The sequence below is a fragment of the Mesorhizobium sp. 131-3-5 genome (assembly GCF_016756575.1).
GTDB classification, from domain to species: Bacteria; Pseudomonadota; Alphaproteobacteria; order Rhizobiales; family Rhizobiaceae; genus Mesorhizobium; species Mesorhizobium jarvisii.
Window position 1 is genome coordinate 1 of the sequence record NZ_AP023255.1, and the last position, 115,343, is coordinate 115,343.

Sequence of the window (115,343 nt, forward strand, 5' to 3'; positions counted from 1 at the left end):
CTCGCCTACGTCGCTCACGAGCGTTCTCTCTGGGGTCTCAAGTTGGGCTTGCCCGTGGCCACGAATTTTTGGGCGGCAGCGGTGCACAGGCCGCATACCGCTGCTTGACGCCGCTGATCGGATCAATGTCCGAAATTTGCCTACGAATTTCGGACATAGGCGCCTTGGCGCCAGATTGGCTATGGAAAAGCGGGACGCACCCGCAAAGCACAGCCATAGCGTCGCTCGCGCCGAGCTATTCCTCCATATCGGCTCCGGCGTTCGCGTAGGCGCCAGCCAACTCTTGCATGATGTCACCCGCCAACAGCTTTTCCTTGCTGAGTAGGCCGGCGTCTTCCAGCGCCTCGAAATCCGGCAGGTCGCGCAGCGTGTCGAGCCCGAACTCGAGCAGGAATTCTTTTGTCGTCACGTAGGTGTAGGGCGCGCCCGCCGTCGGGCTACGCGGACCGGAAGCGATCAGGCCGGCACCGCGCAGATGACCAATAAAATCGCGACTGATCTCCTTTCCGAAGAAAGACGACAACTCGGCACGGGTGATCGGCTGGAAGTAGCCGATGCACATCAGCACGAGCATCTCTGACTGCGTGAGGTCTACAGCACGCTCGCTACCGCCGACCGCACAGCGGATGGCGTCGGCATAGGCCGGCCGGGTCAGGTGCTTCCAGCCACCGGCGACGGCGACGAGGTCATAGGGTCGACCGCGCAGCTCCTCGCGGATGTCGTCGATCAAAAGGTCGATGCTGCAGCTCTTGCTGACGACCCGCGCAAGCACCTCACGTGTCACCGGTTCGCTGGCTGCAAAGATCGTTGCCTCGACGCGCTGCATCCATTCGCGCCAGCGCGCTTCCGGCGGTAGATGATCCAGCTCCCGGTCAAACAGCTGGTCAGCTGATCGCCGTTCGCCCGATCGACGCTCATCTGACCGGCTCCCACCTCGCCTGCGCACTGCCTCCGCCATGGTCGTCACAGCCCGTAGATGCGGAAGGTGGGGCGGCCCGACAGCTCGCGCACGGCACCGAGTTCGACCAACCGGTCGAACAGGCGGCGCAGGCCGCGATCGCTTATGCCTGCGATCCTTTCCGAGGCTACGACCGCATCATCGGACAGGAGCTTGTCGACGACAGCGCCCGCTGCCTTGGCCCTGAGTTTTGGCGCAACGGCAAGCAGCCGGTCCGCGCGGCGCTCGAGCTCGGCGGAAAGATCAATGCCGCGTAGCGCCGCGCGTGCCTGCGCGGCAAGCAGGTTTTTGGCACGCTCAGGATCTGTCGCAAGGCCTGTCGTCACAGAGCTGCCTGCCGATCGACGCGGGCGACCGCTTCTGCCCACGATCGCTTCGGCGCCCAGCAGCGGCACCGCATGTGCCCAACCCATCCGTTGCGCCAGCAGGGCATCGGCGAGCCAGGTCCCGACGGCGCGCGCAAAGCCGTAGTGTTCGGCGGCCGTGAACGCGCCGGTCAGCATGCCGATCGTTCCGATGCCCGCGGAAAGCTGCCGAAGATCGTCCGCCAGGTCGCTGACTGCGTCGTCGTCGCGGCGCAGACCGAGGTCATCCAGCGCCGCGCCGATGCTGGCCTCGGTCAGCAGTTTCTCCACAGGCGTGCCGGCCAGCCGGCGCCAAGCCAGCAGCATCGATCCGGCGGGACCGACGGACAAAAATTCGCCCGGTCGCGTGAGCAGCACGGCGTCGCGCAGCGCGCTTTCACCTTCGACGCGCCCAGCCTGCCTTGCCGTCACCGCTGCGGCGACAAGCGCCAGCCGCTGCCTCCAGGCGCCGGCCCATCGCTCCTGCCGGCGGACCACTGCATCGAGCCCGCCGATGGCGGCACCTGCAACGAGCGCGATATCCTCAACGTCTTTGCCCGCCACGGTTTGCGCATCGGCGACGGCGCGGCGCAGCCAGGTCGGGACGAGGACCGCCGGCGTGGCGATTGGCGCTCCAGGGAGCGGACCAGGGTGGCGCGAGAGGGATTGGGGCCGCAGAATCATCGAAAGCACGATGAATCATGGCGGCGCTTTTGGCAACAGAATTGGATAAAAAGCGCTGCGCTTGTCGGCACAATAAAACGAACGATAATGCATTATCGGACGTATGGCGCTAGCCTGCCAGAATCATGTTCCTGTTCACCCCAGATCGCTGGAAAAGCCCGCAAACGCACGCTTTTGCGGCGCTTGCTCGTCCTGGTTCAGCAGATTCTCGCACTGGTGCTGTGGACGGATCGGCCCAGATGACTGGATTCAGGCGCCTCGCCGCGGCAATTGTGCGTTCGCTCGCTGTCATCGAGACGGACCATTGCCGGCCGCGTGCGCTGCTCAGTCTGATCCAAAGTGAATCATCCTAATGGATACGAATCCACCAACCCATTGAACACGCATTTGGCAGTCTCATGAAAAACGGTCAGCCGACACCCGCCAAAATCGACCTCCCGCGTGCCGACCATCTGGATGGCGATCTCCCCGATATCGTCGACCTGGTCATGGAAATGGGCTCCTCAACGTCGCCAGCGCGTCTGGAAGCCCTCGTCGAGACCGCGACCGCCTACGCGAAGGCCGCCAGCTCCGAGAATACGCGAGACGCCTACGCCAAGGACTGGCGGCATTTCACCAGTTGGTGCCGTCGGGACGGGTTCGATCCGCTGCCGCCTTCGAGCCAGGTCATCGGTCTCTACATCGGTGCCTGCGCTGCCGGCGATCCGAAACGCGGCCTGCCATCGCTCTCCGTCGCGACGATCGAGCGGCGCCTCACCGGTCTCGCCTGGAACTTTACCCAGCGCGGGTTTGCGCTCGACCGCGCCGATCGCCACATCGCCGCCGTGCTCGCCGGCACCCGCCGCAAGCACGCAAAACCGCCGCGGCAGAAGGAAGCCGTGCTCGGAGACGACATCGAGGCGATGGTCAACACGCTCGGCCACGATCTGAGGGGCCTGCGCGACAGGGCGATCCTCCTCCTCGGTTTCGCCGGCGGCCTGCGCCGCTCGGAAATCGTCGGCCTCGACGTCGTGCGTGACGACAAGAGTGATGGCGCCGGCTGGATCGAGATTTTTGCCGAAAAGGGCGTGCTGGTGACGCTGCGCGGAAAAACCGGCTGGCGCGAGGTTGAGGTCGGCCTCGGCGCATCCGCCCAGACTTGCCCGGTCGCCGCGCTCGAGAGCTGGATCCGTTTTGGCCGCGCGCCGGCCTTGCCTCTTCGGCCGACATCGAGGAGCGCTACGTGCAGAAGCATCTCGGCCATGCCTCGGCCGAGATGACCCGCAAATATCAGCGCCGACGCGATCGGTTCCGGACCAACCTTACCAAGCGTCGGGGCTCTGAAAGCCCCCTCCCCTCAAGCGATTGAAGTCGCGAAGTAAAACCGACACTGTGCGGAACGTCCCGTGCGAATCTACCATCCTCGGCGCGTCGATAAATACGACCTGGCACGGTTATCAAGTGTGCGGCGCTCGCATTTCTCATCCTGCCATCCTCGCCGTAACGCCATTCGCCTTCAGTGCCGCCATCAGCATCGGCCCGACCGAAAACGCCCCTGCCCTGGCCTTGTCGGTCAGGACGCGCAGGTATCCGCCGGCCGAATTGATGTGCTGTGCCCGCTGGAGGATACAGGCAATCACGATCGCAGCGGTTTCCTGGCCCATCGTATGGCAGGCCTCCTCATACGCTGACGGCGAAACGCCCAGATATCCCCGCACTTGAGCCGCGGTTATCATGAGATCGCGCCAATTGCCGATCCCGTCGACGGCATAATCCGCAATTTCGGGGCAGGCCTTCAGCACCATCCCCAGCGGGTATGTTTTCGGCGCCTCTGCGGTCCTCGTCCTTGGCTCGACCGTCGCCCCGCTTTTCTCTAAAGCAGGTTCAAATTCAAAAGTAGAGTCGGTATTTGAATCAGATTGCTGCCGCTCGTTTTGTGAGTCATTGCCGCTCGGATTCGTGGAATCCATATGAATTTCCAGCAGCTTATCCACATCATCACGCAAGGCGGCCAGATCGGCAACGATAGGCTCCAGCTCGACTATGCAAGCTCGGCGCGGAATTGCCTCCACAACGCTGCGGAAGCGCTTCCACAGGCCTCCCCAGTCGCCCGGGACCTCTTCGTCAAGGGCCGCCTCTATCAGCTTGTGGATGTCCCGGCGGTGCAAGGTGATCCGCTCGCGCACAAGCCTGAGTGCCCTGTTGTCGGCGCGTACACGCTCGGCCGCCGCTTGGAACTCGTAAGCACGGGCCAGCAGCGGCGCCAGGGAGAAGCCGAATGCCTCCTCGATCTCCCCTCCCCTGCCCTTGCGGGCGTAACGCTTGCCGTTCGGGCTATCCCGACGGATGATCAGCCCGCAGTCGACAAGCGCGACCAGGTGCCGCCTGAGCGTGGCATCGGGCATACCATGCGCCCTGAGCGACAGCTGTGCGTTCGAGGGAAAAACGATGAGGTCGTTTTCCTCACTCAATTCGCTGTCAGGATAGAATGATAGCAACGCATTCAGCACGGCCAGGGCACGGTCGCCGATGCCGACAATGCTCTTGCCTTCGCAGAGGTTGCGGTAAATCTGCCACTTGTCGACCACCCTGCCCTTGGGGATTTCACGTGAATCGTTTTGCGCTGCCAGCATGGCAAGCGACATCGGCCGCCGCCCAAAGGGCGTCGTCGCAATACCCGTCTCCATTTTCTTTCACCCTCTATCAGGCAAAAGAAATCTGCTCGCCGAAACGACGCCAATGACTCTTGACAGTGATTCGGGGAAATGCGATTCTCAGCTTGCTTATGGTTGAGAAGGGCTTCCGCGACGGTGACGTTCGGGGGCCTTTTTCTTTTGCGGTTTCAGTCTCCAGTTGCTTCCTTGGTGGACATCCGGAAGGCCACATAGAGATCGTCCAGTTGTCCGGTGATGAACTCAGCGAAACGCGGCCCGTCCGGGGACTCAAGGGTGACGATGGCCTTTTTCGCGGACTTCTTCAGTGTAACGCTAACTGATCTATCCGTCGGTGCCCAGGAGTTGATCGGCCGTCTGGGTGCCGGAATCTTGCCTGAGGGTTTTCCCGCCAGATGCCGGGCCAGCATTTCTAATCGGTCATCGCTTGGAGCTGCTTTGAAATCGGGGGATGCCATCAATTCCTTGACGGCAACGCCCCCCTCCCTGACTTTCTTGGCAAGATCGTACCAACGGTCTCGGCCGCTGTTTTTGGCGGCTCCGATCACGTTGATGATTTCAGCCGGGATGTCCTTGGCGACAGAAATCATCTTCGAGACGACTGTTTTGTCGACTGACAATGCTGCCATGATGACTTCGCGGTCGTAGCCGTTGCGCTCTAGGTTGCCAGCAAAAACGGCCTTCTCAATGAACGAGAGATCAGCCCGGGCGCTGTTTTCCTGGCCTTGGGCGATAACATGGTCCCTATCGTCCAGTTCCTTGACGACCGCCTTCACCGGTCTCCCGAGCGCCTTAGCAGCCCGTGCCCGCCGGTGGCCAAATACTGTCATGTAACGGCCGACTACGCCCGGATGTGGACGCACTAGGATTGGACTATCCTGCCCCCTCTGCCGGATGGCTTCCACCAGATCGTCAAAGGCCTCCTTATCATCACCTATGCGATCTGAAACGAACGAGACGTCGATCGTGTCAGGATCGAGTTCGATGACCGTAGCGCCTTCAAGGAGTCGAGATTCAATGTCTTTTGCCGCCTGCGCCTTCTCGGCTAGCTCGTCGATCGACCTCGTAATGGCTCCGAAAGCACCGCGGCTGCGGTTTCGCTCCATTGCTGGCGAGAGATCACTCGCCGGATCTGAGTTGACTGCGGTCAACTTTCGATCCGTAAATGAGGTCAGCAAGTTCTTCCTGGACATCAGCGCCCCCATGCCTTGTGGATCAACTCAGTTATCTCAGAGTTGACGCGATGCACCGATTCTATCGCGCGGTCATACGTTGACCGGGTGAACTGGGAGCGTTCGACCTCGTAGAGCGTCTGCTTCGTTATCCCGGCATCGGAGATCGCGGTACTTTTCAGCATCTCGCTGACGAGCACATGCTGCTTGAACAGCGATCGCATGAAGGCGACCATCTGGCTTTGGGGGCCGTCGGTAGGCTCGTAGCGGGTAACAAGGTACCGAAGCCAGTCGAGCCGCATGTTGGCTCCCGCCCTCTTCAGGGTGCCCATGACCTCGCCCATCATCAGCAAGAACTGGCACATCGACATCACATCGAGCATCTGTGGATGCACGGTGATCAGGATGCCGGTAGATGAAGAGAGCGCCGTCAGTGTCAAATAACCGAGCTGAGGTGGGCAATCGATGACGACAACATCGTAGTGGTCTGCAACATCCCCCAGGGCTTCGTCGAGACGTCCGAAAAAGATGCGGCCCATGGAGCCGTCCTTTTGAGCGAGGGCCAGGGGAGTATCGTATTCGAATTCCTGCAGCTCGAGATTTGCGGGCACGATATCGAGATTCGGGAAGTTGGTCTTCTGCACTAGCGCCGACAGCGGCTTTCTCTCGTCGTCATAGCGCAAGGCTTCGTAGAGGGATTCATTGTGGTCGATCTCCGGCTGGAAGCCGTGCAGAGCGGAAAGCGAGGCCTGCGGATCAAGGTCGATGGCTAGAACTCGGTGCCCGGTCAGTGCCAAATGCTGCGCCAGGTGGGCTGCCGTCGTCGTTTTTGCGGAGCCGCCCTTGAAATTGACGACCGCAATTATCTGCAGGTGTTCCGCGCTCCGACGGTGTGGAACATACTTCGCTGCCGCCCGGCTGTTTCGATCCAAATACTGGCGCATCTCCAGTAGCTGCAGGGCCGTGTAGGACCGGCGGCCGGACGGTGTTACCATCGGCTGCGGCCCCTTCCCTTCGAGAGACAAATTCTTGAGATACCCGCTCGTTACATTGAGATATTGCGCAGCCTCCGACAGCTGGAACGGTCGCAAGGTTTTCTGTGCATTCGGCGGGAACATTTCGAGCCGATGTTCGTGCAGCATTGCAGAGAGGTCATTGGCCTGCTGGGTGATTAGCAGATCGACCTCTGCGATCTCTTCCCGGATTATCACATTCATCGAAATCTTCCGCACATGCGTTTTGAAAGCCGTTACGGCCCACCAACCGCATGTAGCTCTGATTCTCTCGTTCCGGCAACAAATTTAATATTAACGAGAGGTTAACAGAGATGTCGCCCCCAGTTGACTGCAGTCAACTTTGTCTGCCGGATTCGACTCACGTGAAACTACTTACCCTAGCCATCATGGACGAAGGCCCCTGACGTAGGCCCCCGCGTGACTACCGCTGGCCTTTTGGATTTATAGTCCCGGAGCCGCAGCTAAAGGAGATTCGCGATATCGTCGTCGGAGAGGATCTCGGCCAGAAAGTCGCGCCGGTCGAAATCTCACCACCGCATCGAGCGCCTCCGCAAGGCGCAGTTTATGGTCGATTACGTGCCTTCGGCAGATGTTCATCCGTCGACGCTTAGAACAGATAGCGCCGGTCGGCCCAGGCGAGCAGCACTGCGGCATCTCGATCAGGCGCAGCCCTTGACCGATCGCCTCGCCGGCGTCCGGATCGACCCAGTTCCGTGCGTCATTAGAAAGTACCAGGCGAAGGGCAGGCTAATCTCGACGTCGATCGCCTCGGTCCGCTCCATCAGCCGGTGCGCCGATATGCTTTCTTCCAACACCAGCTTCTCGGCAGGCAATTTGAGCGGCCGCGGGATAAGACCGATCTCGAGCCGGCCACGATGCTCAAGATCTTGGATGTCAAAGGCCCAATGGTCAAAGTGCCGTGGATGCATGCGCTCGACCGCTCCCAGTCGGCAAAAAAGAGGTTCGGCTCTCGCGCGGCATGAAATCGGACCAGTCCGGATTGGCATCTAAAAACGCGGCGTCGCGAGTGCCGTCGAGGCCGACCTCACGGATGATGGGTTTTCGAGTTCGGAACGGGTCGCCTCGCGCTGTGCCTGGTCGATGCGCGCTCTGCGCACCGGGACACTCCTCATGTCAACGACGCCGCCGGTGGCGCGGGTGCCTAGCCGATAGAACGGGCCGGCGAGCGTCAGTGCGCCAACATCGGGCTCGCGTTTCACCCAGGACGGGTCCAAAAGATCGTCGGCGGTATAAGGGCGATAATCTTGGTCAACAACCGGACCGGCCAGAACCTCGACTTCGCGGCCGAGCGAGAGTTGCACGAAGTCGGCGACGCCCGGCCCGGTCGGTGCAAAGGCGAAGGCGCTGGCGCCGCGCCATTCGGCGAACTTCTACCCGTCCTCGCGATACCGGTTTCAGAAGGCGGTGAGATCGCCGTTAGTTCGGCCAGCTGCCTCTCGACCCAGGCGCGATCGTCGCCGCAGCGCGTGCCGTCAGCAGCGATAACGGCGTGAGGGTTCCGCCAATAAGGATCATCGATGGTCAGGACGGTGAAGGCAAAACCTGGAAAGGCCTTGTTGGGGCAGGGCGAGCTGGGCATCGGCCGACTGCCCTCCTGAGGTGCGAGCTCGGCCTCGACGGTGGCGGGTATCGGGCAGGCGGATCGGCTCTACTGTCATTCGGGCGCTCCTCGCATGCAGGTGGTCCACTCAAGCGAGGCGAGTGAATTCATTAAATTAGGTCGACGAAGAGCAACAAAGCCCTGCGTTTCAGAGCCGCCCAGGTGAGAATTCTCGCTGATCCTGGCGGCGAGATCAATCACTGTCGCTAAGAGCGAAAGTGATGAAACGCTTTAGCCTACAGTTTCCGATTTCTATTGAAGCGCCAGGCTGAAATTCCAGCCCGAATTTCCCCATGCCTTACTCTTTCGTCGGCGGCCAGCGGCGAGCTGTATGCACCAGGGCCAGCACCCACAAGTTTTCGCCTTCGACTTGGTAAACCAGACGGTAGCTCTCATGTGGAATCAGCTCGCGCGTGCCGCTGATTTTTCCGGTGCGGCCGAGCCTGGGGAAATCCGCCAGCCTCGCCGCCGCGTCGCTGAAAAGCTGGTCCATCCGAGCGGCCGCTGACGGGCTGTCGGCCGCAATGTAGTCCCAAATGTCGGCTCGGTCCTGTTCGGCCTCTGGCGTCCATACGACCCTCACGCCTGGCTTGCCGTCTTGGCACGCCGGGCGGCGAAGTCAGCCTCGATCTCATCATTCGTCCGGCCTCGGCCGGCACGCATCGAGGACCGCGCGACCTCGACCTTGCGGCGGAGGAACTCGTCATACTCCCGCTCTTCGCGCCGGCGCTCAATGTAATCACGCATCAGCTCGCGAACCACCTGCGATGCCGGCCGATGGTCGGCTTCGGTTTCGGCCATGAAGGCGTCGCGCAGCTCCGGTTCGAGCTTCATCGTGAAAACCGCCTCTTTCGGCATGCTTGGCCTCCTGGGGGCTAGATACTCATGAAGTATATACGTTGGCATCACCAGCCGGCAAGCCGGCAACGACTGCCCTCCTTTGAGAATCCGCAGGACGCGCGAGGCTCTCGCGATGCCGCCGAGGCGGATTCAGCGCAGTTTGAAGTCATGATGGCTGGATCGATTTGGGAGCGCGCGTACCGGCCGTCGTTTCCGTTGGCGCAGTCAGTCGTGCCGGCCAAGCGGTGGTTCATTCGTCGCCGGCGAGGCCGTCGAACGCCTCCATCAGCGCATCGACGATCGCCTGGCCGAGCGCCTGTGCTGTCTCAGCGATCTGGGCTTCGTTTTCCTTGCGGGCCGCGGTGGCGAGTTCCGAACCCTGATCCGTCACGATCGCATTGGACCTGTCGATGGCCCATTGCGCAAAATCGTTACGGCTGTCGATGATCCTGGTTTCCACCGATGCGCGCTCCTGCGTTTACGATTTGTTTGGCCAATTCGGGTCAGGAGCGCGATGGGTATTGCGTTCGCGCCAAAACACTCCTCGAGGCTTGCAGCGTCACGCTCTGGGCAAGCCGTTTCTCCTCGCGCAGCCCACGATATCGGCCGATACGGACCTATTTTCCGTCGTTGAGACTGATCATGCCGGGCTTTTGACGGGAAAGCACTCCTTGTTCGATTCAAACGGGGAAGGGAGGGGGCTTTCCCGACCTCCTACAGGCCACTCGCCTTGGTGAGATTGACCCGGAATCGGTCGCGGCGCCGCTGATACTTTCGGGTCATCTCGGCCGAGGCATGCCCGAGCTGCTTTTGCACGTAGCGTTCGTCGACCTCGGCCGAGGAGGCGAGGCCCGCGCGCAGCGAGTGCCCGGAAAATTTCATCTCCCGCTCGCCCTCCGACAGATCACCGCGCACCCCGCCCGCCAGGGCGGTGCGCTTGACCAGCCGCGCCACTTCCTGGTCGTTGAGCCGCTCGGCACCAACCGCCTTGCCGTGCCCCGTGACACGCCGAAACAATGGGCCATGCGCGATGCGGGCAAACTTCAGCCAGGTCTCGAGCGCGACAACCGGGCAGGTGGCGTCGGACGAACCGCGGCCGATCTCGACCTCGCGCCAGCCGGTCTTGCCCCTCAGCGTCACCAGCACGCCCTTGTCCGGAAAAAACTCGACCCAGCCGCGGCCGTCCTCGGTTTGATCGCGGCCAAGATCGAGGCCGACGATTTCGGAGCGGCGCAAGCCGCCGGCGAAGCCCAAAAGCAGCATGGCGCGGTCACGCAGGCCGCGCAGGGTGCCGCGGTCGAGCGTCTCCAGCATGGCGATGAGATCGTCGCGCAGGACGGCCTCCTTTTGTCGGGGAGGGGAGGCGTGGCTGTTGCGAATGCCGGCCAGCACGGTGGCGATGTGGCGGTCTTTTCTATCCAACGGTTGGCCACGCTGCGTATAATTCCAGGTCAGGGAGGAGAGACGGCGTTCGATCGTCGCCACTGACTTTTTGTCGCGCTCCGATCCCGAGGCCTGAGCCGTGATGTAGAGGCCGACGGTCTGCGGATCCGGCGGCAACGTGTCAATAGACTGGCGACGGCACCATGCGCAAAAATGCTTCCAGTCGGCGGCGTAGGCGCGGCGGGTGTTTGCTGAACTGGCTGCCTCGACATAATCCCGAGCTCGATCGGCGAGCTTCTCGAGATGCGCCGGCAGGCGCGGACCATCATCCGCATGAAGTGCGGCTGCCGGAAGGGCAGGGGCGGGGGGTTCCGTGTCGTCGCCCATCGCATCAAGTCCCATGGCACGGACAATCTCGACCACGTCCGGTAGATCGTCGTCCTGTCCGGCGCCTTTGGAACTGTCGGTGGCCGTCATGATCAAAGCCTCCCGCCACGGCGAAGCGCGGCCTCGAATGACGCCAACGGCAGGAATAACGACAAAGGACGATCCTCCAGACCCAGGGCGCCGTAGGATCGATACCATGCCGCCACACGCTCATTCTTGGCATCGATGAACATCAGTGTTCCGCCAACCTCGGCCGCTGCCCGAATGCAGCGCAACGCCGCGGCAAGCAGCAACTGGCCGCCCAGTCCCCCACCTTGGATCGACCGCGCCACGGCGAGGCGCGCCAACCGGAAGCCGCCGATCTCATAACGGCCGATGCCCTTGCGGAATTTCTCCGGCACGCGCTCGAACTCCGCAGCGGCGGGGCTCAGCGTGTAGAAACCGAGAATCGTTGCGTCTTGTTTTGCCACGGCAAGAAATGTCTTCGAGGCGCCCCGCTCATGGTTGCGACGCGCATGGACACGAAGAAATTCATTGAGGCCGGCATCGCCGCAATCGAAACTGTCGCGGTCGTGCCGGGCGACGGGCTCTTCGCCCCAGGGCGGCAGGCTCATAGATCGGCGGGCAACGCCCGCGCCGCCGCGATAAGCTTCTCGTTGGGGGCGGGCGGGTTCTCCAGCGCCTCCAGAACGCGCAGTCCGTCGCGTTCGGACAAAACGATTCGGTCGTTGCGCTTGATAATCTCGCGGGAGGCGTCGAGGACGGTGCGCAGGACAAAATCCGTTATCCCGGCGGCGCCCGCCAACTGCGTAGCGCGCAGGATCACCGCCTTGTCGGCGGGCTTGATGCGAAACGACATGCGCTGGCTGTCAGGGACGGCGGAGCGGGGCATAGGGCGAATCCTTCGCTTTTCTGAGGCTTGACTGTATGATTTCGGGGGCATGGCGTCAAGATGTACAGTTTCATGCGGTACATGTCAATAACGAACGATAATGCAACATTATCATTCGTTTTATTCTGTCGACAGGCGCAGCGCTTTTTGCCTATTTTCGTTGCTAAAAGCGCCGTCATGATTCATCGTGCTTGCAATGATTCTGCGACCTAAACCCTCCCCGCGCCACTATCTCACGCTTGTCTCTGCCCCTTCGATCGCGCCGACGACAACGGCGCCGGCCTGGCTGCGCCGCGCAGTCCCCGATGCGCAAGGCCTTGCGAGCAAACACGTAGAGGATGTGGCGCTCGTTGTCGGCGCTGCCATCGGCGCGCTCGATGCGGTGGTCCGCCGGCAGGAGCGTTGGGCCGGCGCCTGGCGGCAGCGGCTGGCGCTTGCGGCGGCCGCGGCAACGGCAAAGCAGGCCGGCCGCGTCGAAGATGAAAATGCGTTGCGGGACGCCGTGCTGCTCACACGCCCGGGCGTTTTTTTGTCCGTCGGCCCTGCCGGATCGATGCTGCTTGCCTGGCGCCGGTTGGCCGGCACGCCTGCCGAGAAACTGCTGACCGAGGCGAGCATCGGCGCGGTGCTGGATGACCTCGGTCTCCGCCGCGACGACGACGCAGTCGGCGAACTGTCAGATGATCTTCGACAGCTTTCCGCGAGCATGGGAATGGTCGACATGCTGACCGGCGCGTTCACGGCTGCCGAAAGATATGGCTTCGCACGCACCTTCGGATGTTGGCTCGCCGACGCCCTGCTAGCGCAACGGCTGGGTTGGAGCCACGCTGTGCCGCTGCTGGGCGCCGAAGCGGCCTTGGGCACAAGCGTTCGCCCGCGTCGATCGGCAGCCAGCTCTGTTGTGACAGAAATTGAGGCAGATCCTGAGCGTCCCAAAAGTCTGCTTGCCGCGCAGGCGCGCGCTGCGCTACGTGCGATTGATCTTTCAGCCGAGCTTGAGCGGCGCGCGGAGCGCCTGATTATGGTCGCTCCAAAACTCCGGGCCAAGGCGGCGGACATGGTCGTCGAAAGACTCCTCTCCGACGACGCGGTCGTCGCTTCGGAGAAGATCGCTGGGATGAGCGACCGCGGCCTGCGCCGCCTGTTCGACAGGCTGGTCGAACTCGGCGCCGTGCGCGAGCTGTCCGGCCGCCCGACCTTCCGCATCTACGGGATCTGAGAGCGATGGTGGAAGCAGCGCGCAGGCGAGGGGGGAGCCGGTCAGATGACCGTCGATCAGCTGACCAGCTGTTTGACCGCGAGCTGGATCACCTGCCGCCGGAGGCGCGTTGGCGGGAATGGATGCAGCGCGTCGAGGCCACCATCTTCGCGGCGAGCGAGCCTGTTGGTCGCGAGATGCTCGCCAGGATCGTCGGCAAGACCTGCAGCATTGATCTCCTCATCGACGACATCCGCGAGGAGCTGCGCGGCCGGCCTTATGACCTGGTCGCCGTCGCCGGCGGCTGGAAACACCTGACCCGGTCGGCCTTTGCCGATGCCATCCGCAGTGCATTTGGCACAGCCGCTGGCGGCGGTGGGCGTGCCGTGGACCTGACGCAGTCAGAGGTGCTGGTGCTGATGTGCATTGGCTACTTCCAGCCGATCACCCGCGGAGAACTATCGAGCTTTTTTGGCAAGGAAGTTTCTCGCGACCTGATCGGCCACCTGCGCGGCGCTGGCTTCATCGCCTCCGGGCCACGCAGCCCGACGCCGGGCGCGCCATATACCTACGTCACGACAAAAGCTTTCCTGCTGGAGTTCGGGCTCAACACATTGCGTGATCTGCCGGACTTCGAGTCACTCGAAGACGCTGGGTTGCTGTCGAAAGAGAAGTTGCTGGCAGGCGACATCATGCCAGAGTTGGCTGGCGCCCACGAGGAAGCCGGAGCCGATACGGAAACATAGCTCGACACGACCGAAGCCGTGGCTGTGCTTTGCGGTGCATCCCGTTTTTCCATAGCCAAATCGCTTTAGGAATAGCGTCAGCGAGGGTTGTTCAGTCCGAAATTTGTAGGCAATTTCGGACATGAATCTGATCAGCGCCGTTTGTCGGCCGACAGGCTGTATGCGCTCGGCCACGACGAGGTGATGCTGCGCATGGCGGGGTAGCTCCGCCGGGAGACCATTTTACTGAGCTGTGCAATACTGCGGGCGAGGGCTGCTTGTAGCGATCTGTCTCGATCTCTACATTCGGCGACATATCGCCAGCCAAGTTATTGCTCCAATGCGGCCCCCGCTTTTTGAGGACTTCCACGGTGTTTTATTTCGTCGACGAAAGCGGCAATACAGGGCTAAACCTGTTCGACGCGAACCAGCCGAAGCTCTATTACGGTGTGCTGGGCTGCCGCGCGAATCTCGACGTCATTGCCGAGCCTCTGCTGAAAGAATTGCGGCGGGATCTTGGGGTTAAACGCCTCCACGCCAATGAACTCGGTGTCGGCCGTCTGACGCCAATCGCCGAAAGATTAGCCCGGTTCAGCAAAAAGAACGATCTGCGGTTTTCTCTCTATAAGGTTTCGAAGCCGGACCATGCGATCATCACCTTCTTCGATCAGGTTTTTGATTCGGGCTTGAATGACGCCGTTCCATGGCATCACTATTGGACGCCCATGCGGTATGTCCTGTTATTCAAGGTGTCGTTCCTATTCGACGAAGACTTGGCGAAAGAGGCATGGAGTGCCAGGCGCGAACAGAACCCCGCACGTTGTGAGGAGAAGCTCAGGAAGCTTTACGCGGCCCTCCTCGAGCGCATAGACCGATTGCCGGATGCGCGATCAAGGGAGCTTGTGGCGGGTGCTATCAAATGGGCAGCAGCCAACCCCAAAGAGATCAGCTTCGGCTCCAGCAATTATGAATCGACGTTGCAGATATCGCCGAACCTGATCGGTTTTCAGTCGGTCCTGCAGGCGATCGCCACACAATCCAACGCGCAAAATAGCCGGGTCAACCGGATAACGGTGGATCGGCAAACGGAGTTCAACGGCGCCCAAGCAGAACTGGCCGAATGGTACCGGAGATTGCGAGGCCATAAGTCCGATATGGGTCCCGGCATGCCCAAGGCCGATTACTCGCACATGCCGGAAACGCCGCCTGTGTTCATGCCAGGAGATGAAAGCGCCGGTCTGGAGTTGGTGGATGTCACCCTTTGGTTGGCAAAACGGTTGGAGGAGAAAAAGCCGATTTCTCCCGAACTTCGTGCATTGTTCTGGTCGCAGGCCAAACGAGGGATGACGGATGAGGTTTCCTTGAAGGCCTTGGACAGAAGATGGCGCCATCTCGCGCATTTGCCTGAACCGGAGAACCCCCTTCCGGATGAACTGGTGAAGATCTTGGACGAGGCGGAGGAGAAGCGACGTAAGATCGTGAGCGCTCTATGATCTTACGTTTCCGGAAGCAGCTTCGGAAACAGCGCGTCCAGAACGTCCGCCGGAAAGCGTAGCGACACTGGGCCCTTGGGCGTTTCCGACGCCAATAGACCGAGCCCGATCACGTCATTGAACACGCGACGCGCCGTGCGTTCAGGCAGTCCGCTAGACTAATGCGGGATGCCTCGCCGCGGTCAAACTCACCGCGCATGCGCCTCATCTCGATCATTCCTTCCGACTTAACCACCTGCCGAAAGCAGACTCGTTGTTAGCGATGCTGACGTTGGGATTGCCGTTTGTGTTGGCCCTGAGATCAGTCTCGCGGTTTGCTAAAAGCCAGCATCGTCGCAATTTGGTGGGTGGATCTATCCGTCGAAGAATGACGGGGACGCCAGTCCGGGGTAGTCCCGCTGTTTGCTCAAATGAATCATTCGGTGAAATTAATCCGCTGTAATGCGCAAGGCATTTAGTGTCTCCGGCGTAATGGTGCCTGTTACCTTCAGATTGTAATCCGACTGCATTTTCAGGAGCCCAGATCGCATCGCAGGGCTCATCTTTCCATCCAACTCGCCATTGTAATAACCGAACGACAGCATCGCGAACTGAACCTGGAGGACGATCTCCTTGAACTTGGCAGCGTTCCCGGGAAGCACGATCAGAGGTGCTGCAGCCGGGGCAGTGGCGGTCGGCGCCTGGTAGATTGGCGAGGGCGGTTGATACACTGGTGCCGGAGCCTGATAGACGGGTGCGGCCGGCGGGTAGTAGGTGCCGCCTCCCGTAGAGGATCGATGGCTGCTGTGGGAGCTGTGGCTCGAGTGCGACCTATGACCGGCCAATGTGAACTTGTGATCCAGCTTGAAAATGTCGAACAATGATTTCGACTTGCCTCCATCATTGAATGGAGCGATCGGCATTGCGGTGCTCTCGATTGGCATGAAGCCGGCTACGAGCAACGACGGGATAGTAAAGAGCCGCTTTCTCATGTGACGCCGAACCTTTCATACCCATGCGCTTTGGGGTGCCATTCGAAGAAGCCGCCGCAATCGTCACGCAGTCCGCAACCAGCGCACTCCGAGACGTAGGTTCGCTTCCAGTCTGAAATCGTCGACGGAGCAAATGTTCTGTAGTTGGGCGGAAGAGTACATAGCGGGAAATTATACAGCATGGCGTTGATTCCGCGGCTGATGGCGAGATCGAGCGCCTTTCCAACCGTGTCAAAACCTCTGGAACTGTCGAAGAACAACGAGTCCCAGTTCTGCCTGCCGTAGCCGATGTTCTCAAGCTGCATGATCGCCCACTTGTCGACGAACGGCAGCGATGTCGTCACGAACCCGGCCAGATCCGCCAGACCGGCTGCATTCGGCTTCATAAGCACCGTACGCAATTCGATTTTTGCGCCCGCCTGACAAAGGATTGACAGGCCTTCTCTGACTTTGTCGAACGCGCCTGGCTTTGCCACGATCCGGTCATGAACGTAAGGATCGCTCGAGTAGACAGGAACACCCCAAAGGACACGATTTAAATCCAGCTCGCCGAGCTTAGCCAGGTCATCGCGGTCAAAGTGTTGCGCGTTGGTCAGAACGTGGAAATCAATGTCGGGCCGCTCTGCTAGCATTCGTCCTAGGAATTCCAGCAGCTCCGATTTGAACAGCGTCGGCTCTCCGCCGGATAGACCAATCGTTGCGTTTTCTGGCGAGAGCAGGACTGCCGTCTCAAAATACGGGAACATGTCGACATGCTGCTTTTTCGGTGGCTGCGAGCACATCAGGCAAAGCTGGTCGCACCGTTCAGTGACCAGCAGTGTGTTGTGACGGGAATTTGCCCGGATAAGACGGTGTGCAGTCCCACGTCGAGGCACAACGAACAGCACGTCGCCATTTACATCACTGGCGTCTATTCCGAAGACCCGGAGGGTTCCCGCTCCGCTCGAAAAGTCTGCGCGTTCGCCGGTTGCGTAACCCAGCACGGCATCGAACGAGCTGAGCGTTGGCGTGTCGTGGGCAACGCCCTCGAAGGACCGGAGCCGAACCACATATGGATCGATCGCGTCAGTCTCGATTTTGAGGCGAAGCGGGATCATGCGTGGACCGCGACCATGTGATCTCCCCAGGACGGAACTCTGGCCCATTTGGCGACGGATCGCCGAGCTGCGTCGTCGCGACGCGTCATCACCTGTACGACTTTGTCGAATATAGAAATATGCCGTCTGCAGAACCACGTCTCACTGCGAATGAGATCGATACGGCCGTCGCGCGACAAATCGTCGACGACGTCAGTGCCGCAAAAAGGCTGATAAACACAGTGGATGCAGTCGGCATCGAAATTGTTGATCGATGCTCGATTGAGGAGCTGCACCTTTTGCTGATCGATGCCGCCGGTCACTGTTCCAATCGAGAGGTCGACACGCCCGATCCGCGACAGCATCCTGGCTTCGTCCGTCGGATACAACTGCCCATCGTAATCGACAACGATGTAGTCGGACGCGAAGAAATTCGGATTGCGAAGATCGACGTGGTCGTCGGTGCCTGATCTCAAAAATCGCCGCAGGCACTGGCTGAAATAGTACTCTTCAACGTATCGGCCAGTGCGTTGATTACGCTCTATGAGGTAATCGATGAAACCTGAGTGGAGTGCGTTCCATTGAGCGATCGCATTGGGATCGCTCTTCCGCCTGCGCGCAAAGCCTTGGTGGTTTATCGGCCGCAGATATATCGACTGTATCCCATGGCGCTCGAAGTTGCCTACGAGATCTTCGAAATCCGGCGGACGCTCCACATCGATGGTTGGCAGGGCGGACACCTTGCCGGGCCCGAGGCGCCTCACACCTTCAGCCATGTTTTCGAAGAAGGTGTCCGTAGCCAGGCCGTCGCCAGTGCGCTGCCGGGTATGCGTCTCGTGGTTCCCGTCCAATGACGTGCTAACGAACGTGTCCGGTTGATCAAGAAAGGCCCACTCCACCTCGCCCATGCGCTGGAGGTTGGTGCAAACGACAAACTGGCTGCGCGGAAATTTTGAACGGGTGAAAGCCCGAATTTGCTCGAGGAGATCAACGCGAAGCAAAGGCTCCCCGCCCTGAAACTCGATCTTAATGTCCGGACTTTTCAAATTGCCGATGAAGTCGAGGGAGGCGTACAATGTTTCGTTGGACCAGTCGAAGCCCCGCGCGGCCTCAGGGGCCCGGGAAACCTGGCAATAGCCGCATGTCAGATTGCAACGCAAAGTCGGGACGAGAATGAGATACGAGAGCTCTTGCTGCTTCGATTGCCTGCCCGCCCAACGATAGGCAAAGGATGTCCAATCAGGATCGCCTTCGCGTTCAAACGTATGTCCATTGCCTCGAAGAAATCTCAGGTCGTCGGGTGAGAGCGCATCGCGTGCGTATCTCCCTAGAAACTCGCCGCTTCCGAGAAAGAACCCACCGGCATCGTCGCTAAACAGGAGCGTTCCGTTCGGGAGATCTCTAAATTTGAGCGGCCACACGGTCATCTGGCGGTGACCGCCCCGATCAACGCATGTCGTAGCGGAAGCGTTTCCAAGTAGATCTTCTCACGATAGATGGCGTGAAGGACGTTCTTTCGCAGATCGTCTAGCCTGTCCGGCGGAAGCTCTTCTACCGCTACGCCCTGACTGGAGGCCGAAAACCGCAGCGACGGATATTGGACTTGTAGTCGCATTAACGCGCCTTCCACAAAACGCTGAAAGTCTTGTGGAATCTCGATTGTTGCCCGTCCTAAAAAGCGCGCCGCCCCCACGTACCAAGTCCTCCCGCCCAACAAACTATACCCAAAACTCGAGTATGGGAATTAGTGCAGTTCAACTTCGATTTTTCAGTGAGGACCCGATATCACTGATGGTCGGGGTTGTTGCTGAGAGGACGGCAGTTTTGCGCCTTCTTTCGGCCATTGACGTAATCACTACCGCAGCCTCAAAGCTGACACCACGCGCCATGGCACTGGCAATCCTATTTTTGGAAATACGCGCACGGGAGATGGTGGTAACACTGTTGGCCGAACGCACGTCTAGTGCTCGGTGTTTGCATCTATTGTAGTCGATAGTGTTAAATTAAACTCTAGTCCGGGCTTGTCATGACCGCGCGAATCCTCGTCGTCGACAGTATCTCTGCCAATGTGCGGTTTCTCGAGGTCAGGCTATTGGCCGAATATTTTGAGGTGCTGACGGCGTCCAATGAGTTTGATGTCATCGAGACCTGTGAAAACGGCAAGGTTGATGTGGTACTGCTCGACGTGACGATGCCCGACATGGACGCGTTCGTGGTCTGCAAGCGACTGAAGAGCGGTCCGGCGACTTCGCATATCCCCGTAGTCATGATCACCGCAATTGACGAGGTTACGGATCGCGTGCGTGGCCTTGAGGCCGGCGCTGACGATTTCCTGACCAAGCCGATCAACGACCTGCAGTTGATGACGCGGGTTAAGAGCCTAGTCAGGCTGAAGTTGCTGACCGATGAACTGCGCCTGCGGGTTTCGACGACCCACGACATCGGTATCGAGGATCTCTTGAACGGTAGGTCCATGTTTGATGGAGCGAATCCGAAAACGCTTCTGGTCGACGAGCGCAAATCTTCCTTCGAACACATCCAGAAAATATTGTACGGTGAGGCCGAGCTCGACATTGTCACCGATCCGCATACCGGCTTCTTCCGAGCTGCCGAAACACCGTATGAGTGCGTGCTGATCTCGACCGCCTTTGCCGATTTCGATCCGCTACGGCTGTGCTCGCAGTTGCGTTCGCTCGACCGGTCCCGCTTCCTGCCGATCATCCTGCTGGCTGACAAGGGCGAGGAGGAGCGCATAATCCGCGGCCTCGAACTCGGCATTAATGACTATCTGATGCGGCCGATCGACCAGCAGGAGCTGACGGCGCGGCTGCGCACCCAGGTGCGCCGCAAGCGCTACAACGACCAACTGCGCGCCAGCGTCACCCAGACCATCGAGATGGCGGTGATCGACCCTGTAACAGGGCTGCGCAACCGACGTTACTTAGACAGCCACCTACAGACCCTGTTCGACCGAGCCGTGGCCCGCCGACGTCCGCTGTCGATACTAATCACCGACGTTGACCTCCTGAAGTTGGTCAACGACACGTACGGTCATGATGCAGGCAGCGACGTCTTGCGCGAGTGCGCGCGCCGGCTGCACAAGAATGTGCGCGGTATTGATCTTGCATGTCTATACGGGGGCGACGAATTCGTCGTGGTGATGCCGGATACCAACTGTGCAGTGGCGGAAAAGGTTGCGGAACGCATTCGCGTCGAAATCGCCCAAATGCCGTTCTCCGTCGGCTATGATGGCAAAGCGATCGAAGTCACGGTCAGCATTGGCGTGTCCTCTATCTTCGTGGGGGCCGATACTGTTGCCGGATTGATAAAGCGCGCGGATATAGCCCTGTATGAAGCGAAGACTGGCGGCCGCAATCGCGTGATCGTCCATCTCGATTAATTTGTTCACGGCCTGACGATGTCGTGGACTTGACGCCTTTGTATATGCGGAAGTCAGTTGCGAGCGCTTAATCGAAACATAGGTAGTTCATTAATCTTCCACCCCGGTGGCCCGTCTTTAAGCTCGAGGGTTACGCCATTCTGACTATCAGAGGGTCTTGGGTTGGCGCGGGGTTGTGGGACAGCTGGCGCGGACATGTCGCTGTGGCTGGGTTCGACAGCCCGCCGGTCGAGCCGGATGACATAGCCTACGAAGGGCCCCTACGCGGGCAATTCTTCATGGCAGGCTCCCTACCGCGGCCAAGAATGCGCTAGGCTCGCTGTCCAGAGGCACGGCCTCCACGACCAAGCCGCGTTCGCCGACCCCCCACCAGAAGCTCTCCCATCCGCCAATCAGGAAGACCAACGGGTTGGAGTTCTTCTTCATGATATCGGCCCACGTCTGTCGATCGCGACCAGAGGGCGTAGGGTGGGGCTCGGGGTGAGTATGCCACTCACCAACAAAGGTTTCGGTCCTGCCGCTCGCATGCCATGCTTTCAGCGCCGCGGCTTGGTGGCCGGGATCCCGCCGGTCAAAGCAGTAGCGGCTGCGCAAATCGAGCGGCATCGGCACCGTGCACCCCACGACCTCGACATGGCTCCCACGATAGCTGCCGATCAGGATACCCCCGGCCTCGCTGCGCCGTTCATCACCGATAAGAAACGTGCCGATCGTGGCCAAGACCACGTGCGCAACCATCACATAACGCTGTTGTGACCATCCGCGGATCACGAATGGTGCGCCCCGCAGGCCGGGCACTGGCCAAGCGGTCCTGGGGTCCCGCTCTTGGTGAGCCGTGCAAGACGTTCATCAAAAACCTGGGCCCGGAAATGGTGGAATGCGCCGCCATTCGACCAGTCGAGGATCATGTCGCATGCCATCGCAGCAGCCGTCACCGCCCGGGTCACAGGAAAGGGCGCGAAAGCGGTGTCGCCGCAACCCCGTACGTTAAGCAGTGCGACCTCCACGCCGGCTTTGAGTGTCGGGAACCGTTCCCCGCCGATCAGGTCTGTCTTCAAGCATTTGAAACACGCATGATCGGGTGAACCAGTAAGGATGGCCCGGGCTGCAGCCCCATTCCCGGCAAGCCACACGAACAGTACGGCCGGGGTATCAGGGCGGCCCTGGACCGCATGCGCGTTGAGCGCAATCGAAAACGCTTCCTCGCCGGTCGCGTCGATAACCAAGTCGTAGCTGTCACGGGTCAGGTCGTCCCATGTAAAGTCACGGTCACGCGCCGTCATGTCGAGTGGCGGCAGCTGGGTCTTGAGGAATTCCGCCACCCCAACCGCCTTGTTGCGGTCAATGAAAGGCACGCCGAGCACATGCCGGCCAAGATTAGCCGGGCTGAGCTTCTCGCTATCATAAAGGGTCAGGCCACCCTTTCCGGAGCCGCAACCACACTGCGCCAGCTGTTGGGCCAGAAACCCACCGATCGTGCCGCAACCGATGAGGGCGATGCGCGCATCGGAGAGGTTGTGGGCCCCACCCAGATTGCGACTGAAAACATGTGCGCGGTCAGCCAAGATACCGCTGGCCTGCTCAACTTCGACGTCCTTCGCGGCCTGCGCCAGGATGCGCGGCAGGGCGACGCGCCGGTTGTTCAGGAACTCCTTGGTGCGGAAACGTGTCGGCAGCGTCGCCCGATAATAGAAATGGCCGTTTTCGGCTGAGAGCACGACCGCGCGCAGCAAACCGCTGCCGGTCGTAAACAGGCGTTCGACCCTGCCGAGGGCTTCGGGCGCGGCGCCTTCAAGCCACTTGTTAAGCGCCAGCAACGAGGTCGGCGGCCACGGCAAGGCCGGGTCGACCGAAAGGGGACTGTCGATCCGGATCACCTCGACCCGTTCGCCATCGCTCTTGTCGACATGGCGCCTGCGGTCGCGCTCAACAAGCCACGATCGGTCGGTCGCGACGACCGGAACCGGATTACCATCGTCAACGAGGGTAATGTATTTGACAGTGGCCGGGCCCTCGTATCCGTCCGGTAGGTCGATATATGCGGCAACGGTGCCCCAGTAGGCTTGGAATTCATCGGCAAAATCGCCATCGGAGCGACCCCGGATGGCGTCACGCAACACGCGCTCGGCTTGGTCGAGGCACTGCAGGACCGTGCCGCCGGGATTGTAGCGGTCAAGGATGACAGCGCCACGGGCATAGTAGCACACTAGGTAATTGGGGCCGATGATATGCGGCAGCTTGCGCGCCGGTGCTTTCCACGAGGCATGCAACCGAATCGAAGGATAGGTGACGAAATCAAGGTCCGTGACCTCGATATCGACAGGGATATCGAGGCCACCGGTGTCCAAAATTCCGGAGTACACAGACCGTTCCGGCAGCTGCCAGTTCCGTTTGAACCCCCGCTGGGTCAGGGCATCATGAACCCTGACGAGGCGCAGGTCAGCCACTCGTCGAGCGTCCGACCACGGGAGCGGCAACTTCCTTGCGCGGCTGGGACAGAATCGTCACGGTTGCGGTTTCGGCGATGGTCACGAGGTCAGGACGGTCCGGCAGGCGTTCACCGAAGATGAACACCATGTTGGCGACCGCGTCTTTGGCAACCGTACTGGTCGTCACCGCATGGGACAGGCGTGTATGGAACTCTTCCGCCTTGGATACGGCAAGCTTGCGCTGCTCGGCTGCCATCCGATTGAGGTTCTCCGAAGACACGGCCGGATTGGCAATGTCCTGGTTCAGGAGGGTAGGCAGCCTCTTGACGACCAGCAGGAGAATTTCGTCCTCGCGGCTCGGCAGCAACTGGCGGGTCTTCTCCTCAAAGGCCATGAAGGCGCAGGCCATCAGGAGGATCGAGGAGACGCTGTCAAGGTGCGGCTGGTGGTGGTCGCGCCAGGCCTTCAGGTAACGGCAAACGCGACGCAGCACTTCGCCATACGTGTCCACCGCCTCAAGGAACCACGTGTGGATTTTGCGCGGATCCGAAACGATCCAGTCTTCCTCACGGTGGGCGAGCAAGACGGCATCTTCTGGCAGCGCGTCCCAACGGTCCGGCCGCTTCGCATCCTCGGATGCGAGAACATGCTTGTTGACGCGCTCCTGAAGCTGAACAAATTCCGCATCCGGAATTGCGTAGAGCGGAACATCGACGTGCGCCGACTTGGAAATGATCAGGCGCGCACAGGTCGGCTTCCTGACGAAACGCCAGCCGTCGTGCTGGGCGGTGAGTTCGATCAGCGCCTGGTCGACGAACTGAAAGAACGCATCGGCCGCCACGGAGGGCTTGGATCGACCGACTGGCCCCGGTCCCTTCACGAAGGACATGGGCAGGTAGCAACCGTCGTCCAAGTCCTTCTGCTGCGGCGGCGTCCAAGCCGGGTCGTTCAGCGTCTTATAGGCGTGGCTGCCCTGCGTGAAGAAGCGCGGCCTGATCGCCAAGCCGAATGCAGCAACGCCGCCTTTTTCGAAGGCGGCGCGCAGGTGGTCCCGGATCAGTTGCCGGGCCAGGCGCAAATCGTCGTCCTCGGCCTTGATGTTGGTGAGAAAATGCGGTGCCGACGCGGTACTGGAGTAGAGAAGCTTCGAAACATTGGCCATAGAATTACCCGTCCCTTGAAATCTAGCAATCGAATCGTCATGTGGGAATCAGGGTTCGATTCTACTAGGATTCGCGACAAGAACAAAATCGGAACCGTGTGGAAAACCTTGGAGGGCGGAAAACCTTGCCGTTTCATATCCTCAGCTTGAGTGGCGGCGGCTATCGCGGCCTTTTCACGGTTTCTGTACTCGAACGACTTGAGCAACGGCTTGGACGGCCGATCGGCGAGTGTTTCGACATGATCGCCGGCACGTCCATCGGCGGCATCATCGCAATCGGTCTTGGAATGGGAAAAACAGCCAAGGAGATCCTCGAAACGTTCGAAAGCGCGGGTTTGAAAATCTTCCCTTACCGCGCGCCTCCGCGGACGTTCCTTGGCGAGTATCGGGCCAAGTACGACATGTACAGCAGCGGGCCGAAGTATGATCCAGCCCCGCTGAAGGCGACCGTCGACAAGGTGGTTGGCGCCAATACCCTGCTTGGCGAAGCCAAAAACCGTCTGCTCATTCCGGCGGTGAACATGACCAAGGGCAGCGTCCAGATGTTCAAGACGCCGCATCACCCCAATTTCGTGATCGATCTGGTACGCAACGCAGCCGAAGTCGCCATGGCGACGTCGGCTGCTCCGTTTTACTTCCCGCTGGCGTCGATGGGTGATAGTTTCTACGTCGACGGTGGTCTTGTCGCCAACTCGCCCGACCTCTGCGCGGTCCACGAGGCGATCAATTTTTGCGGCCAGAAAGCCGAGGACCTTCGCGTGTTGAGCATCGGAACCACCACAACCGGGTTTTCGCTTCCAAAATCCCTCGGAAGGTCTCTGTCTGGCAAGGACTGGCTGACCAACGAACGGCTGATCTCCACGATCATCTCCTCGCAGCAGCAGATGGTTGATTTTATGCTACGGCATCAGCTGGGGGATCGCTATCTGCGCATCGACGCTCAGCCTTCGGCCGATCAGGCCGTTGACCTTGGCATGGACATCGCCACGCCTGACCGGCGGGCCACCCTCCTTGGCCTCGCCGAGGGCGAATATCAGAAGCATGCGGGCTCGTCCTTCATTGCCGCAGTGTTGGCTCATCGGCCCCCACCGATCGATTTCTCTTCGCAACTGGCCGCGGCGAAGCCTCGCGCCTAACTTTTCGCCAGCGCGCCAACGGCCGCGTGCGGTGCCTCTGCGGTTACACAACGGCAGCTATTTAATCGGCACTCGAGAGCCCCCGTCCGCTTCCGGCCCAGTTGCGGTCATTTCTGAACTCCCGCACTTTGGCTTTTCCAGCGCTAAACTGGTCTTAGAGCCTTTCACGTTTTGACGGAAGCGTAGCCTGCGTTTGCGAAGTAGTTCCTGCATTCGGCTGCCTCGATGGTTTCGACGAGGTGGCCGATGTGGCGCCAAGTTTCCTCGACGGTGCGTTTCTGAGCCTGGCGCATCCAGTGTTTGATCTTGGCGAAGGCCTGCTCGATCGGATTGAGGTCCGGAGAGTAGGGCGGCAGGTACCAAAGCCTGGCGCCGGCAGCCTTGATCATCTGCCTGATGGCCGCCGACTTATGGCTTCCCAGATTGATGGGGTGGACGCCCCCTCACGGCATCGCTGTGCCAAAGTGGTGTCGTTGATCATCACTTGAACGGAGGCGTCCATGTTGGAAGTTAGCACAATCGGGTTGGATCTGGCGAAGAACGTGTTCCAGATGCACGGCGCGGATGGATCGGGAGCCGTGGCCTTCCGCAAGAAACTGCGTCGTGACCAGGTGCTCAAGTTTCTTGCCGCGCAGCCTGCTTGCACGGTGGCCATGGAGGCCTGCGCCGGCGGTCATTATTGGGCGCGGGAGATTGCGAAGCTTGGGCACGATGCCCGGCTAATCGCTCCGGGATATGTGAAGCCTTTCGTGAAGCGGCAGAAGAACGATGCCGCTGACGCTGAGGCGATCTGCGAAGCAGCCCAGAGGCCGACCATGCGGTTCGTGGCGGTGAAGAGCGAAGAGCAGCAAGCTGCGGCAATGGTGTTCCGCGTTCGCGATCTTATGGTTCGTCAGCGGACCCAGACCATCAATGCGATACGGGGCCATCTTGCCGAATTCGGACTCGTGGCTGCACAGGGTCTCTTCCATGCCGCCAAGCTTGTCACGGCGATTGAGGACAAAGGTACCGCCATCCCCGAAGCTGCCCGTCCGATCCTGTCTCTGCTCGTTGCACAGTTGCGGTCGCTGGATGAGAGAGTGGCCGTGCTCGACCGCGAGATCGCCCGGCGTGCCAAGGAGGATGCAGAAGCCAGGCGATTGATGACCATTCCCGGCATAGGGCCGATCACCGCGACGGCACTTGCTGCTCTGGCTCCATCGGCGACAACCTTCAAGAGGGGGCGAGACTTCGCGGCCTGGCTCGGCCTCACGCCGCTGCAACGCTCCACGGGCGGAAAGCAGAAGCTCGGCGAGACGTCTCGGATGGGCGAGCGAACGCTACGCCGGCTGCTGATCATAGGGGCCAGCGCGGCCGTACGCTGGGCAATGCGGAAGGGGAAATCTGCGGACCCATGGCTCATGCGCATCTTGGGCCGCAAGCCGCCCATGTTGGTGATCGTCGCGCTTGCCAACAAGACTGCACGCATCGTCTGGGCACTGATGGCGAAAGGCGGAACTTATCGGGCTCCAGCCGTGGCGGGTTAGATCCGCTCGGCCAGAAGGCCTCGAAAGTGTGAGAAGGTCAAACGGAGAGTATGGCGCAACGGTCAACGAGACGGGATCGGGAAAACCAGATCATGGATACGCGCCTTGAGCGCGCCAGATTGAATTGGACCCGCTCCGCGAACTCCCATACAGGCCCGCGGCATGTGACAGCCGCAACAGAGGCCGGACACATGTCAGCACCCGACCACGCTCCGTGCTCTTCGAAAGATTCTTCTTGCACCAACGGGGGCGTCCACACATGTCCATGACGACGATGTCGCCTGGCTTCAGAACGGTGACAAGCTGCTGCTCGACATAGGCGCGGAAGCATTGGCCGTTGATCGGTCCGTCGAAGACGCAAGGGGCCGCGAGCCGATCCCAGCGCAGCGCGCCGAGGAAGGTCAGCGTACGCCAATGGCCGTGCGGCGCCAGGCCGCGCAGCCGCTTGCCCTTCGGCCCCCAACCCCGCAACGGAGCCATGTTGGTCTTGATCCAGGTCTCATCGATGAAGACCAGGCACTGCGGATCGAGGCCGGTCTGCCAGGATCGCCATCGCTGACGCCTACGGGCAATATCAGCGCGGGCTTGTTCGAGGGCGAACAGCGTTTTTTTTGAAGCTCAGGCCCTCGCGGCGCAAGAACAGCCACACTGCGTTGTGCGAGACTTTAACCCCGCGCGCGGCCAACTCATCCTTCAGACCGTGTAGTGTCAGATGCGGTGTCTCACGGACACGCGCCTCGATGAAGGCACGGTGCGGCTCCAGTACTCTCTTGCGATGTCCACCCATCTTGCCCGGCGCCACCGAGCCGGTCGTCCCATGGCGCTGCAACAGCTTCACCGCGGCCGAAATCGAAATGCCGAACCGTTTCGCAGCAGACCGCCGGCTCTCGCCGCTCAAAACCGCAGCCACAACCCGCTCGCGAAGATCATTGGAAAGAGGTCGGGTCATCAGATGCTGGCCTCCACTCCAGCCAGCATCTTGAATCACAAATCCGACAAATCGGGAATCCCCTTCGATTCCATCAAGCCGTGAACCGCTCTAGGCGATGAATGGAAACGGCCAGATGTTCCCGGTCTGTGCTCGAAAAGCCGCATAAAAGGCAGTCTGGAATAATTGCCGAAATTATCTGTCGTCGGTGAGGCTCCGACTCCAGAATTATCTGTCGTCCTGACTGTTAAGTGGCTCATATCCCACCGCTTTCGCCAGAAGAGGTTCCCAATGCCCTTCGGTCAACAGGTTACCAATGTGCCCCAACGACAATTAATTCCGAACTGGCGCTAAGGAGCTGGTCTTCACTAAGCTTATTGCGGCCCTGATTGGGAACCTAAGGTCCCACAACACGCGGATTGGTAACCCACCTGAACAGGTTTGGTAACCCTTGTCGAGTGAGTGCCGCTCGCACTTCTCGGCGGATTCGTTTCAGTTCTAAGCTCGGCTTAATTTCGGACAACGACAGATACTTCTGGACGGCACATCGACGTGCGGGCTTATATGCCCGTTTGTGCTGACGCAGCCCAAATTCCCGTCACAAGGTCCCGCATCAGCAGTGCTTCAGCCCAACGGTCCGTCGAGTCATTGGCAGCACTCGTTGTGATTGCGTAAGGGCGCGGCCCAAGCTCACAAGTAAAGCTTAGTTGGGCGTCAAAACCCGCGCGGCGGCGCCAACTTTCGAACCCATAGCGCCACCAGCCAGCGAATAAATTCACCCACATCTGATGATGGGGAAATGAGATCTCGATCTGGACCTGTTCGCGCGATGCAACGCGACCGTGAAATGCCCAGGATGAATCTAAAATTCTTTCGATGAGCCGATGGTTTTCGTCGCTCACTGGCCAAGCAAATTCGCGACCTACAAGAAAATGCGACAAGTCCGCAAGCAGTGGCATGGTTGGCACGGCTTCCAGCAGATCGAGTGTGAAGAAGAGGTCCGTCGTGAGCCGATTGCGGTGCGTCTCAAAATAAACCGGGAGGCCAGCGCCGTCGCCGATCTTCATCCACCGCTCAATAAGTTCGATCCCGTCGATCAGTCGACGCAGTCTTACGTCGGGTTGCACATTGAAATGCAGAGCACCAAGCTCACCAGCAAAATCGATTTGCCGCCGCAAATCATCATCGCTCGCAGGGAGCCCGCACGCTTCGACAAGCAGGTCGGTTCCGCCGAGGGCCTGTTTGATTGCCTGAGTCTGCTCCCTGCTGCTGACGAAAATGCTTACGCCATCAAAGGCCGCTTCTGCAATCATTCGGAGGTTTTCGTCTAGAGTTCGCTCGAACCCATCGGGTTCGCGTCGTTCCATTGCCCAGATGGATTGAAGTACCTTGAGTTCCTGCATCACACTTTCCTTAGTAAACGACGACACTCCTGATCGACTTGTCCTCATGCATGAGATCAAAGCCCTTGTTGATGTCCTCGAGCTTCAGCGTGTGGGTGATCATCGGATCGATCTGGATCTTGCCGTCCATGTACCAGTCGACGATCTTCGGCACGTCGGTGCGGCCGCGCGCGCCGCCGAAGGCTGTGCCCATCCAGATGCGGCCGGTGACGAGCTGGAATGGCCTGGTCGAAATCTCCTGGCCAGCACCCGCAACGCCGATGACGACCGACTTGCCCCAGCCGCGGTGCGAGGCTTCCAGCGCCTGGCGCATCACCTTGGTGCTGCCGGTGCAGTCGAATGTGTAGTCAGCGCCACCGATCTGGTCTGCGCCGCGCTTGGTCATGTTGACGAGGTGGGGGACGATGTCGCCATCGATCTCCTTCGGATTGACGAAATGCGTCATGCCGAAGCGCTCGCCCCAGGCTTTCTTGTCGTTGTTGAGATCGACACCGATGATCATGTCGGCGCCGGCCAGCTTCAGGCCCTGGATGACGTTCAAGCCGATGCCGCCGAGGCCGAAGACGACGGCGGTTGCGCCTTGCTCGACCTTGGCCGTGTTGATGACGGCGCCGATGCCGGTGGTGACGCCGCAGCCGATGTAGCAGATCTTGTCGAAGGGAGCGTCCGGATTGACCTTGGCGACCGCGATCTCGGGCAGCACGGTGAAGTTCGAGAAGGTCGAGCAGCCCATATAGTGGAAGATCTTGTCCTTGCCGACCGAGAAGCGCGACGAGCCGTCCGGCATCAGGCCCTGGCCCTGGGTGGCGCGGATCGCGGTGCAGAGGTTGGTCTTGCGCGACAGGCAGGACGGGCACTGGCGGCATTCCGGCGTGTAAAGCGGAATGACATGGTCGCCCTTCTTGACCGAGGTGACGCCCTTGCCGACATCGACGACGACACCTGCGCCCTCATGGCCGAGGATCGCGGGAAAGAGGCCTTCGGGATCGGCGCCCGACAGAGTGAACTCGTCGGTGTGGCAGATACCGGTCGCCTTGATCTCGACCAGCACCTCGCCCTGGCGCGGACCGTCGAGTTGCACAGTCATGATCTCAAGCGGTTTTCCGGCCTGAACAGCAACAGCGGCGCGTACGTCCATATACAAATTCCCCCCGGTATGGTGCTTGCGAGAAAAATTCAGCCGTAGCCGTTGTGCGTTCTGCCCGCCACAATGGGCGGATCGCTGGCATCAGAGTCTGGCAGAAGCGGTGCTACGCTTGCTGCTTCGATGAGATCCGCTTCCAGGAAAACTTTATGTAGTTTCGTTTGATGTAACCGATTGCCTCGATGTCATTCTCTCGCATTGCTGTGAGCAGATCAGTCATCTCTAGCTGTAGCAATCGAACCGCATCTGGCCATATGTCGCGGGACATTTCATACCAGGCTCGGGCCGCCCTAAAGTAGAGATTATGCCACACGTCAAGGAACACTTTATTCAGCAAGAGATCGCTAATCGCGAAGTGGAGAATGTGGTTGATTTGCCAATGCTCACCGACATCGAATTTCTCTGCCAAATTGTCCGACCGGTTAAGCAAAGTCTCTAACACAGCCACATCCGCTATCGTCGCATCACGTGCTCCAATTCGCCCAAAAAGCTGCGCCATTTCAATCCTGAGGTCAAACACCTCACGCAACTGGACGGGGTCAAAAGGTGTCACGAAAGTACCAATGCCGTTTCTCACCTCCACGAGTCCTTCAATCGACAGGCGCTGGAAAGCTTCACGCACTGGTGTCCGACTGACGTGGAATTCAACGGCGATATCATTCTCGCGAAGCATTGCTCCGGGAGCGTACTCAAGAAGGCAAATGCGATCTCTCAACAGGTCGTGGATCTCGATCGCACCCACCTTCTTTGATTCCTCTTCTACGCTCATTCTCAGCAACTCCAATTGTCACTTACTCCGCTTTTCCGAAGATGTCGGTATCAGATCAACTTGCATGGGTCATTGCTGTAGGGCGGTCGCCTTCTATGCTAATCGCCAAGGATTTGATGGCGATTGCCGGATTTGCAAGCGCGTCGGCATCTGGGCGAATACGCCTCCCAATCATCGTCTCGGCGATGCGTATATCCTTACTTATGGTGGCAAGACTGCCAAATCCGCAGGCCGCCACTAACCGTCCGTCTGGGGCCAAGTAAAATGAGATCTGCCCCTTGTCGCCAAGATCCCTCTTGATAGCGGCATCAGAATTACTATAAATTCCAGCAATCTGGAGCGTCTCGTCGTACTGGTCTGACCAGAACCACGGGACACTCTCATACGCAGAGCCCGACCCCAACATGTTGGCCGCTGCCACCGCGCCTTGTTGCCAGGCATTCCGCCACACCTCTAGCCGCACTCGTTCGCCGTAAAGATGATGCACGAAAGAACAACAGTCGCCGGCCGTGAAAATGTCAGGATCGGAGGTAGCAAGCGTGTTGCTCGCCGCAATCCCTTTTTCGATCGCTAGCCCGGCCGCCTGTGCAAGCTCTACGTTTGGGACCGCACCGACTCCGACCAGCACTAGATCGGCAAGGAATGTGCGGCCGTCAGCCAATGATACCAGAGATTGTTCTTCGGCGGCCTTGATACCAGCAACCGTAGCATCCAGTTCAATGCGTACGCCGGCGTCCAGGTGCTTTGCTTTAATCCGCTCAGCGATGCTGGCGGGTACTGCTCTCATGAGCAGCCGTGGGCCGGCCTCAAGCACCGTCACAGAGGCGCCCCTGGATACTGCACTTGCAGCAACTTCAAGCCCGATGAAACCGCCACCGATCACTACGACACAACATCCTGGCCTGAGGGTCTGTCGAATAGCTACAGCGTCGGCGTAGGTGCGAAGTGTAGCCATGCGACATTCTGGGTCGACTGGAACATTTAGCATTCGCGGGCGGGCGCCGGTTGCCAAGAGCAAACGCTCGTAAGATAAGAGCTCGCCTCCTTCAAGCGACACTGTATGTGTCGCCCGATTGATCGATAGGACGTTGACCCCTGCAAGGTATTCGATTGCCAATTCTCTCAACCGCTGGGCAGTGATAAGGAACTTCGGTCCGCTATCTTCGCCCTCGGTCAAAAGGCCTTTTGATAGTGGCGGCCGTTCATAAGGTAGCGTAGCTTCACTGCCGATCAGAATGACCCGTCCGGGCCACCCGCCCTGCCTTAAGGCAACAGCCGCAGCCGTTCCGGCCTCGCCGGCACCGACAATTACCATAGCACGTTCTTGTTTCATGCTGGCAGTCCAACAATGTTGCCGCGCCAAACAGCCAATCGTTGTTCAGCAATCTCCGATCCGACAGCTTGCGCTTCATTATTTTCTTCGTCCGACGATTTAACAGAATACCCGATTTCGCTCGCAAAGCGTGCCGTTGCGGCCAGGTATCCATGCGACATCTTACTTCTCCCAATAGGTCCATTTAGATCTTGATGAACACAACGTTGGAATCCACCTTGATCTCGTATCGTCGTAGATCGACGCAAGCGGGCAAAGCTCGGGCCTCGCCAGTTCGGTAGTCGAACGTCCCAAAATGCTTGGGACATTCGATGATTTTACCGTCGACTATGCCGTCTGCGAGATGAACCTTTTCATGGGTACAATGCCCGTCAATCGCGAAGAAGTTGCCCTCTAGAGACCGGATGATCGCAAACGAGCGCCCTCCATGGTCGAACCGCACTGCTTCCTCGGGCGCTAACGCATCCGAGGTGCACACCTCAACCCACTCTCCTATTTTAGTCATGTTCTTTCCTCTCGAACCTAGCTGGCAATGCAAACACGGCCACCGATGATGTAGAACCGCCGTGCCAAGCTGCAGAACAGCGCTAATCGGGCATCCAAATTTGGAGAATTGCAGGCTGGGAGAACCTATACCTTGGACCCGCTGCGGCTGAAGTTCTTGGCTTTCGTTCGTTTATACATCGCCTCGTCGGCCTCCTGCGAGCCATCGTGCGCCGTTCCGAACCACTCATCGAAAGGAATTAATGTGTCGCCGTAGTTTACCTCAAAATACCTGTGATGCAGGTAGTGGTAGTACCCATCGGAATCGAGATGGTTACCGCCTTCGGAAACGACCTTGTCGAAGCCCAGATGGCCCAACGCCGGGATTAGCGCCTGGATCATGAGGCAGAACATCACGTTCATCGGATGAGAGGGCACGAGGAAAAAGAACAGCACCCCCGAGAAATACAGGATGTGCTCAAACGTATGCATCGACAAGCCCGACCATGGCCCTGGATTAACGTTATTGTGATGCACCTTGTGGATGACGTGGTAGAGAGGCCCAATGTGGATCAAACGGTGGACCATATAGAACTGCAGCTTCAACCAGGCCGGAGTTATAAAGAGTAGACCGATAAAGTAGATTGAGTGCTGCGTTATGTCCACTTGCATGGTGTAACCATTCGAATACATCCACCACGCGAGCACCTCGTACGCCGTCCAGACAGGCACACCACTACACATGGTCCAAAATACATTTTCGGCGGTCTGGCTCCGGAACAGAAATACCGAATTGTCGGTGTCGGGCCACTTCGAATTGTATTTGAAGTTTGTGTCCTGGCGACGCTGAATGTAGAGCAGCGTGTGCAGTCCACCATATACAAGAAGGGCCAGCGCGGCGTTGCGCAGGAGAATGGCCGCCACCCAGCCGATGCTGAACTCTCGCATCGTATCCGTTGTGGGCGTCAGATAAACCCACGCGACAACGGATATGCCGATCAGGAGCGCGTTCCAGGGCCAAAGATATCCAGGAAACCCGAACATCCATACGAGAAACTTTCTCGGTTGGGCCGGCCATACAAACAAGGGCTCGCGCGCGGGTCGCTTATGAGGTGACCACTGCCCGCGCTTGTCACGACTTCCATACAGCCTGTCGTCCATGCGGTTCTCCGTTGGCGAACTCTGCGCCACCTAACTCGAAGATAATGATGTATACAGCAGTACGACGGTTTCGGCGCGATGTCAAGGTTTTTTCACATATTTACGGGCTTCCCGGTCATTTCGCCGACGTCTAGACGTATGCTGTGTATAGCTTGGATGCAGGACCTGTTGCTAAGGGCAGGGGTTCCCAGCGGCCAGCTGTGCAGCCCGCAAAATTCCCTGAGCGCAAGATGGCACGTCTAATGCCTTACGGTAGCGCCTTGGGCCGCGCTACCGGACAAACCAATTTGTGGCGTTGCCAAGGCGGTTACGCCGGCGAAACTTGAGTATCCGCGAAACGGGATGGGAAGGACCCGGGATCCTCGTCCCGAGTTGACTATCGACTTAAATGAGCGGTTCTCAAATCTCTGGTAAGTTGCCTGAGCCAGCCCAATCTACGATAATCCTCGTCGGACAATTAGCTCAGCTCCGCCAGATTTGCTTCGTTCGGCAGGAATGCACTGCAGAGACCGCGGGAGACGGCTCCATTCTTGTGTCTCCGCTGTCGATCACGTGACTAGGTCAACAAGTTCCGCCTTCGGAAGACGATATCGAGAGCCTCTAACCAAGGCAGAGCGGCTTGCCTTTCGGCGAGGTGCTCCAGCCCCACTTTTGTGTAGGTACCTTCCGTTGCGATCCCGTCAGAAACGACCTCAAGTGGGACATCCTGCCGCGCCAGCGCGTAGCCAGTCGCTCCCGCAACATTCCCTGCAACAATTAGCCGGGCATGGGCCGGCGTGAGCCCGCGCTGCAAGAACCAACCTTCAAGCGTGGCTAGGAAACGGTACATCCACCCAGCGAGGCAGGCACCGAACATCGCAAGTTCGAATTGATCTTCGGTATCGAACGTCACGACCTTACCTGCACAATTCAACACCGCGTCGAGGCCGTGAGACGCAGGAAATACCGGAATAATGCCATCGTTAATCGTATCAATGTAGCTCGACGGCATGATGCGCACCACCGATATGCCTTTGCCCGTTGCCGCCCGTAATTCTGCGACGGTGACGCCGGCGACGGCCGAAATTAATACCTGCTCTGGACGCATAGCCAGATTGGGCAACGCATTGGCAAGCTGTTCGGGCCGCACGGCCAAAAGGATCCAGTCGGCCTCGGCGAGCATGCTCGCATCATCCGCGGCTACCGTGCAGTCGTGGGTAGTGGCAAGCCGCTCCGCCTTGACTCGGCTATAGGGCGAGAGAAGAATTCGACCGCCAAACCCACCCCTTCGCAGGGCGGCGATTAAGTAGGAGGAGAAGTCGCCGGTTCCAATAAACCCAATTGTCGGCATGTTCATAGGTTGACTCCAATATCGAATGCCGCCCTAGCTTTCAAAATTCCGACCGGATTGCGCTAGCTGCCTCCATGGCGTCGAGCCTGGATAACACCATCGCCAGATGTGACTTGTGAACCGTCGCAACCAGACGTACATCCCGAAGCTCCAGGCTTCTTCGTATCACGCGCAGCTCATCGATAAGGTCTTCTACCTGCTGCCGAAAATCCATTTTCTCAAGAAGCAGGAACCAAAATCTAGCTGACTGAAAGAAAAGGATATCGTTGAAGTCCCTCAGAGGGCCATTGCTACTCAAACCATGCAGAACTTTATGCAGTCGGATAATGATTTCGGCAAATTGCCTTTTATCCTTCACATCCAACAGTTGTCGACAGGTTTGCTCCAGGTCGTGGATTTCGCGGAGTGTGTCGTCAGTCACGGGAAGGGGGGAGGACTCGGCCATAGCGTCCATCAATCGCATCCGAACGATGTATATATCTCGCATCGAGCTCAGATCGATCGATGTGACTTCGGTGCCGTTGCCGTGCTGGCTTATGATTAGCCCGTCGTACTCGAGGCGCTGCAGGACCGTGCGAAGGGGAGTTCGACTGACACCGAATTCCGATGCAAGTTCCCTCTCGTTGAGTCGGCTACCTGGCTGGTAGTCAAGGAGGCATATTCGCCGCCGTAACTCGAGGTATATTTCCTGTTTGCTCATTTTTCCGGCGGGTTGCCTCTCTCCGTCCATAACCCCGTCTTTGTCTTCAGGAGCAGTGAAGGTGGTTTCGTTCGTAGATACCAGGGAGCTGTGGCGTGTCATCGCTAGCTTTCTCTAGGCTGCAGCAGGGTATGAACGGCATCGAGTCACGTTCCAACGCGCAAAATGGAATTCATTTGACGTAAGTACGCGATTACGCTCTGCGCGGTAATACGCCCTGTGGCCGGGTTCTCGTCGCTTGGGCGGTTCTGTATCGACATCGAAAAGTTAGAACTGTCGGATTCCACATCCACGTTGTGGGTATTGAACATTAGACCTGGATCTGCCCAAATTTCCATCTGCGTGCGGTCCGGTCCGAGACCCGCCAGACTTAGAGCTGCAGCGACATTCACGTTTGCGGGGAATTCCTTCGCCACGTCGCTAACGCTGCCTCTTAGAACACAAACCGCTTCAACAAGACTTTCCAAGTTCAATCCGTTGCGAACAACATAAGGTGCGGCTGCAAGGCTCCTTGGCGGTTTGTGGGTTCGAATCTTCACCTTGCGGATCTCGCCGACGGCCGCGGCTTTGATGGCGTCGAGCCCAAGCATGGCACCGGATGGGACCACAATTCGTCCTCCCATGCGGCGCGCCAACTCCACTAAATCTTCTCGACCGAGTAGCTGGCTCGCAGACATAGCTATGAGGATCTTGCCGGCGCTCAGGACAGGCAGCGCGATAGCGTCGAACATCTGTGGCGGGAGACCCTCCAAAACTGTATCACACTCTCTAGCCAAATCTTCAAACGAGAGGCAGGAAACACGATTGTTTAAAGTGGCATTGAACTCTGCGGCCCGATTTTGGCTCCGGGCCGAGATAGCCACCAATTCGCACCCAACTATTTCCCCCCGATCCAATGCGTGTGCCACGGACGAGCCTATGGCGCCAATCCCAGCTATTCCAATTCTGACAGGAGTCCCGACCATCAATCTGCCGCTTTGACTGCGCTCAAAAATTGTTGCGTTCGTTTGCTTTTGGGATTGGAAAACAGTTCAGCAGGACTGCCTTGTTCTTCAATCTTTCCACCATAGAAAAAGCAGACGCGATCGGAAATATCACGAGCAAAACCCATTTGATGGGTCACCATAAGCATCGTCAGCCTGTGCTTGAACACCAAATCCTTAATCACATTCGTGACTTCGCCGATTACCTCGGGATCAAGGGCAGAGGTAACTTCGTCAAACAACATAACCTTCGGCCTCATCGCCAGGGCGCGCGCAATCGCTACGCGCTGTTGTTGGCCACCCGAAAGCCGGGAGGGATGTTGGTCCTTCTTGTCGATCATGCCAACCATCAGGAGAAGCTCTTCGGCACGTTCTCGAGCCTCGCGGCGCGAGAGACCCAAGACTAAGGCCGGCCCCTCCATACAGTTCTGTAGCGCCGTCATGTGGGGAAACAAGTTGAAATGCTGGAAGCACATTCCTATCGAGGAGCGTGCTTTTCGTAGGTACTTTGCATCTGCCCGCACCAGTACGCCGTTTTTTGGCATGTGGGTGAGGGGTTTGCCATCCACATAGATGACGCCGCCGTTGATGGTTTCGAGGGTCATCAGCATGCGCAGCACCGTCGTTTTGCCGGATCCCGATGGGCCAATGATGCTCACCATCTCACTTGGTGCGATGTCCAAGTTCAGGTTGTCCAGAACGATTAGGTCACCATAGCTTTTACGGACCTTCATGAACCGTACCATCGGTATGTCTGGACCGACGAGCTCGAGGGGATATGACGAGAGATCTTCCATCATTGCATTCCTAACTTACGGCGAACGGTCGCTTCAAACCAACGGATGGCGCGCGCGGCGGTCAGTGAGATAACTAAGAAAATAACGCCCACCATCGTGTAAGGCTCAAGGTAGCGATAGTTTTGCCCGCCTACAGCGTTTGCGGCCTGCATCAATTCGGCGACACCAATTACAGACAGGATCGGGGTATCTTTAAAAATGCTGACCAGGTAGTTTCCCATCCCAGCAATTGATGGTGGGAGAGCCTGCGGCAAAACAATACGCCGATAGGTCTGCATCGTCGTTAGATTGATGGCGATGCATGCTTCCCATTGCCCCTTCGGGACCGACTCAATGCCACCCCGATAAACTTCAGAGAGATAGGCGGCATAGTGCAGGCCGATAGCGATCATGCCTGCCACCCAAGGGCTCAGGTAGAGCCCGTATTCCGGCCCAACATAATACACGAAGAAGATTTGCAGTACGAGGGGAGTTGATCGTATGAACTCGACAATTTCCCGAGTAATATACGTCAGAATACGCAACGGTGTTCGCTGAGCAAGTGCGAACAAGAGACCAATGACAGCGGCAATGGCGTATCCCATGCCAGCAGCCAAAAGAGTATTGCCCGTAGCCCAAAGCATCTTAGGCAAGATTTCGGCTGTGAATGCGAAGTCCCACTGCATCTCTTAAGCCCTTCCTATCCGCCGAGCCATGATGCGTTCGGTCCAGCGCATGCAAGGCGTGATGAGAAAGCGAGAGAAAATGTAGTAGATGATCAGGGCTGTTCCAAAAGTCCACGTAGAGAGATAGGTTGTATTGTTCAGCTGGCGCGCCTCAAACATAAGATCTGGAACTGCTATCAGCGCCACCAGCGCGGTGCTTTTGAGCAGCTCGATCACCAGGTTTCCCCAAGCCGGCAGCATGGTGACAAAGGCCTGCGGGATGATAATCCGTCGCATGCGTTGGGCTGCCGACATCGACAATGCGTAAGATGCCTCCCACTGGCCGCGGGGAACTGACTGTATGGCGCCCCGAACCAACTCAGCGCCGTAGGCGCCGAGGTTCAGGCCAACTGCCAGAAATCCGGTAAGAAAATTGTCCAACGTGATGCCAAACAGGGGCAACACGTAAAACAACCAAAAAAGCTGGACCAGCAGTGAGGTGCCGCGAAAAAACTCGACGTAGCCTACCGCGGCTCTCCTCAGAACCGGGTTTGAAGATAGCATCATCAGGCCGAAGAGATTGGCCACGAATACGGCCAGCCCCAAGGAGCAAAAGAATTGGATGGCGGTCACGAGCGCGCCGTCTACAAACCGGCTGCCATAATCCGCAAGGAACGAGGTGTATGTCATAGGAGCTCGCTTCGGCAATGCTGACGAGCTGCCTCACGCAGCTCGTCAGCCAACTCATTGTTACCGATTGGCGCAGACCCATTCGGTTTTTGCATCGCCCGGAAGCTGAGCTTTTGTGTATTGAAACTTCCCGACTGCCTCAAGCATTTCCGGCGAACCGAGGTACTTTGCCTGGGCCTCGTTGTACGCCTTCAGAAAGTCCTTGTCCTCAGGCTTGAATGCAATCGCTACCCAATTATTCGTCCAATCAGGTAGAGCGGCCGGGTCAGTCACTTCGATTTCGTCAGATGCGCTAGCGGCCAGATTTTTGGCATCGAAATAGTTACTAGCCCCGGCGTCCGCTCGCCCCGCGCGAACGGCAGCCAGCAGTTCAGTGGGGCCTGGCACCTGCATAATCTTGCTTTCAGGGACTCCTTCCTTAAGTGCCTCGTCAACATTGACGTAGCCGGAGACAGTCACCATCGTCGCGTCCTTCTCCTTAATGTCCTTATAGTTCTGAATTCCCTTCGGGTTGCCTTTTTTGACAATAAACGCGTTGCCGAATTTCCCCATTGGTTCGGCAAAAGCGACGTTCTTGCAACGCTTGCCAGTGATGTACATTCCGCCGGTGATAATGTCGAAGCGCCCTGCCTGAAGCCCCGGTATCAAGCCACCCCAATCGGTCACGACTGGCTCGATATTAGTGTACCCCATAGACTTTAGGACGCCGACCGCCAGTGCGTTCGCGAATCCCAGCGGTTCGTTTTTATCCCCCGGATAAGCCCAAGGGATTTCATGAGCGAAGCCAATGCGTATTGGTTTTCCCGCTTTAGCGCTGTCCGTCAGCCCGTCAGCGTGAGCGACGCCGATAAATAGAGCAGCAGTCGCGGCGATTGCAGCCAAGATAGCTTTCATTTTCATCCGTTCCCTCTGTTTTTGGGTTATGCAAAATTGCCCCAAAGGTATACCACTGCGCCGGAGAAGTCGCAAGGGGATGATCCTACCCATCGAAATTTTCCGCAAAATCGGGCAACTGCGTCGACTTTGGAAAATTGCCCTTGTCATTTTTCGCGAGTGAAGGTACTAGAGGTATACCTCTTTCCGATGTTGAAAACTGGATACAGCACCCGAGGGCGTCCATGACCTACCTTTCACCCTTTCCAAAAGATGAGCTTGATCGTCGCATATCGAACGCGCGTAAGGCGCTCACAGAGAACAACCTTGATGGCATCTTGATTGCCGTTCCTGAGAACATTTATTATCTCACCGGGCTTGATCACTGGGGATTCTTCGCGGCGCATGTGCTCGTTCTGAATCAAAGCGGAGAAATGGGCCTCTGCTGCCGCGCAATGGAGCAGATAACGGTAGAGAACCAGGTCCGAAACGCGCGGTTCTACGGGCACAAGGATCACGAAGAGCTTTCAGACTACGTCCATCAGGCCATGAAAGACCTGGGTCTGTCGGGTGGCCGCGTCGGGATCGAAAAGCGTAGCCTTTTCCTTACAGCGCGACACGCTGAGCGCATTCAAGACGACCGTTCCGGCGTAAGTTGGGTGGACGCTTCCGGGATTCTTGACGACCTACGTCTTGTGAAGTCCCCGCTTGAAATGGAATACACACGGAAAGCGGCCCACGCCGTGGATCTAGGTACATTGGCCGCGGTCGACGCGGTGCGCGACGGCGCAACCGACTACGAAGTTTCCGCGGCTTATCACAGCAAGATGATCTTAGAGGGAAGCGAGTATCCCGGTTTTGGCCCATTCATTCGTCCGACCAGTCGCCTAGGTGAAGAACATACCACCTGGCGTGGCGAGGTGTTCCGAAACGGCGATGCAGTTTTCCTTGAAACCTGCGCTTCATATCGCAAGTACCAATCTCCGATGGGCCGGCTTGTCTACGTCGGCAGCGTGCCGAAGGGTGTCGAGGAGTCTGCCGAGCTTGCAATTCGCGGCATGAAGGCAATTTGCGAAGCCCTTCGTCCGGGCGCAGATGCAGGTGATGCCTATGAAGCCTGGCACGAAGTGGCAGCGAGCGCGGGCCTCGTCGACTATCACCGTCATCACTGCGGCTACCTCGTTGGGATTGGCTTTCCTCCGAGCTGGACAGGCGGCTCCATGGTCACCAGCCTTTTCCCGAAGTCGACCCGTAAGATAGAAGTCGGCATGGTCGTCCATGCACATTCCTGGTTCACCAACACAAAAGTCGCGGACTATTTCATTTCCAACACCGTGATGGTGACCGAGAACGGTGGGGAGATCCTCACAAACAAAACACCCGAAACTCTGATCGTTCGCTGATTACCTTGGGCCGTCGCTGGCGACCCTGGTTGGGCAGAACGTTCTTCGCGATCGTTGTTCGAGGATTGTCATGCAGAAACTCACAAAAGCTACGCTAACCGGCATATGCACCCAGATGGCATCGCATTGTTGGTCAGACGACGAAATAAACGAGCTGGTCGATCCCCAGCTGGGTGTCATTACCGGGTTTCAAGATCTGTTGAATGAGCTTGAACAGCTGAGGAAAATCGACCTGGGCACCACGCCACCGGCTATGAGCGTCCAAGGTGCAGATAGGCATGAGTAACTATATCGCATTTCAAAGCGTCAGGAAGCTGAGGTCGATGCTTCAGCGCGGGGAGGTAACCCCAGTCGAGCTTGTGGATACATTTGCCGAGAGGATCGAACGACACAATCCACAATCAAAGGCGTTCATCACGACGACGATTGATACTGCGCGCGAACAGGCGTCGCGGCTGACGCGTGGTGATTTGAACGGCTCCTCGTTCGCTGGAATTCCGTATGCCTCCAAGGACTTGTTCGACGTTCAGGGTGTTCGAACGTCCGCCGGGTCGCGGGTTTTCCACGACAGGATTGCCAAAAAGGATGCGTTTGCAATCGCCAAGCTGCGGGCAGCCCAGGCAGTTAGTCTTGGCAAGACGAACCTGCATGAATTCGCATACGGCGCAACGGGCGAAAACGAGGTTTATGGGACGGCCGTCAACGCTTACGATCCGACGCGTCTTGCGGGTGGCTCGTCGAGCGGCTCAGCGGCCGCGGTGGCTTTTGGTCTCGTACCGGCAGCACTTGGAACGGACACCGGTGGCTCCGTCCGAGCGCCCGCTGCGTTGAACGGGCTTGTCGGCTTTAAGCCTACGATCGGGCGGGTCCCCACTTCGGGAGTGGTGCCGTATTGCTGGACGCTGGATCACGTCGGGTTGATGACGCGCACGATTGCGGACTGCGCCGATCTGCTGAGCATCGTGTCGGGCTACGATCCCAGCGATCCCGCTTCAGTCAATCGGCCCGTTGAAAATTACTCTGAAGCGCTTGATCAGGACGTCTCAGGATTGCGCGTCGGTATTCCGAGCAACTTCTACTACGAGCGTGCGGACGACGAAATCCTGGAGGCTCTTGAACGTGTGAAAGAGTTTCTTGTCGCAAACGGCGCAAAGCTAGTGCCGGTGACATTTCCGGATATGGAACATAGCCGTACAGTCTCGCTCACCGTGCAGATGCCTGAAGCGCTCAGCGCGCATTCGGCTTATTTGCAGGAGCGCGGCGACCTTTATTCCGCGGATTTCCGCGCTGGTTTGGCGTTGGGGCAGTGCATTCTGGCGGAGCACTATGTCAAAGCGAAGCGGTTCATCGAGATCTACCGGCAGCAGACGAATAGGCTTTTTGACCAAGTCGATCTGATCCTCACCCCGGCGACGCCCGAAATCGCCCAGAAAGTGGGCACCGTCAAGGTGACACGAAACGGGGTCAACGAAGCGATTGGCAACGCGATCACCCGGTTCACGACATTCTTCAATATGACCGGTCACCCGGCGCTGACGATGCCATGCGCGATGCATACGCAGGGTCTCCCGATCGCACTGCAATTGGTGGGCCGGTATTTTGACGAGATGACTGTCTTGCGTGCCGCACACGCAATTGAGCGAAGCGACCAGTTCTCAATTCCGCTACCGAAAGTAGACGCGTGAGATGGCACATACGTCCCCAAGATATGCCTTCTCACGACGTTTTGCCGAACCTGGAAGGGCAGCGCGGATGCGTATCGCATCGCGTGTGATTGGACCCCGCTTTGACCAAACGACGGTTATTGGCATCGCTCCTGCAAGCGAGCAACGCGTCCATATCCCGGCCGCGCTCCTAGAGGGAGAAATATGGTGTTTGCGCTTCTAAAGTACGGCTTTTCAAGACGTTATCCCGAACGCGACGAGATACCGCGCACTCCGGATCTGCAATCCCACTACGACGTCGTCATCATCGGCGGCGGTGGTCACGGAGCCTCATTGGCTTACCACCTGGCGAAGCACCATGGGATCACCAACGTCGCGATTCTGGAGAAGGGCTATCTTGGAGGCGGGAACACCGCGCGCAACACCACGGTGATCCGCTCGAACTACACGGATCAACGCTCGATACGGTTCTATGCGAAGGCCCTGAGACTTTATGAATCCTTGGCCAATGAGCTCGATTACAACATGATGTATTCCCGCCGGGGACAGCTCACGTTGTCGCACTCGGACGGCGTTTCGCGATCGCTTCGCCTGCGCGCCGACGCCGGCGTCTTTTGTGGTGAGGCTAACGAGATTGTTGATCGCCAGCAAATCAAGAGCTTGGTGCCTTCGCTCAATCTCGATATCAAGGGCATGCCGATCCTTTGCGGTCTTTGGCACCCAAGCGCAGCCATCGCGCGTCACGACGCAGTCGTATGGGGATATGCTATCCGCGCGTGTGAGCGTGGGGTCGAGCTTCATCAAAGGACGGAAGTCCTGGGGATGGAAGTCGCCGGGAATAGAGTCACACGCCTGCGCACAAATCGCGGCCATGTTTCAGCCGGGACCGTGGTGCAGTGCGTCGCCGGTTACTCCTCAGTCGTAGCAAAGATGGCCGGTTTGAAGCTGCCGATCCGCAGCTATCCACTTCAGGCAATGGTGACGCATCCTGTCAAACCCTTCCTGGATCCGATGGTGTCGTCAACCGCTCTGCATTGCTACGTTTCGCAATCGGCGAGAGGCGAACTCGTCATCGGAGGCGGCTCGGACCCATACGAGCTCTACAACACTCGCTCGACCCTGGAGCTCAAGGAAGGTCTTGCTGCTTCGGCGTTGGAGATGTTCCCGTTCATTGGAGAACTCAAGATCTTGCGCCAGTGGGCCGGGATCACCGATATGACACCGGACTACAGCCCGATCATGGGTCAGGGTCCGCTCTCGAACTATTGGCTGGACGCAGGTTGGGGCACCTGGGGCTTCAAGGCGACCCCGGCCAGTGGATTATTCTTGGCGAAGGCCATTTCGGAAAACCGCATTCCAGACGAGATCAGGCCATTTCAGTTAAGCCGGTTCCACAGTTTCGATCTGGTCAATGAGATGGGCGCCACCGCTGCAAGCCATTGAGGACCTGAACGTGAAGTTGATGACTTGCCCTCTGAACGGGCCACGCAACATAACCGAGTTTCAGTGCCATGGAGAGGTGCATCGGCAACCTGAGCCATCCGGCGCGAGCGACCACGAGTGGGCCGAGTACGTCTGGATGTCCAACAATACGGCGGGCGTCGTGCGTGAGTGGTGGTGTCACACACCGACAAACTTCTGGTTCCTTGCGGAACGGAACACAGTGACCGATGAGATTCTGGCCACATTTCCTGTACCCGCAGATGGACCTCTGGGAGAAGCGTCATGAAAAGCGCGACGCCACGCAAGGGCCTGCTTATCGACGCGTCGAGAAAGCTTAAGTTCACGTTCGACGGGCGGGAGTATGAAGGCCTATCCGGGGATACGATCGCCTCAGCGCTTGCGGCTAACGGCGAATGGATATTGTCGCGGTCATTCAAATATCACCGACCGCGCGGTATCCTGACCATGGCCGCTCAGGACGCGAACACACTTGTCCAAATCGGGAATGAGGTAAGCGTCTTTGCCGATCGTCATCCTATATCAGACGGTCTGACCGTACGTGCCCAAAATGTTGGCAAGTCGGCACGCAGGGACAGCGGGTTCGTCATGAACAGGCTTTCCCGCTTCATGCCGGTCGGCTTTTACTATCGGACCTTCTACAAACCCAAAGGAATTTGGGAAAAGGTGTGGGAGCCCATCATTAGGGCCAAAGCTGGGCTGGGTAAGCTCGACGTCACAAAACCCACCGAAGGGTATTACGACAAGGCCTATGGCTGGTACGACGTGGTCGTCGTCGGTGCGGGGCCCGCTGGTATGGCGGCGGCGATTGCTGCGGCTGATACCGGCGCGTCAGTCTTGCTGTTGGACGAAAATCCACGGATAGGCGGGGCGCTGAACTATGCGCGACTGGGAAGCGAAAGAGACCTGGTCGGCGAGGCGAAGGGCCACAACAACATCGAGATCTGGACCGACGCGATCTGCAATGCGTGGTATGCTGATAACTGGCTGCCGGTAATTCGCGGTAACCGATTACACAAGCTGCGGGCGAAACAGGTCATTTTCGCGACCGGGCTCATAGAGCAGCCGTCACAGTTTCGAAACAATGATTTGCCCGGCATCATGCAGGGCTCGGCGGCTCAGCGGCTCATTCGGCTGTTCGGTGTTAAGCCTGGCAATCGTGCAGTCATACTCGCTGCCAACGATGACGCATATGGCGTGGCGCTTGACCTTCTTGAAGCCGGCGTCGACCTGGCGGCAATTTGCGATCTCCGAAACGCCGGCCACCACGGACCATTGCGTTCGGAGCTAACGCAACGAAAGGTCTCGATTCTGGATGGATGGTGCCTGTATGAGGCACGACCGGAAAAGGGGGAGTTGCACGTCCGTGGGGTAGAGCTTGCCGATATTGATGCGGAGGGCACTGCAGGCAAAAGGCGCCGAAAGATCGATTGTGACCTGGTCTGCATGTCCGTCGGCTATGTTCCCGCCTATCAGCTACCACTGCAGGCGGGTGGCAAGCTCGCTTACGATGATGCGACCGCGCAGTTCACTATCGATGGGCAGGACAAAGGCGTTCTGCTTGCCGGATCGGTCGACGGATTTTTCGACCTGGACGATTGCATAGCTCATGGCGCGGCTCAGGGCTTAGCGGCCGCGATCAATTGCGGCTATCAGAGCAAACGTCGGCCCGCGCTTCCAACTCGGGATGGAGGTTCCCCAAATCATCCTTGCCCGATCTTCCCGCATCCGAAGGGAATGGACTTTGTCGACTTTGACGAAGACCTTCAGGTCAAGGACATCAAGAACGCCATTGCGGACGGGTATCGCGAGCTCGAACTCGTAAAGCGGTTTTCGACCGTCGGCATGGGGCCAAGTCAAGGCCGGCATGCTGCTCTGGCGACTGCAATGCTCGTATCGAAATACACAAATCGGACAATAAGTGAGGTGGGCGTCACCACCGCCCGGCAGCCGGTCACAACGGAAAAAATCGCGACTTTGGCGGGTCGAAAGTTCACGCCATTTCGCCAAACACCGATGCATGAACAGCATACCGCTCAAGGAGCAGCATGGCTGCTTGCGGGAAATTGGCTGCGACCCGCCTACTATGGTCATGAACGCGATGCCAAGAGGCTCATTGCCGAAGAGGTTGTGAACGCAAGAAACAACGTAGGCATGATCGATGTTTCGACTTTGGGCGGGTTAGATGTGCGGGGGCCCGACACGGCCGAATTTCTAAATCGGATGTACACGTTTGCCTATGTGAAGCTGCCCATTGGCAAGACCCGCTACCTGCTTATGACGAATGAGGCGGGCACGGTCATTGATGACGGTGTCGCGTGTCGGCGCGGCGAAAACTATTTCTACGTCACGGCGACCACCACCGGCGTGGATCGAATATACCGCAACATGCTGTGGTGGAACGCCCAGTGGCGCCTCGACGTGGATATCGCGAATGTTACGGCCGCTTATGCGGGGGTTAACCTGGCAGGGCCTAATGCCCGCAAGGTACTTGCAAAACTTAGCGATGACATTGCCTTGTCGCCGCAAGACTTTCCATACCTGGCTTACCGTGAAGGGACGGTAGCGGGCATCCCTGCGCGGGTATTTCGAGTGGGTTTCATCGGCGAGCTTGGTTACGAAATACATGTGCCCTCACGCTTCGCATCGGAACTCTGGCGGGCAGTCGGGGATGCAGGGCGAGCTTTCGGTATTCGCCCGTTTGGCCTTGAAGCCCAGAGACTCATGCGGCTCGAGAAGGGGCACGTAATAATCGGTCAAGACACTGACGGCATGACCACGCCTGAAGAGCTGGATATGAGCTGGGCCGTGGCCAACTCCAAGCCCTTTTTCATCGGCAAGCGCAGTATAGAAATTCGAAGCAAGACATTGTCGAGCCGCAAACTTGTCGGGTTTATGCTCGACGGGATGCCGACGGCTGGGCTCCAGGAGTCCAACTTGGTCGTGAAAAACGGCTCGATAGCAGGTTTCATCACATCACTCGCTTTTTCGCCGACGTTGGGGAAAATCATCGGTCTGGCCTATGCCGATCGCTTGGACGCCAATCTTGGAACACGAATTGTGCTGCGTTCAAGTGACGGTAGTGAGCATCAGGCGGAAGTCGTTTCTCCTCATTTCTACGATCCCGAAAACCTGCGGCAGGAGATGTAAGGTGGGCGCTGTTGCTAGAAGTCCGTTCGCTCATCGCTTGACCGGCGCGGGTCAGACTCCGCAGAACGAGAATGTTGTCATCCGCGACCTGTCGACGCTGCCTCGGATCGGCTTCAAGGGTAACGGGACGACGAAATGGCTGAGCTCGAAGATCAGCGCCGTCCCGGACGTTCCAAACAAAGCGATCGCCCTGTCCGATGGCGCTCTCATCGCGCGGCTCGGTAAGGAAGAGTACCTCGTCCTGCCTGACCCAGACGCGGTAGGTAATGTGTGCAGCGACCTGGAGGCAAGCTGGAATGCCGACGATGCCAGCGGTGAGCGCCGAATAGGGTACCCGCTTCCCCGTGCCGACAGCCATAGTTGGCTCCATCTAGAGGGCAGGTGTATTGCGCAGATGATGGCGAAGATTTGCGGTGTGGATTTGCGCAGCGATCGGCTTCTCCAAGGTGAGGTCGTACAAACGGTCGTAGCGCGGATCAGCGCCGTTTTGATCCGCGAAATGAAAAACGATCCCTACGGCCTGCACATGCTGACTGATTACGCCTCAGCCGACTACCTATGGGATGTGCTCCAGGATGCTTCCACTGAATTTGGAGGCGGCTTTTCCTGGGAACGGGAGGATCTAAAATAGCACCCTATCACTTCAATTCAGACAATGGCGCGCCTGTCTGCGAACAGGTGATGAACGCGCTCGTCAACTGCAACCGAGGCGTTGAGGTGGCCTACGGAGCAGATCGATTCACCGCAACCTTGGCACAGGTCTATTCGAACTTTTTTGAGCGTGAAACCTTCATTTTTCCGGTGCCTACCGGCACTGCGGGAAATGGTCTTGCGCTCGGCGCCATCACGCCGCCATATGGCACGATCTTCAGTCACGAGGGCGCGCATATTGTGACGACCGAAGCTGGCGCGCCCGAATTCTATAGCGGTGGTGGCCGCATGACTTTGCTGGCAGGTGGGCACCGTAAGATATCGCCTGCCGCATTGGAGCACAGCCTACAAAGTCACGGTATCGGCAATGTGCATCATATGGCGGTCAGCGCACTCAGCCTCACCCAAGCCACGGAAGCCGGAGTCGTTTATGAACTGGACGAATTACGCGCACTGAGTGCAATCGCGCATAAGGCCGGCATGAAAGTCCATCTTGATGGGGCACGCTTGGCGAACGCCATGGTTCATCTAGGCGCAACGCCGGCCGAAATGACCTGGAAGGCTGGAGTGGACGTTCTCACCTTCGGCACGATCAAGAACGGAACCATGAATGCGGAAGCGGTGATCACCTTCGATTCTGAAATCGCGAGGATACTGAGCGTCATGCACAAACGCGCCGGGCACCTGTGCTCAAAGATGCGCTACATGTCGGTGCAGCTCTTGAGCTATCTGGAGGATGAGCTCTGGCGTCGAAATGCTCTGCAGGCGAACCGAAACGCAGCACGAATAGCAGATGCTTTAAGCCCGTGTGCGGGTGTTGAGCTGGTTCATCCAGTGCACATTAATGAGGTGTTCGCCATTCTGCCGGCGAGCCTTCTGGAAGCACTCCGCGACAAGGATATCAACCTAAGGCCGTGGAGCTTTTCTCCCAAAGGTCAAGGCTTCCGCATGGTGATGTCCTACTGCGACAGCACAGATGAAATTCAGCGATTTGAACAGGCCTGCCGCGAGCACGGATCTTCCAAGGCTTAGAGCCCACCCCGGGTTCACCCGCTGATTGCGCTATGTGATCAACGAGCGGCAACGAAATTATACTAGCTCCTAGTTGGAAAGCAGCGCGATGCTCGAATATGAAATGATCGTCCATGCCGCCCGGGTTCTCGAGGGCGTAACACGAGTTACGCCCGTGCTCGAATCCGAACTTCTCAACCGACGTCTTGGTTTCCGCTTCCTCGTAAAAGCCGAGTGCTTGCAGCGCACCGGATCGTTCAAGATTCGTGGAGCTTACGTCAAGATCGCGTCATTGAACAAAAAGGAGCGCGCGGCGGGGGTCGTGGCCTTTTCATCCGGCAATCATGCTCAGGGGGTTGCTGCCGCGGCTGCGGAAATGAATGTTCCATCTACCATAGTCATGCCGCAGGATGCACCAGCCGTGAAACTGCGCAACACCGCCCAGTACGGGGCCAAGGTAATCACATATGATCGGGCAACAGGCGACAGGGCCAAGATCGCACGAGATGTGGCTGAGCAGAGGGGAGCGACTTTGATCGCTCCCTATGATGATTATGTTTTGATGTCGGGGCAGGGAACCGTTGCACTGGAAATCGTCGATCAACTGGCGAAACTGAAAACATCCGCAGACGCTCTGGTGTGCCCCGTTGGTGGTGGCGGGCTGATCGCGGGCATCGCCACCGCCATGGCGGAGTTGTCCCCGGGGACCACTATCTGCGCGGCTGAACCGGAACATTTCGACGATACAAGGCGATCGTTGATTGCAGGCGAGCGTGTTGGAAATGGACCCGGGTACAACTCGATCTGCGACTCGATCGTAACGCAAATTCCAGGTGAGAAGACCTTTCCGATCAATCAGAAACTTGTCTCCCACGGCTACGAAGCGTCGGAAGCTGACGTCATTTTCGCGATGCGATTGTTGGCGGATGAGATGAAGATCGTTGCCGAACCCGGTGGAGCAGCTGCCGTTGCCGCGGTCCTGCGGCACCCCGAAATGTGGAGCGGCAAGACCGTCGTTGCAGTGGTATCCGGGGGGAACGTGGATCTGAGCGCCTGGCGCGAACTTCTGAGTTAACCTCCTCGCCGAATCGCAACGTTTGTCGTGGTCGGACAAAAGGCCGGCCCGAAAAGCCTCTAGCCACTTTTGCGGCCAACTTCCCGCTTCACGAATTAGCGGGTCCTTTCCCGATAACCTGTAAAGGCAACGAATGACCACTTTTATCTTGACAGCAACGTGTCAATCAACGCGAGGAATAGTAGCCGCCATCTCCGGGTTTCTCTGCGAAATGGGCTGCAATATCGTCGATAGTTCGCAATTCGACGATCTTAGCACTGGTCGCTTCTTCATGCGCGTCTCCTTCATATCAGAGGATGGGAAAGGAGCCGAGGCGCTTGCCGATGGGCTAAGACCAATCGCCGAAAGATTTCATATGGAAGCAGAGCTTCACATCCAGACGCAAAGGATGAAAGTGCTGTTGATGGTGTCGGCGTTCGGCCACTGCCTTAACGACCTTCTATACCGTTGGCGGATCGGGGGGCTGCCGATCGATATCGTCGGCGTCGTCTCGAACCACTTCGATTACCAGAAGGTCGTGGTCAACCATGATATTCCCTTCCACCACATCAAGGTGACGAAAGAGAACAAGCCGCAGGCGGAAGCGCAGCTCATGGACCTCGTCGAGCAGACAGGTACCGAGCTGATCGTGCTCGCCCGCTACATGCAGGTTCTTTCCGACGCAATGTGCCGCAAGATGTCGGGAAAGATCATTAACATCCATCACTCCTTCCTACCCAGCTTCAAGGGCGCCAATCCTTACAAGCAGGCGTATGAGCGCGGTGTGAAGCTAATCGGCGCCACCGCCCATTATGTGACACCGGATCTTGATGAAGGGCCAATCATTGAGCAGGATACGGTTCGCATCACGCACGCTCAAAGTGTGGAAGACTATGTCTCCATGGGCCGTGACGTTGAAAGTCAGGTCCTGGCACGAGCGATCCACGCCCATATTCATCACCGGGTTTTCTTGAACGGCAACCGAACTGTCGTCTTCCCAGCAAGTCCAGGAAGCTACGCATCGGAACGCATGGGTTGAATATACCTCTAGGCCAGCACGACTTCGTGAGCTACCGTCTACGAAGCACTCGCCAGGCCATTCATTCCACGCTGCGAGGATGCTGTTCGCAAAGATCGCGTGCGGTAAGGAATAAACTCGCTCCAAGAGCGAATGACGCTCCGCGCGTCTTACAGGTTGCCCCGCTCCGCAATCCTCGGTGTGCCCTGACGCATCTATTGGAGGAACAAGATTCGTTCCTTAGGATTCGAGCTGATTCTTGCATCAGCCGCGCTCCGTGAGAGGTATCGAAATGGGCATTGGCAGTCTTATCCCAAAGAGTGAATTCATCGGACTTGAGAACGTGACCCACCTTGCCGCCGGTGGCGAAACGCCGGTTCTGATCAGCAACGTTGGCGCGGTGACACGATTTATGGTCGACAAGGGCGTTGGCATGCCGGGGCGAGATCGGATGTTTGCGACCGCCTGTGAATCGGCGTGCAAAATTGACCCCATAAGCCGGGGAATCGGCGTCCAATTTTGACCCCCCTGATGCTTTGATTTGCGACCATCAGCTCGTCGTGGCGAGCGGATGGTGTGGGGATGAAGTCGGTGGATACGATTGCCCGGGTTCGGCGCGCCTTCCATGTGCAGGGATGGTCTCTCAAGCGGATTTGTCGCGAGCTGCATGTGTCGCGGAACACCGTCCGCAAGATTCTTAGATCCAATGAGACATCGTTCTCCTACGAACGCGAGCGGCAGCCCAAGCCGAAGATCGGTCCGTGGCAGGATCAGCTTGACGGGTTCTTGAATGGCAACCGTGGCAAGGCGGCGCGCGAGCAACTGACACTGATCCGGATTTACGAAGAGCTTTGCAGTCTCGGCTACGAGGGTGGCTATGACGCCGTCCGCCGCTACGCGAAGAGCTGGGCGAAGGCGCAGGGGTCGGCGACGGCGGACGCCTATGTGCCGCTGTTCTTCGCGCCGGGCGAGGCCTACCAGTTCGACTGGAGCCACGAGATCGTCCTGATCAACGGCGTGACGGTGACCGTGAAGGTCGCCCATGTCCGGCTCTGCCACAGCCGCATGATGTTCGTCAGAGCCTATCCGCGGGAGACGCAGGAGATGGTGTTCGACGCCCACGACAGGGCCTTTGCCTTCTTCGGCGGCGCCTGCACGCGCGGCATCTACGACAACATGAAGACGGCGGTGGAAACGATCTTTGTTGGCAAGGACCGCCAATACAATCGCCGCCTCCTGCAGATGTGCAGCCATTATCTGGTGCAGCCGGTCGCCTGCACGCCGGCGTCAGGCTGGGAGAAGGGTCAGGTCGAGAACCAGGTCGGGCTGGTGCGCGAGCGCTTCTTCACGCCCAGGCTGCGCTTCAAGACCTATGAGGAGCTGAACGCCTGGCTGCAGGACAAGTGCGTCGCCTACGCCAAGGCGCATCGTCACGTCGAGCAACCGGAACGAACGATCTGGAACGTGTTCGAGGAAGAGCGCGGCAAACTGGTCGAGTATCGCGGCCCCTTCGACGGATTCCACACGGTGCCGGCTTCGGTGTCGAAGACCTGCACGGTTCGCTTCGACACCAACAAATACTCGGTCCTGTCGACGGCCGTCGGCCGCCCGGTCGAGATCCATGCCTATGCCGACAGGATCGTCATCCGCCAGGACGGCGTGGTCGTCGCCGAACATGCCCGCTCCTTCGGGCGGAACGAGACGGTCTACGATCCCTGGCATTACGTCCCTGTACTTGCCCGCAAGCCCGGCGCGCTGCGCAATGGCGCGCCATTCCGGGACTGGGCTCTGCCACCAGCGATGGAGCGTATCCGACGCCGATTAAAAGCGGCGCATGACGGCGATCGGCAGATGGTGTCAATCCTGGCCACGGTGTTGACCGACGGCATTGATGCCGTGGAGGCTGCCTGCCAGGACGCGCTCGATCAGAATGTCTGCTCATCCGCCGTCATCATCAACATCCTGGCGCGGCAGCGCGATCCGGCGCCGGCAGTCACCATTCTCACCCCGGACGCTCTTCGCCTGCAGCACGAACCGCAAGCCGACTGCGCCCGCTACGACAGCCTCAGGAGGGCAAGCTGATGGAACGCACCCAGGTTCTGGAACTGATGGGCACGCTGAAGCTCTACGGGATGCGGGGCGCCTATGACGAGGTCATGGCGACAGGCATCAAGCGTCAGCATGAGCCGCCGAGGATCATCGGCGATCTGCTGTCGGCCGAGATCGCCGAGAAGCAGGCCCGCTCCATCAAATACCAGCTCACCGTCGCCAAGCTGCCGATCGCCAAGGACATCGATGAGTTCGACTTCGACGGCACGCCGGTCAATGAGGTGCTGGTCCGGGACCTTGCTAACGGCACCTTCGTCGCCGACCAGCGCAACGCCGTGCTCATCGGCGGCACCGGAACCGGCAAGTCGCATCTGGCAATCGCCATTGCCCGCTCCCTGATCCGCAACGGCTCACGTGGCCGCTTCTTCAACGTCGTCGATCTCGTCAACCGGCTCGAGACCGAGCACCGCGGCGGCAAGCAGGGCCGTATCGCCGACTACCTCACCCGGCTCGACTTCGTCGTGCTCGATGAACTCGGCTATCTGCCCTTTGCCCAGGCCGGCGGACAATTGCTCTTCCACTTGATCAGCAGGCTCTATGAACGGACCTCGATCATCGTCACCACCAACCTGGCGTTCGGAGAATGGCCCGCCGTCTTCGGCGACGCCAAGATGACGACAGCGCTGCTCGACCGTCTCACCCATCATTGCGAGATCATCGAGACCGGAAACGAATCCTGGCGCTTCAAGAACCGCGCCTGATCACCCCATCAAGCTGCCAGCGCCATCCGCGTTCGCCCGGGCTGCGCAACCCTGACCAGCTCCGCCCGGGCGAATGCTGACCGCCGCGCACTGCATAGGGGGTCAAAATTGGACGCCGATCGAGGGTCAGTTTTGGAAGCCGTTTGACAACCGCCACCAGAGCGAGGGAGCGCCTGGCCAGGCTCCTCGGTGCTACATCACAAGAGATTGCGCTCCTGTGGAATGCAACTGCGGGCCTCCACGCAGTCGCTCTTGGAATAGACTGGAACCCGGGCGACAACGTCGTCGTCGGTGCCAGTGAATTCGCATCCCTGCTTCATATCTGGCAGGCTGCTGGGATCGAAGTGAGAAGAGTTGGCGCTGGCCCGCGCGCCACTTCAGAAGAGATTGCCGACGCAGCGGATGAACACACACGAGCGATCGTGGTCAGCCACGTCAGCTACCTCACCGGCGCGCGAAGCGACCTTGTTGCTATGAGAGGGATTGCCGACAGGTGTCGTGCGCGGCTCGTTGTCGATGCATCGCATTCGCTCGGCGTCGTCCCTGTAGACGGTTCGCTTTGCGACGTCGTTGTTTCCTGTTGCTACAAATGGCTGCTAGGAACGCATGGGGTCGGAGTGTTCTTCGTAAACTCCAGACGATGGCCCCAACTCGAACCAAAAGCAGTTGGTTGGAACTCGATTGTCCACGAGCCGGACTGGCGCCAGCGGACCACCTTTCACTTGAAGCCCACAATAGAGAAGTTCGAAGGGGGAAACCCCAGCTTCATGAGCATCTACTATCTTGAGAACGCTCTCGCAACGCTTGAAGAGATAGGAATCCGCAAGATCGAATCGCATGTTCTTGAGCTCGGCCGCGCGCTGCTCGATGGGGTCAAGCGCTTCGGCGTCGATCTTCTCACACCAGAGAGGGCAGCGAGCAGAGCAGGCAATATATCGATTTCAACGACCCGTTCCGAACAATTGGAAACCCAGTTGCGCGAGCGCGGTGTTTTGACCTGGGGCGGAGATGGGCGACTGCGGATCTCGGTCCACGCCTATAACGACATGGCGGACGTAGATCGTGTGCTGAAGGAAATAAAGGCGCTTGGCATATTTTCCTAGGTTTCCATCAGTCCGCATATCGCGAATGCAGTTTGGAGCTGACGTCGAGGCTTGCAAGTTGGGCGATGCCGGCACTGCTGAGCCGTCGCTAAGCCCGACTGGGCCCGAAGAGCGTAAGGAAAGCTCGATCGCTAGCTGGGAGGGCAAAGTGAGACGGTGGGCTGCGTCGGCCATTGGGAGTGGGAAAAAGGTGGGGGTAAGGATTTTGGCTTAGCTGGAGCTTTTGTCTGAAAGGACGCTCTGTGGCTTCGCAATTGAGGATGAAGGTTTGGGTCGAATTGGTGGACGCGGACGGCGTGTCGCAACGTCGGGAAATCGTCAGCATCGCGCGCAAGGTCGATGAGGCGAGGCTCGACGACTTCGGCCTCTGTTTGGAGGAGAGCAAGGGTATACAGCACCGCCTGCAGGAAGAGTTCACGCAGTTCCAGACAGATCAGGCGGCACAGCTGGATCGCGGTTGTTTGGAATGCGGCCGCCTTCGCAACATCCACGACTGGCGATCTCGTACCGTCCACTCCCTCTTCGGCATTTGTCGCGTGCGCGTGCCTCGCTTTCGCAACTGCGTATGCGGAACGCCGGCAACACTCGGGACCGGAAGAGTGGAAGCCCTGTTGAAGGGCCGAACGACACCGGAATTGGAGCGGGTCCAGGCCGAACTCAGCTCACGGCTGTCATTTCGGGAAGCCGCCCGTGTCCTTGATCTCTTCGTGCCGGCACCGCGACCACACAATCATCGCACCGTAAGCAACCGGCTGGCGAGGGTCGCCGACCAGATCGAGAAGCGAGACTTGGCAAGTCCCTACCGCATGAGCCGAGCCGGTGGGTCGCCTATATCGGTGTTTATCGACGGAGCCTACATTCGCGCAGTTCCCGGGTATCAAAGCCGGCATTTCGAGATCGCGATGGGCCGGGTTGTGACCAAAGGCCGGCCTCCACGTCAGTTCGCGGCTTCACCTCATGTTACTACCGGCAAACACGATGTTGTTCGAGCGGCGTTGCGGGCCCAAGGATGGGTGCCTGGCCGCGACGTCACGGTCTTCAGCGATGGAGACGTCGGTCTGCAGGGCATCGTGATCAGCGCAACGCGGCAGCCGATCACCCATATTCTTGATTGGTTTCATCTGTCGATGCGGCTCCGTCACATCGAACAGGCATGGGAGGGCATCAGGAAAGTCGACAATCTCAACATCTACCTTTGGGACGTTGCGTTTCATGTTCCGAGGCTGCGCCACCTCCTCTGGAGCGGCTATGTCCGCGAGGCGCAAAGAGCCGTGAAGGACATGCATTACCAGTTGGAGCAGCATGCTCGGCGGCAGGGCGCCAGCTTCAAGCTCAAGCGCTTCTTCGAGTTGGTCAGCAGTCTCCAAACATACCTGATCCAGAACAAGCCTTCGCTTGTCGATTACTGCCGCCGATACTGGTCGGGTCAATCGATTTCGAGTTGCCCGGCCGAATCCGCCGCAAACAGCCTCGTCAACGCCCGCATGAACAAGAAGCGTCAGATGCGCTGGTCTCCAATCGGTGCACACAGGGTACTTCAGGTTCGAGCAGCAGTTGCCGATGGTCGGCTAAAGCAAGCCAAGTTTGCCTTGGCTGCTTGACCCCCACCTTTTTCCCACTCCCTGTCAGAGGTCCAAAGGAGGCAACGACAATGCCACCGAGCGCCGGGCCCACGCTTCGAACGGCGTTGTATCCAACCGAGATCAGCGTGACCGCGGCGGGGACTTCGCGTTTTCGCAAGATATCGCCCACCGACGCGTGCCAGGCAGGATCGGTGAACGCGGCTCCCGCTCCGGCCAGACAGCTGAAGGCAAGAACCATCCATGGATTGAAAATCCCCAGCGCCGCAAGAACAGTCAGCATCGCCGAGGACAACGCTATCGCGCACCAGCCGGCGAACATGAGATTGCGGCGGCTGTAGTTGTCAGCCAGGGCCCCGGCGAAGATCGACAGGATGAATACGGGTAGTGTGGTCGAAGCCTGCACCAGGGCGACCATCACGTCCGAAGTCGAGATGGTCGCCATCAGCCAACTGATGGCGACGGTCTGAACTAGCCAGCCAAGGCTGGCGACCTGCGTGGCAAGCCAGATCGAACGAAAGGTCGCATTCTCGAGCGGCGCAAATGTCGCCGACGAAGCCGGACTCGCATCTTCGCGCGCCACCCTGCTCATTGGGTTGAGCCCTCCCTCGGTCTATCGGTCGTGTTAGAGGTGCCCTCCCGGCCCACGTGCCCATGGAGGAATGGCCCATGAGCGCATTTTGTCGGCGCAGCGCAAGATATTTCTTCACCGCTGGCACTCTGGAGCAAGCGATTATTTCATCTGGAATTGCCATCAACGGGCATTCGTGATTGCTGGGTCCATGTCACGTCCTCGCCTGCTGTCCGAAAGGAATTTCCCGGGCTACGCATACCTGCCTGGCAAAATCCACATTCGGTTCGCGACCCGTTGGGTCACAGTTACCAAAGCGATCCAGGGACCGTTGTTACGGTCGAGGAATCACTCCGCTCAAACGTGTTCCGATGGGGCATAGACTTTTTCAATCACGGCTATTACCGGGAAGCTCACGAGGCGTGGGAGCCTCTATGGCATGCTGCCAAACGCAGCGCTCAGCATCGCCTTTTCTTCCAGGGATTGATCCTGTTGGCGGCGGCCGGGGTGAAGATCCGCGAGGGAAAGCGGGTCGCTGCCGTGCGGCATGCGGCGAGAGCTGCAGCGCTTTTTCGTCAGGTGGCGCTTCTGCCGAGCCGGCCCTTTGAGGCCGCAATCGGATTGACACCCGCCGCCTTGGCGGTAGAGGCCGAAGCGGCCATAACCTCTCCGACTGTTTTGCGAGATCCGATGCCTGGCCAGCTGCCTGAACCCGTCTATGATTTCATTCTCGCACCCAAGTCCGAGAGCGGCTAACCCGCAACACCTACGGTACGGTTCAAGCTTGCTATTTGAATGCGCTGCAGCTCGTCATGAACAGTCTGACAAGGGCAGCTTCAATCCTGAGCAGTCGACCTACGGCTAGGCCCGGATCCGGCGGAGCAGCCAAGGCAGGCGCCGCTTCCATCGTTGACCTCGCGGCAAAGAAACATCTTTCTGCCACCGCCTCTTCTTGCGGGTTCGTCTGCCTCCAGTCTTTGCGTTCGATGCTTCTGCCATCGGCGCTTCCTCAACCGCCAGCGGCTGAGGAAGCGATGCATCGGACCCGGTCACGTCCTTGGCGTCGGATACTACCTCAACGGTGGTTGGCATGAGCTCAGGAGGAACATCTTCGGGAAAAGTTGGCTGTGACATCGCTTCTGCGATCGCGGCTTCCGCCTTCGCTTCCGCGACGTCGTTCGCGATGGCAGCGAGGTCAATGCCGCCCCAGATCGACTGTGGCCGCTTCACCAGCCCACGCTTCTGTTTGAAATTCGCGTAGCGTCATCGTCGAGAGAACCTGAACCCTACGCCACATCATCGGGTTCACATCCTTCAGCCAGATGCGGAACTGCAGGATGGAAATCTCATCCTCCGAGGCTGCCGTCTTTCCGGCAGTTTTCGTCGCTGCCCGTTTTGCCCTTCTCAAATCCGCCGGTCCCGTCGAAATAATTCAACGGTGACGACATACTTCGTTCCAGCCCGCCCGACAAATCCTCATGCTCCCCAGCAGGCCATATTAATTGCCCTTAGCAATAAATTAACACAACTTCACAACCACAAATCGCTGCCGATGGTACTTTCACGACAGTCTGAGATCAGGCGCGTCAAAAGGCTGACTTCGATTTACGCTTGGGACGGAGACACGGCATGCAACTCGGGATTAAAAGCCAATGGCCAGAAGAGTGCTTATCCTGGTTGAAGGCTCGAGGACCGGTCTGTTATACATCGAGGCAGCCCGGCGTCTTGGCCTTCATCCGATTATCCTGTCGGCTGATCCAGGTCAATACGATTATCTTTCGGCGGAGAGCATTGAGGCAATCTGTGTCGATACAGACGATCTCGATGCCTTGATCGCGGAATGTTCCCGGCTGCGTGTGACCTATGACATTGCCCGGCATCCGTACGCCAAGGAGTCGGTCTATGCGATAGTTGGAAGGCTCAGCCGGTATTTCGGTTTAGCGGGGCCAAAACCCACATTGATTGAATGATGTTGCGACAAATTCACCCAACGTTAGCTCCTCGCGGGGGCCGGCATTCAAGTGCCGTCTTATCGCTTGGCAAGGAATGCGGCGGACATAGAAAGCTCTGCCGATGAACTTGGGCTGCCGGTAATTCTTGAGCCAGCCGTAGGAGTCGGCAGCAGCGGTGTCAGATTGTGCCGCAACGTCGATGAGTTGGCCGAACACGCAACCGGTAATATCTGTAAAGCAGCGCCGCGTGCCCTCTGAACAGTTGGATCTTGACAGATCAGAATGGAGAATGAAATGAACCAGCGGATCACCCCATCGGATGGTGGTCGCCCGGCCGGGCGCTTCCGGAACACCAGCTACGTACTAAACAAGAGCAGGCCCTATTTCGATGCGGCCCACGCGAACGGTCTCATGGCCGTCCAGGGACGTTCCACGACGGGACGCACATTTCTTTTGGGCGCAGGGCCGCTTGACGCTCGATCGCAGGTAATTGATTTCGTGCGATGCTCCTACTTGGGTCTCGACAATCATCCGGTAGTCGTCTCGGGTGCGATCGAGGCAATTGAGGCGCATCGGTCATTGCACTGGTCCTGCGCACGAACGCGTCTCAATTTTGATCTTCTGGCGGAACTTGAAGCAACCCTGTCGGAGATGTTCTGCGCGCGGATACTTGCCTTTTCCTCTGTTATGCTTGCAAATCTGGGCGCACTGCCCATCCTTGCTTCGGGGGAATTGACAGGCGGAAGAAAGCCAGTGGTCGTGTTCGATCGCATCGCGCATATCTCGCTCGCTTATCACAAGCCGGTGATCGCTGATGAAACGCGGGTGGAAACAATCGCACATAATGATGTCGACGCGCTCGAGCGCTTGTGTCGTGACAACCCGGTGGTCGCCTATGTTTGCGATGGTGTTTACTCGATGGGAGGCAATGCCCCGATCAAGGAACTGCACCAGCTCCAAGAACGCTATGGGCTTTTTCTCTATATCGACGATGCTCACGGCATATCGCTGTTCGGACGCCAGGGCCAAGGATTTGCACGCTCTCAGTTTCCGCAAATGCTGGATGACCGCACGATCATAGCAGCCTCGTTGGGCAAGGGATTCGGCGCATCGGGTGGCATGTTGATGCTCGGAACAGCCGACCAAGAGGACCTTTTTCGACGCTACTCCATTCCCCATGCGTTTTCAGCGGCCGCCAATCTGGCGGCGGTTGGTGCGGCGCTTGGATCGTGCAGGATTCACCGCTCGGCAGAACTCGGCCAGCGGCAGAGGCGATTGGCGCAACGCATCGACCTTTTTGATCGTCGTGTCACAACTGCCGAGCAAGGTAATTCACTTCCGATCAGAATGATCGCAATCGGACCGGAGGCCAAGGCGATTGCAATAGCAAGGAAGCTTCTTGATGCGGGGTTTTATACCTCGGTGACGTTCTTCCCGACAGTCGGACAAGGAAAAGCGGGGATTCGAGTGTGCATTACGGCTGATCATGGGATCAGCGAGATAGAGCGGTTGTGCGATTGCATTTTGGAAAACGTAGCCGAAACAACCGACAAGCCTCGTTTGAAACCCGCTCTCTTCTGAGAGGATGATGGGAATCAGCGAAGGAATTGTAGAGCCGTCCGATACGACCAAAAGAAGCGTATACCCTCGAGCCATTGTTTGACTTCGAAGGTGTAGCGATTAGTTGAGAAGCGCATATGGCTACGCGATCAAATGAAGAAGTGCGGCTCAAGACTCCGCCGTTGAGGAGGTCGGAGGAAGCGTTCGCACGCGCGTTGTTGGTATTTCCCGACGGGACAAGCCGGGTAACCATCGAACGCGATCCAATTCCGAAGTACATGGAGAGAGGCGAGGGTGCTTATCTCTTCGATGTCGACGGAAACCGCTATCTCGATCTAAACGGCAATTTCACGTCCCTCATCCACGGCCACGCTTTCAAACCTGTCGTTGATGCAGTCCATCTGCAGCTGGCGAGCGGCAGTTGCTTCGCCAATCCGACGCAGGTGGAAATCGAGCTGGCGAGCATTCTTTGTGAGCGGATTCCGAACGTTGATCGCGTTCGATTTGTTAATACCGGCACTGAAGCTGTCATGTTCGCCATCAAGGCGGCGCGAGCGTTCACCGGAAAGGAAGGCATCGCTAAGTTTGAGGGTGCCTACCACGGCGCCTATGACTGGGCCGAAGTCAGCCAATCGGCAACCCCAGAAAACTGGGGCCCTGCCGACGATCCAGTCTCTGTACCTTTTTACAAAGGCATGCCAGAGAGCGTCCTACAAGAGACGCTTGTGTTGCGCTTCAATGACACAGCCCTGCTTGAGAAGAAACTCACCGCCCACGCGCGTCGGATTGCCGCAGTCGTGATCGATCCGATGCCGAGCCAGGCTGGCCTAGTAGCGGCGAAACCGGATTTCCTAGACTCGCTGCACCGGCTCTGCCGCGATCACGGCGTTCTCATCATCGCTGACGAAGTGCTGAACCTGCGCCAGGGGTACCGCGGCGCGTCGGCGCGATACGGGCTGAAACCCGATTTACTCACTATGGGTAAGATAATCGGCGGAGGACTGCCGATCGGCGCGATCGGCGGGCGTGAGGACGTCATGGATGTCTTCAGCGCCAAGTCGGGTCGCCCACTGCTGCCGCAGGCTGGGACGTTCTCGGCCAATCCATTGTCGATTGTCGCTGGCATCGCCGCGATGCGCGCCTTGGACGAAGCAGCGTTTGCACGCCTCGACAGTCTGGGCGACCGACTACGCGCCAACCTCACCGACATTATTGCGCAACAGGATGCTCCATTCGCAGTAACCGGAGCCGGCTCCCTGTTTCGAATTCATCCGACGCGGCGGAAACCGCGTGAGTTCAGAGACATGGCAACCAATGCACTCCAAAAGGACGCCAGTAGAGCGCTCTCCGGCTTTTTTTCCCGGCACGGTGCGATTTTGCCGAATGGGGCTGCCGCGTGCCTGTCAACACCAATGGGAGAGACTGAGGTCGAGAGGATATCCGACCTGTTCCGTCTCTTCCTCAAAGAACACGCTGCAGAAATCAAGAATATGAAGATAGCGGAGTAATGTCGTGGAAACTGTAGCAGAACGGATTGCAGCAGCACTACGACGCAATGACGTCGAATTGATATTTGCCCAGAGCCTTCCCTCGGCGGTGGTTCTAGCCTGCGAAAAAATCGGAATCCGGCAGATCGCGTACCGTCAGGAAAATATGGGCGGGGCGATGGCCGACGGTTATTCCCGTATATCTGGCAGAGTCGGAGTCGTGTGTGCACAAAATGGGCCGGCCGCAGCGTTGCTCGTCCCTCCGCTGTCCGAAGCGTTCAAGGCGAGCATTCCGGTGGTTGCCCTGGTGCAGGAGGTCGAGCGCCATCAAGTCGACCGAAACGCATTTCAGGAACTGGATCACATCGCCCTCTTCTCGGCCTGCTCCAAATGGACGCGGCGGGTGATAACGGCCGACCGGATCGAGGACTATGTCGACTCGGCGTTCATAGCGGCCACCAGTGGCCGGCCTGGGCCAGCTGTGGTCCTGCTTCCGGCCGACTTGCTCCGCGAGCATGTTCGGGCTGGCCACCGCGGCCGCACAGGAAAATACGGCACGTGGCCCCTTGATCCCATCCGCCCGAGCGACGAGGCACTCGCAGCCGTGGCCAAGTTGATCGCTCGTGCCGAGTCGCCCGTCGTTCTAGCCGGAGGCGGGGCGGTGTCGCCGGCTGCGAGCAAAGCGCTCGCGGAGCTGCAGAGCACGGCCCATTTGCCCGTCTTCACAACAAACATGGGGAAAGGCGCTGTCGATGAGCGCGCGCCTCTGACATGCGGAGTTCTGGGGGCACTGAACGGTCCGAGATCTCTCGGCTATCGGGCCCGCGCCATCACGGATGAGGCAGATCTCGTTTTTCTCGTCGGCACCAGGACCAACCAGAACGGAACCGATAGCTGGCGTTCCATTCCTTCAACGGCGACGGTTGTACACCTCGACATTGATCCTTGCGAGATCGGCAGAAATTACGAGTCGATCCGCCTTGTGGGAGACGTTGCTACTACAATTCAAGCCCTGACCGCCGCACTTCGGTCGGAGGACCTGTCAAACCGCTCGGCCAAGAAGGCGTCGCTCGTTCGTCGCATCGCCGACGCTTGGGCGCAATTCGAGCAGGATGGAAGCATCTTCAGCGGGAGCAACCAGACGCCGTTGAGGCCGGAACGGATCATGCGCGATCTGCAATCGCGTATGACGCCGGAAACCATTGTAGTGGCGGATGCCAGTTACTCTTCAATGTGGATTGTCGGCCAGCTCCGGGCACTTCGCTCGGGCCAGCGGTTCATCACCCCGCGCGGCCTGGCAGGTCTCGGATGGGGTTTGCCGCTCGGCATGGGCGCTAAGCTGGCGAGGCCAAACAGCCCTGTTGTCGTACTCGTCGGAGATGGTGGGTTCGCCCATAGCTGGGCCGAACTCGAAACGCTCGTTCGGTCCAAGATCAACCTCACCGTGATCGTTCTCAACAACGGTGTGCTCGGCTACCAAAAAGATGCCGAGACCGTGAAGTTCGGCGGCTATACGACAGCCTGCCACTTCGCCCCCGTCGACCATGCTGCTCTCGCCAGGGCGTGCGGTTGCGAAGCGGTCACGGTAAAAAATCCGGGCGAAATTGAACCTGCCCTCGACCGCGCTCTATCCTCGAACGCACCAGTGGTCATCCAGGCCATCAGTGAACCGGACGCGCACCCGCCGATCTCACTGTTTACGGGGACACTTGGTCCCCGGACCCTCGAAGCATCGGAGCTGGTATGATGATGGCGCCTGTAAGGAAGGATGCCGTAGTCTCAGGGACTGGTCGGGACTCGGTTTGGCCTGTGTTTGCCAACTGCGCATCGCCGGCTAGCACGTGGCCTTGTTCAGCCAGAACACGAATTCCCCGCGAGCCGCCGAGCAGACGGCTAGCGATGAGATGATGTCCGATGGCTGCGCGATGGTTGGTTCCGCTGATTTCGGGATCATGCATTCGTAGGGGCCCGGTCGGAGCTTAGGCCAATGGAGCGATCATCAACGTCAACGAGAGATTACGCATGAGCCGTCCAGTCACCACCACCATCAGGAAAGTTAGAATTACATGACTGTGCCTGACATTGAATTGGCGAAGCGCGCTGCCAGCGAAATCGCTGAGCACACGCAAGCAACCAAGTGGTCTGAGACGCAACGGCGCTGGCTGGCACAATGCGACGGGGACGGCGAGTGGGAGGGTAAGCATGAACTACCGATGCTTAATCACTCCACCAACGAAGAAATTTCGAAGGTTTCCGATTTCAGCAAAGCAGAGACTGCCAAGGCGATCGATGCGGCCAAACGCGCCTTCTTGGCTTGGGCAGGGCTCCTCGCCAAGGAGCGATCAACGATTCTTCGCCGTTGGCACGATTTCGTGCTGAAACATGCTGGCGCGTTGGCTCGCATATTAACCAGCGAACAGGGCAAGCCGAAGAAGCAAAGCTCGTCCAGGGCGGGACCATTCCCCGACGTCGAGGACGGCCGGACTGTGGTGATCCGTCAGCCAGCGGGCGTCGTCGCGACTATCACGCCCTCGGTGATGATAACGTTGGTCCGGCGCTCGGGGCTGGCTGCTCGGCCGTCGTCAAATCGGCGCTGGAAAACCGCTCACAGCATGCTCCTCGCGGCCCTCGGTCAGGAGGCGGCCCTACCGCCTAGGTTCGTCAATGTCGTGACGCGGAGGGCTCGCGCGATCGCAAACGCAATCTCGACACCAGATGTCTACGTCCGTGTCCTATACTACCTGATTTGGTAGCTGCTCAAGCTACGAAACCAGTGATTAGTTCTTTTGAACTAGGGGCAATCAACCCGCTCCGCAAGATCTGTACAGAACCTCCGGGTTGGTCCACGTCTCCTACCCGTTTTCTTTGGCAGATCAGAATGGAGATGAAATGCAGCAGCGGATCGCTTACTCGAACGGTGGTCGCCTGACCGGACGCTTCCGGAACACCCTCGACATGATCAAAGAGAGCAGGCCGCATTTCAATGCGATCCACACGAACGGTCTCATGGCCGTCCAAGGACGTTCCACAACCGGATGCCAAGGGCGGGGATTCAAAGTCTGTCACGCTTATATTTGCAGGACCCGTGAGCGCGAACTTCTAACGACGTATGCAATAACGGCGGGCGCTCCGAGTTTGGATTCTGAACCTTCGTCAGCCGAGCCAAGCATGCTGGTAATAAACGGCGGCCGGATGTGGTGCCGCACCAAGCCGACGTTTCCCGGTATTGCAGCTGATACTAAGCGAAGGCGCTGCGTCACGAGCCTTCTAGGAGGGTGATCGCGGCTATTGGACGCCGTAATCTTGAACAAGCGCAACGCTGCATTCGATGAGATCACCGCCGTGATGGCGCCCGCGTCCCATGCTGTTGCCGAACTGCCCGCGCCACCATTCGTGCCGGCAGCGTCCTTGTGCGGAAATGCTACGACCCATCAGAAATCCGGAGCCTGTCATGACTAGCCGCTGGAAGCAAAGACCCGAGGGCTCCAACTGGGGCGACTTTGGTGACGATGACGAGTTGGGGCGCCTCAATTTTCTTACGCCAAACGCGCGCAAGCGAGCGGCCGGTTATGTGAAAGAGGGCCTGACATTCTGCTTGAGTCTTCCGTTGAATTTACCTGGCGGCACTGTTGTTGATCCTCGCAGATCTCCGCCACGAATGGTTGCTCTGCCTCGCAACAGGCAAGGTGCGCTCAATTACAACTATCCACTGGCTGAGGAAAAGGTAGGGGCGACCGACATCATCAGTGACGACGCGGTAACATTAGCGACACAATACTCGACGCATTGGGACACTTTCGCCCATGTGGGGCAGAGTTTCGATGCCGATGGGGATGGCGTAGCTGAGCCTCTCTACTACAATGGTTGGCGTGCCGGCACCGATGTGATTGCGCCAGATCCTGCGACGGGAAGCGCACACACGAGTCGGCTTGGTGCGGACACAATGGCGCGAGTTGGCCTGCAGGGGCGCGGCGTCATGGTCGATCTATGTCACCATTTCGGCCACGGCCGACGTGTCGTTGGTTATGACGATATCATGCGAATACTCGACGCCGACGACATTGAAGTCGAGCCGGGTGATCTAGTGTGCCTTTACTCAGGTTTTGGTGACCTTGTCGTTTCATCTGCTGGCAACCTCTGCCCATCCGACGTAGATCCTGCCCGCTGCGTTGAACTTGATGGACGCGATCAACGTCTGCTCAAATGGATTGATGGAACGGGGCTTACCGCGCTCATCTCGGATAACATCGGGATAGAGGCGCCTTCCGAGCGAGCGGCCGATGGTGAAAAACACGCCTCGTGGCCACTTCATGAATTGTGCCTCTTCAAGATCGGGATCGCGCTTGGGGAACTCTGGTACCTTTCGGAATGCGCGATGTGGATGAGGCAACGACAACGACGATATTTCCTCCTGACTGCAGCGCCGCTTTGCCTTCCTGGCGCTGTGGGCTCGCCTGTTACCCCAATAGCGACGGTTTGACGATTGTTGTGGAGCCTGAAAGGCCAAAAAGACTGCCGATGGCTCTTCCGTCCGGGGAGCTAGCCTGAATATCTCAAAATGCGCCCCTTCGGTTCGGGATCTGGCTTCGCAAATCGAGGATGTGTCGGCTGGGGAACCCACCTGATGAGCGCTCGCATGCTTGCCATGGGCCGGGCTATAATCGACCTCTACTGCGCCTCTTTCCGGCAGGTGCCGAAGCGCCATGGGCAGCATCCAGTTCACCGGGTTTTACTCTGCAACAAACTTTGGCGGGAAAGTCCCAAGGTGTCCACGGCATCGCGGAACGATTCAAAGCCGTTGCCAGGTGTGGCGAGGAAGCGGGCCTTGAGTTCTGCGGTCAGGCGAACGCACCAGGGCGCGCCGGGCGATCGTGAAGATGGTCTGATAGTTGACCGGCGTTTGGAAAGCCCGATCAAAAAGATGGCACGCGGTGCCGACGGACTTATTGGGCGCTGAACGCGAGGATGTCCATTTGGCCATGGGGCAACCCATGACACCGTATACGTTGACGGAGACTGATCAGAACATCGTAAGATCTCTTGCAAACTGGGCTGCCATGCGTTCTTTTTAGAACTTATACTCCAACCTGTTCCTCTCTCGCGCGAATTGCCTGCTTCAGGTGCCTATATCCGTCTCGGATGTCGTTCTCGAAGGCGGCCCGAACGGCTCCCACATCGCCTTCACGAAGGCTCTCAATGACCGCTTGATGATTTCGCACGCAGTGTTTCTGGATCGCGAATTCGGGATAGAGATCGCGAAAGGAGGGGCCGACACGTGACCACAAGGCTTCGATGGTCGACAGCAGATATGGCATGTCGCAGTATCCGTAGACGGCGAAGTGGAATTCCTTCTTGGTCCAGAGCACCTCGGCATACCGCCGGCTTTCGAGTGCCTCGATAATCTTCGCCTGCATCTCCTCGAGTAAATCCGCAAGGCCCACCGGCGCCTTCGCCGCTCCGACCTCCGCCGCCAATCCTTCAAGTGCAAGCCGCATGGCGGTGACTTCCTGCGGTGCTTCCATCGTCAAATAAGGCACAATGACCGTCTTTGGGCCGGAATATACAAGTGCACCTTCGGCGGCAAGACGGTTCAAGGCGTCGCGCGCGGGCGTTGAACTTACGCCCAGCGCTTCCGCCACAGCACGCACGGTCAGCTTGCGCCCTGGCTCGAAGGCGCCACGCACCAACCGATCTTTCATAGCTTCGTACGCCATATCCCCAAGGCGAGCGCGCTTTTTGAGCGGTTCGAGATCCATTCTTTCCGCCTCTTCTGTTGGGCTATTATTCTGCAAAGTTATGACGCTGTCGGCATGATGTTAAACCTCGGCACATGTTAGGGACCAGAAGGATTTTGGGGTCACGGACTAGACTTGCTGCACCTCGCCCAGAAAGGCGAATTCGTGGTCAACTATGAATTTTGAATTTCGAATTTGGCAGGAGCAGGCCCAACCCTAGCGGCAACAACTACGGAAATGTACTCTGCCTCACCGAAAAAATGCTGCGCGCCTCAAAAATGCTGCGCGCCTCCTCGCAATGGACCCTGTGCATGCGTCGTGCCAAAAAGAAGTCGTTCTAAAACAGTACGAGGCGCTGATGCGGCTATGTCCGATGTCCGACATGGTCGGACATCAGACAATGTGGAACGGGTTTGCGACGTGAATCGAATTTGCTGGCGGAAGGAATCTTGCTTCCCATTGCCGCGAAACAAGCAGTCCTTGGATAAACAGCATCCGGATGTCGAGTGGGCCGAGGGAATTTCACCCTCAGCCCCTCACAGATCCGCACGTGAGCCTCTCGGCTGATACGGCTCTTGTCACCCAACCGTTGCGTGACCAAGGCGCGCCCAATGTACGAAGCGCGAGGGAGTGTGCCGTGCAATGCCGTTCAGCCGCCGCAGGCTCCGTCCTCGGTGACCTTTCAGCGTCTTATACATCTTTCGGAGCCAAGCCCCGAGACGTTCGTCGAAGTATGTGAACAGCTTTCACATTTCCGCCGGGTAGAAGCGTCCATAGTACCGCCACCAGCCCCGCAGGACCGGATTGAGCATTCGGGCAACATCGACCAGCGGAAGTGGCGCGTGATGCGGCAGGCGCCACCCTCTGATGCGATCCCGCATGCGCCTGAGCGCCTGCGGGCTCACTGCCGGAAGGAAGTTCGTGAAGAGCTTCCCCCAGCGGTTCTTCGCCATTCGTGGCCGGAACGCAAAGCCGAGAAAGGTGAACTGGATACGCGGATAGGTCCCTCGCAGGTTGCTGTCCTTGCAGTAGACCACCTGGGTCTTTTCAGGATGCAGCGTCAGGTGACACTCCGCAAACCTCTGCTCCAACGCCGCTTTCAGTCGCTCCGCTTCCTGCCGTGTCCGGCAATGGCAGATCGCATCATCGGCATAGCGTTCAAATGGGATGTGCGGAAAGCTCCGCCGCACCCACAAGTCGAACGCGTAGTGTAGAAACAGGTTTGCGAGCAGCGGGCTGACCACCCCACCTTGCGGTGTTCCGGTCTCCCGTTTCCGGAGGCTCTCGTCCGGCATCTTTACCGGGGCTGTCAACCATCGTTCGACGTAGAGTAGCACCCAGTCGTCCTGACAGTGTTTTCGGAGCGCTCGCAGCAAGAGACCATGATCGATCGTGTCGAAGGAAACATCTTCAGACTGCCCGCCAAGACGTTCCGGCATCGGTGACGATCACCCGCGCGGGCCATGGGTTGTATTTGGCCGGATCAAGCTGCGCGGCGAACCAGTGCTGCTGCTGGAATTGCCGGACGGCAGCCGGACCCACATTCCCGTGGCATGGACGGATCTTGGCGCCGGGGATGGCGATTGCACCGGGACGCCGGCCAATCATGGGATGCATTGGGCGGCTTGCAGACCTTCTGCATCTGCGCCTTGTGGCCGACGCTCTCCTTGAGAGGCGCGGCGAGTCGCCGCCCGACGACAAGGAGGCGCGGCATGCAACGACAATTGAAGCTGACCTTTCCCGACGAAGAAAGCGAGCGGCGGCCCGACCCGCCCGCCTGGGAAAAGTTGGACGCCGAGCGCGGGCGACGGCGCTGCGCCGGCTCGCCCTGATGATCGCGCGCATGCTGGCAGCCAGGGAGGCGGACTGAACACAGCAAGATCACCGCCAGTCACCTAGCGCGGCAAGCCATCGTCTATCTGCGCCAGTCGAGCGCCTCGCAGGTGGAGAACAACCGCGAATCGACCGCGCGGCAATAGGCGCTGTCTGGTCGGGCGCGCGATCTCGGATGGCCGGCCGAGCGCATCGTGGTCATCGACGAGGATCTCGGCCTGTCCGGTTCCGGCAGCGTCATGCGCAGCGGGTTCGCCCGGCTGACCAGCGAGGTCGCGCTCGCCCGGGTCGGCATAGTGCTCGGCCTCGAGGTCTCGCGGCTGGCGCGCAACAACGCCGACTGGCACCGGTTGATCGAGCTGGCCTGGTTGACCGACACGCTGATTGGAGATGCCGACGGCATCTACCACCCGACCCTGTTCAACGACCGGCTTTTGTTGGGTTTGAAAGGTGCCATGAGCGAGGCCGAGCTGCATGTCCTACGCGCCCGCCTCAATGGCGGCATCAAGAACAAGGCGGCACGTGGCGAATTGCGCCGTGGCCTGCCGGTCGGCTTCGTCTATGGCGAGGCGGACGGCGAGATCCTGTTCCACCCCGACGAAGCGGTCGTCCATGTCATCCGTACGATCTTCGCCCGTTTCGCCGAACTGGGCTCGGCCCGCCGCGTCTGGCTGTGGCTGCGCGCACATGGCATGAAGTGCCCGCTGTCGCTTGGGGGGCATCACGAACTGCGCTGGGGCGAAGCCAGCTACCACGCCGTTCATTCCGTGCTGGCCAGTCCGGTCTATGCGGCGCCTATGTCTATGGCAAGAATCGCTGCGAGATGGTGCTCGACGAAACCGGCGCGCGTCGCAAGCGGATGCGCAAGCTGCCGATGGATGAATGGCAAGTGCTGATCAAGGACCACCACCAGGGCTATATCGACTGGCCGACTTTCGAGACCAACCAGCAGCGCATGGCGAACAATACCCAGCCTCGCCCGCATTCCGAGGGCGCAGAACGGTCCGCCGGTGCGGTTCGTGAGGGCGGCGCGCTGCTGCAGGGCATCGCACGCTGCGGCCATTGCGGGCGACGGCTGCGGACCCACTATCGCGGCCGCAACGCGACACCAGGCTACCATTGCGCCGGCAAGGCCATCGTCGACGGCAGAGGCGTCTATTGCCTCAATGTCGGTGGCGTGCAGATCGATGAAGCCGTGGTGGCGGCCTTCCTGGAAGCGCTGGAGCCGGCGCGCCTGGCCGCCACGCTCGCGGCGGCCGAGCGGCTGGAAAACGACCGCGAAGCGACGCTCAAGCAGTGGCGGCTCGACGTGGACCGGGCCAAGTATGCCGTCGACCGCGCCGAGCGCCGCTATCGCGCCGTCGATCCCGACAATCGCCTGGTCGCCCGCACGCTCGAGCAGCAGTGGGAGGTGGCCCTGCGCGACCTGGAGGCGGCCAAGGCCGAACTGGTGCGGCAGGAGGTTGTGCGCCCGCGCGCGCTCTCGGCCATCGAGCGGGAAAAGCTGCTTGCCCTCGGCGCCGATCTGGCGAGCGTCTGGCACGCACCGACCACGACAGCGCGCGACCGCAAGGAGCCTTTGCGCACGCTCATTGAGGAGGTTGCCCTCCAGGTCGATCGCGACGAGGCGGCAGCGCATCTCGTCCTGCGTTGGAAGGGCGGCGCGCTGAGCCGCCTCACCGTCGCCCTGCCGCGCTCGCGGCCGGCGACGGTGCGTACCGACGAGGATACGCTGGCGCTGCTGCGGCGGCTGGCGCCACAGTACCCCGACGCCGTCATCGCCTGCATTCTCAACCACCAGGGCCGTCGAACGGCGTACGGGCACCGGTTTGACGCCAATCGCGTCGGGTATCTCGCACGCACTGGAAGATTCCCGTCTGCAAGGCCAAGGCACCAGCCGCCGACGGCGACATCGTCACCGTCCGGAAGGCCGCCGCCGCGCTCGGCGTGGCGCCATCGACGCTTCACCGCCATATCAACGACGGCCTCATCCAGGGCGAACAGGTGACACCCGGTGCGCCATGGCGCATTCGCCTGACCGCGGAACTCAAGGCCCGCTTCCTCGCCAGGCCCGGCGACGGCTTTGAACCCATCCGCGACGCCATGGAGACCCTCGGCCTGTCGCGCCCGGCCGTGTTGCAGCGAGTAAAACACGGCGAACTGGACTCGGTCTATGTCGTGCGTGGACAGAGAAAAGGCCTATGGATCAAGACCATAGACCAAAATCCCAGTCTCTTCGAACAGATACCGTGAACCCGGGGGTATTATGAAAGTCGATCCAAGAAGCCCTTGATGTCGAGATCCAGAACCCAGTCATGCTCCCAGCAGCGCTTGCGCGCCTGCTCTACCGCCTGATGGGCGGATTTCCCGGCCGATAACCGTAGGAATCCGGATCGAACACTTGATCCAGCCCCGGCTCCAGATGCTGCTTGATCACCATCTGCGCGACGCGGTCCGCGATCCGTCGGGATGCCCAGAGGTCGCACGCCCCCGCCGGCCTTGGGAATCTCCACGCGCCTCACCGCCGGCGGGAAGTAGCTCCCCGATGCCATGCGGTTCCACAGCTTATAGAGATTGTTCTCAAGGTCTCTTGCGAAGTCGCTCAGGCTCTGGCCATCGACGCCCGCCGCTTCTCCATTCCCTTCCACCAGCTTGTAGGCCCTCCAGACCATGTGCTTGGTGATCGGCAACGGTTTGTCCGACTTCATGGCGCTCCTCCCGGCAGAGCCGGTTGGCGTCTGAGATCGGACAGGGTAACGCAGCCCCTTCGCTCCATGGCCATTACAGCCACTTCACCGCTACTACAGGCTGCTCCGTCCCTGTCATGGGTATCGGTATTTCTCCCTCGCGGTGTGCGCCGCTTGCGGATTTCCCTTGGCACCCCATGCTAGGTTCCCTCGTTCCGTGCCGAAGCCTGTGAAGAGCTCATGCCGCCTATACACCGGCTGCCGCGTGGACCGTAAGCAGGTGTCGTCCACACTCCTCCCGGCGTTATTACCCGACGCCCGTTTCGACAGCGTCTGAACCCATTTCGATGCGTCAGCGGTTCGCTTGCGCTCATCTTCTCAACACTCACCTGACGGCGTCGAGCGCCGCCTTTCCCCCCATCGCTCACGACCACGCCTTTTGTGCGCAGCCGCATGGGGCGGTTTGGAGCCTGCCCCTGCAGGCTGGCTCCGGGAGGCCTCGTCTCCCATCTTCGACACAGTTGCGCTGGCAAATACGCACCAGCTTCGAGGCACACAGCAAAATGGGTCCTATCGTCGGCACGCCCGCACCGATCAGTCAAACCGGGCCCTTGACATCACCGTCCTCCGAAAATGGGTGGCACCACCAGGCAGAGCAGTAATCAATAAGTTTGCAACAGATCTTTTAAATAAATTTATCAAATATTTGCGGTATCAAATCGCTGACCGTTCGCGAGCGCGCCTTGATAGCGCTGTAGATGCTATGGGCGGCGGCGAGCGGCTTCGTAACCGCCGAGCTACACCACCTGATGGGACACGACCTTGGTTCAGATGGCTTTCGATGTCGATCTCGTCAACCAGCACGTAAAGCTTGTCATCGGCGAAGAATGGGTTTTGCGCAAAAGGCAGTCGCACACTGCGGCCGCGCAGTACCTAATTCCCGATTGCGATGGCACTCTCGATTGGATCGATGGCGACAGTCGGGCCGCCGCTATGCCAGGTGTCGCTGAGGTCAATTTTTTTGTTGAACCCGAGAGACCAATCGTCAGAAAGGCGATCGGACATGTCACGCGGGCCGGCGACGACGCCTTGCGCAGTGTGCTAGTGGCCGCGGCTACTGCTGTCATCCGGCATATCCGACGGGGCCGAGGCGCCGTCTCACCCTGGCTCGTCGCCGGGATGCGTTTCATCACCACTCGCGGACTGGCGGGGCTTGCATGGGGCTGCTCTTCCGATCATCCGGTCGTCGCCACTATCGGCGACGGCCGCTTCGCCCATAGCTGGGCAGAACTGGAGACGTTCGTTCGCTTCGGCATCGCTCTTGCTGTTATGATTGCATTTTGGGATTCCAGAAGCATGCCGAAACCGTTAAGTTAAAGGGCTATACGAGTGCGTGCCACTTCAGCGGGGTCAACCACACGAAGATCGCAGGGGTCGCGCCTGCCTGGCGTTACGCGTGCCGACGAACTGAAGTAGTGCTTGACTGCGGACTTGGCGGATCGGAGGCGCTTCTGATCGACATGAGCACGGATCCGACCGCCTTTCCGCCAATCTCGCTGTTCGAGAAGCTGGAGGATGCAGCGTGAATGCTGGGACAACCCCGCGAATTGCAGTCGTTACAGGTGGCACGAGCGGCATTGGTCTTGCTTGTGCGGAACATCTTCTCGCCACTGGGCATCGGGTGGCTGTCTTTAGCACACGAGCGGCGCGCGTGGACAACGCGCGCAAGAATCTCTCACGCAAATTCGGACTCGACAACATCTTAGCCGAAACGGTCGACTTGCGTCAGCCCGACGCCTTGACGGACTTTTTCGCAAAGGTTCGGGCGACTTGGAGCTCACCGTCGGTTCTGGTCTGCAATGCCGGGTTTTCGCCGAAACCCGATGGTCAGCGGATCGCCTTCGATGCGATCCCGCTAGAAGAGTGGAATGAAGTGCTGGCGGTCAACCTGACCGGGGCAATGCGGTGCTGCCAGTTAGCGGCACCGGGAATGGCGTCCAACAGATTCGGGCGCATCATTTTGATCGGCTCGATCGCGGGCCGGGCGCTACCTAAAATTGCGGGGGCAAGTTACGTCGCCTCGAAAGCAGCTTTGGCGGGGATGGCCCGCTCGCTGGTCAGCGAATATGCTTCCTTCGGCGTAACGGTCAACACCGTGGCACCTGGGAATGTCCTTACGCAAATGATGGGCTGGCCGGACAGCCCGGTCAATCAAGCCGCGCGGAGCCGAATCCCAGCCGGACGTATGGGGCGCCCCGACGATATTGCCGCGGTCGTGGCGTTCCTTGCCTCCGATCAAGCCGAGTTCATTAACGGAGCGATCATCGACGTCAACGGTGGGGAATATGTCCCGACTTAGCGACGAACGGCTCCCTCGCTCCGGAGCTGGCCGCAAGGCATGCCGCAACATAGCCGACATAGGCGTCGGCGTGCAGGAAGCCGGATGCCGGCGCCAGCAGGGCTTGGACGTGCTCGCCCTTGCAGTCAGGTGGCCGCCGGCGCATTGGGAGAGAGCCCAGGTGCCTTCGTCGCGCATAACGATGCCGCCTCCATTAGGTTTCTCAGGTTGCCACTCGCGGCTCCAACTAACCCCGGATATCCGAAACCCTAAACAGCGTCATGGATGCGTCGACACAATGTCATCCCGTTTTTCTTTAGGGCTATGCCAAGCGAGGAATTTCCTGTACTTGTTTTGTCATTTGGTGCAACAACGAATATTGAGATGCGCGACAGCGTCGTAACGGCACAGGATGATGGCCCTGCGAGTCATGCCAGAGGCGTGGAACTCGTGCCGATCAAGAAGCATGCACGCCTCGGCGAAATGGCCTATGAGGTGATGAAGGAGCGGCTGGTGCGGGGGGCCTTCGAGCCAGGACACAAGCTGACCGTGCGCGCCGTCGCGGACGCGCTCGGCGTGAGCTCCACGCCGGCGCGCGATGCCTTGACTCGCCTCACCGCTGAAGGCGCGCTCGTCTATTCCGGCCCAAAAACCGTCATTGTGCCTTATTTGACCATGGAAGCACTAGAGGAAGTCACCGCCATGCGGCTCGCCCTTGAAGGAATGGCGGCGGAGCACGGCGCGACCAAGGCTCCGGCGAGTCTTGCGGATACACTTGAGAACATGCAGATGGATATCAATATGGCACTCGAACGTCGTCGATATGCTGAGGTTCTCTGGACGAACAAGGAGTTCCATTTCAACGTCTACAGATTCTGTGGCATGCCGCATCTTCTATCGACTATCGAAACCTTGTGGCTGCGGATCGGCCCATCCTTTCATGACTTGTACCCGGAGTTCGCCATCCAAAAATTCGGCGTCTACAATCATCAGATGGTTCTTGAGAGCCTTCGCGATGGCGATGGCGAAGCCGTTCGCGCCGCGTTTGAGAACGATATCCGCGACGGTCATCGACGGCTGAAGCAGGCAATTAGCACTCGAGCGGAGCAGCTTGGCGGATGACGGAAGCGCCGCCACCGATGGAATCGTCTGATTCGGCTGATGCAACAACATCGTCATTACGCCCGCCGCTTGATGGCATCAACGTGGTTTATCGAACGGACGGCTTCAGAATGCGATCCAGATAATAAGCTTTTGACTTTTGGTGCGTGATGCATCAAAATACAGTGGCCGGAGCCGAGAACGGCGCGCTCTTCGCTATTCACGCGGAGACCGGCAACAACAGGAGGAGAAATTAATGTCCAGAGCAATCGGGCCGATAGCGCTTGCTGTCCTTACCTGCCTTGCCAGCCATGCGATCGCAGCCGACGATCAGGTGACTCTCGTCGGATGGGGCGGAACGTCCCAGGACGCGATCACCGAGGCCGTCGCCAAGCCTTTCACCGAACAGAGCGGCATCAAGGTCCAGGAGGACGTGACCGATGGCAACTACGCCAAGGTGAAGGCGATGGTCGATTCAAAAAACGTCACTTGGGATGTTTTGACCGCCGACGCCTACTATCCGATCGGAAATTGCGGCACATATGCTGAGAAGATCGATACGTCGGTGGTCGATACATCGAAGCTTATTGCAGAGATGGTGACCCCATGCGCGGTACCACTATACCAATACGGATGGGTGCTTGTTTACAACACCGACAAATATGGAAGCAACCCTCCAAAATCATGGGCGGATTTCTTCGACACCAAGAAGTACCCCGGTAAGCGCGCGATGTACAACCAAGCGTTCGCAGGAACACTGGAAGTACCCTTGCTCGCCGACGGCGTGGCGCCCGATAAAATTTGGCCGCTCGACTACGACCGCGCATTCAAGAAACTCAACTCATTAGGCGACGATTTGATCTTTTTCGACACCGGCGCCCAGCAGCAGCAAATGCTGGAAAGCGGTGAGGCGGACATGGCAGTAGCCTGGACGACGCGCGCTTACAACGCCGCCGCGAATGGCGCAAAGATCAAACCGGTGTGGAACCAGCCGATCGCAGCATACGATACGCTCATGGTTCTTAAAGGATCGCCGCACAAGGATGCCGCGATGAAGCTGATCGCCTACGCCACCGGCGCCGAGGCGCAGACGAAGCTGCCAAACAAGACGGCGTTTGCGCCCGTCAATGTCGACGCTAAACCCAAGGTCGATCCGCTCAAAGCGGAATGGCTGCTTTCGACTCACAAGGATGTGCCGAAGATTGTGATGAACATGGCCTGGTATGCCAAGAACCAGGAAGAGGCGGTAAAGCGCTTTACCGACTGGCAGTCAAGCAGATAACAGGGTCAGGGGTCGCAATGCGATTGCATAGCGACCCCAAGTCCGCTGAGAACAGACGATGACGAACGACGCTGTAATCCAGTCGCCGCGCAACCGTATTGCGCTCTTTTTCCAGGATCCGATGTGGATGGTTGGCCCGGCGCTGGGCCTTTTGTTCCTGATCACTGTGGTTCCTATAGTGTCGCTGATCATCGAGAGCCTAACGAACCCGTCTTTCGGGCTCTCCGTTTACGTCGATCTTTTGTCGCGCGCCGGTTTTCAGAGCGCTTTGTTGCGAACGCTGGAGATGATGGTGGCCCTCACCGTCGTCACGCTCCTGCTGGGCTATCCCTATGCCTATGCAATGACACTCGCATCGCGTCGCATGTGGATGATCCTGGCGGTGCTGGTCATGCTGCCGCTTTGGACAAGTCTGATTGCACGTACATTTGCGTGGATGGTAATCCTTGCCGACCACGGCATCATCAACGACACCCTCGCGCATTTCGGCCTTGGGCCGGTCAAGCTGATCCGGACGAGTTTTGGCGTCTCGGTGGCAATGACGCAGCTCCTGCTGCCGTTCATGGTGCTACCGATCTACAATGCGATGGTAAACGTGGATCCGCGGCTGCTACGCGCCGCCCGTTCCCTCGGCGCCTCGAACTTCACTGTTTTTCGGACGGTATATCTGCCCTTGACTTTGCCGGGCGTGATAGCAGGCACGCTTTTTGTATCGATCATGGCGCTTGGTTTCTACGTCACGCCGACTCTTTTGGGCTCACCTCGTGAAGCGATGATCGCTCAGTTCATCGGAACACAAACCAACCGACTGCTCGCCTTCAACGTAGCCGGCGCGGCAAGCGCCATCCTGATTGCCGTCATCCTGGCAATGATGCTGTTAACGGCCCGCGTCGTGAAGATCGGCAATCTTGCTGGGAGCATGAGCGGCATGGGCCGCAACTACGGGACCGGCCAGATGCCCCTTCTGCTTTCCGTCTACGTCTTCCTGCTCGGAGTGATACTCGTCCTGCCCCTGCCGGTTATCATTGTCCTTTCGTTTCCAGGGAAGGCAAGCTTCCAATTTCCACCCGAAGCTTTTTCTCTGCGTTTCTACGCCAACTTGCTGAGTGACCCAGTCTGGCTGCAGGCTTTACGCAACACAATGCTCATTGGGGTAAGCGCCGCAGCAGTCTCCACCTTGTCCGGCGCCTTGGCAGCCTACGCCCTGTTTCGGACTCGTTATGCCGGCAAGCAATTGATCTTCGGGGTGCTGATGCTTCCACTTCTCGTCCCCGCGATCGTCGGCGCGGTAGGAGCCTATGTATTCTTCCTGAACCTCGGCTGGGCGGGATCGCGCGCCAGTATCATTCTGGCGCATGCCGCACTGGGACTGCCTTTTGTTGTCGTGAGCATAAGCTCTGCCCTGGTGCAATTTGATCGACGGCTTGAACTCGCGGCCATGTCGCTCGGCGCTGGCTGGTCGACCAGCATAGCAACGGTGACCTTGCCGCTCATTGCGCCGGCCTTCATTTCCGGCGGGCTGTTCGCGTTCGTCACCTCCTTTGACGAGGTCACGTACTCGCTTTTTCTTCAAGGTCCGGAAAATCGGACGCTTCCCGTCCAGATGTATATGTCAATTTCTTCTGAAATCGATCCAACCGTCGCGGCTGCGTCAACTGTAGTAACCCTGATTACCACTATTCTGTTCCTGGCGGCGAACTGGCGGAGGCGCAAGAATGAAGCCTGAGGAAACTGGCGCGCGGATTGAAATCGCGGGCCTTTCAAAGCACTATGGCGCCCACGCCGCAGTTGCCGACGTCAACCTGTCGATCGAGCCCGGCATGTTCATGACGTTTCTCGGTCCGTCCGGTTCCGGCAAGTCGACGACATTATCAATGATTGCAGGCTTCGAGAAGCCGACGGTGGGTTCGATCCTTCTCGATGGCCGGGACATTTCCCAGCTAGCCCCGAACGCTCGCCATCTCGGCATGGTGTTTCAGCAATATGCTTTGTTCCCGCACATGAGCGTGTTCGAGAATGTGGCCTATCCGTTGCGTCGCCGACGGCTATCCCAAAACATCATTCGTGCGAGGGTGGCTAGCGTTCTCGATAAGGTTCACCTCGGCGCGATGAGTGGAAAATACCCAGCCCAGCTTTCCGGGGGCCAGCAACAGCGAGTGGCCGTTGCCCGCGCGATCGTGTTTCAACCACGTGCGTTGTTGATGGACGAGCCGTTCGGAGCCCTCGACCGGAAGCTTCGGGACGAATTGCAGATGGAAGTGATGCGTCTTCACCGTGATGTGGGGAGCACATTTCTTTTCGTTACTCATGACCAGGAAGAGGCCTTGGCTCTTTCCGACCTGATTGCCGTGTTCAATCATGGCCGCATCGAGCAAGTCGGCACACCGCTGGACCTATATCATCGTCCAAAGACGCTTTTTGTCGCTCAGTTCCTGGGGGAGTCGAACTGCTTCAGCGGTCGAATTGATGGAGACCGCATTGTCACGGATGAAGGGGCGCTCCTGACTGGCCCGACGAAAGAATCGTCACCTTTCGGCACTCTGATTGTCCGTCCGGAGCAGACGAAGCTCCTGAAGCCAACTGACAAACCAGGTGGCGTAAACGTGATCTCCGCGACGATCACTGACATAGTCTTCCTGGGCGGGAGCCGTCGCGTCGTGCTCCGTAGCCTCGATAGAAGCCGCGAGTATACGGTCCGCGAGAGCGGAAATGTTGGCATTGACTTTAAGCGCGATGATCTCGTTCAGATCGCTTGGGCGCCAGACGCGGGCCATTTCGTTGCCAGATAACTTAGCTCGGGTCGACGAGAGCGAATTACGAGCGCCTGTCTGACGTTCGTCAAGCTGCGAACACAAAAGAAGCTACCTCGCATCGGCTATCTTCGCCGCATGGGTTCAAGCGCCCCAGCTAAGCGTTGCCGGGTCTGCGACGGGTTCAGATCAGAAACAGAAGATCCGAACATTTTTCTTGACTAGAATGATTTTTTGTTGCATCAAACTACAAAGACACCCGCGGCGACGTGGCGGGCAAAAAAAACTCCGCCAAAGTTCAAACGCGCGGAAAGAGGGTCGAACTGAGCGCGGGATGGAGCAAAGCCACCGCGCCTACACGTAGGTTTCACATGATTGCTCATCGAGGGCCTGCAATTTTTATGGAGGGGATGAAGTCATCACCTTTTGCGCCCCATGCTCAACGCGATAACGCATCTGCAGACGAGCTACTTTGCGATGGAATATCCGTTCGTTTCGGAGGGCTGGCCGCGCTCGACAACGTATCTTTCAAAATTCAAGGACAGGAAATTTTTGGGCTAATTGGCCCAAATGGTGCGGGTAAGACCACCCTTACCAATGTGGTTTCGGGTTTCCAGAAACCGAGCAAAGGCGCTGTGTTTCTCTGCGGCGAACAAATTTCTGGCCATCAACCCCACGTCGTCGCCCAGTCGGGTATAGGACGCACGTTTCAGGGCGGCCGAGTTTTTTCCTCTCTGTCGGTAACTGAAAACATCGAAGCCTCAATCCTATCCACCGGGGCAAGCAGAAATCAAGCTAGAGCGTCAGCATCAGATCTTGGTGATTGGATTGGTTTGGGGTCCAAGCTAAACACTCAAGCCAGCGCTTTGCCTTACACAGACCAGCGTCGATTGGGTATTATCAGGGCGTTGGGCTTGCGACCTAAGTTTCTACTTCTAGACGAACCCGCAGCCGGAATGTCTGACGGTGAAGCCGAGGCTTTAATCGAAAGCATTACAACCATCCCGGCCTTCTTCGGCTGCGGCATAATGTTGATCGAGCACAATATGCAGATCGTGATGAACGTCTGCCAACGCATCCACGTCTTGGACTTCGGAAAAACAATTGCGGAAGGCACCCCGGCGGAGATGCAAGCGCATCCAGAGGTTCTCAACGCTTACCTCGGGACGGAGGAAGGCTGACAAGATGTTGCGAGTATCAAACATGTGGGTTCACTACGGACAGCTTCCTGCGGTGAGAAACTTTTCCCTGGAGATAGAGAGAAATGAGATCGTCTGTGTCGTTGGCCCGAACGGCGCCGGAAAATCAACGATGTTGTTGGCTATCGCTGGAGCCCTAATTCCCACTAAAGGTGAAATCCTTTTTGATGGAGTTTCCATTCTAGGCAAGGCGCCAGAGTTGATTGCCCAACTCGGAATCTCGCTGATCCCTGAAGGCAGACACATATTCAAGGGGCTGACAGTTGAAGAGAATCTGAAAGTCGGAACGGCTGCAAACGCAGAACCCAAATCGTTTCGGCAAAATTTACAGGCCGTATATTCGACATTTCCCATCCTCGCTGATCGCCGTCATGGTGCCGCCGGCATGCTGTCAGGTGGTGAGCAGCAGCAGCTAGCAATAGGTCGGGCACTCATGACCGGTGCTCGTTTCATCATGATCGACGAGCCTTCGCTAGGCCTCGCTCCGAAAGTTGTTGAGAAAGTTTTCGAGGTTCTTTCTGAGCTTAGGCGAAGCAATGGTCTTACTCTGCTCATTATTGAACAAAATATCAAGCGTGCGCTTCAGTACAGCGATCGGATTTATGTTTTACGGAATAGTGAGATTGTTCTCTCCGGTAAATCGGAGGACCTAAAGAATAATGACGAGTTACAATCTGCTTATTTTGGGCATGGGAAGAATGTACCCGTCATGGCAGCGAGCCGCTAAATGAATTACTTGGTTCAAACTTTAATAGATGCCCTTAGTTGGGGCGGCCTGTATGCATTAGCGGCTTTGGGAATCGGCCTGCTCTACGGGGTATTGCGGGTAATTAATTTTGCTCACGGAGACTTTATCACCGTAGGTGCCTTCTCCTTGTTGGTACCGTCTACGGCGGCGACTGCGCAACTCGCCTTGGGCGCGCTCCCTGCTCCCCTGTTGATCATCGGTACTGTGCTTGTAGTCACGGCCGTGGCTCTCGCGTCGGATGCACTTGTATTTCGACCCCTTAGAGGCGCCACATCGAGCACGATTATGATTGCCTCATTTGCGCTTGGATATGTGATTCAAAATATCGTCTTGTTGCTTTATAGCAGCCGGCCCAAAGCTGTCGATCTATGGCCCGAGCTTAATCAACCTATCATCCTGTTCGGCCTTCGGATCCCTCAACTTCAGGTTTGGACCGTTACGATCGCGGGGGTCTTGCTTCTTGCGCTGACGGCATTCCTGAAAGCATCGTCTTACGGCACTGAGATGCGCGCAGCGTCCGAGGATTTGCGTATGGCACGGCTGCTGGGAGTGAAAGCAAATCGCGTCATCGCTCTTGCTGTGGCTTTGAGCGGAGCTCTAGCCGGAGCCGTGTCCCTGATCATCGCTACCCAATCCGGAGTAGTCAATTACCAGATGGGCGGCCCCGTAATGCTTTTTGCCTTTATTGGCACGATCATAGGGGGGATGGGCAGCCTATTGGGATCAACGCTTGGTGGTTTCGTCGTTGGCTTCGCGAGCGTGGTTCTTCAAGCATACCTCCCTGAAGACGTACGTCCATTCCGGGATGCCATTCTCTTCGCTTTGGTGATCGCAATGCTGGTTGTTCGCCCGCAAGGCCTGGTATTGGTCAAAACAATGCGCGAGAGGGTGTGATCATGGGACGATCTGATTTTCGGCCACTGATTACGCCGCTTTTGCTCGTACTGCTACTGTCGGCGTTGTCCACGGCGAGTTGGTTGTTCGCTGGAAGCGCCTTGAACAGGGCCGTGGTTGAGCTTCTCGTTCGAGTGGTGCTTGTGGTCAGCATTTACGCTTTTGTTGGAAACTCCGGTATTGTGTCATTTGGGCACGTCGGCTTTATGGCTATCGGAGCTTACGCGATGGCTTGGCAAACCTTGCCGCTGTTCTTGAAAAAAAGCTCGATGCCAGGACTTCCGGAGCTACTCCTCAATGCTAGTGTCCCGTTTCCCATAGCGCTTCTATTTTCTGCAATACTTGCGGCGTTTGTCGCTGCAGCGATTGGAACGGTCATTCTACGACTACCTGCTATCGCCGCATCGATATCCACCTTTGCCTTTTTGATGATTGTTCATTCCGTCTATTCGAACTGGGAAGGGGTGACTGGGGGTACGAGTTCTGTCGTCGGCATCCCAACGAAGGTCAATTTGTGGGTCGCTTTGGCGGGTGCCGCAGCGTGCATTGTAGTGACGGGCTTTTACCAAACAACTCGTTATGGGCTGGCACTCAAGTGTAGCCGTGAAGAGGAAATTGCCGCTCGTGCGGCAGGCATAAATATCTTCAAGCAAAGGCTCCTCGCGTTCATATTGAGCGGCTTCCTAATGGGCCTTGGCGGCGCTCTGTATGCAGGGTTTCTAGGAGCAATCTACATCGACGCTTTTTACCTCAGCCAGACAACAATGCTTTTGGCGATGCTCGTTGTTGGCGGCATGAGCAGTCTCACAGGAGCTGTCGGGGGCGCGGTCGTGATTTCGCTGCTGACATACCTGCTTCGTGGTCTGGAGCGTGGAATCCACGTAGGGCCACAGACGATAGCGCTTCCAAGCGGAACCCAGGAGGTCGTCTTGGGCATAGTGATGATCATCGCCCTTATATCCTTCCGATCGGGCATTTTTGGAACGCGCGAAATTGCTCAATGGATACCGCGGGTCCGAACGGAGCTGGTATCTAAAGCGCATTATCAACCAACCAACGACTAACATAGAAAGGGGAACATTGATGTTGAAGCTTCCGTTGTTCAGTTTGCTGTCAGTGACGTTGGCAGCTCAGCCAGTTTTTGCAGGCGACGATCCCATCACAATTGGATTTGCGATCGCAAAATCTGGTTGGATGCAACCCTATGACTACGCGTCGCGCACTGCAGAAATGGCAATCGACGACATCAATCAAAAAGGGGGGCTGCTTGGACGGCAGATTAAGATCGTGTCCGCAGACACCAAAACCGACCCGGCGGAAGGCGTGCGAGCAGCGACCGACGTCATTGATCAGGGTTCTGATCTAGTTGTTGTCAGTTGCGATTACGACCAAGGTGCTCCCGCAGCATTGGCTGCAGTCGGCGCGGGAAAGTTGGCCTTCTCATTATGCGCCGGCGATCCAAAGATGGGGATTGAAGGCGTAGGTCGACAAGCATTCACGGCGTCGCACGCTGCTCAAACCCAAGGTGCTGTAATGGCCGATTGGGGGTTTGCGAAAAAGGAGTTCAAAACGGCTTACGTTTTACTTGACAATTCGATCGAGTTTACTAAGTCCGCATGCCAGGGTTTCGAATATCGGTGGAACCAGCTCGAAGGTACAACAATCGTTGGTCGGGACACGTTCAAGAACAGCGACGCTTCAATTTCTTCGCAAATCACACGTCTGAAAAGCCTAGCTTCCGCTCCGGATGCGATCATGCTGTGCACTTATCCCCCCGGTGGTGCAAGTGCTGTTCGCCAACTGCGCGCCGCAGGTATCGAGACCCCCATTCTGATGACGATGGGCATGGACGGGAGTTACTGGCTGCCAGCGGTGCCAGACCTCAAGAACGCCTTCCTGCCTGCTATTGGTTTGGCGAGCGGGCCCGATCCGGATCCGAAGATTAACAACCTTATTGAACGCTATCGGAAGGCATATGGCGAGCCGCCGGCCACAGCTTTTATATTTTACGGTTATGCCCTTGTCGAGCTTTGGGCTCGCGCAGTTGAACGAGCGAAGACTACGGATACAGAAGCGGTGCTGGCGGAACTTGAGAAGATGAAAGATGAGGACACAGCGATAGGTCCGATGTCATTCTCTGATCAACTGCATATACAAAACAAGGGTCGTTACCTGATCATCGGTATTCAAGACGGAAAGTCGGAACCGCTTGGATACTGGAATTCGCCAGAAATTCCGAAAGAGGTAATCTTAAAGCAGTAGTTGCCTTTAAGACAGCCACGGCCGTTCCTTCTTTGTAGAAGTGTCGCGGCGCTTCTACAAAGCAAGGCGGAGCCTTCTCGAAATGAGCACCTCAATGCCAACTGAAGAATATCGAATTGAGCCTTTTTTGCTCGCCGTTCTGTCTCGTCGCTTCGAGGCGATTTGTCGGGAGATGACCAACACAATCCTCAAAGCCAGTCGATCATCCGTGATCAAAAATGCTCGAGATTTTTCGGTTGGCATCCTTACTGGCAACCATCGCCTCGTTAGTGTCGAAGACGGCTTGCCGGTCCACGTCACTGCACTGGATCTTAGCACAAAAGCGGTGGTTCACCATTTTTCGGACATTAAGCCGGGTGACGCTTTTATTAATAACTGCCCCTACACCGGCGGAACCCATCATGCCGACCTAGATATCATTGTTCCGGTGTTCGTCGGGGAAAAAATTGGATTCTGGGTATTTACCCGGTGCCATCACGCGGACATGGGCGCTCCGCTTCCCACCACGTATCTCCCAAAGGCGGCCACGATTTACGAAGAGGGGCTTCACTTTCCATGCGTCCGCATCCAAGAGCATTACAAAGATAAGGCTGATATCGTCAGGATAGGCCTCATCAAAATCAGAGCGAGCCAGTTCTGGTATGGCGATTATCTAGCTCAGCTCGGCGCCAGTCGGGTTGGCGAACGTCGCCTTCAGGAACTTCTTAAAAAATACGGCAAAGCGGTCATCGATGACTTTGTCGAGGACTGGATCCTTTACGGCAAGCGAAGGGCCGCCGCCGCGATTTCCCAGCTACCTGCTGGGACTTGGACCTATGAAACAGCACACGACCCGGTTCCAGGCGTAGCGGAGGACGGGATTCCAGTGAAGGTTCAAGTGACTGTTGATCCAGCCGCCGGTACAGTCACAGTCGATGCCACTGATAACATCGACTGCGTCGCCGGCGGATTCAACCTGTCAGAGGCCACTGCTACAGCGGCTTGCCGCATCGGCGTGTATGTTAACCTAGACCCGTCGATCCCGCACAACCATGGAAGCGCGGAGCAGATTAGTGTGTTGCTCCGCGATGGATGCGTTGTAGGACGGCCGAAGTTTCCAGTAGGTACGTCGGTCGCGACCACGAACGTTAATGACCGCTTGATCAATGCCGTGGCGTGCTGCTTTGCCCAGATGGGCAAGCCTTTCGGTATCGCTGAGGGCGGGGCAATGATGGCCGGCGGCCTGGCCGTAATCTCTGGAACCGACCCACGTCGAAGCAATCGGCCTTATGTGACACAGCTTTTCTTGGGCTTTTCAGGCGGTCCGGCGGTCCACGGTCACGACGGATGGCTGACCTATAACGATGCCGATACGTGCGGGATGCTGATGCTCGACTCAGTTGAAGTCGATGAAAGCATGTATCCAATTTTGGTTGAGGAGAGAAAGATTGCGGTAGATACAATGGGCCACGGTCAGTGGGACGGCGCACCCGCGATGACTGGGACATATCGCAACCTGGCAGGCAAAATGAGCGTCATCTATTGCAGTGACGGGGACCTGAACGCGGCACGTGGAGTTCTTGGGGGGCTTAGCGGATCGCCGTCCTCCAACTACAAAAGCGGCTCAAAACAGGCATGGCAGAAGCTGCCTTCCTTCCATACCGAAGTGTGTGAGGAGGGAGAGCGGATTCGATTCATTGCCGGGGGTGGCGGCGGCTACGGAGACCCCGAGCTTCGCGACCCTGACCGTGTCGTTCGCTCGATAAACCGCGGATGGCTCTCTTCGGAGCGCGCCGCTCAAGTTTATCGGGTTTCTGTCAAGCTAAGCGCGGATGGCCTCGTCTTTGAACTGGACCAAGATAAAACTGCGGCACTCAGGAACGAGATTGCTCCGGGCTCTGTTGCAAGCGAATCTATGGACGTTATGAAATGAGTTACACAGTCTCGATCGATATCGGCGGTACCTTTACGGATTGCCTAGTCCAGGATAGAAACTCCCGCTACTACATCTTTAAAACTCCGACGACTCCTCCGGATTTCGAACAAGGTTTCGTCAACGCGCTCCGCTTGGCGGCCGAACATTTTCGGTTGGACCTCACTACGTTTGTTTCAAAATGCGAACGAATTGTTCACGGCACTACAGTGTCGACCAATGCACTAGTCGAAGGAAAAACCGCGCCGACAGGCTTCCTCTGCAATAAGGGGCACCCGGATATTCTCTTACTGCGAGAAGCGCCCCGTAAACGCAGCTTCGACTTCAAGTTGGACTATCCCGAGCCGTATATTCCAAGAAATCTCACTTGCGAGATCGCTGGTCGCATTGATGCGGCTGGTAACGAAGTGGAAGCGCTTTCCAACGATGACGTGCTCGCCGCAGTAGAGAAATTCAAGCGATCTAAAGTGGAGGCCATAGCTGTCTGCTTTATGTGGTCCACTGTTAATGGATCGCATGAACTTAAAGCGCGAGACATAATTAAGGACGTGTGGCCGCAGGTTCACGTAACTCTGAGCCACGAACTAAATCCAATTCCCCGTGAGTACCGGCGAGCGGTTTCTGCAGCCATTGACGCCTCACTCTATCCGGTCGTCGCGACTTATATCACATCGCTGGAACGTGAATTGGCGGAAGTAGGTTTCGACAACAGCAGGTTGCTGATCGCAAATTGTGCCGGGGGGATGGCCCCTTCACAAGAGATCATTGCACGGCCAATCTACAGCGTAATGTCCGGCCCGACGTTGGCACCGGTTGCAGCCCAACGGCTCTCGTCGGAAGAAAACATCATTGTCGCCGATATGGGCGGGACGACGTTTGATGTTTCGGCCGTGCGGGATGGTCGTTTGATCATTTCGCAGGAAACGATGGCTGGTCATGACCTCATTGGTCTACCTAAGGTTGACGTTAGATCGATTGGAGCCGGCGGAGGTAGCATCGCGTGGGTCGATGACGGGGGACTCATCCAGGTTGGACCCCACAGCAGCAGCGCCCGGCCGGGCCCAGCATGCTATGGCCACGGGGGCAAGGAGCCAACAGTCACCGATGCAAACCTGGTGTTAGGGCTCTTGGACCCTGATCAGTTTCTTGGCGGCAAAATGAAGCTGGATCGGGGTGCCGCGGAGGAAGCCATTTCCGTCATAGCCAAAAAACTTGGCATCGGAATCAAAGACGCCGCATTTGCGATATATAGCACGTCTAACCATAATATGGTTGCGGCGATTGAAGATATCACCGTGCTCGAGGGTATCGATCCTCGTGAAAGTTTGCTGGTTGTCGGTGGTGGTGCAACAGGTTCTCATATAGCTCCTATTGCCCGAGAAATGGGCATCAAGAGGTTTATGGTTCCTCGATTCGCATCGGGCTTGAGCGCTTTCGGCGGCTTGGTTTCAGACATCAAGTGGGAGTCGTCAATAACTGCGATATCGAGCAGTGAAAGCTTCGACACCAACAAGATCAACTCTGGTCTGAAAAGACTTCATCAGGCAGGGCAAGAGTTCCTAAAACGATCAGGAGTGCCAGCTGAAGATTGGAAGTTTGAGTATTCATTCTTTGGCCGATATGCGTTTCAGTCCTGGGAGATTGAAGTCCCAGTTGACATCTCTCAGCCAGAACTTGCCGTTGGGGATGTTGAACTCCTAAGCTCTAGCTTCCACAGGATGCATGAACGCATTTACGCGGTGAAGGACGAGAGCGACACGGTAGAATTTGTCACATGGAAGGTGAGGGCAATCGGTGTTTCGACGCAGTCTCAGTCCCGTACCGCAGGGTCCCATGGACAGGGATCTCTCGCGCCTGTTGAGTTGAGAGAAGTGTATCTCCCCCAGCTAGGGATACCCCATAGCATCCCAGTATTTTCTGACGCTACGTTGGTGCCAGGTGCCCGGATCGTTGGACCAGCTATCCTGCTTGAAGAGACCACCTCGGTCTTGCTGCTCGGCGATATGGAAGCCGAAGTCGATGCTGGGGGCAACGTGATGGTGTTGAGCTCTTAAGAGGAGGCCGAGCTACGGTGCGTGAGGAAGCCAGTTCTGAGAACGCACCACGACGGAGCGCGTTTGCCGGAAAACTCTTTTGACCGCCAACCGCCTAATTTTGGATCCGGCCCTAACAAGTGGGACGATCGGGAACCGGCACATGCTCGCGACGAGGGCTTGCTCTTTGACGCGGACTTCCCAAGGGTGGCTTCCTTTGTCTCATGCAACGCGGGCGGGGAATAGGGTAACGCGCCACCACTTAATGTTGAGGAAAATGTATTCTCCTGACGATGGTCGCTTGCGACAGCCACACACTTTTCGCGCACCTGCGGCGGAAGCCTCCGGTAATCGAAAGTTGTTCCATCATCAGAAATGCCTCTTAGAGCAAAGCTCGAGACTGAGATCTGCGGTTAGGGGCTCGATGCACATGAGGTCGCTGAGACAGACTGTGGCGTGACTGCTTCGACCTCAGGAGATCGCAGCTTTTGAGCGGAGACGTTCCCGAAATGGCAACGGGGGCAGGAGAAACTTCGCGTGGCTCTGCGCAGCCTCATCTAGTTATCTAGAGCCAGCTCTTCCGCCCCTATTCGGTCAAATCGAACACCCAACCTGTAAGAAAGTTTCTTCTATGACAATAAAACAATCGCAAGGTATAGCCATCGTGTCTGGTGGGACAAGCGGGATTGGATTAGCGTCTGCTGAGAAGCTCCTCACCATGGGATACCGGGTTGCTGTTTTCGGTTCGCAAGAAGAGCGCGTCGGTGCCGCCCGGAAATCCTTAAGCGAAAGGTTCGGTGCTGAAAATGTCATAGTAGAGTCCGTTGATTTGCGCTCAGCGCCCGAGCTCAGCAAGTTCTTTAATTATGTGATCGATGCATGGGGCGCTCCCGACGTTGTAATTTGCAATGCCGGTTACTCGCCTAAACACAACGGTCGTCGCCTGCCCTTTGCTTCTATTCCGACAGAGGAATGGAACGACGTTATCGCAGTAAATCTAACCGGTGTGATGCTCTGTTGCCAACTATCACTCCCCCATATGGCTAAGCGGGGCTTTGGAAGGATCGTAATTATCGGATCGATCGCGGCGAGAGCCGTACCTCGGCTAGCAGGGGCGAGCTATGTTGCATCGAAAGCCGCTTTGGCAGGCCTTAACCGATCTCTTGTAGCTGAATATGGTTCAATGGGGATAACCATAAACACCATTGCCCCAGGGAATATTCTTACGGGTATGATTGGCGATATCGAAAGTGACGTCAGTCGTACTGCAATCGCTCGAATTCCGGCAGGCAGATTTGGCACGGCGCAGGACATCGCCTCCGTTGTAGGTTTCCTTGTCTCAAAGGAGGGCGAATTCATAAATGGTGCGGTGATTGACGTTAATGGCGGCGAGTATCTACCGCTGTAGTGGCAAAGCGCTCCCGTTTTTCGCAGCGCCCTAGATAGGATGCTTTTCAAATGGTACGGTGATGCACCACGCTACAAAAGGATTCCTGTGTCATGACCATATTGGCCGCGATTATCGAGCCGTTATCGAAGCAGGTTAGCCTCGGAGAAGTAGCCTACCACAAGCTCAAGGAAATCATCATTCAAGGAGAGTTTCCCCCGAATGAGAAGCTCACAGTGCGCGCGGTGGCCGGAGCTCTTGGAGTCAGCACGACTCCGGCGCGCGATGCGATAAACAGACTCTTGTCCGAAGGTGCGCTGGTTTACGCGGGTCCGAAGACGGTGGTGATCCCGCCGCTTACGATGGAAATCTTGGACGAGATCACATCTGCGCGGCTTGCTCTGGAGGGGTTAGCTGCAGAGAAGTCGGTCTCTTTCATTTCAGACGCAGACATAGCCCAACTAGAGAAGCTTCAAGAGATCATAAATATCGGTCTCGATGAATCCGATTATCGGACCGTTCTTCGAGCCAATAGGGATTTTCACTTTCTAGTGTACACACGGTCAAATTGGCCGAGAGTCGTCTCTATGATTGAAAGTCTTTGGCTGCAGATAGGCCCTTCGTTGAACCAATTATACCCGGAGTTTGCGTTCCATCGAAAGGGCGTTAGTAATCATCTATGGATTATGGAAGGTCTCCGTAGCCGCGACGCCCAAAAGGTTCGCAGTGGATTCGAGCAGGATCTCCGCGATGGTTATGACCGTATCTCGGCTTTTTTGAAGGACGCCGCCGACAAATAGGCAGCGCATCACTTTTTTGTTGCATCAAACGACAAAATCAGCTAAGTCAATCTGAGGAACTCCAGCGAGGGTCTAAGATGGACTTGGGTCATAATGAAGTCGGCGCCACGTCGGCGGGCCTCTTTACGCGCGCTAAGCGCGTTTTTGGCGACGGAACAACCAGGGCAACAATCGAGCGTGATCCAATCCCACGCTACATGGAGCGGGGCGAGGGTGCATATTTGATCGATGTGGATGGTCGTCGATTTCTGGACCTCAATGGAAACTTTACAACGCTCATTCATGGACACGGATTTGAGCCGGTCGCAGAAGCCGTGTCGCGGCAAATCCGGTCCGGCTCGTGTTTTGCGAATCCAACTGCACATGAGCTTGACCTTGCCGAACTGATCACCACGCGAGTGCCGGGCATCGATTGGATCCGCTTCGTCAACACCGGGACGGAGGCGGTGCTCTTTGCGGTCAAGGCTGCGCGCGCCTACACCGGTCGGCCGGCTATCGCAAAGATCGAAGGTGCCTATCACGGCGCCTACGACTGGGTAGAGGTAAGTCAGGCCAGCGGCCCTTCCACTTGGGGCGATCCTGCGGAGCCCGCGTCGGTACCTTACTATCGGGGCATGCCGGAGACAGTCTTGAACGATGTCGTGACGCTCCGCTTCAACGATGTCGAAGGTTCTGTTCGCCTCCTAGAGAAGCACGCGCATCGGCTCGCGGCGATTATCATCGACCCGACACCGAGCCGAGCAGGATTGATCGTGCCGGAGCCGGAATTTGTTGAAACAATAAACGCTATGGCGCGCAAGCTCGGCATCGTTCTGATCGCCGACGAGGTCCTGAATTTCCGTCAGAGCTACGAGGGGGCTTCCGCCCGCCACGGGTTTCGGCCGGACCTCTTCACGCTGGGCAAGGTTATCGGTGGCGGTCTACCGATCGGCGCGATCGGCGGGTCACAAGAAATTATGAGTGTATTCGGAACTGGAGAGAAACGAGCCCCGCTTCCAGCTGGCGGTACATTTTCTGCCAACCCGCTATCAATGGTCGCAGGACTCGCAGCTATGTCGGCCCTCGATCATGCCGCCTTCGAACATCTCGAACGCCTGGGCGATCGTTTGCGAGACCGCTTGAGCGACGAGATCGCCAAGAAGGGTGCTCCCTTCACTGTCACCGGCGTCGCTTCGCTATTTCGCATTCACGCGAAGCGAAAAGCGCCTCGTGACTTTCGCGAGGCACTACCATCCCCGGCCGAGGCAGTTATCGGAGAAGCATTGACTCGCGCTTACGCGGCCGCCGGCGTCGTGTTCCCAAATGGCGCAGCTGCGTGTCTCTCGACACCGATGACTAACGCGGATGTCGATTTAGTGGTCGATGTTTTTTCAGAATTCTTGGGCACCCACAGCCATCTTTTCGAGAGTGTCTCCCATGAGCACAGCTAAGCATACCGTCGCACAAGTCATTGCTAACGCCCTCGCTCGCCACGGTATCAAATATATCTTTGGGCAAAGTCTCCCTTCGGCTGTAGTCCTCGCATGTGAAGCGCTAGGCATCCGTCAAATCTCCTATCGCCAGGAAAATATGGGCGGTGCTATGGCTGACGGCTCTGCCCGTGTGTCGGGCCGGGTATCCGTGGTGACCGCTCAAAACGGGCCAGCTGCCGCCCTCCTGGTGGCCCCCTTGGCTGAAGCCTTGAAGGCTAGTATCCCGGTTGTCGCACTCGTACAGGAGGTTGAACGTCCCCAGGTCGATAAGAACGCCTTTCAAGAGCTGGACCATATTGCGTTGTTCTCTTCCTGCTCCAAGTGGACGAAGCGAATCATCACCGCCGATCGCGCCGATGAGTATGTCGACGCTGCCTTCGTGGCCGCCGCAAGTGGCCGGCCCGGCCCGGCCGTCCTGCTCCTGCCGGCGGATCTGCTGCGCGAAGAAGCCATGCCGGTGACCCACGCTCGCGATGCAAACCTCGGGGCCTGGCCGCTCGACCGGACTCGCCCAAGCGACGCCATAATCAAAGCGGCGGCTTCAATAATCGCCACCGCGAAATTTCCCGTGGTCATGGCTGGCGGCGGCGCACTAACGATTGGAGCACCGGAAGCGCTCGCGAAACTACAGGAAGGCGCGGCTCTTCCGGTTTTCACCACCAACATGGGCAAAGGCGCGGTGAACGAATTCCACCCTCTCTCCTGCGGTGTTCTCGGCGCGCTGGTTGGCCCGACCGCGCTTGGGCGCTTCACAAAGGAATTGCTTGAAGAAGCAGATGTCATCCTCCAGGTCGGCACCCGCAATAATCAGAACGGAACCGACAGTTGGCGGCTGGTCCGTCCAGGCGTGAAAGTGATCCAAATTGACGTCGATCCGCAGGAAATAGGTCGCAACTACGAAGCCATTAGGCTAGTTGGCGACGCCGCTGAAACGGTTGAAGCGCTGGCGACGGCGATTTCTGCCAAGGACCTTAGAATGCGTTTGCAGGCGCGATCGACCCTGGAGGCGCGGATCGCCGATGCGTGGAAAAAATTTGAGGATGTGAGAGCGCCTCTTATCGGACAGAACTCCGGAGCGATCCGGCCCGAGCGCGTCATGGCGGAGTTGCAGAAGTTGCTCACTCCTGAAACGATCGTGGTAGCCGATGCAAGCTACTCGTCGATGTGGGTCGTCGGTCAGCTTCGTGCACTGAAGGAGGGCATGCGGTTCCTGACGCCCCGCGGGCTTGCTGGCCTTGGATGGGGCCTACCACTGGCCATGGGCGCCAAAGTGGCGCGCCCCTCTTCTCCAGTTGTCGCTTTGGTAGGCGACGGTGGTTTCGCTCACTCCTGGGCAGAACTGGAAACTATGATCCGGATGGAAATTCCGGTGACTGTTATCGTCCTCAACAACGGCATTCTCGGGTTCCAGAAAGACGCTGAAACCGTCAAGTTCAATGCCTATACAACCGCATGCCACTTTTCTCCGGTCGACCACTCGGCAATTGCTCGCGCATGCGGTTGCGAAGGCGTTCAGGTCGCGGATCCCGCCGACCTGCAGCAGGTCTTGCAAAACGCTATTGGCGGATGTCGCCCCACCGTCATTGAGGTCATGACCGATCCTGGCGCGCATCCGCCAATCTCGCTCTTCGCGGGTAGCCTTGACAAATAAAGTTGGGCGCCAAGGTGCCCAACACACACACGTTGCATCACATACAGCAACGATGAATGCTTTAGAGAACCTCAGCCGACGGCAGGGCCGGGCATAGCGGTACGAACGGCCCCTCGCCGATGTTCTCGAAGACTTTTGCATCTCAGAGGTACTATGAGCGACACTACTGTCAAGTCCAACCTCAAATCCCCTTGGCGGATCGGGATCGACGTCGGGGGCACGTTCACGGACTTTGTATTGATCGACGCGAACGACAAGGTGGTGCCGTACAAATCTCCTTCGGAGCCGAGCAACCCAGCCGTTGGCGTCATCCGGGCTGTCGAAGGCGCCGCTGCGTTCCTCGATTTGTCGGTTTTCGATCTTCTCAGCGGATGTTCGCATTTTATCCACGGCACGACCGTCGCAACAAATATCCTGCTTGAGCGCAAAGGTGCAAATGTCGGTCTGCTGACAACCTTGGGTTTTCGAGACACGCTAGAGATAAGGCGTGGCTATCGCGAGATGATGTGGGATCATCGCACGCCGTGGGGGGACGTATTGGTTCGGCGCAAACTACGGCAGCCGGTTATAGAGCGCGTGTCCGCGACAGGGGAAATCGTCACCAAACTCGATGAACAGTCGGTGCGAACTGCCGCCGCGCGCTTTAAAGCCGAAGCCGTCGAGGCGGTTGCAATCTGCCTCCTGCACTCATATGCCAATCCCGCGCACGAGCAGCGATGCGCCGCGATCTTGGCCGAAGAACTGCCGGGAGTATACGTGACTTCGTCGTCAGAGCTCGCTCCGATCATCGGAGAATACGAGCGAGTATCGACGACCGTCGCCAACGCCTACGTTGGGCCGCGCGTATTGCCTTATCTCAACGAACTCAGGGGTGAGCTCCTCAAGAAAGGCCTCGCGAGAGAACTCCTTCTCATCCAGAGCAACGGCGGCGCAATCTCGCTGGATCAGATTGGGGACCGGCCGGCGGCCTTGGCGCTCTCGGGCCCCGCCGCGGGTCTCGCCTCGCTTCGCCTCTATGGCAAGGCACTGGGCGTGAGCCATCTTATTTCGATCGAGATCGGTGGGACTAGCTGCGATGTCACGGTGGTAAGCAATGATGAGGTCGCTGAAACGGACTCAATCAAGGTCGGCGATACACTGATTTCTCTCCCAAGCGTGGAGATCCACACGATTGCGACCGGCGGAGGGACAATATGTGGGGTCGACGCGGGGGGACTCCTATATGCTGGGCCGGAAGGCGCCGGCGCTCGGCCAGGACCGGCGTGCTACGGGCTTGGCGGTACGCGCGCCACGACCACCGACTCCCAGCTTGCGCTCGGCCGGCTTCGCGCGGGGAGTTATGCAAACGGTAAGCTTAGCTTGGACCGCGATCTCGCGAACGCAGCGATCGATCGGGATGTCGCATCTCCGCTCGGCGTATCTACCACGGACGGCGCCAACGCGATCATCCGCTTGGTAGAGCAGAAGATCCGCCATTCGGTTGAAAAGGTAAGCTTGGAGCGGGGGCTTGATCCGGCAAAGTTCGTCTTGGTTGGTGCCGGCGGCGCTGGCGCGCTACACGTCGCCGAAGTCGCTCGACGTCTGGGAATGCGTGAAGCATTCGTGCCGCGGCTGGCCGGCGTGTTCTGTGCACTCGGCATGTGCAATGCGGATGTGCGCCACGATTTACTTCGGTCGGTGGGAAATGTTCTTCGTCCGGCAACCGCGGCCGCGCTGGAAGCCGGGTTCGTCGAATTGGAGCGCGATGGAATTGCAAAGCTTGAGGCGGATGGCTTCCGCCGCGATGAAATGCGATTCGACAATAAAATCGATCTTCGATATGCCGGTCAGCAATGGCCAATTACCCTTAAGGTCGATAGTCTCGATCCCTCCAAGCTGCGCCAACGGTTCGACGAGGAACATGAAAAGCTTTACGGCTCCTCGCAGCCGGGAGCGAACATCGAGATCGTGAACATTCGCCTTTCCGCGATCGGCCGGCTCCCGTCCCTTTCGGTCGATGCTGAAGCGGCAGGTCAAAAATGCCCGGCACCTGTGGCTGACCGCCGTCCGGCCGTTGTCGGAGACGGGTCTGGCAGACTCATCAATATGCCCATCCTTCAGGGTAACGATCTCAAGCCAGGACACTATTTCCATGGTCCGGCGATCGTCGAGGAGATTACTACCACGATCCTAATCGGCCCAGGTGACGAGATCCAAGTTGACGTTCACGGGAACTATCGAATTTTCATCGGCAAGGCGCCTGCAGGAGCCGATAATGTCTGACGCTATTTTAACCACCTTGCTGCAGAACCAACTCGACCACATCTCTCAACAGATGGGCTGGGTAATGGAGCGGACCGCCCGCAGCCCGATTTTTAGCGAGTCCCACGATTTTTCGTGCTTCATTTCTGACGCTGCTGGGCGGCTCGTTTCGGTCGCCGATGGCATCCCTATCCACACGGGCGGCGGCGGTTTTGCCGTCGAGGCCGTGCTTCGCGACTTCGCGGACGATATTGCTGACGGTGATGTGTTTATCCTCAGCGATCCCTACGACGCCGGGGGTAATCACCTTCCAGACTGGACGATCATCAATCCGGTCTTCGTCGGGGACAAACTACTCGCATTTACCTGCAATCGCGCTCACCAGTCTGACATCGGCGGCGGGGCCGCTGGCACCTACAATGCCGCTGCCACTGAAATCTTCCACGAAGGCATAAGACTGCCGGTTCTCAAGCTCATCGAGCGGGGAAGAATGCGGGCAGATCTGTGGAGGCTACTGAAATTGAACTCCAGGTGCCCGCACCTTATCGACGGCGATGTCCGTGCGATGATCGGATCGACCAAGATCGGCGCGCGCCGCATCGAGGCGTTGACGAGAGAATTCGGGCTAGAACCGGTCGAGACAGCCTTCGGTGCTATTCTGGAATACGCGGAACGGCGTATGCGGGCAGCGATCGCCGCCTTGCCGGATGGAATCTATGTGGGTGAAGACAGCTCCGACACCGATTGCTTCCAGGATCGGAACATTCCGGTGCGGGTCCGCGTCGAGGTTAAGCACGACACTGTCGTGGTGGATTTTACAGGTAGTGCCGATCAGATAAGAGGGTTCAAGAACAGTTCGCTCGCCAACACTTACTCCGCCGTCTACGTCGCTCTATTCTCCTATCTCGACGTGTCGATCGCGAGAAACGCCGGAGCGTTTCGCCCGGTGACGATCGTCGCGCCCGAAGGAAGCGTCGTTAACGCGCGTTATCCGGCGCCGATGACCTCGAACACCGTCTACCCGGCCACGGAAATCATCTATGCCATCTGGAAGGCTTTGGCGGAGGTCGACCCCCCGCGCGCCTGCGCTGGTTGGGGAAAGGCCGCGCATTGCATTTCCTCGGGGGTCGATTCGGAGGGCAAGACCTACGTAATGTACCATATGCACGCCTATCCGGGGACCGGCGCCGTTCAAGGACGCGACGGTTTCCCGTCTCTCGGAACAGTTATCACTCTCGGCGGCATGCGGATACCAAATGTCGAGGTCTTCGAGCGCAAGTATCCGATTAGGGTCGAACAACAGGAAATGCGATGCGACGCAGCAGGCGCAGGCGAGTATCGCGGCGGAACTGGGATCGATTACCGGGTGAAGGTCTTTGATAGCGCGGAATATTCGTTCCGCGGGGAGGGAAGCGGTAGCCCAAGTGGGTTTGGCATCACAGGAGGCCTCACCGGCGCAAAGGCCGATGTCACAGTATCCGACACAAAGGACAACCGACTCAATACACCCAGGTACGGGGTCATCGATATGCCTCCACTCAACGTCTCGATTTCCTCTTCAGCCGGCGGCGGATGGGGAAAGCCGCAAGATAGAACGCCAGAAAAAGTTCTTCGAGATGTCGAGGACGGCTTAGTAAGCATAAGAAGTGCACGCGAAATCTATGCCGTGGCAATCAACTCGCTAATGCAGATCGATTGGAGAGAAACCGAGCTTCTTCGCCAAGCGGCCCGCAGCTAATCGAAATCCTAAAAGGCCGCGAGGCGTTGGCGGCTCGTTGCACGGCTGGCAACGTTTGAAAGAGGAGAGGGAAGGATCCATGGCGATTTCCACGATTCTAGTCGCACGGCTCAAGGATTCATCGCTTGCAATTGACAAGGCTCTCGTCGGCGTCGAATGGGTTTCGGCAAGTTCAAGTGGCGCCACCTTCGATGTGACCAATCCGTCGACGGGGGAAGTTATCGCCACCTTGCCGAACGTAGGTAGGCAGGAGGTCATAACTGCTGTTGATTCCGCATATGTTGCTCAGAAAACCTGGGCCAAGCGGACCGGCAAGGAGCGTGCGGCCATATTGCGGAAACTCTGCGACCTGATGGTCGCAAATGCCGACGACTTGGCAACGATCCTGACGATGGAGATGGGCAAGCCGTGGTCGGAGGCTAGAGGTGAGATCCTTTATGGGGCATCCTATGTGGAATGGTTCGGCGAAGAAGCCAAGCGGATCTACGGCGATACCATTCCCGGCCATCTAGCCGATAAGCGCATCCTGGTGATCAAACAACCAATTGGGGTGGTCGGCGCGATCACGCCCTGGAATTTTCCAAATGCGATGCTGGCACGAAAGATGGCCCCGGCGTTGGCTGCGGGCTGCAGCATGGTGGCAAAACCTGCAGCCCAAACTCCATTGTCAGCGCTTGCATTGGCTGCACTAGCCGAGCGAGCCGGTCTCCCATTGGGGCTATTCTCGGTTTTGACGTCCACCGATTCTGCAAGTGTTGGCCAGGAACTGTGCTCGAACCACAAGGTGAGAAAGCTGACCTTCACTGGATCGACGAATGTCGGCAAGATCCTTATGCGGCAGGGTGCCGAGCAGATCTTGAAACTTGGCCTTGAACTTGGTGGCAATGCGCCGTTCATCGTTTTTGACGATGCAGACCTTGATGCGGCTGTTGAAGGCGCCATGGTTTCTAAATATCGCAATTCGGGCCAGACTTGCGTCTGCGCCAACCGCCTCTATGTGCAATCCGGTGTCTATGACACCTTCGCCAGTAAGCTAACTGAGCGCGTTCGGCACATGAAGGTCGGCGATGGCTTCGGGGAAGGCGTGACGACTGGCCCACTGATTGACGCGAACGCGCTGAAAAAGGTGCAGGAACATGTCGCGGACGCTGTCGCCAAAGGAGCGACGGTGGCGATCGGCGGCCAGGCCGCCAGTCAGGGCGGCCTGTTCTTTGCGCCTACTATCCTGACAGGCGTGACCACCGACATGCTTGTCTCCGCCGAGGAAACCTTCGGCCCCGTCGCACCATTGTTCAAGTTCGAGACGGAAGAAGACGTCATCGCACTCGCGAATAACACCGAATTCGGTCTCGCTTCATACTTCTTCTCAAAGGATGTCTCAAAGATCTTCCGGGTGGCAGAGGCGCTTGAATACGGCATGGTCGGCGTCAACACAGGGTTGATCTCGACGGAGGTCGCGCCGTTTGGGGGAATCAAGCAATCTGGCCTAGGACGAGAAGGGTCAAAATACGGACTGGATGACTATACCGAGCTCAAATACGTCTGCCTGAGCATCTAGCTTGTCTCGGGCACTCGATGTCGACTGAGGAATTGGTTTGTGGCCCAAAGGTAATGCTGTAGCCGAATTTGAGGATGTGTCCAGGAATACAAAGAGACCGGTAATTTCTCTGGGGTCGAATACGGTTTATTAGGCCTGCGTAGTCCATCAGCGTCGCTTTGTTCGGAGGGAAAGCGATGGCGGTAGAATGGACGATCACGATCGAGGGCAGGAACGAGTTCGGTGACGTTTGCCGGAACGCGGTCCGCATCGGCAAGAGCTTGGAACGTCTGTTTGACGGCGACCTCGGCCTGTCGATCGAGGACGGCAAGACGATCATGACGGCGCTGCAGAGCGCGGTTGTGAACCACGAGGCGGAGACGTATTCCCTTTTTCGTCGGGTCTGCCCGGATTGCCACAGGTTTCGGCCGGTCAAGGACTACACGACGCGCCAGATCCGGACCGTCTTCGGCACCGTGGAGGTGCGCAATCCTCGCTGGATGATGTGCCGAAATTGTTACCCGGGCATGGTCATTGCCTTCGCGCCGCTGAAGGAGATCTGCCCCGATCGAGCGACATCCGAGCTGATGGAACTGACGGCGCGGCTGGGGAGCATGATGCCGTACCGACGGGCGGCGGATGTGCTTGCCGAATTCCTACCTGTTGAGCCGACCGAGACGCATGCCACCGTGCGCAAGCGAACCATCAGGATTGGCGAACGGCTCGACGATCAGGTTGCTGAGGAAGAATTGCACGCAAGGGCGCAAACGGGCGAACGACGCCAGCTTGAAATGCAGCTTCCCGGCGATCGCCGCAAAGAGTTCGTCATCAGCATCGATACGGCCCATGTTCGCAGCGCCGATTCCAATTCAGCGCGCAACTTCGAGCTCGTTGTGGCCCGATGCGGCCGCGGCGGGCGGGGCGAAGGTGGCGATCGCTATTTCGCGACCAGCAGCACTGACCAACGGGCAATGCGGGATCGCGCCCTTCGTGCCCTTCGGGAAGGAGGTTACCGCGGCTTTGGCGATGTGACGGTGATTTCGGACGGCGCCGAAATCCTGAAGCGGCTACCCCGCGCCATGCCGAAGCCGACGGCCCACATCATCGACTGGTTCCACATCGCCATGAAGATCCAGCCGATGCAGCAGATCGCCGATCACATCGTGCGATCCCGGTCCGGTCTCTCTGAAGCGCTTCCCACCATCGACCGGGACATCAAAGCGGTGAAGTGGCGTCTGTGGCATGGGCGGGTTGATCGCGCGATCCGCGACCTGGGGCAATTCCTGGCGAGACTGAAGGCTTCGCAAGGAGACGGCGAGTTCTCGATCGCCCGTCTTCACAGCCTCGGCTCCCAGCTCCTGACCTATATCCGTTCGAACCGCGGTGCGATCATCAACTATGGCAAGCGCTACCGAGCCGGGCTTCGCGTCGCCACGACCTTGGCTGAGTCAGCAGTGAATTCACTCGTCGGCAAGCGGATGGTCAAGAAACAGCAGATGCGATGGTCGCTTCACGGCGCTCACATGCTCATGCAGGTCCGCACGGCAGATCTCAACGGCGAGCTTCGCGATCGATTGCGGGCACCGTTCCGACAGACAGAGCCGAACGTCCCACCACTATTCAAGCCCAAACCGCCTCTCCTGCGCGCCGCCTGACCCCAGAGAAGTTACCGGTCTCATATCTGCCGTGGCGCGATACAGCCGCTGCGCTGCAGCTCTACGCACAGATCGTTGGCAAATATCGGCTCGCGCGAACACCGTGGGTGAACCACTCATGGCATGCGATGTTCTACCCGAACGCCCGTGGGTTCACCCCGGCCTGGTGCCGGATAGCGTGGGTGAGATCGAGTTGAGCTTCGACCTTGTCGATCACCAGCTTGGTCGCATTCGCTGATCGAGCGGCCCTATGACAGCGAGGCTGTCGCGCGGTCTTTAGGGCGTTCATATCAGTGTCGGTAGCGGTCCAAAGGTTCCGGGCCTCATATTTGGGCAAAGTCAGCCCCGTTCATCTCTTCTGGGGTAGCTTCGGGTATGCGTCGCATTCTTGCATCTACACATTCGACGAGCTGCGGCAGATGGAGCTGCGGATTGCTGAAGTCAACCGCGAGGCGATTGCCTTTCAAAGCGATACCGCACGTCGATTAATGACTATCCCGGGCATTGGTCCACTCGCGGCGAGGGCGCTTTTGGCAGCAGCTGGATCTGCCCGACAGTTCAAAGAGGCCCGCGATATGGCAGCTTAGGTCTTGTTCCCAGAGAATACTCTACGGGAGAGAAACGAAGCTGTTGGGAATAAGCAAGCGCGGCAACCGATATCTGCGCCGGATGATCATCCATGGCGCCCGCTCCTGCGTGACACACCTTGATCGCTCGCGATATCACCTTGGCGCCTGGCTTGATGGACTTCAGGCACGCATGCACACTAACAAGGTCACCGTCGCCTTGGCGGCCAAGATTGCGCGGATCGCATGGGTAGTGATGACTAAGCCCGGCGCAAGCTACGAACGGCGGGATCCGGCCTCTAGCTGATCCCATTTGTTCCAGACTGCGAGGCTCGTGAAAGTGAGGACGAGACAGTCGATCGGCGCGCCATAAGCCCTGTGCAAAAAAGCGGGTTGTGAGCCCGACCATTTATTTGGGAACCGCACGGGCGGATCTCATCGTGGCCTGGCCGCGACAGCGGCCCACTTGCAAGAGGCCGGATACATTTGTGCAGACTGCATCGTCCTGATCGAAACGACCCTTACACGGGGCGGTTCAACATTTTTTGAAAGCAGCTCGCGAAGGGCGGCCGCGTCGAGCATCTGCTCAGCCAGAAGCTTCTTCAGCTTCGCGTTCTCCTTTTCCAAGGCCCTCAGCCGCTTCGCCTCGGAAACGTCCATGCCGCCGAATTTGGCCTTCCAATTGTAGATCGTCGCTTCGGAGATCCCATGCTTGCGAGCCAGGTCCAGCATGTCCGATCTATCCATATTACGAGTGTAACCCGTTTCGACGTTGACGCTTCATGAATTTTGGATCTTCATTAAAGGACACGCTCAAATCGGCGCATTCGATATTGAACGGAGGTCCACTTGCCGCTCGGAAAACTTACATCATCTCACCCGAGGCTCAGTCAAAGTGGAAACAGCGTTCGGCTATCACGTGGATTGAGTGCGCTTCTTGATAACGGCGGCTATTTTGCCGCTTGTGAAGCAGATACTTCCCCCCGGATCCCATTGCTCTCGGTCACGGGCGAGAAATATCTCGATCTTGCCGATCAGGATCAGTGTCGGGTCCAACATGAAGCCGGAACTTCAGCTCCGGTAGAGGAAGCGCAAACTGGAGCGGCCGATGAGAAGGAGCAGCCATGGCTACCGTGAAAGTCGATATAAATAACTTCCAGTCGGAAGTTCTGGAATCCGCAGCACCCGTCGTCGTCGATTTCTGGGCCGAATGGTGCGATCCCTGCAAGATGACTGCTCCGAGCCTCGAGGAAATCTCCGTCGAGATGGAAAGCAAGATCAAGGTCGCCAAGCTCAACATCGATGAAAACCCGGAACTCGCCGCCCAATTGGGCGTGCGCTCCATTCCGGCGCTCGCGATCTTCAAGGGCGGCGAAGTGGCCGATTTCTCGGTCGGCGCCAAACCGAAGACAGCTCTTTTGAACTGGATTTCGAACGCTGCCTGATCGATATCGCTCAATCTGTACCGCAATGAAAAAACCGTAGATTCTCCCCGTAAAGCGGTAGGGTTCACAGTGATTTAGGGGCCTTTGTACAGGGCTCAGCCCTTTGAGCTTCAGCCTGATGTCGAAGCGATCGAGTGGCGAAGAAGCTTTTCATTGCGGCGTTGTCGAGGCAGTTGCCGCTGCGTGAATGCTGCGGCTTTCAAGCATGCCGTTGCAGTCTCGCGTGACCGCCCTCAAACCAATGATGCCCTGTTGTTCACAGGCTTTAGGCGATGCGTTTTGCTGGATCGGAGAGGGAATATGGGCAGCACCGGAGAGTTGGTCGGACAAGCAGGGCGTCCTGATAGCGAAGGAGGCCCGCATCGCATCTCCGACGCAATGTCGGACCAGCAGAAGGCGCGCGAAGAGACGCTTGCCATCGCCGGCGCGGTGGTTGCCCGCGACGGCAATCTCGACGGATTTTCGGATTCAGAGTTGGCCGATTTGGTGAACGGCTTCAGCAGATGGCCGGACGAGCAGAAGACGCGTGAAGCGACGGTTGCCATCGCCGGCGCGGTGGTTGCCCGCGACGGCAATCTCGACGGATTCTCGGATTCAGAGTTGGCCGATTTGGTGAACGGCTTCAGCAGATGGCCGGACCAGCAGAAGACGCGTGAAGCGACGGTTGCCATCGCCGGCGCGGTGGTTGCCCGCGACGGCAATCTCGACGGATTCTCGGATCAAAAATTGGCCAATCTGGTGAACGGTTTCGGCAAGTGGCCGGAAGAAGAAAAAGCACGCAAGGGGATCGTTGCCATCGCCGGCGAGCTCGGTTCCAAGGGCCGTCGCTTCAGTACTTTCAGCACGCCTGCGCTAGCCAGGATCGCCAACGGTCTGTCGCGAGGTATCGAGGAGGGAGAGACCGCCGGCGAGGTCGCGGAACCCGCCTTGCTGAAGGACCGGCTGCATCAGCTGGCGCACTACCTCCAATATGCCGAGGATCGGCTGCAGCAGGCCGATGTCCATGCCATCGCGAGCATATTCAAGGCGTTGGGCAAGGCGCAGTTGTCGGACGATTTCGGTGCGCTGGCACAGCCGGGGCTGGACAGGCTCGAGGTGTTACGTGCCGCTCCCGGGTTTAAGCTCGACAACAACCTCGAGACGATGGGCAATCTTTGCGCCTCCCTGCTGCCACTAGCTCGCAGCCCGAAGCCGGTGTTGCGCTGGCACCGCAAATCGACGCTGAACCTGCTCAACGCCATCCAGCCGGTGGTGGAACACAAGATCGATGCCTATCTCAAACGAGGCCAGGCCGAGCGCACCAGCGACGCCAATTCAAGCCGCTGCCCGGCGCTTTCGATCTATCAGGTGCTCAAGACCCGGGCGGTGCTGGAGACGCTCTATCGGCGGCCCTATGTCGACGGCGACGAGCGCGCCTTGCAGGCCAGGCAGGAAGAGCTGCACGGCAAGACCAGGCAGATCCTGGACAGTTCCCGCGCCCTCATCTACGCCGACCTTTCCCACATGAGCTGGAGCGTGATCGCCGAGATCGACGCGAAGGAGCCGCTCGAAGCGCTCGACACCTTCATGGCGCAGAACGCATCGATGATCCAGGCCCAGCATGCAGCCGCCAGCTTCGATGTCCATGGCGTCCTTCAGGCCATGGACCACGAGCCGAAACCGCCGCAAGGCGATGCCGGACTGATGCGGCTGCCGGTGGTCGACATGCAAGGCCGGCCGCTGGCCAGCGAAGCCGAGTTGCGATATTCCATTTTCCACCGCTTGACCTCGGGCTCGGTGAAGGTGGTGGCGGTGCAGCTAAAGGGAACTCCGACTGGCGCCATGCTGACACGCACGTTCACCGTGGAGGGCGTGCCCTACCGCATGGACCTGTTCGGCGGCAGCAAACTGAAGCCGCCGCAAAAGAGCCTGAACCAGCTTGCCTCTCACCTGCCCTTCACGGCCGCAGAGGCCCCAAGCGGCAAGCTTTTGGCGATCCCCTATGCCGAGACGGCTCCGGGTACGGCCTTTGAGCAGCTGTCGCGGGACTGGGCGCCGTTCAAGGAAGCCTATTACTATACCCAGCGCCGCGGATTTGCTGCGCCGCCGGGCATCCCCGACATTGGCCCGCATGATTATGCGCTGGAAGGGTGCTTCAAGCTGTCCCTTCTGCCCGACCGCCCCGCAGGCGCAGTGCATCCCTTCCGGTTAGAGGGGCGAGACGGCGAGATCGCCTTGCGGCCGCATGACGGCTGCGGCTTCATCAGGGCCTCACTGGCCGAGCGCATGCCGTCCATTGCCCGGGCTCGCCACGACGCTCCCGAGCGGATGCCTGCCTATGCCGATAAAAAGCAATCGGCGGTACCGCCCTCGGCGCTGCAACATTATCCGCGCAGCGTCGAGGTGGCACAGGAGACCCGCGAGAAGGCTCTGGCTTGGCTCGAAACCCATCAAAGCCTCACCGCCGAGGAGCTGTTCCGGACGGTCACGGGCGGGCATATCGAGGGTCCGGGCGCTATCGCCGTGCCGTCCAGCGACGAATGCCTGCATGTGCCGACCGGCAAGAGCAAGACCTTGACCCGTGACGCTGGCGTGCTTGTCGGACGCTCCCCCTATGACAAGCCCAACCTGCGCCCGTTCGCCGCCGACCGGGTCAGGTCGGCGCGCGATGGCGATCGGACCGCGGCGTTCCTGGATCGGTGCGTGGCCTTCCAATACAGCTTCAACGTCGCGCACAGGTCGGGGGCTGGGCTTGCCGCCGACGACCCGACCTTCTTTGCCAAAGGCATCTTGATCGTTGTGCCCGACGAAATGTGGCCAGCGGCCTTCGCCGAGCGCGGGGTGGTGATGTCTGCCGAGGACGTAAAGTGCCATTCGCGCTGGCTGAAGGAAAAGGACCGGGTCAAGGCCGACACCGCGCTCGAGTGCGTCGGCATCCTGCAGGCGACGGAGGTGTTCGCGCCCGGCTCTTTGGTTGCGGTTCCGAGCGTCGAACAAAAAATGCTCGACGGCGATTTTGACGGCGACCCGGTCGTCATCATCGGCGACCAGCCTCGTCTTTACGAGCATGTGCGCCAGTTCGACGCGCAGCTGCAGGCGCGCGGCATCGCCTCGATGAAGCCGCCGAAGTCGCACACGCCGGCCATTGAGAAAGGCGGCTACCAGTTCAGCCGGTCCAAGCAGATCCTGTCGGCCACCGGGCTGGTGCTGGAGACCTACAGCTGCCTGCAGCGCGACCTGCTGGCCCAGCCGCTGGAGGCGCAACGCTGGTTTGCCGAGCGTGCCATCTTCGGCACCTACGAGGGATTTCATCATGAGCTCAAGGCCGACATCCGCGCACTGTTGCAGGAAGATCGGCCAGATGGCCGGACCCTCCATGAGCTCATCGCCAGGGCGGGGGAAGACAGAAAGGCCGCCAGGCATCCGGTGGCCTGCGAACTGGCCGGGTTGCTAGTGGCCGAGCTCCAGGACTGGAACCTGCAGCTCAATAGCGAGCCGGCTCATGAGCAGTCGGACGTCAAGCAGCAGTTAGCGCTATCCGTGGCCTCAACCGGCGCGAAGCCTGCCGTCAGCGCCGACGCCGGTGCGCTCATCCCGAAACTCAGCGAATCCTATCCGGCAACCGCTGACGCCAGGAAGCGCATCGATTTCCTGCTCAACCGCTACCAGCCGCGCATTGATCCGCGGCCCGACGGCTACAAACCGGACGATCTGCATGAAAGCGCCATCAATCTGTTGAGCGTCGGCATCAAGGTCGGCACTGACGCCTACAAGTCCGATACCGGTGCGCGGATGTTCATGCAAAAAACCACCGGATTGCAGCGGCTCTTGGAGCGGAGGCCGGGCTTCAAGTCGGCGCCCTATGTCAAGGCGCAGGCGGCAAAGCTCCACCAGGGCCTGTTCGACGTCGATGGCAGCCTGGCAGATCTGAAGGACAACCCCACGCTGGCGGCCTCGGTCATGGAGGCCTCGATCAGCCTCGCCGTCGAAAAGCGCATCCTGCCCAGCGCCTTAGCAATCTCGGCCGACGACGACCGCGCCAGCAGGATAACGCTGAGCAGCGAACAGGCCCAGGAGCGCGCCAGGCTCGAAGCCGCCCCCGCCGAAGCGCAAGAAAGCGCGATTAACGAAACTGTGCATGCGGTTGCCGAGCTTTTGCGGCAGGACGGCATCGAGGTGAATGTGCCGCATCTGGATCAACGGTCGCGCGGGCAGGTCTGGATAGCCGACGAGTTGACCGATCAGAGCGTGAACGCGCCGGAGGCCCAACTTGTCACCAATGCCGTGCGCCATGTCTTCGAGATCCCGGACGAGGCTTTTACGCGCGCCTTCAGGAAGGCGGCACTGGCCTTCGAGGAGCGGGACTGCAGCGAGGTCGAGACCACCAACTGGTTCATCAGGAAGGACACGCCGAGGTTACGGGGCGTTCACACTGCCTTCAGAACCGCGCAGGACTATCGCTTCGAGGTCGAGTTCCATACGCCGGCCAGTTACCAGGCCGAGCTCGCGCAGCGCGCGCAGAGCGAATGCGAGGAGGTCCCCATTCCCCGTGGTGCCTGGGAGATATTACACTGGGGCTCGTCAGGAGAAAGCAGGTCGAGGGCGGCAGGGACCTCCAGGTCGCCCACCGTCGCAAGACAACAGATTGCGGTCGCTCGCTCGCCGCAAGCCGGCGAGATCCTCGCGGCCCTCGGTACGCGGCCGGTCGTGCTCGTCGGCATGCCGGCGAGCGGCAAGTCGACCATCGGCGCTCAGCTTGCCAAGGAGTTGGGGGTAGAGTTTGTCGACATCGATAAGCGTATCGTCGCCGAGCACGGCAATCTGATGGAGATGTTCGCCGACCCTAACCGCGGCGAGGCGCACTTCAGGGACCTGGAGACCAAAGAGCTCGCCAAGCAGTTGGAGAGAGGGTCCATCGTCATCGCAAGCGGCGGAGGCTGCTTTGGCAAGGAGTCCAATCAAGCCCTGATTCTTAACAAGGCGAGGTCGATCTGGCTCGACACCGATCTGAAAGAGCTCCGCAGGCGCCTCAAGAAGGACACCAGCCGGCCGCTGCTGCAAGGCGCCGACATCGAGCAGAAGGTTGACCAGCTGTACGAAGAGCGCAGTCCGTCCTACCAAAAGGCCGATATCAGGTTGCCCCTCGTCCCGCCCTTTCAAAAAGACAAGAAGGACGCCCGCATTTGCGTGAAGGAACTCTACGCTTTCCTGTGCAGCGACAGAGAAGCCGCTCTGCCCGCTGCCGAGGGTTCACGTGTCTCCGGTGCTTCCGGCACAGCCATCAGCATGTCCCCAACACCGCAGCGCATGCACGATGATCATAACAACGGCTACGATCGCGGGGGCGGCGTCGTGGAAATCATCCAGGCGCCGGCGGCACCATTGAGTGAAGGGGAACGCCCGCCGCCCCTCGACACCCTCACCGCCGACCCTCAGCCTTTGCTGGCCGGCAATAACGCACGAGCGGATTTAGCGTCTTCCACGAGAAGCAGAGAACGCTCAAGAGGACAATAAGCTTTAGCGGCAACAATCAAGGGTTCTTTCGCAGGTTTAGCGCAGCGTACGGGTTCGCGCCGAATGCTAATAAAAAGTGGGAATCGCATGCATAAGTCGTGAGACGCCTGATGGCCGAGTTGATGCGGCCTGGATGACACAGGAGGATTCGCGGCACAAAGACGAACCGCCGGTGCCGGGTCGCGAGCCAAATCCTGGTGATAGACCGGGAAGGATCAGCTCCGAGTCTAAACGAGGGCATTACGTTGAAAGTACGCTAAACAACGCGCTAAGGTCGAACGGAGAGTGAACGCCCGGATGTTCGCTGTCGACACGCCATTTGCGTCTTGTACCGTTACGCCGCTTTGGACAGAGGCTTTGCCACGACCGTTCTGGAGTGGAGTGGAAAGTGGCCCGACGAGCGCTTCTCAAAGAACACGAGCGAAAAGCGCTATTCGACATTCCGGTGAAGCCAGTCTGACCCTCCACTATTCTCCTTCGCCGGCCGATTGGATGGAAATCCAGCTACGGCGCCGTGAACACAATCAGCTCGGCTTTGCGATCCAACTTTGCATGTTCAGGTTGTATGCTCGTCGTGAGGAAACCCGCAGCAATCACCTTGCTCACCTCCTGGGTCATTTGCAGAAGCGAAACGCAACAGCCGAAGATCGGCGTGCCGCATTGCTGTCGGCAATCGAGAAAGCCTCAACAACAGACGCGGGTGCTTCGATAGCTGGGGTCATCGCAGCCGAGTTCCGCAATCGAAATTCGCTGCTCCCGGCAGCCAACATCATTGAGCGGATGGGGATCGCGGCGCGGGCCATTGCCCGGCGACGGGCAGAGGGGCCACTGATCGAAGCGATACCAGCTGATCGGCTTGCATCGTTGGACGTGTGTTTGGAGGTCGACCCGACGATCAGTCAAACGCGCTTTCATTGGTTGAGATGAGCGTCAGAAGCGCCTCCTGGAGCGTCAAACCTGGTGGACTGACCGAGCGGATCACGTTTCTGCCGACGCTGGAGATCGACCCCGCGTTACATGTCCGCATTTCTTCGGGACGTTGGGATCAGATGATATACGAAGGCAATGCCACGCCAGCATGGCTGGCCAACGACTTCAACGCCAGCCGTCAGCACGCTCTGATCGTGGCGCAGGTCATCAAACTCGGCCAGAAGCTTACCGATGATTCCGTGACGATGTTTATCAAGTTGATGGGGAGGCTGTTCTCGCAAGCCAACAGCCGCAAGAAGCAGCGGCACATGGACTGACGACACGCCGTCCCTTCGCGTCGATCGCGATACGCTGCCTTATCGTCCCTGTGTCGGGTTGATGATCCTCAGTATCGACGGCCTGGTCTGGTCGGGCGCCGCAATGCAGAACAGGACAATGAATATGCCGGTGCAACGCAACTGTGGCAGATGCCGCAAGGCGGCATCGACAAGGGCGAGGAGCCGCTGCGCGCAGCGTCTCGCTGTTAGCCGAGGCGCCGGGTTGGATTAACTATGATTTGCCGGACGAATTCATCGGCGCTGAAGGGACGTTATCGCGGCCAGACGCAAAAATGGTTCGCCTACCGCTTCCATGGTAATGTCAGCGAAATCGAGATCAATCCACCTCCTGGCGGGGGCATACGGCCGAATTCGACAGATGGGCATGGCGGCCTATGCAGGATCTGCCGGGCCTGATCGTGCCGTTCAAGCGCAAGGTCTATGAGGATGTGGTGGCTGCGTTCCGGCACCTCGTGCAATAGCCTTCCTCAGACCTGGAACCGATTACAGTAAACACGCTCGGCGAGTGCACAAGGGGATAGCGGCGGCGAACGGGATTACTGCCTGCGTCGATCCAGGATTTTCGGAAGGAAAATTGCGCGTTGGCGTTCCATTCGCTGTGATATTATGCTGGTTACGACCTGCTGCGTGGAGTGTCGCGCATGGCTGTTGGACGGAAAGCCGAAATAGGTCAAAGCGCGTTTGATCCCCTCAGACAACAGAGCGATTCCCTACGGCTGGGGAGCGCCGTCGTTGGCGGAGGGCGCGATTGTCGCATGCGCATTGGTGGTGCGAGAGCCCAATGAAGCGGATGGTAAACGCACCCTTCGTGCCGACCGAAATTCACGTCAACACGGTCCCAGGAGACGCCGGGATGTCCATGGCCGCACTACGCCGACTCTGCCGAAAGTGAGGCTCTAAAAGCCCGGACTTGACGTCACCATCACATCGCCCTTTTTATCAAAGCCTATTACTCACTCTGGCCGCCGGACAGGATAGTTCAGCACTCAGTCCGCCGCCCTCGTGATCGCGAAGGCTTAATGAAAATTGATGCAGCCGCGCTATGGCTGCGACAAGGCTCAATCCGAGCCCATATCCCGGATCATGGCGGCTGCGGTCGAGGCGATAGAAGCGCCGGAGCACGTTGCCCCGCTCCTCGAAGGGAATGCCGGGTCCCGTATCCCAAACCCGCACGACCGCTGCTGTCGGCGTGCCAACAAGCTCTAGCCCGACCCGCCCGCCCGGCGGGGTGAATTTTATTGCGTTGTCGACGAGATTAGCTAACGCCTCGAACAGCAAGTCGCCATCAGCGTCTATCGGCACCGCCGGCTGGCAAACGACTGCGAAATCGAGGCCGCCTTCTTCTGCGATCGGCCCATAGAATTCAGCCAACGCGGTCACGATGTCGCCGAGATCGACACGTGAAAAATTCTCACGGCGGCGGCTCTGCTCCACCTCGGCAATCCGCATCAGGGCAGCGATCGTCGCCAGCAGCTGGTCGATGTCCGCCAAGGACTTCTGCATCGCAGCCTTGACAGGTGCATCACCCGAAATTGCACGCAAACTGCGCTCAAGGCGTGCGCGCAAGCGCGTCAGCGGCGTTCGGAGGTCATGGGCAATGGAATCGCCGACCCCTTTCACTTCCGCTATGAGCCGCTCGATCTCGTCCAGCATCGTGTTGACGATCACCGACAGCTTGTCGAATTCGTCTTGGCGCTTATGAACCGGCAATCTTCGGTCGAAATGGCCCTCCATGATGGAACTACAGGCTCGGCGCACAGCCTCGACGCGCCGTAACATCGCCCGGCTCATCACCAGCCCGCCGATCAACGAAAGCGCGATCGCAGGGATGATTGCGAGCGCCATGGCCCTAGCGACGATTTCTTTTATTTCGTCCAGCGATGCCGTTGCACGCCCCAGTAAAAGTATGCTGCCATTGGTGAGGATGGTCGCGACGCCGCGTACGCTCTCCGATCGCTTCTCCGCACCGTTGTCCAGGGATAGCACCAGAGTTGTCGGGATATCGAGCTCCGGCAATGTTGATGGCAGTATTGCGATGTTACCGGCGAGCCGCGTGCGATCGGCTGAGAAGATGCCGAAGGCCTTTTCCTGCCGCTTGTCGATAGCCAATGCTTTCTCGATGCGGGCTGGAAGGGATGCCGGATCATCCCGTGCGAAAGAACGCGCATCGCCGATCAGCGAATCGTCGATCTGTTTGGTGAGATAGCCAACTGTCTCCCTGTAGAAAAACCCAGCCATCAGCAGAAGCGCGAGGGCAAGGATCCCCGCCGCGCCGATCGTGCGGCGGAAGCTGGCCGTTTGGAAGATCCTAGTCCTGTGCACGAAGGACAAACCCCCGACCACGAATCGTATGGATCAGCGGCAACTCATCTGCCAGATCGATCTTACGGCGCAACCGGCCGATATGAACGTCGACGAGGTTCGTTCCTGGATCGAAGCGATAGTGCCAGACATGCTCGAAAAGCATCCCTCGCGTGACGACTTGCTCGGCATGCCGAAGCAGATATTCGAGCAGGGTGATCTCGCGCGGTACGAGTTCGACGATGCGGGTACCGCGTCGTACCGTGCGGGTCAAAAGGTCAAGTTCCAGGTCGGCGAGCCGCAGGACCGTGGCTCGCTGATCGGGAGTGCGGCGCGCCAGCACCTCGATGCGCGTCCGCAGTTCAGCCAGCGAGAACGGTTTCACGAGGTAGTCGTCCCCGCCCGCCCGCAATCCTCTTATGCGCTCGTCAACACTGGACAGTGCACTGAGGACCATAACCGGCGTATCCACGCCGCCTCCGCGCAAGTTTTCGAGAAGGCTCAGACCGTCTAGGCCAGGCAGTAGGCGATCGAGCGTGATCACGTCAAAGGCCTGGGTTTTGGCTTTAGTCAACCCGTCCGGCCCGGTCGCGGCGCGCTCGACTTCGAACCCCGCCGCACAGAATTCGTCGACGATCTCATCGGCCGTATCTGCATCGTCTTCGACGACCAGGACCTTAATCACAGCGTGTTGTCCTCTCCCATTGGCCACGTTGTTGCTGCACCCCGGCGGGCGTCAGCGGGCCAAGCACGGCCGCTCCCCAACCTATTCTGCCGGGACTGCGGGGAGCGCGGGCCGACGCCCGATGATCCGATACTTGACGCCCATCATCAAGCCTGCAAACTGCTGCATGTAGAGGTAGATGACCGGCGTGGTGTACAGCGTCAGCAGCTGCGACACGCAGAGTCCGCCCACGATCGCGATGCCGAGCGGGCGTCTGAGTTCCGAACCGACGCCAGTACCTAAAGCGAGCGGCAGCGCGCCCAACAGCGCACAGAGCGTGGTCATTGTGATGGGCCGGAACCGCAAGATGCAGGCTTGGATAATGGCTTCCTTTGGCGGCAAGCCGCGGTCCCGCTCGGCTGACAATGCAAAGTCGATCATCATAATCGCATTCTTCTTGACGATGCCGATGAGCAGGATGATGCCGACAAGCCCCATGACATCAAGCTGACCACCAACAAGCATAAGCGTCGCGAGGGCGCCCACTCCCGCTGAAGGCAAGGTCGACAGAATGGTTATCGGGTGGATCACGCTCTCGTAAAGCATGCCGAGAACGATGTACACGGCGATCAGGGCTGCCACGATTAGCATCGGCTGCGTGCTGAGCGAGGCCTGGAAGGCCTGTGCGGTGCCCTGGAACCCGGTCTGCACCGTCGCGGACATGCGAATCCGTGCCTGCATGGCTTCGACCGCCGTAACCGCGTCCCCGAGGGCCACGTTGGGCGCGAGATTGAAACTCAGCGTTACGGAAGGGAACAAGCCCTGATGGTTGATCGTCAGCGGCGCCACGGAGCTACTGACCTTGGCGAAAGCGCTGAGCGGAACCTGCTTGCCCGAATTGCTTCCGACATAGATCGCATCAAGCGCGCCTGCATCGACTCGGTATTTCGGATCGATCTCCATGACGATTTTGTGCTGGTCGGCTTGGGTGAAGATCGTCGTGACCTGCCGCTGACCGAATGCGTCGTAGAGTGTGTCGTCGATCGCCTGCGGCGTGATGCCGAGGCGTGATGCCGTGTCCCTGTCGACAGCGATGCTGGCATGCGGCGCCGCGGCTTGCAGGTCATTCGCAACGTCTCGGACCTGAGGAAGCTTGCGCAATTCGGCGGTCATCGTGTCGGCCCATCTGTACAGTTCGGGCAGGTTGGGGTCCTGCAAGGTGTACTGGAACTGCGTCTGGGAGCCGCGTGCGCCCACGTTGATGCCCTGTACAGCCTGCATGCCCACGCTGACGCCGGACACACCGGCCGTTTCCTTGCGGAGGCGTGCAATCACCTGATCCGCGGACACGGATCGTTCCGACAGCGGCTTGAGGACGATCTGCAAGTTGCCGGAGTTCATGCGCCCGGAGCCGCCGAGGGTGGACCGGACCGTGTCGACCGCCGGATCTTTCAGGATGAGATCGACAACGGCCTGCTGCTTGGCTGCCATCGCTTGGAAGGAGATATCCTGCGCGGCCTGCGTGGACCCGGAAATCAGCCCGAGGTCCTGTTGTGGGAAGAAGCCCTTCGGGA

The 115,343-nt window shown here is 58.4% G+C and carries 92 protein-coding genes and 13 pseudogenes (1 of these 105 running past the window's edge); 61 read left to right on the forward strand and 44 right to left on the reverse strand.

The features are described 5' to 3' along the window. Positions 1 to 235: 235 nt before the first annotated feature. Positions 236 to 958 carry an SMC-Scp complex subunit ScpB gene (gene scpB / locus JG747_RS32560; RefSeq protein WP_199201384.1) on the reverse strand — a complete coding sequence of 241 codons (723 nt, stop codon included), beginning with the start codon at positions 956 to 958 and terminating at the stop codon, positions 236 to 238. A 5-nt stretch (positions 959 to 963) separates the two neighbouring features. Then, complete coding sequence (locus JG747_RS32565; protein WP_199201385.1) at positions 964 to 1,986, reverse strand: DUF1403 family protein; 1,023 nt, start codon at positions 1,984 to 1,986, stop codon at positions 964 to 966. Positions 1,987 to 2,384: 398 nt separating this feature from the next. Here JG747_RS32565 and JG747_RS32570 point away from each other — a divergent pair. Further along, positions 2,385 to 3,334 (forward strand): annotated as a pseudogene (locus tag JG747_RS32570) (tyrosine-type recombinase/integrase). Between the two features lie 112 nt (positions 3,335 to 3,446). On the opposite strand, the gene repC reads toward JG747_RS32570, so the two are convergent. The 11 genes from repC to JG747_RS32620 all read right to left on the reverse strand — a co-directional run bounded on the left by repC (position 3,447) and on the right by JG747_RS32620 (position 11,948). After that, positions 3,447 to 4,652: a plasmid replication protein RepC gene (repC, locus tag JG747_RS32575; RefSeq protein ID WP_199201386.1), complete on the reverse strand. Its 1,206-nt coding sequence runs from the start codon at positions 4,650 to 4,652 to the stop codon at positions 3,447 to 3,449. A 155-nt stretch (positions 4,653 to 4,807) separates the two neighbouring features. After that, the gene (repB, locus tag JG747_RS32580) at positions 4,808 to 5,830 is read right to left on the reverse strand and encodes a plasmid partitioning protein RepB (RefSeq protein WP_168992083.1); all 1,023 of its coding nucleotides are present in this window, start codon (positions 5,828 to 5,830) and stop codon (positions 4,808 to 4,810) included. Continuing rightward, complete coding sequence (repA, locus tag JG747_RS32585) at positions 5,830 to 7,026, reverse strand: plasmid partitioning protein RepA (protein WP_136620912.1); 1,197 nt, start codon at positions 7,024 to 7,026, stop codon at positions 5,830 to 5,832. The genes repB and repA overlap by 1 nt, the downstream gene beginning before the upstream one ends. Before the next feature lie 458 nt (positions 7,027 to 7,484). Further along, complete coding sequence (locus JG747_RS37245) at positions 7,485 to 7,754, reverse strand: hypothetical protein (RefSeq protein ID WP_244748477.1); 270 nt, start codon at positions 7,752 to 7,754, stop codon at positions 7,485 to 7,487. A gap of 78 nt (positions 7,755 to 7,832) precedes the next feature. After that, entirely contained in the window at positions 7,833 to 8,147 is a 315-nt protein-coding gene (locus JG747_RS37250) for a hypothetical protein (RefSeq protein ID WP_244748478.1), read from the reverse strand. A gap of 597 nt (positions 8,148 to 8,744) precedes the next feature. Then, the gene (locus JG747_RS32595) at positions 8,745 to 9,029 is read right to left on the reverse strand and encodes a type II toxin-antitoxin system RelE/ParE family toxin (protein ID WP_199201387.1); all 285 of its coding nucleotides are present in this window, start codon (positions 9,027 to 9,029) and stop codon (positions 8,745 to 8,747) included. Then, entirely contained in the window at positions 9,026 to 9,304 is a 279-nt protein-coding gene (locus JG747_RS32600) for an antitoxin of toxin-antitoxin stability system (protein ID WP_128174847.1), read from the reverse strand. The genes JG747_RS32595 and JG747_RS32600 overlap by 4 nt, the downstream gene beginning before the upstream one ends. Before the next feature lie 232 nt (positions 9,305 to 9,536). After that, positions 9,537 to 9,746 carry a hypothetical protein gene (locus JG747_RS32605; RefSeq protein WP_199201388.1) on the reverse strand — a complete coding sequence of 70 codons (210 nt, stop codon included), beginning with the start codon at positions 9,744 to 9,746 and terminating at the stop codon, positions 9,537 to 9,539. Between the two features lie 254 nt (positions 9,747 to 10,000). Beyond that, positions 10,001 to 11,146 (reverse strand): site-specific integrase, encoded by a 1,146-nt coding sequence (locus JG747_RS32610; RefSeq protein WP_199201389.1) that lies wholly within the window; start codon positions 11,144 to 11,146, stop codon positions 10,001 to 10,003. A 2-nt stretch (positions 11,147 to 11,148) separates the two neighbouring features. Continuing rightward, a complete protein-coding gene (locus tag JG747_RS32615) occupies positions 11,149 to 11,670 on the reverse strand; it encodes a GNAT family N-acetyltransferase (protein WP_199201390.1) in 522 nt (173 codons plus the stop codon). Continuing rightward, the gene (locus JG747_RS32620) at positions 11,667 to 11,948 is read right to left on the reverse strand and encodes a type II toxin-antitoxin system TacA family antitoxin (protein ID WP_128174838.1); all 282 of its coding nucleotides are present in this window, start codon (positions 11,946 to 11,948) and stop codon (positions 11,667 to 11,669) included. The genes JG747_RS32615 and JG747_RS32620 overlap by 4 nt, the downstream gene beginning before the upstream one ends. 196 nt (positions 11,949 to 12,144) lie before the next feature. Here JG747_RS32620 and JG747_RS32625 point away from each other — a divergent pair, with 196 nt between their 5' ends. From JG747_RS32625 to JG747_RS32635, 3 genes are all read left to right on the forward strand, one after another. Next, positions 12,145 to 13,167 (forward strand): DUF1403 family protein, encoded by a 1,023-nt coding sequence (locus JG747_RS32625; protein ID WP_199201391.1) that lies wholly within the window; start codon positions 12,145 to 12,147, stop codon positions 13,165 to 13,167. A 5-nt stretch (positions 13,168 to 13,172) separates the two neighbouring features. Then, complete coding sequence (scpB, locus tag JG747_RS32630; RefSeq protein ID WP_199201392.1) at positions 13,173 to 13,892, forward strand: SMC-Scp complex subunit ScpB; 720 nt, start codon at positions 13,173 to 13,175, stop codon at positions 13,890 to 13,892. A 350-nt stretch (positions 13,893 to 14,242) separates the two neighbouring features. Then, positions 14,243 to 15,364, forward strand: a complete 1,122-nt coding sequence (locus JG747_RS32635; protein WP_199201563.1) for a DUF3800 domain-containing protein — start codon at positions 14,243 to 14,245, stop codon at positions 15,362 to 15,364. Positions 15,365 to 15,792: 428 nt separating this feature from the next. Here the strand turns inward: JG747_RS32635 and hxsA are convergent, their stop codons facing one another. Genes hxsA through hxsB form a run of 3 tightly spaced genes read right to left on the reverse strand, consistent with a single transcriptional unit; the run spans position 15,793 to position 18,838 of the window. Then, entirely contained in the window at positions 15,793 to 16,335 is a 543-nt protein-coding gene (gene hxsA, locus JG747_RS32640) for a His-Xaa-Ser repeat protein HxsA (RefSeq protein ID WP_199201393.1), read from the reverse strand. Further along, positions 16,332 to 17,432, reverse strand: coding sequence for a His-Xaa-Ser system radical SAM maturase HxsC (gene hxsC, locus JG747_RS32645; RefSeq protein WP_199201394.1), 1,101 nt, complete (start codon positions 17,430 to 17,432; stop codon positions 16,332 to 16,334). Before hxsC ends, hxsA begins: the two co-directional genes overlap by 4 nt. Then, entirely contained in the window at positions 17,429 to 18,838 is a 1,410-nt protein-coding gene (gene hxsB, locus JG747_RS32650) for a His-Xaa-Ser system radical SAM maturase HxsB (RefSeq protein WP_199201395.1), read from the reverse strand. The genes hxsC and hxsB overlap by 4 nt, the downstream gene beginning before the upstream one ends. Before the next feature lie 599 nt (positions 18,839 to 19,437). Between hxsB and JG747_RS32655 the strand changes: the two genes are divergently transcribed. Further along, positions 19,438 to 20,811, forward strand: a complete 1,374-nt coding sequence (locus JG747_RS32655) for a PleD family two-component system response regulator (RefSeq protein WP_199201397.1) — start codon at positions 19,438 to 19,440, stop codon at positions 20,809 to 20,811. A 276-nt stretch (positions 20,812 to 21,087) separates the two neighbouring features. Here the strand turns inward: JG747_RS32655 and JG747_RS32660 are convergent, their stop codons facing one another. The 3 genes from JG747_RS32660 to JG747_RS32670 are packed head-to-tail and all read right to left on the reverse strand — an operon-like array spanning position 21,088 to position 24,402. After that, positions 21,088 to 21,531 (reverse strand): Mov34/MPN/PAD-1 family protein, encoded by a 444-nt coding sequence (locus JG747_RS32660; protein ID WP_202362408.1) that lies wholly within the window; start codon positions 21,529 to 21,531, stop codon positions 21,088 to 21,090. A 47-nt stretch (positions 21,532 to 21,578) separates the two neighbouring features. Then, a complete protein-coding gene (locus JG747_RS32665) occupies positions 21,579 to 23,258 on the reverse strand; it encodes a ThiF family adenylyltransferase (protein ID WP_199201399.1) in 1,680 nt (559 codons plus the stop codon). Continuing rightward, positions 23,251 to 24,402, reverse strand: a complete 1,152-nt coding sequence (locus tag JG747_RS32670; RefSeq protein ID WP_136620901.1) for a CBASS cGAMP synthase — start codon at positions 24,400 to 24,402, stop codon at positions 23,251 to 23,253. Before JG747_RS32670 ends, JG747_RS32665 begins: the two co-directional genes overlap by 8 nt. A gap of 125 nt (positions 24,403 to 24,527) precedes the next feature. On the opposite strand from JG747_RS32670, the gene JG747_RS32675 reads away from it, so the two are divergent. Continuing rightward, complete coding sequence (locus JG747_RS32675; protein ID WP_199201400.1) at positions 24,528 to 25,538, forward strand: CBASS cGAMP-activated phospholipase; 1,011 nt, start codon at positions 24,528 to 24,530, stop codon at positions 25,536 to 25,538. 164 nt (positions 25,539 to 25,702) lie between these two features. On the opposite strand, the pseudogene JG747_RS32680 reads toward JG747_RS32675, so the two are convergent. Next, positions 25,703 to 25,963, reverse strand: a pseudogene (locus tag JG747_RS32680) (transposase); the annotation flags it as partial. A gap of 75 nt (positions 25,964 to 26,038) precedes the next feature. On the opposite strand from JG747_RS32680, the gene JG747_RS32685 reads away from it, so the two are divergent. Then, positions 26,039 to 27,064 carry an IS110 family transposase gene (locus tag JG747_RS32685; protein ID WP_199201401.1) on the forward strand — a complete coding sequence of 342 codons (1,026 nt, stop codon included), beginning with the start codon at positions 26,039 to 26,041 and terminating at the stop codon, positions 27,062 to 27,064. A 252-nt stretch (positions 27,065 to 27,316) separates the two neighbouring features. Here the strand turns inward: JG747_RS32685 and JG747_RS32690 are convergent. From JG747_RS32690 to ehuB, 15 genes and pseudogenes are all read right to left on the reverse strand, one after another. Beyond that, positions 27,317 to 28,013: pseudogene (locus JG747_RS32690) on the reverse strand (IS630 family transposase); the annotation flags it as partial. A 539-nt stretch (positions 28,014 to 28,552) separates the two neighbouring features. After that, on the reverse strand, positions 28,553 to 29,398 hold the full coding sequence (locus JG747_RS32695; RefSeq protein ID WP_199201402.1) for a sugar phosphate isomerase/epimerase family protein: 846 nt from the start codon (positions 29,396 to 29,398) through the stop codon (positions 28,553 to 28,555). A 7-nt stretch (positions 29,399 to 29,405) separates the two neighbouring features. Continuing rightward, complete coding sequence (locus tag JG747_RS32700; RefSeq protein ID WP_199201403.1) at positions 29,406 to 30,533, reverse strand: S-(hydroxymethyl)glutathione dehydrogenase/class III alcohol dehydrogenase; 1,128 nt, start codon at positions 30,531 to 30,533, stop codon at positions 29,406 to 29,408. Between the two features lie 112 nt (positions 30,534 to 30,645). Beyond that, the gene (locus JG747_RS32705; protein ID WP_199201404.1) at positions 30,646 to 31,308 is read right to left on the reverse strand and encodes a GntR family transcriptional regulator; all 663 of its coding nucleotides are present in this window, start codon (positions 31,306 to 31,308) and stop codon (positions 30,646 to 30,648) included. A 55-nt stretch (positions 31,309 to 31,363) separates the two neighbouring features. Further along, on the reverse strand, positions 31,364 to 32,641 hold the full coding sequence (locus JG747_RS32710) for an NAD(P)/FAD-dependent oxidoreductase (RefSeq protein ID WP_199201405.1): 1,278 nt from the start codon (positions 32,639 to 32,641) through the stop codon (positions 31,364 to 31,366). Further along, the gene (locus tag JG747_RS32715) at positions 32,638 to 32,802 is read right to left on the reverse strand and encodes a hypothetical protein (protein WP_199201406.1); all 165 of its coding nucleotides are present in this window, start codon (positions 32,800 to 32,802) and stop codon (positions 32,638 to 32,640) included. Before JG747_RS32715 ends, JG747_RS32710 begins: the two co-directional genes overlap by 4 nt. 23 nt (positions 32,803 to 32,825) lie before the next feature. After that, complete coding sequence (locus JG747_RS32720) at positions 32,826 to 33,146, reverse strand: MocE family 2Fe-2S type ferredoxin (protein WP_199201407.1); 321 nt, start codon at positions 33,144 to 33,146, stop codon at positions 32,826 to 32,828. A gap of 125 nt (positions 33,147 to 33,271) precedes the next feature. Next, a complete protein-coding gene (locus tag JG747_RS32725; RefSeq protein ID WP_199201408.1) occupies positions 33,272 to 34,285 on the reverse strand; it encodes a sterol desaturase family protein in 1,014 nt (337 codons plus the stop codon). A 556-nt stretch (positions 34,286 to 34,841) separates the two neighbouring features. Continuing rightward, entirely contained in the window at positions 34,842 to 35,621 is a 780-nt protein-coding gene (locus tag JG747_RS32730) for an NAD(P)-binding domain-containing protein (RefSeq protein ID WP_199201409.1), read from the reverse strand. Positions 35,622 to 35,655: 34 nt separating this feature from the next. Next, positions 35,656 to 36,417: a GntR family transcriptional regulator gene (locus tag JG747_RS32735; protein WP_199201410.1), complete on the reverse strand. Its 762-nt coding sequence runs from the start codon at positions 36,415 to 36,417 to the stop codon at positions 35,656 to 35,658. Positions 36,418 to 36,461: 44 nt separating this feature from the next. After that, on the reverse strand, positions 36,462 to 37,280 hold the full coding sequence (locus JG747_RS32740; RefSeq protein WP_199201564.1) for an aspartate dehydrogenase: 819 nt from the start codon (positions 37,278 to 37,280) through the stop codon (positions 36,462 to 36,464). Beyond that, a complete protein-coding gene (gene ehuA / locus JG747_RS32745) occupies positions 37,280 to 38,095 on the reverse strand; it encodes an ectoine/hydroxyectoine ABC transporter ATP-binding protein EhuA (RefSeq protein ID WP_274609727.1) in 816 nt (271 codons plus the stop codon). The genes JG747_RS32740 and ehuA overlap by 1 nt, the downstream gene beginning before the upstream one ends. Then, entirely contained in the window at positions 38,095 to 38,760 is a 666-nt protein-coding gene (gene ehuD / locus JG747_RS32750; protein WP_199201411.1) for an ectoine/hydroxyectoine ABC transporter permease subunit EhuD, read from the reverse strand. The genes ehuA and ehuD overlap by 1 nt, the downstream gene beginning before the upstream one ends. Before the next feature lie 3 nt (positions 38,761 to 38,763). After that, positions 38,764 to 39,429 (reverse strand): ectoine/hydroxyectoine ABC transporter permease subunit EhuC, encoded by a 666-nt coding sequence (gene ehuC / locus JG747_RS32755; protein ID WP_199201412.1) that lies wholly within the window; start codon positions 39,427 to 39,429, stop codon positions 38,764 to 38,766. Between the two features lie 60 nt (positions 39,430 to 39,489). Continuing rightward, on the reverse strand, positions 39,490 to 40,323 hold the full coding sequence (gene ehuB, locus JG747_RS32760; protein ID WP_199201566.1) for an ectoine/hydroxyectoine ABC transporter substrate-binding protein EhuB: 834 nt from the start codon (positions 40,321 to 40,323) through the stop codon (positions 39,490 to 39,492). 224 nt (positions 40,324 to 40,547) lie between these two features. On the opposite strand from ehuB, the gene JG747_RS32765 reads away from it, so the two are divergent. The 15 genes and pseudogenes from JG747_RS32765 (at position 40,548) to JG747_RS32835 (ending at position 57,228) form a co-directional block, all read left to right on the forward strand. Continuing rightward, positions 40,548 to 41,705: a M24 family metallopeptidase gene (locus tag JG747_RS32765; protein ID WP_199201413.1), complete on the forward strand. Its 1,158-nt coding sequence runs from the start codon at positions 40,548 to 40,550 to the stop codon at positions 41,703 to 41,705. Positions 41,706 to 41,775: 70 nt separating this feature from the next. After that, positions 41,776 to 41,991 (forward strand): hypothetical protein, encoded by a 216-nt coding sequence (locus JG747_RS32770; RefSeq protein WP_199201414.1) that lies wholly within the window; start codon positions 41,776 to 41,778, stop codon positions 41,989 to 41,991. Then, complete coding sequence (locus JG747_RS32775) at positions 41,984 to 43,390, forward strand: amidase (protein WP_199201415.1); 1,407 nt, start codon at positions 41,984 to 41,986, stop codon at positions 43,388 to 43,390. Before JG747_RS32770 ends, JG747_RS32775 begins: the two co-directional genes overlap by 8 nt. A 183-nt stretch (positions 43,391 to 43,573) precedes the next feature. After that, positions 43,574 to 44,812 (forward strand): FAD-dependent oxidoreductase, encoded by a 1,239-nt coding sequence (locus tag JG747_RS32780; protein WP_199201416.1) that lies wholly within the window; start codon positions 43,574 to 43,576, stop codon positions 44,810 to 44,812. 10 nt (positions 44,813 to 44,822) lie between these two features. Further along, the gene (locus JG747_RS32785; RefSeq protein ID WP_109671464.1) at positions 44,823 to 45,098 is read left to right on the forward strand and encodes a sarcosine oxidase subunit delta; all 276 of its coding nucleotides are present in this window, start codon (positions 44,823 to 44,825) and stop codon (positions 45,096 to 45,098) included. Then, the gene (locus JG747_RS32790) at positions 45,095 to 47,980 is read left to right on the forward strand and encodes a 2Fe-2S iron-sulfur cluster-binding protein (protein WP_199201417.1); all 2,886 of its coding nucleotides are present in this window, start codon (positions 45,095 to 45,097) and stop codon (positions 47,978 to 47,980) included. The genes JG747_RS32785 and JG747_RS32790 overlap by 4 nt, the downstream gene beginning before the upstream one ends. Position 47,981: 1 nt before the next feature. Then, the gene (locus JG747_RS32795; RefSeq protein ID WP_199201418.1) at positions 47,982 to 48,611 is read left to right on the forward strand and encodes a sarcosine oxidase; all 630 of its coding nucleotides are present in this window, start codon (positions 47,982 to 47,984) and stop codon (positions 48,609 to 48,611) included. Next, positions 48,608 to 49,663: a threonine aldolase family protein gene (locus JG747_RS32800; protein ID WP_274609732.1), complete on the forward strand. Its 1,056-nt coding sequence runs from the start codon at positions 48,608 to 48,610 to the stop codon at positions 49,661 to 49,663. Before JG747_RS32795 ends, JG747_RS32800 begins: the two co-directional genes overlap by 4 nt. Positions 49,664 to 49,751: 88 nt before the next feature. Continuing rightward, positions 49,752 to 50,717, forward strand: coding sequence for a threonine/serine dehydratase (locus tag JG747_RS32805; protein WP_199201420.1), 966 nt, complete (start codon positions 49,752 to 49,754; stop codon positions 50,715 to 50,717). 133 nt (positions 50,718 to 50,850) lie between these two features. Continuing rightward, a complete protein-coding gene (gene purU, locus JG747_RS32810; RefSeq protein ID WP_199201421.1) occupies positions 50,851 to 51,735 on the forward strand; it encodes a formyltetrahydrofolate deformylase in 885 nt (294 codons plus the stop codon). A gap of 271 nt (positions 51,736 to 52,006) precedes the next feature. After that, positions 52,007 to 52,237 (forward strand): hypothetical protein, encoded by a 231-nt coding sequence (locus JG747_RS32815; RefSeq protein ID WP_202362409.1) that lies wholly within the window; start codon positions 52,007 to 52,009, stop codon positions 52,235 to 52,237. Positions 52,238 to 52,296: 59 nt separating this feature from the next. Continuing rightward, a pseudogene (istA, locus tag JG747_RS32820) lies at positions 52,297 to 53,863 on the forward strand (IS21 family transposase). Beyond that, on the forward strand, positions 53,796 to 54,524 hold the full coding sequence (gene istB / locus JG747_RS32825) for an IS21-like element helper ATPase IstB (protein WP_199201302.1): 729 nt from the start codon (positions 53,796 to 53,798) through the stop codon (positions 54,522 to 54,524). Before istA ends, istB begins: the two are co-directional and overlap by 68 nt. Positions 54,525 to 54,667: 143 nt before the next feature. Further along, positions 54,668 to 55,627, forward strand: coding sequence for an aminotransferase class V-fold PLP-dependent enzyme (locus tag JG747_RS32830; protein ID WP_199201423.1), 960 nt, complete (start codon positions 54,668 to 54,670; stop codon positions 55,625 to 55,627). A 242-nt stretch (positions 55,628 to 55,869) separates the two neighbouring features. Next, positions 55,870 to 57,228 (forward strand): ISKra4 family transposase, encoded by a 1,359-nt coding sequence (locus JG747_RS32835; RefSeq protein WP_199201424.1) that lies wholly within the window; start codon positions 55,870 to 55,872, stop codon positions 57,226 to 57,228. 22 nt (positions 57,229 to 57,250) lie between these two features. Here the strand turns inward: JG747_RS32835 and JG747_RS32840 are convergent. Then, positions 57,251 to 57,799 (reverse strand): annotated as a pseudogene (locus JG747_RS32840) (MFS transporter); the annotation flags it as partial. Between the two features lie 276 nt (positions 57,800 to 58,075). On the opposite strand from JG747_RS32840, the gene JG747_RS32845 reads away from it, so the two are divergent. After that, positions 58,076 to 58,534: a DUF309 domain-containing protein gene (locus JG747_RS32845; protein ID WP_244748479.1), complete on the forward strand. Its 459-nt coding sequence runs from the start codon at positions 58,076 to 58,078 to the stop codon at positions 58,532 to 58,534. A 105-nt stretch (positions 58,535 to 58,639) separates the two neighbouring features. Here the strand turns inward: JG747_RS32845 and JG747_RS32850 are convergent, their stop codons facing one another. After that, entirely contained in the window at positions 58,640 to 59,008 is a 369-nt protein-coding gene (locus tag JG747_RS32850; protein WP_199201426.1) for a hypothetical protein, read from the reverse strand. A gap of 422 nt (positions 59,009 to 59,430) precedes the next feature. Here JG747_RS32850 and JG747_RS32855 point away from each other — a divergent pair. The 7 genes and pseudogenes from JG747_RS32855 to JG747_RS37900 all read left to right on the forward strand — a co-directional run. Beyond that, positions 59,431 to 59,952: pseudogene (locus JG747_RS32855) on the forward strand (ATP-grasp domain-containing protein); the annotation flags it as partial. A gap of 72 nt (positions 59,953 to 60,024) precedes the next feature. Beyond that, positions 60,025 to 61,311: an aminotransferase class I/II-fold pyridoxal phosphate-dependent enzyme gene (locus JG747_RS32860; protein WP_244748480.1), complete on the forward strand. Its 1,287-nt coding sequence runs from the start codon at positions 60,025 to 60,027 to the stop codon at positions 61,309 to 61,311. Between the two features lie 116 nt (positions 61,312 to 61,427). Continuing rightward, complete coding sequence (locus tag JG747_RS32865; RefSeq protein WP_199201428.1) at positions 61,428 to 62,798, forward strand: aspartate aminotransferase family protein; 1,371 nt, start codon at positions 61,428 to 61,430, stop codon at positions 62,796 to 62,798. A 4-nt stretch (positions 62,799 to 62,802) separates the two neighbouring features. Then, complete coding sequence (locus JG747_RS32870) at positions 62,803 to 64,524, forward strand: acetolactate synthase catalytic subunit (RefSeq protein ID WP_199201429.1); 1,722 nt, start codon at positions 62,803 to 62,805, stop codon at positions 64,522 to 64,524. Positions 64,525 to 64,843: 319 nt separating this feature from the next. Beyond that, complete coding sequence (locus tag JG747_RS32875) at positions 64,844 to 65,530, forward strand: aldehyde dehydrogenase family protein (RefSeq protein WP_199201430.1); 687 nt, start codon at positions 64,844 to 64,846, stop codon at positions 65,528 to 65,530. 698 nt (positions 65,531 to 66,228) lie between these two features. Further along, entirely contained in the window at positions 66,229 to 67,257 is a 1,029-nt protein-coding gene (locus JG747_RS32880) for a cyclase family protein (RefSeq protein ID WP_199201432.1), read from the forward strand. 85 nt (positions 67,258 to 67,342) lie between these two features. Then, positions 67,343 to 67,479: pseudogene (locus tag JG747_RS37900) on the forward strand (IS1380 family transposase); the annotation flags it as partial. A gap of 373 nt (positions 67,480 to 67,852) precedes the next feature. Here the strand turns inward: JG747_RS37900 and JG747_RS32885 are convergent. Both JG747_RS32885 and JG747_RS32890 read right to left on the reverse strand, forming a co-directional pair. Then, the gene (locus JG747_RS32885; protein WP_199201433.1) at positions 67,853 to 68,533 is read right to left on the reverse strand and encodes a GntR family transcriptional regulator; all 681 of its coding nucleotides are present in this window, start codon (positions 68,531 to 68,533) and stop codon (positions 67,853 to 67,855) included. 725 nt (positions 68,534 to 69,258) lie between these two features. Further along, entirely contained in the window at positions 69,259 to 69,951 is a 693-nt protein-coding gene (locus JG747_RS32890) for a reverse transcriptase domain-containing protein (protein WP_244748481.1), read from the reverse strand. 588 nt (positions 69,952 to 70,539) lie between these two features. Between JG747_RS32890 and JG747_RS37255 the strand changes: the two genes are divergently transcribed. The 3 genes from JG747_RS37255 to JG747_RS37265 are packed head-to-tail and all read left to right on the forward strand — an operon-like array spanning position 70,540 to position 72,598. Beyond that, on the forward strand, positions 70,540 to 71,241 hold the full coding sequence (locus JG747_RS37255) for a recombinase family protein (RefSeq protein WP_244748482.1): 702 nt from the start codon (positions 70,540 to 70,542) through the stop codon (positions 71,239 to 71,241). Beyond that, positions 71,169 to 72,353 carry a recombinase zinc beta ribbon domain-containing protein gene (locus tag JG747_RS37260; protein ID WP_244748483.1) on the forward strand — a complete coding sequence of 395 codons (1,185 nt, stop codon included), beginning with the start codon at positions 71,169 to 71,171 and terminating at the stop codon, positions 72,351 to 72,353. Before JG747_RS37255 ends, JG747_RS37260 begins: the two co-directional genes overlap by 73 nt. Next, the gene (locus tag JG747_RS37265; RefSeq protein WP_244748484.1) at positions 72,350 to 72,598 is read left to right on the forward strand and encodes a hypothetical protein; all 249 of its coding nucleotides are present in this window, start codon (positions 72,350 to 72,352) and stop codon (positions 72,596 to 72,598) included. The genes JG747_RS37260 and JG747_RS37265 overlap by 4 nt, the downstream gene beginning before the upstream one ends. A 17-nt stretch (positions 72,599 to 72,615) precedes the next feature. On the opposite strand, the pseudogene JG747_RS32900 reads toward JG747_RS37265, so the two are convergent. Then, positions 72,616 to 73,053, reverse strand: a pseudogene (locus tag JG747_RS32900) (reverse transcriptase domain-containing protein); the annotation flags it as partial. Positions 73,054 to 74,091: 1,038 nt separating this feature from the next. On the opposite strand from JG747_RS32900, the pseudogene JG747_RS32905 reads away from it, so the two are divergent. The 24 genes and pseudogenes from JG747_RS32905 to JG747_RS33015 all read left to right on the forward strand — a co-directional run. Then, positions 74,092 to 74,205, forward strand: a pseudogene (locus JG747_RS32905) (IS110 family transposase); the annotation flags it as partial. A 6-nt stretch (positions 74,206 to 74,211) separates the two neighbouring features. Continuing rightward, positions 74,212 to 74,409, forward strand: a complete 198-nt coding sequence (locus tag JG747_RS37270; protein WP_244748508.1) for a thiamine pyrophosphate-dependent enzyme — start codon at positions 74,212 to 74,214, stop codon at positions 74,407 to 74,409. Positions 74,410 to 74,614: 205 nt separating this feature from the next. After that, complete coding sequence (locus JG747_RS32915; RefSeq protein ID WP_199201435.1) at positions 74,615 to 75,391, forward strand: SDR family oxidoreductase; 777 nt, start codon at positions 74,615 to 74,617, stop codon at positions 75,389 to 75,391. A 363-nt stretch (positions 75,392 to 75,754) separates the two neighbouring features. Further along, positions 75,755 to 76,492: a GntR family transcriptional regulator gene (locus JG747_RS32920; protein WP_199201436.1), complete on the forward strand. Its 738-nt coding sequence runs from the start codon at positions 75,755 to 75,757 to the stop codon at positions 76,490 to 76,492. 235 nt (positions 76,493 to 76,727) lie between these two features. Further along, complete coding sequence (locus JG747_RS32925) at positions 76,728 to 77,753, forward strand: ABC transporter substrate-binding protein (protein ID WP_199201437.1); 1,026 nt, start codon at positions 76,728 to 76,730, stop codon at positions 77,751 to 77,753. Between the two features lie 58 nt (positions 77,754 to 77,811). After that, positions 77,812 to 79,479 carry an ABC transporter permease subunit gene (locus JG747_RS32930; RefSeq protein ID WP_199201438.1) on the forward strand — a complete coding sequence of 556 codons (1,668 nt, stop codon included), beginning with the start codon at positions 77,812 to 77,814 and terminating at the stop codon, positions 79,477 to 79,479. After that, on the forward strand, positions 79,469 to 80,542 hold the full coding sequence (locus JG747_RS32935; RefSeq protein WP_199201439.1) for an ABC transporter ATP-binding protein: 1,074 nt from the start codon (positions 79,469 to 79,471) through the stop codon (positions 80,540 to 80,542). Before JG747_RS32930 ends, JG747_RS32935 begins: the two co-directional genes overlap by 11 nt. Before the next feature lie 332 nt (positions 80,543 to 80,874). Next, positions 80,875 to 81,684 (forward strand): ABC transporter ATP-binding protein, encoded by an 810-nt coding sequence (locus JG747_RS32940; protein WP_244748485.1) that lies wholly within the window; start codon positions 80,875 to 80,877, stop codon positions 81,682 to 81,684. A 22-nt stretch (positions 81,685 to 81,706) separates the two neighbouring features. Next, entirely contained in the window at positions 81,707 to 82,429 is a 723-nt protein-coding gene (locus tag JG747_RS32945; protein ID WP_244748486.1) for an ABC transporter ATP-binding protein, read from the forward strand. Further along, the gene (locus tag JG747_RS32950) at positions 82,430 to 83,344 is read left to right on the forward strand and encodes a branched-chain amino acid ABC transporter permease (RefSeq protein ID WP_199201441.1); all 915 of its coding nucleotides are present in this window, start codon (positions 82,430 to 82,432) and stop codon (positions 83,342 to 83,344) included. Positions 83,345 to 83,346: 2 nt separating this feature from the next. Beyond that, positions 83,347 to 84,408: a branched-chain amino acid ABC transporter permease gene (locus tag JG747_RS32955; RefSeq protein WP_199201442.1), complete on the forward strand. Its 1,062-nt coding sequence runs from the start codon at positions 83,347 to 83,349 to the stop codon at positions 84,406 to 84,408. Between the two features lie 19 nt (positions 84,409 to 84,427). Then, positions 84,428 to 85,606 (forward strand): ABC transporter substrate-binding protein, encoded by a 1,179-nt coding sequence (locus JG747_RS32960; protein ID WP_199201443.1) that lies wholly within the window; start codon positions 84,428 to 84,430, stop codon positions 85,604 to 85,606. Between the two features lie 82 nt (positions 85,607 to 85,688). Beyond that, on the forward strand, positions 85,689 to 87,518 hold the full coding sequence (locus tag JG747_RS32965) for a hydantoinase B/oxoprolinase family protein (protein WP_199201444.1): 1,830 nt from the start codon (positions 85,689 to 85,691) through the stop codon (positions 87,516 to 87,518). Beyond that, positions 87,515 to 89,572, forward strand: coding sequence for a hydantoinase/oxoprolinase family protein (locus JG747_RS32970; protein WP_199201445.1), 2,058 nt, complete (start codon positions 87,515 to 87,517; stop codon positions 89,570 to 89,572). The genes JG747_RS32965 and JG747_RS32970 overlap by 4 nt, the downstream gene beginning before the upstream one ends. Before the next feature lie 610 nt (positions 89,573 to 90,182). After that, a complete protein-coding gene (gene fabG / locus JG747_RS32975) occupies positions 90,183 to 90,959 on the forward strand; it encodes a 3-oxoacyl-ACP reductase FabG (protein WP_199201446.1) in 777 nt (258 codons plus the stop codon). A 92-nt stretch (positions 90,960 to 91,051) separates the two neighbouring features. Beyond that, on the forward strand, positions 91,052 to 91,738 hold the full coding sequence (locus JG747_RS32980) for a GntR family transcriptional regulator (RefSeq protein WP_199201447.1): 687 nt from the start codon (positions 91,052 to 91,054) through the stop codon (positions 91,736 to 91,738). A gap of 77 nt (positions 91,739 to 91,815) precedes the next feature. Next, positions 91,816 to 93,168 carry an aspartate aminotransferase family protein gene (locus JG747_RS32985; RefSeq protein ID WP_199201448.1) on the forward strand — a complete coding sequence of 451 codons (1,353 nt, stop codon included), beginning with the start codon at positions 91,816 to 91,818 and terminating at the stop codon, positions 93,166 to 93,168. Beyond that, positions 93,155 to 94,861, forward strand: coding sequence for an acetolactate synthase catalytic subunit (locus tag JG747_RS32990; protein ID WP_199201449.1), 1,707 nt, complete (start codon positions 93,155 to 93,157; stop codon positions 94,859 to 94,861). Before JG747_RS32985 ends, JG747_RS32990 begins: the two co-directional genes overlap by 14 nt. A 153-nt stretch (positions 94,862 to 95,014) precedes the next feature. Beyond that, entirely contained in the window at positions 95,015 to 97,123 is a 2,109-nt protein-coding gene (locus JG747_RS32995; protein WP_199201450.1) for a hydantoinase/oxoprolinase family protein, read from the forward strand. Next, entirely contained in the window at positions 97,116 to 98,840 is a 1,725-nt protein-coding gene (locus tag JG747_RS33000; RefSeq protein WP_199201451.1) for a hydantoinase B/oxoprolinase family protein, read from the forward strand. The genes JG747_RS32995 and JG747_RS33000 overlap by 8 nt, the downstream gene beginning before the upstream one ends. 79 nt (positions 98,841 to 98,919) lie before the next feature. After that, positions 98,920 to 100,398 (forward strand): NAD-dependent succinate-semialdehyde dehydrogenase, encoded by a 1,479-nt coding sequence (locus JG747_RS33005; protein WP_199201452.1) that lies wholly within the window; start codon positions 98,920 to 98,922, stop codon positions 100,396 to 100,398. A gap of 176 nt (positions 100,399 to 100,574) precedes the next feature. Next, positions 100,575 to 102,032: an ISKra4 family transposase gene (locus JG747_RS33010; protein WP_244748487.1), complete on the forward strand. Its 1,458-nt coding sequence runs from the start codon at positions 100,575 to 100,577 to the stop codon at positions 102,030 to 102,032. A gap of 71 nt (positions 102,033 to 102,103) precedes the next feature. Continuing rightward, entirely contained in the window at positions 102,104 to 102,229 is a 126-nt protein-coding gene (locus JG747_RS37275) for a DUF5996 family protein (RefSeq protein WP_244748509.1), read from the forward strand. A gap of 204 nt (positions 102,230 to 102,433) precedes the next feature. Then, positions 102,434 to 102,905, forward strand: a pseudogene (locus JG747_RS33015) (transposase); the annotation flags it as partial. A 212-nt stretch (positions 102,906 to 103,117) separates the two neighbouring features. Here the strand turns inward: JG747_RS33015 and JG747_RS33020 are convergent. Next, positions 103,118 to 103,324: pseudogene (locus tag JG747_RS33020) on the reverse strand (transposase); the annotation flags it as partial. A 398-nt stretch (positions 103,325 to 103,722) separates the two neighbouring features. On the opposite strand from JG747_RS33020, the gene trxA reads away from it, so the two are divergent. From trxA to JG747_RS33040, 4 genes and pseudogenes are all read left to right on the forward strand, one after another. Further along, the gene (gene trxA / locus JG747_RS33025) at positions 103,723 to 104,043 is read left to right on the forward strand and encodes a thioredoxin (RefSeq protein WP_199201455.1); all 321 of its coding nucleotides are present in this window, start codon (positions 103,723 to 103,725) and stop codon (positions 104,041 to 104,043) included. Positions 104,044 to 104,343: 300 nt separating this feature from the next. Continuing rightward, the gene (locus JG747_RS33030) at positions 104,344 to 109,536 is read left to right on the forward strand and encodes a shikimate kinase (protein WP_199201456.1); all 5,193 of its coding nucleotides are present in this window, start codon (positions 104,344 to 104,346) and stop codon (positions 109,534 to 109,536) included. A 388-nt stretch (positions 109,537 to 109,924) separates the two neighbouring features. Further along, positions 109,925 to 110,780, forward strand: a pseudogene (locus JG747_RS33035) (DUF4158 domain-containing protein); the annotation flags it as partial. A 64-nt stretch (positions 110,781 to 110,844) separates the two neighbouring features. Then, positions 110,845 to 111,265: pseudogene (locus tag JG747_RS33040) on the forward strand (RNA pyrophosphohydrolase). 478 nt (positions 111,266 to 111,743) lie between these two features. Here JG747_RS33040 and JG747_RS33045 read toward each other — a convergent pair. The 3 genes from JG747_RS33045 to JG747_RS33055 all read right to left on the reverse strand — a co-directional run. After that, a complete protein-coding gene (locus JG747_RS33045; protein WP_244748510.1) occupies positions 111,744 to 113,126 on the reverse strand; it encodes a sensor histidine kinase in 1,383 nt (460 codons plus the stop codon). After that, the gene (locus JG747_RS33050; protein WP_010913501.1) at positions 113,113 to 113,790 is read right to left on the reverse strand and encodes a response regulator transcription factor; all 678 of its coding nucleotides are present in this window, start codon (positions 113,788 to 113,790) and stop codon (positions 113,113 to 113,115) included. Before JG747_RS33050 ends, JG747_RS33045 begins: the two co-directional genes overlap by 14 nt. A gap of 81 nt (positions 113,791 to 113,871) precedes the next feature. Next, a protein-coding gene (locus JG747_RS33055) for an efflux RND transporter permease subunit (protein ID WP_199201458.1) crosses the window boundary here: on the reverse strand, positions 113,872 to 115,343 show its final stretch. It continues 1,645 nt past the right edge of the window; only the last 1,472 of its 3,117 coding nucleotides appear in the window; the start codon falls outside the window, past its right edge; it ends in the stop codon at positions 113,872 to 113,874.

Excerpts from the sequence above, each read along its gene's own strand:
- scpB (WP_199201384.1), bottom strand. The coding sequence starts at position 958 with ATGGCGGAGGCAGTGCGCAGGCGAGGTGGGAGCCGGTCAGATGAGCGT.
- JG747_RS32565 (WP_199201385.1), bottom strand. The coding sequence starts at position 1,986 with ATGATTCTGCGGCCCCAATCCCTCTCGCGCCACCCTGGTCCGCTCCCT.
- repC (WP_199201386.1), bottom strand. The coding sequence starts at position 4,652 with ATGGAGACGGGTATTGCGACGACGCCCTTTGGGCGGCGGCCGATGTCG.
- repB (WP_168992083.1), bottom strand. The coding sequence starts at position 5,830 with ATGTCCAGGAAGAACTTGCTGACCTCATTTACGGATCGAAAGTTGACC.
- repA (WP_136620912.1), bottom strand. The coding sequence starts at position 7,026 with ATGAATGTGATAATCCGGGAAGAGATCGCAGAGGTCGATCTGCTAATC.
- JG747_RS37245 (WP_244748477.1), bottom strand. The coding sequence starts at position 7,754 with ATGCATCCACGGCACTTTGACCATTGGGCCTTTGACATCCAAGATCTT.
- JG747_RS32600 (WP_128174847.1), bottom strand. The coding sequence starts at position 9,304 with ATGCCGAAAGAGGCGGTTTTCACGATGAAGCTCGAACCGGAGCTGCGC.
- JG747_RS32610 (WP_199201389.1), bottom strand. The coding sequence starts at position 11,146 with ATGACGGCCACCGACAGTTCCAAAGGCGCCGGACAGGACGACGATCTA.
- JG747_RS32615 (WP_199201390.1), bottom strand. The coding sequence starts at position 11,670 with ATGAGCCTGCCGCCCTGGGGCGAAGAGCCCGTCGCCCGGCACGACCGC.
- JG747_RS32620 (WP_128174838.1), bottom strand. The coding sequence starts at position 11,948 with ATGCCCCGCTCCGCCGTCCCTGACAGCCAGCGCATGTCGTTTCGCATC.
- JG747_RS32625 (WP_199201391.1), top strand. The coding sequence starts at position 12,145 with ATGATTCTGCGACCTAAACCCTCCCCGCGCCACTATCTCACGCTTGTC.
- scpB (WP_199201392.1), top strand. The coding sequence starts at position 13,173 with ATGGTGGAAGCAGCGCGCAGGCGAGGGGGGAGCCGGTCAGATGACCGT.
- hxsA (WP_199201393.1), bottom strand. The coding sequence starts at position 16,335 with ATGAGAAAGCGGCTCTTTACTATCCCGTCGTTGCTCGTAGCCGGCTTC.
- hxsC (WP_199201394.1), bottom strand. The coding sequence starts at position 17,432 with ATGATCCCGCTTCGCCTCAAAATCGAGACTGACGCGATCGATCCATAT.
- hxsB (WP_199201395.1), bottom strand. The coding sequence starts at position 18,838 with ATGACCGTGTGGCCGCTCAAATTTAGAGATCTCCCGAACGGAACGCTC.
- JG747_RS32655 (WP_199201397.1), top strand. The coding sequence starts at position 19,438 with ATGACCGCGCGAATCCTCGTCGTCGACAGTATCTCTGCCAATGTGCGG.
- JG747_RS32670 (WP_136620901.1), bottom strand. The coding sequence starts at position 24,402 with ATGGCCAATGTTTCGAAGCTTCTCTACTCCAGTACCGCGTCGGCACCG.
- JG747_RS32685 (WP_199201401.1), top strand. The coding sequence starts at position 26,039 with ATGTTGGAAGTTAGCACAATCGGGTTGGATCTGGCGAAGAACGTGTTC.
- JG747_RS32700 (WP_199201403.1), bottom strand. The coding sequence starts at position 30,533 with ATGGACGTACGCGCCGCTGTTGCTGTTCAGGCCGGAAAACCGCTTGAG.
- JG747_RS32705 (WP_199201404.1), bottom strand. The coding sequence starts at position 31,308 with ATGAGCGTAGAAGAGGAATCAAAGAAGGTGGGTGCGATCGAGATCCAC.
- JG747_RS32710 (WP_199201405.1), bottom strand. The coding sequence starts at position 32,641 with ATGAAACAAGAACGTGCTATGGTAATTGTCGGTGCCGGCGAGGCCGGA.
- JG747_RS32715 (WP_199201406.1), bottom strand. The coding sequence starts at position 32,802 with ATGTCGCATGGATACCTGGCCGCAACGGCACGCTTTGCGAGCGAAATC.
- JG747_RS32720 (WP_199201407.1), bottom strand. The coding sequence starts at position 33,146 with ATGACTAAAATAGGAGAGTGGGTTGAGGTGTGCACCTCGGATGCGTTA.
- JG747_RS32725 (WP_199201408.1), bottom strand. The coding sequence starts at position 34,285 with ATGGACGACAGGCTGTATGGAAGTCGTGACAAGCGCGGGCAGTGGTCA.
- JG747_RS32730 (WP_199201409.1), bottom strand. The coding sequence starts at position 35,621 with ATGAACATGCCGACAATTGGGTTTATTGGAACCGGCGACTTCTCCTCC.
- JG747_RS32735 (WP_199201410.1), bottom strand. The coding sequence starts at position 36,417 with ATGACACGCCACAGCTCCCTGGTATCTACGAACGAAACCACCTTCACT.
- JG747_RS32740 (WP_199201564.1), bottom strand. The coding sequence starts at position 37,280 with ATGGTCGGGACTCCTGTCAGAATTGGAATAGCTGGGATTGGCGCCATA.
- ehuA (WP_274609727.1), bottom strand. The coding sequence starts at position 38,095 with ATGGAAGATCTCTCGTCATATCCCCTCGAGCTCGTCGGTCCAGACATA.
- ehuD (WP_199201411.1), bottom strand. The coding sequence starts at position 38,760 with ATGCAGTGGGACTTCGCATTCACAGCCGAAATCTTGCCTAAGATGCTT.
- ehuC (WP_199201412.1), bottom strand. The coding sequence starts at position 39,429 with ATGACATACACCTCGTTCCTTGCGGATTATGGCAGCCGGTTTGTAGAC.
- ehuB (WP_199201566.1), bottom strand. The coding sequence starts at position 40,323 with ATGAAAGCTATCTTGGCTGCAATCGCCGCGACTGCTGCTCTATTTATC.
- JG747_RS32765 (WP_199201413.1), top strand. The coding sequence starts at position 40,548 with ATGACCTACCTTTCACCCTTTCCAAAAGATGAGCTTGATCGTCGCATA.
- JG747_RS32770 (WP_199201414.1), top strand. The coding sequence starts at position 41,776 with ATGCAGAAACTCACAAAAGCTACGCTAACCGGCATATGCACCCAGATG.
- JG747_RS32775 (WP_199201415.1), top strand. The coding sequence starts at position 41,984 with ATGAGTAACTATATCGCATTTCAAAGCGTCAGGAAGCTGAGGTCGATG.
- JG747_RS32780 (WP_199201416.1), top strand. The coding sequence starts at position 43,574 with ATGGTGTTTGCGCTTCTAAAGTACGGCTTTTCAAGACGTTATCCCGAA.
- JG747_RS32790 (WP_199201417.1), top strand. The coding sequence starts at position 45,095 with ATGAAAAGCGCGACGCCACGCAAGGGCCTGCTTATCGACGCGTCGAGA.
- JG747_RS32805 (WP_199201420.1), top strand. The coding sequence starts at position 49,752 with ATGCTCGAATATGAAATGATCGTCCATGCCGCCCGGGTTCTCGAGGGC.
- purU (WP_199201421.1), top strand. The coding sequence starts at position 50,851 with ATGACCACTTTTATCTTGACAGCAACGTGTCAATCAACGCGAGGAATA.
- JG747_RS32815 (WP_202362409.1), top strand. The coding sequence starts at position 52,007 with ATGGGCATTGGCAGTCTTATCCCAAAGAGTGAATTCATCGGACTTGAG.
- istB (WP_199201302.1), top strand. The coding sequence starts at position 53,796 with ATGGAACGCACCCAGGTTCTGGAACTGATGGGCACGCTGAAGCTCTAC.
- JG747_RS32860 (WP_244748480.1), top strand. The coding sequence starts at position 60,025 with ATGAACCAGCGGATCACCCCATCGGATGGTGGTCGCCCGGCCGGGCGC.
- JG747_RS32865 (WP_199201428.1), top strand. The coding sequence starts at position 61,428 with ATGGCTACGCGATCAAATGAAGAAGTGCGGCTCAAGACTCCGCCGTTG.
- JG747_RS32875 (WP_199201430.1), top strand. The coding sequence starts at position 64,844 with ATGACTGTGCCTGACATTGAATTGGCGAAGCGCGCTGCCAGCGAAATC.
- JG747_RS32880 (WP_199201432.1), top strand. The coding sequence starts at position 66,229 with ATGACTAGCCGCTGGAAGCAAAGACCCGAGGGCTCCAACTGGGGCGAC.
- JG747_RS32885 (WP_199201433.1), bottom strand. The coding sequence starts at position 68,533 with ATGGATCTCGAACCGCTCAAAAAGCGCGCTCGCCTTGGGGATATGGCG.
- JG747_RS32890 (WP_244748481.1), bottom strand. The coding sequence starts at position 69,951 with ATGCCGGAACGTCTTGGCGGGCAGTCTGAAGATGTTTCCTTCGACACG.
- JG747_RS37260 (WP_244748483.1), top strand. The coding sequence starts at position 71,169 with ATGGTGCTCGACGAAACCGGCGCGCGTCGCAAGCGGATGCGCAAGCTG.
- JG747_RS37270 (WP_244748508.1), top strand. The coding sequence starts at position 74,212 with ATGCGTTTCATCACCACTCGCGGACTGGCGGGGCTTGCATGGGGCTGC.
- JG747_RS32920 (WP_199201436.1), top strand. The coding sequence starts at position 75,755 with ATGCGCGACAGCGTCGTAACGGCACAGGATGATGGCCCTGCGAGTCAT.
- JG747_RS32925 (WP_199201437.1), top strand. The coding sequence starts at position 76,728 with ATGTCCAGAGCAATCGGGCCGATAGCGCTTGCTGTCCTTACCTGCCTT.
- JG747_RS32930 (WP_199201438.1), top strand. The coding sequence starts at position 77,812 with ATGACGAACGACGCTGTAATCCAGTCGCCGCGCAACCGTATTGCGCTC.
- JG747_RS32935 (WP_199201439.1), top strand. The coding sequence starts at position 79,469 with ATGAAGCCTGAGGAAACTGGCGCGCGGATTGAAATCGCGGGCCTTTCA.
- JG747_RS32940 (WP_244748485.1), top strand. The coding sequence starts at position 80,875 with ATGATTGCTCATCGAGGGCCTGCAATTTTTATGGAGGGGATGAAGTCA.
- JG747_RS32945 (WP_244748486.1), top strand. The coding sequence starts at position 81,707 with ATGTGGGTTCACTACGGACAGCTTCCTGCGGTGAGAAACTTTTCCCTG.
- JG747_RS32950 (WP_199201441.1), top strand. The coding sequence starts at position 82,430 with ATGAATTACTTGGTTCAAACTTTAATAGATGCCCTTAGTTGGGGCGGC.
- JG747_RS32955 (WP_199201442.1), top strand. The coding sequence starts at position 83,347 with ATGGGACGATCTGATTTTCGGCCACTGATTACGCCGCTTTTGCTCGTA.
- JG747_RS32960 (WP_199201443.1), top strand. The coding sequence starts at position 84,428 with ATGTTGAAGCTTCCGTTGTTCAGTTTGCTGTCAGTGACGTTGGCAGCT.
- JG747_RS32965 (WP_199201444.1), top strand. The coding sequence starts at position 85,689 with ATGAGCACCTCAATGCCAACTGAAGAATATCGAATTGAGCCTTTTTTG.
- JG747_RS32970 (WP_199201445.1), top strand. The coding sequence starts at position 87,515 with ATGAGTTACACAGTCTCGATCGATATCGGCGGTACCTTTACGGATTGC.
- fabG (WP_199201446.1), top strand. The coding sequence starts at position 90,183 with ATGACAATAAAACAATCGCAAGGTATAGCCATCGTGTCTGGTGGGACA.
- JG747_RS32980 (WP_199201447.1), top strand. The coding sequence starts at position 91,052 with ATGACCATATTGGCCGCGATTATCGAGCCGTTATCGAAGCAGGTTAGC.
- JG747_RS32985 (WP_199201448.1), top strand. The coding sequence starts at position 91,816 with ATGGACTTGGGTCATAATGAAGTCGGCGCCACGTCGGCGGGCCTCTTT.
- JG747_RS32990 (WP_199201449.1), top strand. The coding sequence starts at position 93,155 with ATGAGCACAGCTAAGCATACCGTCGCACAAGTCATTGCTAACGCCCTC.
- JG747_RS32995 (WP_199201450.1), top strand. The coding sequence starts at position 95,015 with ATGAGCGACACTACTGTCAAGTCCAACCTCAAATCCCCTTGGCGGATC.
- JG747_RS33000 (WP_199201451.1), top strand. The coding sequence starts at position 97,116 with ATGTCTGACGCTATTTTAACCACCTTGCTGCAGAACCAACTCGACCAC.
- JG747_RS33005 (WP_199201452.1), top strand. The coding sequence starts at position 98,920 with ATGGCGATTTCCACGATTCTAGTCGCACGGCTCAAGGATTCATCGCTT.
- JG747_RS33010 (WP_244748487.1), top strand. The coding sequence starts at position 100,575 with ATGGCGGTAGAATGGACGATCACGATCGAGGGCAGGAACGAGTTCGGT.
- trxA (WP_199201455.1), top strand. The coding sequence starts at position 103,723 with ATGGCTACCGTGAAAGTCGATATAAATAACTTCCAGTCGGAAGTTCTG.
- JG747_RS33030 (WP_199201456.1), top strand. The coding sequence starts at position 104,344 with ATGGGCAGCACCGGAGAGTTGGTCGGACAAGCAGGGCGTCCTGATAGC.